Origin of the sequence: Rhodospira trueperi, assembly GCF_900101965.1 — a bacterium.
Classification (GTDB): Bacteria; Pseudomonadota; Alphaproteobacteria; order Rhodospirillales; family Rhodospirillaceae; genus Rhodospira; species Rhodospira trueperi.
This window is the reverse complement of sequence record NZ_FNAP01000001.1, coordinates 346,030-458,573: the sequence shown is the minus strand read 5'-3', so window position 1 is coordinate 458,573 and position 112,544 is coordinate 346,030. Positions and strand designations below refer to the sequence as shown.

Annotated in this window: 110 protein-coding genes, 2 tRNA genes and 1 pseudogene (2 of these 113 only partly in view); 63 read left to right on the top strand and 50 right to left on the bottom strand. The window is 65.9% G+C overall.

Going from position 1 to position 112,544, the window contains the following annotated elements; genetic code table 11:
• From ccrA to BLS85_RS02090, 3 genes are all read left to right on the top strand, one after another.
• Window positions 1–808, top strand: partial view of a crotonyl-CoA carboxylase/reductase gene (ccrA, locus tag BLS85_RS02100; RefSeq protein WP_092781338.1) — the 3' portion only. The gene continues 476 nt to the left of window position 1, outside the view; only the last 808 of its 1,284 coding nucleotides appear in the window; the start codon falls outside the window, past its left edge; the stop codon is at window positions 806–808.
• A gap of 77 nt (window positions 809–885) precedes the next feature.
• Complete coding sequence (locus tag BLS85_RS02095) at window positions 886–2,574, top strand: acyl-CoA dehydrogenase family protein (RefSeq protein ID WP_092781335.1); 1,689 nt, start codon at window positions 886–888, stop codon at window positions 2,572–2,574.
• A gap of 117 nt (window positions 2,575–2,691) precedes the next feature.
• Window positions 2,692–2,907: a DUF3126 family protein gene (locus tag BLS85_RS02090; protein WP_092781332.1), complete on the top strand. Its 216-nt coding sequence runs from the start codon at window positions 2,692–2,694 to the stop codon at window positions 2,905–2,907.
• Window positions 2,908–2,920: 13 nt separating this feature from the next.
• Here BLS85_RS02090 and BLS85_RS02085 read toward each other — a convergent pair whose 3' ends face one another.
• From BLS85_RS02085 to motA, 3 genes are all read right to left on the bottom strand, one after another.
• Window positions 2,921–3,646, bottom strand: a complete 726-nt coding sequence (locus BLS85_RS02085) for an arginyltransferase (RefSeq protein WP_092781329.1) — start codon at window positions 3,644–3,646, stop codon at window positions 2,921–2,923.
• 106 nt (window positions 3,647–3,752) lie between these two features.
• Window positions 3,753–4,766: a flagellar motor protein MotB gene (locus tag BLS85_RS02080; RefSeq protein ID WP_092781326.1), complete on the bottom strand. Its 1,014-nt coding sequence runs from the start codon at window positions 4,764–4,766 to the stop codon at window positions 3,753–3,755.
• A 136-nt stretch (window positions 4,767–4,902) separates the two neighbouring features.
• Complete coding sequence (gene motA / locus BLS85_RS02075; protein WP_092781323.1) at window positions 4,903–5,760, bottom strand: flagellar motor stator protein MotA; 858 nt, start codon at window positions 5,758–5,760, stop codon at window positions 4,903–4,905.
• A 243-nt stretch (window positions 5,761–6,003) separates the two neighbouring features.
• On the opposite strand from motA, the gene BLS85_RS02070 reads away from it, so the two are divergent.
• The 5 genes from BLS85_RS02070 (at window position 6,004) to BLS85_RS02050 (ending at window position 11,140) form a co-directional block, all read left to right on the top strand.
• The gene (locus BLS85_RS02070; RefSeq protein WP_092782126.1) at window positions 6,004–6,477 is read left to right on the top strand and encodes a flavin reductase family protein; all 474 of its coding nucleotides are present in this window, start codon (window positions 6,004–6,006) and stop codon (window positions 6,475–6,477) included.
• A 73-nt stretch (window positions 6,478–6,550) separates the two neighbouring features.
• Window positions 6,551–8,119 carry an ABC transporter ATP-binding protein gene (locus BLS85_RS02065; protein ID WP_092781321.1) on the top strand — a complete coding sequence of 523 codons (1,569 nt, stop codon included), beginning with the start codon at window positions 6,551–6,553 and terminating at the stop codon, window positions 8,117–8,119.
• A 31-nt stretch (window positions 8,120–8,150) separates the two neighbouring features.
• On the top strand, window positions 8,151–9,209 hold the full coding sequence (locus BLS85_RS02060) for an ABC transporter permease (protein ID WP_092781318.1): 1,059 nt from the start codon (window positions 8,151–8,153) through the stop codon (window positions 9,207–9,209).
• Window positions 9,196–10,125 carry an ABC transporter permease gene (locus tag BLS85_RS02055; protein WP_092782123.1) on the top strand — a complete coding sequence of 310 codons (930 nt, stop codon included), beginning with the start codon at window positions 9,196–9,198 and terminating at the stop codon, window positions 10,123–10,125. The genes BLS85_RS02060 and BLS85_RS02055 overlap by 14 nt, the downstream gene beginning before the upstream one ends.
• A 433-nt stretch (window positions 10,126–10,558) precedes the next feature.
• The gene (locus BLS85_RS02050; RefSeq protein WP_176793266.1) at window positions 10,559–11,140 is read left to right on the top strand and encodes a GGDEF domain-containing protein; all 582 of its coding nucleotides are present in this window, start codon (window positions 10,559–10,561) and stop codon (window positions 11,138–11,140) included.
• Here the strand turns inward: BLS85_RS02050 and BLS85_RS02045 are convergent.
• The 3 genes from BLS85_RS02045 to BLS85_RS02035 are packed head-to-tail and all read right to left on the bottom strand — an operon-like array spanning window position 11,135 to window position 13,719.
• The gene (locus BLS85_RS02045) at window positions 11,135–12,463 is read right to left on the bottom strand and encodes an ATP-binding protein (RefSeq protein ID WP_092781312.1); all 1,329 of its coding nucleotides are present in this window, start codon (window positions 12,461–12,463) and stop codon (window positions 11,135–11,137) included. The two genes, BLS85_RS02050 and BLS85_RS02045, sit on opposite strands and share 6 nt — an antisense overlap.
• Window positions 12,464–12,505: 42 nt before the next feature.
• Window positions 12,506–13,231: a response regulator gene (locus tag BLS85_RS02040; RefSeq protein WP_092781309.1), complete on the bottom strand. Its 726-nt coding sequence runs from the start codon at window positions 13,229–13,231 to the stop codon at window positions 12,506–12,508.
• Window positions 13,228–13,719 carry a MarR family winged helix-turn-helix transcriptional regulator gene (locus tag BLS85_RS02035; RefSeq protein WP_092781306.1) on the bottom strand — a complete coding sequence of 164 codons (492 nt, stop codon included), beginning with the start codon at window positions 13,717–13,719 and terminating at the stop codon, window positions 13,228–13,230. The genes BLS85_RS02040 and BLS85_RS02035 overlap by 4 nt, the downstream gene beginning before the upstream one ends.
• A 154-nt stretch (window positions 13,720–13,873) precedes the next feature.
• Between BLS85_RS02035 and BLS85_RS02030 the strand changes: the two genes are divergently transcribed.
• Window positions 13,874–14,788, top strand: a complete 915-nt coding sequence (locus tag BLS85_RS02030) for a branched-chain amino acid aminotransferase (protein ID WP_092782120.1) — start codon at window positions 13,874–13,876, stop codon at window positions 14,786–14,788.
• Between the two features lie 430 nt (window positions 14,789–15,218).
• Here BLS85_RS02030 and BLS85_RS02025 read toward each other — a convergent pair whose 3' ends face one another.
• Complete coding sequence (locus BLS85_RS02025; RefSeq protein ID WP_092781303.1) at window positions 15,219–15,410, bottom strand: hypothetical protein; 192 nt, start codon at window positions 15,408–15,410, stop codon at window positions 15,219–15,221.
• A 163-nt stretch (window positions 15,411–15,573) separates the two neighbouring features.
• A complete protein-coding gene (rpmB, locus tag BLS85_RS02020) occupies window positions 15,574–15,870 on the bottom strand; it encodes a 50S ribosomal protein L28 (protein WP_092781300.1) in 297 nt (98 codons plus the stop codon).
• 216 nt (window positions 15,871–16,086) lie between these two features.
• Here rpmB and BLS85_RS02015 point away from each other — a divergent pair, with 216 nt between their 5' ends.
• From BLS85_RS02015 to BLS85_RS02005, 3 genes are read left to right on the top strand one after another with little or no spacing between them, the layout of a single operon-like run.
• Complete coding sequence (locus tag BLS85_RS02015) at window positions 16,087–17,184, top strand: LptF/LptG family permease (protein ID WP_092781298.1); 1,098 nt, start codon at window positions 16,087–16,089, stop codon at window positions 17,182–17,184.
• A gap of 56 nt (window positions 17,185–17,240) precedes the next feature.
• Window positions 17,241–18,710 carry an ArnT family glycosyltransferase gene (locus BLS85_RS02010; protein WP_092781295.1) on the top strand — a complete coding sequence of 490 codons (1,470 nt, stop codon included), beginning with the start codon at window positions 17,241–17,243 and terminating at the stop codon, window positions 18,708–18,710.
• Window positions 18,707–19,387 (top strand): phosphatase PAP2 family protein, encoded by a 681-nt coding sequence (locus BLS85_RS02005; protein ID WP_092781293.1) that lies wholly within the window; start codon window positions 18,707–18,709, stop codon window positions 19,385–19,387. The genes BLS85_RS02010 and BLS85_RS02005 overlap by 4 nt, the downstream gene beginning before the upstream one ends.
• Before the next feature lie 25 nt (window positions 19,388–19,412).
• On the opposite strand, the gene BLS85_RS02000 is transcribed toward BLS85_RS02005, so the two are convergent.
• The 3 genes from BLS85_RS02000 to BLS85_RS01990 form a co-directional block, all read right to left on the bottom strand.
• On the bottom strand, window positions 19,413–22,049 hold the full coding sequence (locus BLS85_RS02000) for a mechanosensitive ion channel domain-containing protein (protein WP_143027060.1): 2,637 nt from the start codon (window positions 22,047–22,049) through the stop codon (window positions 19,413–19,415).
• A gap of 121 nt (window positions 22,050–22,170) precedes the next feature.
• Complete coding sequence (locus BLS85_RS01995) at window positions 22,171–23,064, bottom strand: B12-binding domain-containing radical SAM protein (RefSeq protein ID WP_092781285.1); 894 nt, start codon at window positions 23,062–23,064, stop codon at window positions 22,171–22,173.
• A 26-nt stretch (window positions 23,065–23,090) separates the two neighbouring features.
• Complete coding sequence (locus BLS85_RS01990) at window positions 23,091–23,621, bottom strand: cupin domain-containing protein (RefSeq protein WP_245699040.1); 531 nt, start codon at window positions 23,619–23,621, stop codon at window positions 23,091–23,093.
• A gap of 85 nt (window positions 23,622–23,706) precedes the next feature.
• On the opposite strand from BLS85_RS01990, the gene BLS85_RS01985 reads away from it, so the two are divergent.
• On the top strand, window positions 23,707–24,228 hold the full coding sequence (locus tag BLS85_RS01985; protein WP_143027059.1) for a hypothetical protein: 522 nt from the start codon (window positions 23,707–23,709) through the stop codon (window positions 24,226–24,228).
• A gap of 9 nt (window positions 24,229–24,237) precedes the next feature.
• Here the strand turns inward: BLS85_RS01985 and BLS85_RS01980 are convergent, their stop codons facing one another.
• Window positions 24,238–25,425 carry a bifunctional 2-C-methyl-D-erythritol 4-phosphate cytidylyltransferase/2-C-methyl-D-erythritol 2,4-cyclodiphosphate synthase gene (locus tag BLS85_RS01980; RefSeq protein WP_092781279.1) on the bottom strand — a complete coding sequence of 396 codons (1,188 nt, stop codon included), beginning with the start codon at window positions 25,423–25,425 and terminating at the stop codon, window positions 24,238–24,240.
• Between the two features lie 170 nt (window positions 25,426–25,595).
• Between BLS85_RS01980 and ccsA the strand changes: the two genes are divergently transcribed.
• The 13 genes from ccsA to BLS85_RS01915 all read left to right on the top strand — a co-directional run bounded on the left by ccsA (window position 25,596) and on the right by BLS85_RS01915 (window position 40,244).
• Window positions 25,596–26,396, top strand: a complete 801-nt coding sequence (ccsA, locus tag BLS85_RS01975) for a cytochrome c biogenesis protein CcsA (protein ID WP_092781276.1) — start codon at window positions 25,596–25,598, stop codon at window positions 26,394–26,396.
• Between the two features lie 150 nt (window positions 26,397–26,546).
• A complete protein-coding gene (gene dusB, locus BLS85_RS01970) occupies window positions 26,547–27,560 on the top strand; it encodes a tRNA dihydrouridine synthase DusB (protein WP_092781274.1) in 1,014 nt (337 codons plus the stop codon).
• On the top strand, window positions 27,557–28,717 hold the full coding sequence (locus tag BLS85_RS01965) for a two-component system sensor histidine kinase NtrB (RefSeq protein WP_092781271.1): 1,161 nt from the start codon (window positions 27,557–27,559) through the stop codon (window positions 28,715–28,717). Before dusB ends, BLS85_RS01965 begins: the two co-directional genes overlap by 4 nt.
• 44 nt (window positions 28,718–28,761) lie before the next feature.
• Window positions 28,762–30,219 (top strand): nitrogen regulation protein NR(I), encoded by a 1,458-nt coding sequence (gene ntrC / locus BLS85_RS01960; protein ID WP_092782114.1) that lies wholly within the window; start codon window positions 28,762–28,764, stop codon window positions 30,217–30,219.
• Between the two features lie 113 nt (window positions 30,220–30,332).
• Window positions 30,333–32,543 carry a sensor histidine kinase NtrY-like gene (locus BLS85_RS01955; RefSeq protein ID WP_245699039.1) on the top strand — a complete coding sequence of 737 codons (2,211 nt, stop codon included), beginning with the start codon at window positions 30,333–30,335 and terminating at the stop codon, window positions 32,541–32,543.
• 123 nt (window positions 32,544–32,666) lie between these two features.
• On the top strand, window positions 32,667–34,139 hold the full coding sequence (gene ntrX, locus BLS85_RS01950; RefSeq protein WP_092781265.1) for a nitrogen assimilation response regulator NtrX: 1,473 nt from the start codon (window positions 32,667–32,669) through the stop codon (window positions 34,137–34,139).
• 61 nt (window positions 34,140–34,200) lie between these two features.
• Window positions 34,201–35,580, top strand: a complete 1,380-nt coding sequence (gene trkA / locus BLS85_RS01945) for a Trk system potassium transporter TrkA (protein ID WP_092781262.1) — start codon at window positions 34,201–34,203, stop codon at window positions 35,578–35,580.
• 206 nt (window positions 35,581–35,786) lie between these two features.
• Entirely contained in the window at window positions 35,787–36,665 is an 879-nt protein-coding gene (locus BLS85_RS01940) for a D-amino-acid transaminase (RefSeq protein ID WP_092781259.1), read from the top strand.
• Window positions 36,666–36,709: 44 nt separating this feature from the next.
• Window positions 36,710–37,387, top strand: a complete 678-nt coding sequence (locus BLS85_RS01935) for an HAD family hydrolase (protein WP_245699038.1) — start codon at window positions 36,710–36,712, stop codon at window positions 37,385–37,387.
• Between the two features lie 114 nt (window positions 37,388–37,501).
• A complete protein-coding gene (gene hfq / locus BLS85_RS01930) occupies window positions 37,502–37,756 on the top strand; it encodes an RNA chaperone Hfq (RefSeq protein ID WP_092781253.1) in 255 nt (84 codons plus the stop codon).
• A 3-nt stretch (window positions 37,757–37,759) separates the two neighbouring features.
• Window positions 37,760–39,127: a GTPase HflX gene (hflX, locus tag BLS85_RS01925; protein ID WP_425438455.1), complete on the top strand. Its 1,368-nt coding sequence runs from the start codon at window positions 37,760–37,762 to the stop codon at window positions 39,125–39,127.
• Entirely contained in the window at window positions 39,124–39,459 is a 336-nt protein-coding gene (locus tag BLS85_RS01920) for a hypothetical protein (RefSeq protein ID WP_245699037.1), read from the top strand. Before hflX ends, BLS85_RS01920 begins: the two co-directional genes overlap by 4 nt.
• A complete protein-coding gene (locus BLS85_RS01915; protein ID WP_092781247.1) occupies window positions 39,456–40,244 on the top strand; it encodes an inositol monophosphatase family protein in 789 nt (262 codons plus the stop codon). Before BLS85_RS01920 ends, BLS85_RS01915 begins: the two co-directional genes overlap by 4 nt.
• A gap of 4 nt (window positions 40,245–40,248) precedes the next feature.
• Here the strand turns inward: BLS85_RS01915 and BLS85_RS01910 are convergent, their stop codons facing one another.
• The 3 genes from BLS85_RS01910 to BLS85_RS01900 are packed head-to-tail and all read right to left on the bottom strand — an operon-like array spanning window position 40,249 to window position 43,215.
• Window positions 40,249–40,968, bottom strand: coding sequence for a polysaccharide deacetylase family protein (locus tag BLS85_RS01910; protein WP_092782108.1), 720 nt, complete (start codon window positions 40,966–40,968; stop codon window positions 40,249–40,251).
• The gene (locus BLS85_RS01905) at window positions 40,958–42,106 is read right to left on the bottom strand and encodes a glycosyltransferase (RefSeq protein ID WP_092781244.1); all 1,149 of its coding nucleotides are present in this window, start codon (window positions 42,104–42,106) and stop codon (window positions 40,958–40,960) included. Before BLS85_RS01905 ends, BLS85_RS01910 begins: the two co-directional genes overlap by 11 nt.
• 2 nt (window positions 42,107–42,108) lie before the next feature.
• Window positions 42,109–43,215: a sulfotransferase family protein gene (locus BLS85_RS01900; protein ID WP_176793257.1), complete on the bottom strand. Its 1,107-nt coding sequence runs from the start codon at window positions 43,213–43,215 to the stop codon at window positions 42,109–42,111.
• Between the two features lie 328 nt (window positions 43,216–43,543).
• Here BLS85_RS01900 and BLS85_RS01895 point away from each other — a divergent pair, with 328 nt between their 5' ends.
• Window positions 43,544–44,446: a LysR substrate-binding domain-containing protein gene (locus tag BLS85_RS01895; RefSeq protein ID WP_092781238.1), complete on the top strand. Its 903-nt coding sequence runs from the start codon at window positions 43,544–43,546 to the stop codon at window positions 44,444–44,446.
• 90 nt (window positions 44,447–44,536) lie between these two features.
• Here BLS85_RS01895 and BLS85_RS01890 read toward each other — a convergent pair whose 3' ends face one another.
• The 17 genes and pseudogenes from BLS85_RS01890 to BLS85_RS01810 form a co-directional block, all read right to left on the bottom strand.
• Window positions 44,537–45,358 (bottom strand): MBL fold metallo-hydrolase, encoded by an 822-nt coding sequence (locus BLS85_RS01890; protein WP_342728875.1) that lies wholly within the window; start codon window positions 45,356–45,358, stop codon window positions 44,537–44,539.
• Between the two features lie 8 nt (window positions 45,359–45,366).
• Window positions 45,367–46,167 carry a TatD family hydrolase gene (locus BLS85_RS01885; protein WP_092781235.1) on the bottom strand — a complete coding sequence of 267 codons (801 nt, stop codon included), beginning with the start codon at window positions 46,165–46,167 and terminating at the stop codon, window positions 45,367–45,369.
• A gap of 3 nt (window positions 46,168–46,170) precedes the next feature.
• A pseudogene (gene metG / locus BLS85_RS01880) lies at window positions 46,171–47,736 on the bottom strand (methionine--tRNA ligase); the annotation flags it as partial.
• Window positions 47,737–47,772: 36 nt separating this feature from the next.
• Window positions 47,773–48,972, bottom strand: coding sequence for a DNA polymerase III subunit delta' (locus tag BLS85_RS01875; protein ID WP_092781232.1), 1,200 nt, complete (start codon window positions 48,970–48,972; stop codon window positions 47,773–47,775).
• Entirely contained in the window at window positions 48,920–49,609 is a 690-nt protein-coding gene (tmk, locus tag BLS85_RS01870; RefSeq protein WP_245699036.1) for a dTMP kinase, read from the bottom strand. Before tmk ends, BLS85_RS01875 begins: the two co-directional genes overlap by 53 nt.
• A 78-nt stretch (window positions 49,610–49,687) precedes the next feature.
• Window positions 49,688–50,857, bottom strand: a complete 1,170-nt coding sequence (locus BLS85_RS01865) for a D-alanyl-D-alanine carboxypeptidase family protein (protein ID WP_245699035.1) — start codon at window positions 50,855–50,857, stop codon at window positions 49,688–49,690.
• A 124-nt stretch (window positions 50,858–50,981) separates the two neighbouring features.
• Window positions 50,982–51,848: a septal ring lytic transglycosylase RlpA family protein gene (locus BLS85_RS01860; RefSeq protein ID WP_092781226.1), complete on the bottom strand. Its 867-nt coding sequence runs from the start codon at window positions 51,846–51,848 to the stop codon at window positions 50,982–50,984.
• A gap of 193 nt (window positions 51,849–52,041) precedes the next feature.
• Entirely contained in the window at window positions 52,042–53,310 is a 1,269-nt protein-coding gene (locus BLS85_RS01855; protein ID WP_425438462.1) for a lytic murein transglycosylase, read from the bottom strand.
• 166 nt (window positions 53,311–53,476) lie between these two features.
• Complete coding sequence (locus tag BLS85_RS01850; RefSeq protein ID WP_143027058.1) at window positions 53,477–54,715, bottom strand: hypothetical protein; 1,239 nt, start codon at window positions 54,713–54,715, stop codon at window positions 53,477–53,479.
• Window positions 54,716–54,814: 99 nt separating this feature from the next.
• Entirely contained in the window at window positions 54,815–56,626 is a 1,812-nt protein-coding gene (gene recJ / locus BLS85_RS01845; protein WP_245699034.1) for a single-stranded-DNA-specific exonuclease RecJ, read from the bottom strand.
• Window positions 56,623–57,678, bottom strand: a complete 1,056-nt coding sequence (gene glpX, locus BLS85_RS01840; protein ID WP_092781218.1) for a class II fructose-bisphosphatase — start codon at window positions 57,676–57,678, stop codon at window positions 56,623–56,625. Before glpX ends, recJ begins: the two co-directional genes overlap by 4 nt.
• A 78-nt stretch (window positions 57,679–57,756) precedes the next feature.
• Window positions 57,757–59,049 carry a homoserine dehydrogenase gene (locus BLS85_RS01835; protein WP_092781215.1) on the bottom strand — a complete coding sequence of 431 codons (1,293 nt, stop codon included), beginning with the start codon at window positions 59,047–59,049 and terminating at the stop codon, window positions 57,757–57,759.
• A 5-nt stretch (window positions 59,050–59,054) separates the two neighbouring features.
• Window positions 59,055–60,278, bottom strand: a complete 1,224-nt coding sequence (locus BLS85_RS01830) for an LL-diaminopimelate aminotransferase (RefSeq protein ID WP_092781212.1) — start codon at window positions 60,276–60,278, stop codon at window positions 59,055–59,057.
• A 122-nt stretch (window positions 60,279–60,400) separates the two neighbouring features.
• The gene (locus BLS85_RS01825) at window positions 60,401–60,559 is read right to left on the bottom strand and encodes an entericidin A/B family lipoprotein (protein ID WP_143027057.1); all 159 of its coding nucleotides are present in this window, start codon (window positions 60,557–60,559) and stop codon (window positions 60,401–60,403) included.
• Between the two features lie 77 nt (window positions 60,560–60,636).
• Window positions 60,637–61,161, bottom strand: coding sequence for a 30S ribosomal protein S9 (rpsI, locus tag BLS85_RS01820; protein WP_092781209.1), 525 nt, complete (start codon window positions 61,159–61,161; stop codon window positions 60,637–60,639).
• Between the two features lie 3 nt (window positions 61,162–61,164).
• Entirely contained in the window at window positions 61,165–61,629 is a 465-nt protein-coding gene (rplM, locus tag BLS85_RS01815; protein ID WP_092781206.1) for a 50S ribosomal protein L13, read from the bottom strand.
• Window positions 61,630–61,787: 158 nt separating this feature from the next.
• Entirely contained in the window at window positions 61,788–62,276 is a 489-nt protein-coding gene (locus BLS85_RS01810) for a PaaI family thioesterase (RefSeq protein ID WP_092781203.1), read from the bottom strand.
• Between the two features lie 121 nt (window positions 62,277–62,397).
• Between BLS85_RS01810 and BLS85_RS01805 the strand changes: the two genes are divergently transcribed.
• Window positions 62,398–63,003, top strand: coding sequence for a hypothetical protein (locus BLS85_RS01805; RefSeq protein WP_143027056.1), 606 nt, complete (start codon window positions 62,398–62,400; stop codon window positions 63,001–63,003).
• A 78-nt stretch (window positions 63,004–63,081) separates the two neighbouring features.
• Window positions 63,082–63,891: an enoyl-CoA hydratase gene (locus BLS85_RS01800; protein ID WP_092781199.1), complete on the top strand. Its 810-nt coding sequence runs from the start codon at window positions 63,082–63,084 to the stop codon at window positions 63,889–63,891.
• 5 nt (window positions 63,892–63,896) lie between these two features.
• On the opposite strand, the gene BLS85_RS01795 is transcribed toward BLS85_RS01800, so the two are convergent.
• Window positions 63,897–64,346 (bottom strand): hypothetical protein, encoded by a 450-nt coding sequence (locus BLS85_RS01795; RefSeq protein ID WP_092781197.1) that lies wholly within the window; start codon window positions 64,344–64,346, stop codon window positions 63,897–63,899.
• A 131-nt stretch (window positions 64,347–64,477) separates the two neighbouring features.
• Window positions 64,478–64,804 (bottom strand): hypothetical protein, encoded by a 327-nt coding sequence (locus BLS85_RS01790; protein WP_092781194.1) that lies wholly within the window; start codon window positions 64,802–64,804, stop codon window positions 64,478–64,480.
• A gap of 494 nt (window positions 64,805–65,298) precedes the next feature.
• Between BLS85_RS01790 and BLS85_RS01785 the strand changes: the two genes are divergently transcribed.
• Window positions 65,299–65,910, top strand: a complete 612-nt coding sequence (locus BLS85_RS01785) for a CHAP domain-containing protein (protein ID WP_245699033.1) — start codon at window positions 65,299–65,301, stop codon at window positions 65,908–65,910.
• A gap of 10 nt (window positions 65,911–65,920) precedes the next feature.
• On the opposite strand, the gene BLS85_RS01780 is transcribed toward BLS85_RS01785, so the two are convergent.
• The 5 genes from BLS85_RS01780 to yajC all read right to left on the bottom strand — a co-directional run bounded on the left by BLS85_RS01780 (window position 65,921) and on the right by yajC (window position 70,546).
• Window positions 65,921–66,283, bottom strand: a complete 363-nt coding sequence (locus BLS85_RS01780) for an Mth938-like domain-containing protein (RefSeq protein ID WP_092781191.1) — start codon at window positions 66,281–66,283, stop codon at window positions 65,921–65,923.
• A 77-nt stretch (window positions 66,284–66,360) separates the two neighbouring features.
• Window positions 66,361–67,467, bottom strand: coding sequence for a protein translocase subunit SecF (gene secF / locus BLS85_RS01775; RefSeq protein ID WP_092781188.1), 1,107 nt, complete (start codon window positions 67,465–67,467; stop codon window positions 66,361–66,363).
• Window positions 67,468–67,479: 12 nt separating this feature from the next.
• The gene (secD, locus tag BLS85_RS01770; RefSeq protein WP_092781185.1) at window positions 67,480–69,042 is read right to left on the bottom strand and encodes a protein translocase subunit SecD; all 1,563 of its coding nucleotides are present in this window, start codon (window positions 69,040–69,042) and stop codon (window positions 67,480–67,482) included.
• Window positions 69,043–69,098: 56 nt separating this feature from the next.
• Window positions 69,099–69,917, bottom strand: a complete 819-nt coding sequence (locus BLS85_RS01765; protein ID WP_143027055.1) for a preprotein translocase subunit SecD — start codon at window positions 69,915–69,917, stop codon at window positions 69,099–69,101.
• Between the two features lie 143 nt (window positions 69,918–70,060).
• Window positions 70,061–70,546: a preprotein translocase subunit YajC gene (gene yajC / locus BLS85_RS01760; protein ID WP_092781179.1), complete on the bottom strand. Its 486-nt coding sequence runs from the start codon at window positions 70,544–70,546 to the stop codon at window positions 70,061–70,063.
• A gap of 211 nt (window positions 70,547–70,757) precedes the next feature.
• Between yajC and BLS85_RS01755 the strand changes: the two genes are divergently transcribed.
• From BLS85_RS01755 to BLS85_RS01665, 19 genes are all read left to right on the top strand, one after another.
• Window positions 70,758–71,624, top strand: a complete 867-nt coding sequence (locus tag BLS85_RS01755) for an ATP-binding protein (protein ID WP_092781177.1) — start codon at window positions 70,758–70,760, stop codon at window positions 71,622–71,624.
• A 236-nt stretch (window positions 71,625–71,860) separates the two neighbouring features.
• Window positions 71,861–73,108, top strand: coding sequence for a tyrosine-type recombinase/integrase (locus BLS85_RS01750; protein WP_092781174.1), 1,248 nt, complete (start codon window positions 71,861–71,863; stop codon window positions 73,106–73,108).
• Complete coding sequence (locus BLS85_RS01745) at window positions 73,105–74,043, top strand: hypothetical protein (protein ID WP_092781171.1); 939 nt, start codon at window positions 73,105–73,107, stop codon at window positions 74,041–74,043. The genes BLS85_RS01750 and BLS85_RS01745 overlap by 4 nt, the downstream gene beginning before the upstream one ends.
• 156 nt (window positions 74,044–74,199) lie before the next feature.
• Entirely contained in the window at window positions 74,200–74,409 is a 210-nt protein-coding gene (locus tag BLS85_RS01740; RefSeq protein ID WP_092781168.1) for a helix-turn-helix transcriptional regulator, read from the top strand.
• On the top strand, window positions 74,409–74,636 hold the full coding sequence (locus tag BLS85_RS01735) for a hypothetical protein (protein ID WP_092781165.1): 228 nt from the start codon (window positions 74,409–74,411) through the stop codon (window positions 74,634–74,636). The genes BLS85_RS01740 and BLS85_RS01735 overlap by 1 nt, the downstream gene beginning before the upstream one ends.
• A 108-nt stretch (window positions 74,637–74,744) precedes the next feature.
• Window positions 74,745–75,671, top strand: coding sequence for a DUF7146 domain-containing protein (locus tag BLS85_RS18985; protein ID WP_092781162.1), 927 nt, complete (start codon window positions 74,745–74,747; stop codon window positions 75,669–75,671).
• Window positions 75,671–76,819 carry an AAA family ATPase gene (locus BLS85_RS01725; RefSeq protein ID WP_092781159.1) on the top strand — a complete coding sequence of 383 codons (1,149 nt, stop codon included), beginning with the start codon at window positions 75,671–75,673 and terminating at the stop codon, window positions 76,817–76,819. Before BLS85_RS18985 ends, BLS85_RS01725 begins: the two co-directional genes overlap by 1 nt.
• Before the next feature lie 199 nt (window positions 76,820–77,018).
• Window positions 77,019–77,339, top strand: a complete 321-nt coding sequence (locus BLS85_RS01720; protein WP_092781156.1) for a hypothetical protein — start codon at window positions 77,019–77,021, stop codon at window positions 77,337–77,339.
• Between the two features lie 13 nt (window positions 77,340–77,352).
• Window positions 77,353–77,598 carry a hypothetical protein gene (locus tag BLS85_RS01715; RefSeq protein WP_092781154.1) on the top strand — a complete coding sequence of 82 codons (246 nt, stop codon included), beginning with the start codon at window positions 77,353–77,355 and terminating at the stop codon, window positions 77,596–77,598.
• 155 nt (window positions 77,599–77,753) lie between these two features.
• Window positions 77,754–78,953: a phage portal protein gene (locus BLS85_RS01710; protein WP_176793253.1), complete on the top strand. Its 1,200-nt coding sequence runs from the start codon at window positions 77,754–77,756 to the stop codon at window positions 78,951–78,953.
• Window positions 78,946–80,607: a phage major capsid protein gene (locus BLS85_RS01705; protein ID WP_092781148.1), complete on the top strand. Its 1,662-nt coding sequence runs from the start codon at window positions 78,946–78,948 to the stop codon at window positions 80,605–80,607. The genes BLS85_RS01710 and BLS85_RS01705 overlap by 8 nt, the downstream gene beginning before the upstream one ends.
• Window positions 80,608–80,620: 13 nt before the next feature.
• Window positions 80,621–81,007 (top strand): hypothetical protein, encoded by a 387-nt coding sequence (locus tag BLS85_RS01700; RefSeq protein WP_092781144.1) that lies wholly within the window; start codon window positions 80,621–80,623, stop codon window positions 81,005–81,007.
• A gap of 92 nt (window positions 81,008–81,099) precedes the next feature.
• The gene (locus tag BLS85_RS01695; protein WP_092781141.1) at window positions 81,100–81,372 is read left to right on the top strand and encodes a hypothetical protein; all 273 of its coding nucleotides are present in this window, start codon (window positions 81,100–81,102) and stop codon (window positions 81,370–81,372) included.
• Window positions 81,373–81,374: 2 nt separating this feature from the next.
• Window positions 81,375–81,782: an HNH endonuclease gene (locus BLS85_RS19695; protein ID WP_092781138.1), complete on the top strand. Its 408-nt coding sequence runs from the start codon at window positions 81,375–81,377 to the stop codon at window positions 81,780–81,782.
• Entirely contained in the window at window positions 81,772–82,365 is a 594-nt protein-coding gene (locus tag BLS85_RS01685) for a head-tail connector protein (protein ID WP_176793251.1), read from the top strand. Before BLS85_RS19695 ends, BLS85_RS01685 begins: the two co-directional genes overlap by 11 nt.
• 2 nt (window positions 82,366–82,367) lie before the next feature.
• Window positions 82,368–82,682 carry a phage head closure protein gene (locus tag BLS85_RS01680; protein WP_092781132.1) on the top strand — a complete coding sequence of 105 codons (315 nt, stop codon included), beginning with the start codon at window positions 82,368–82,370 and terminating at the stop codon, window positions 82,680–82,682.
• A gap of 91 nt (window positions 82,683–82,773) precedes the next feature.
• Window positions 82,774–83,184 (top strand): phage terminase small subunit P27 family, encoded by a 411-nt coding sequence (locus BLS85_RS01675; protein WP_092781129.1) that lies wholly within the window; start codon window positions 82,774–82,776, stop codon window positions 83,182–83,184.
• The gene (locus tag BLS85_RS01670; RefSeq protein ID WP_092781126.1) at window positions 83,141–84,808 is read left to right on the top strand and encodes a terminase large subunit; all 1,668 of its coding nucleotides are present in this window, start codon (window positions 83,141–83,143) and stop codon (window positions 84,806–84,808) included. Before BLS85_RS01675 ends, BLS85_RS01670 begins: the two co-directional genes overlap by 44 nt.
• Window positions 84,805–85,611, top strand: a complete 807-nt coding sequence (locus tag BLS85_RS01665; protein ID WP_092781123.1) for a hypothetical protein — start codon at window positions 84,805–84,807, stop codon at window positions 85,609–85,611. The genes BLS85_RS01670 and BLS85_RS01665 overlap by 4 nt, the downstream gene beginning before the upstream one ends.
• A 43-nt stretch (window positions 85,612–85,654) precedes the next feature.
• On the opposite strand, the gene BLS85_RS18555 is transcribed toward BLS85_RS01665, so the two are convergent.
• The 3 genes from BLS85_RS18555 to BLS85_RS01650 form a co-directional block, all read right to left on the bottom strand.
• Complete coding sequence (locus BLS85_RS18555; RefSeq protein ID WP_143027052.1) at window positions 85,655–85,867, bottom strand: hypothetical protein; 213 nt, start codon at window positions 85,865–85,867, stop codon at window positions 85,655–85,657.
• A gap of 734 nt (window positions 85,868–86,601) precedes the next feature.
• Window positions 86,602–86,676 (bottom strand) — tRNA-Asn (locus BLS85_RS01655).
• A 36-nt stretch (window positions 86,677–86,712) separates the two neighbouring features.
• Window positions 86,713–86,786 (bottom strand) — tRNA-Cys (locus BLS85_RS01650).
• Between the two features lie 278 nt (window positions 86,787–87,064).
• On the opposite strand from BLS85_RS01650, the gene BLS85_RS01645 reads away from it, so the two are divergent.
• The 4 genes from BLS85_RS01645 to BLS85_RS01630 all read left to right on the top strand — a co-directional run bounded on the left by BLS85_RS01645 (window position 87,065) and on the right by BLS85_RS01630 (window position 93,052).
• Window positions 87,065–87,718 (top strand): protein-L-isoaspartate O-methyltransferase family protein, encoded by a 654-nt coding sequence (locus BLS85_RS01645; RefSeq protein WP_092781117.1) that lies wholly within the window; start codon window positions 87,065–87,067, stop codon window positions 87,716–87,718.
• A gap of 381 nt (window positions 87,719–88,099) precedes the next feature.
• Window positions 88,100–89,521, top strand: a complete 1,422-nt coding sequence (locus BLS85_RS01640; RefSeq protein WP_092781114.1) for a TolC family outer membrane protein — start codon at window positions 88,100–88,102, stop codon at window positions 89,519–89,521.
• Between the two features lie 88 nt (window positions 89,522–89,609).
• Window positions 89,610–90,221, top strand: a complete 612-nt coding sequence (locus BLS85_RS01635) for a DUF2497 domain-containing protein (RefSeq protein WP_245699032.1) — start codon at window positions 89,610–89,612, stop codon at window positions 90,219–90,221.
• Between the two features lie 188 nt (window positions 90,222–90,409).
• Window positions 90,410–93,052, top strand: coding sequence for a valine--tRNA ligase (locus tag BLS85_RS01630; protein WP_092781111.1), 2,643 nt, complete (start codon window positions 90,410–90,412; stop codon window positions 93,050–93,052).
• Window positions 93,053–93,092: 40 nt separating this feature from the next.
• Here the strand turns inward: BLS85_RS01630 and BLS85_RS01625 are convergent, their stop codons facing one another.
• Both BLS85_RS01625 and BLS85_RS01620 read right to left on the bottom strand, forming a co-directional pair.
• Entirely contained in the window at window positions 93,093–93,530 is a 438-nt protein-coding gene (locus tag BLS85_RS01625) for a hypothetical protein (protein ID WP_143027051.1), read from the bottom strand.
• Window positions 93,531–93,604: 74 nt separating this feature from the next.
• Entirely contained in the window at window positions 93,605–94,525 is a 921-nt protein-coding gene (locus tag BLS85_RS01620) for a LysR family transcriptional regulator (protein WP_092781105.1), read from the bottom strand.
• A 113-nt stretch (window positions 94,526–94,638) separates the two neighbouring features.
• Between BLS85_RS01620 and BLS85_RS01615 the strand changes: the two genes are divergently transcribed.
• The 6 genes from BLS85_RS01615 to BLS85_RS01590 all read left to right on the top strand — a co-directional run bounded on the left by BLS85_RS01615 (window position 94,639) and on the right by BLS85_RS01590 (window position 102,808).
• Window positions 94,639–95,655, top strand: coding sequence for a class 1 fructose-bisphosphatase (locus BLS85_RS01615; RefSeq protein WP_176793249.1), 1,017 nt, complete (start codon window positions 94,639–94,641; stop codon window positions 95,653–95,655).
• A gap of 73 nt (window positions 95,656–95,728) precedes the next feature.
• On the top strand, window positions 95,729–96,610 hold the full coding sequence (locus BLS85_RS01610) for a phosphoribulokinase (protein ID WP_092781099.1): 882 nt from the start codon (window positions 95,729–95,731) through the stop codon (window positions 96,608–96,610).
• 229 nt (window positions 96,611–96,839) lie between these two features.
• Window positions 96,840–97,538: a ribulose-phosphate 3-epimerase gene (gene rpe, locus BLS85_RS01605; protein WP_092781096.1), complete on the top strand. Its 699-nt coding sequence runs from the start codon at window positions 96,840–96,842 to the stop codon at window positions 97,536–97,538.
• 107 nt (window positions 97,539–97,645) lie between these two features.
• A complete protein-coding gene (locus BLS85_RS01600) occupies window positions 97,646–98,473 on the top strand; it encodes a hypothetical protein (protein WP_092781093.1) in 828 nt (275 codons plus the stop codon).
• A 147-nt stretch (window positions 98,474–98,620) separates the two neighbouring features.
• Window positions 98,621–99,715, top strand: a complete 1,095-nt coding sequence (locus BLS85_RS01595; RefSeq protein ID WP_092781090.1) for an efflux RND transporter periplasmic adaptor subunit — start codon at window positions 98,621–98,623, stop codon at window positions 99,713–99,715.
• Window positions 99,716–99,724: 9 nt separating this feature from the next.
• Window positions 99,725–102,808, top strand: coding sequence for an efflux RND transporter permease subunit (locus tag BLS85_RS01590; protein WP_092781088.1), 3,084 nt, complete (start codon window positions 99,725–99,727; stop codon window positions 102,806–102,808).
• Here the strand turns inward: BLS85_RS01590 and BLS85_RS01585 are convergent.
• The gene (locus tag BLS85_RS01585; RefSeq protein WP_092781085.1) at window positions 102,795–104,228 is read right to left on the bottom strand and encodes an aminotransferase-like domain-containing protein; all 1,434 of its coding nucleotides are present in this window, start codon (window positions 104,226–104,228) and stop codon (window positions 102,795–102,797) included. The two genes, BLS85_RS01590 and BLS85_RS01585, sit on opposite strands and share 14 nt — an antisense overlap.
• Before the next feature lie 209 nt (window positions 104,229–104,437).
• Between BLS85_RS01585 and BLS85_RS01580 the strand changes: the two genes are divergently transcribed.
• The 3 genes from BLS85_RS01580 (at window position 104,438) to ubiA (ending at window position 107,242) form a co-directional block, all read left to right on the top strand.
• Entirely contained in the window at window positions 104,438–105,451 is a 1,014-nt protein-coding gene (locus BLS85_RS01580; protein WP_092781082.1) for a threonine dehydratase, read from the top strand.
• Between the two features lie 14 nt (window positions 105,452–105,465).
• Entirely contained in the window at window positions 105,466–106,179 is a 714-nt protein-coding gene (locus BLS85_RS01575) for an alanyl-tRNA editing protein (protein WP_143027050.1), read from the top strand.
• 118 nt (window positions 106,180–106,297) lie between these two features.
• Window positions 106,298–107,242: a 4-hydroxybenzoate octaprenyltransferase gene (gene ubiA, locus BLS85_RS01570; RefSeq protein WP_092781079.1), complete on the top strand. Its 945-nt coding sequence runs from the start codon at window positions 106,298–106,300 to the stop codon at window positions 107,240–107,242.
• Window positions 107,243–107,676: 434 nt separating this feature from the next.
• On the opposite strand, the gene BLS85_RS01565 is transcribed toward ubiA, so the two are convergent.
• From BLS85_RS01565 to BLS85_RS01555, 3 genes are read right to left on the bottom strand one after another with little or no spacing between them, the layout of a single operon-like run.
• Window positions 107,677–109,068: an NAD(P)(+) transhydrogenase (Re/Si-specific) subunit beta gene (locus BLS85_RS01565; protein WP_092781076.1), complete on the bottom strand. Its 1,392-nt coding sequence runs from the start codon at window positions 109,066–109,068 to the stop codon at window positions 107,677–107,679.
• A 12-nt stretch (window positions 109,069–109,080) separates the two neighbouring features.
• Window positions 109,081–109,503: an NAD(P) transhydrogenase subunit alpha part 2 gene (locus tag BLS85_RS01560; RefSeq protein WP_092781073.1), complete on the bottom strand. Its 423-nt coding sequence runs from the start codon at window positions 109,501–109,503 to the stop codon at window positions 109,081–109,083.
• A gap of 12 nt (window positions 109,504–109,515) precedes the next feature.
• Entirely contained in the window at window positions 109,516–110,685 is a 1,170-nt protein-coding gene (locus BLS85_RS01555; RefSeq protein WP_092781070.1) for a Re/Si-specific NAD(P)(+) transhydrogenase subunit alpha, read from the bottom strand.
• A gap of 330 nt (window positions 110,686–111,015) precedes the next feature.
• Between BLS85_RS01555 and BLS85_RS01550 the strand changes: the two genes are divergently transcribed.
• Entirely contained in the window at window positions 111,016–111,759 is a 744-nt protein-coding gene (locus tag BLS85_RS01550) for a DUF3108 domain-containing protein (RefSeq protein WP_176793248.1), read from the top strand.
• Here the strand turns inward: BLS85_RS01550 and phoB are convergent.
• Window positions 111,749–112,444, bottom strand: a complete 696-nt coding sequence (phoB, locus tag BLS85_RS01545; RefSeq protein WP_092782085.1) for a phosphate regulon transcriptional regulator PhoB — start codon at window positions 112,442–112,444, stop codon at window positions 111,749–111,751. The two genes, BLS85_RS01550 and phoB, sit on opposite strands and share 11 nt — an antisense overlap.
• Before the next feature lie 25 nt (window positions 112,445–112,469).
• Window positions 112,470–112,544, bottom strand: the 3' end of a protein-coding gene (gene phoU / locus BLS85_RS01540) for a phosphate signaling complex protein PhoU (RefSeq protein WP_092781065.1). Its footprint extends 684 nt past the window's final position; only the last 75 of its 759 coding nucleotides appear in the window; its start codon lies beyond the right edge, outside the window; its stop codon occupies window positions 112,470–112,472.

Here is a 112,544-nt window from a genome sequence, read left to right as displayed (position 1 = left end):
CCCGGACGGGTCCTTCGCCCAGTTCACGAATGTCCAGGCGCAGCAGTTGATGGCGCGCCCCAAGCATCTGACCTGGGAAGAGAGTGCGTGCTACACTCTGACGCTGGCCACCGCCTACCGCATGCTGTTCGGTCACCGCCCGCATGTGCTGCGGCCGGGCCAGAACGTGCTGATCTGGGGCGCGTCGGGCGGCCTGGGCGCGATGGCGGTGCAGCTCTGCGCGGTCTCCGGCGCCAACGCGATCGGCGTCATATCCGACGAGACCAAGCGTGACTTCGTGATGTCGCTGGGCGCCAAAGGCGTCCTCAACCGCAAGGACTTCAATTGTTGGGGCCGTCTGCCGGACGTCAACGGGCCGGAGTTCAAGGCCTACATGAAGGAATCCTACAAGTTCGGCCGCGCCATCTGGGAGTTCACCGGCAAGGGCAATGACGTCGACTTGGTGTTCGAGCACCCGGGCGAGCAGACCTTCCCGGTTTCGTGTTTGGTGGTCAAACGGGGCGGCATGGTCGTGTTCTGCGCCGGAACGACAGGGTTCAACCTGACGTTTGACGCCCGCTTCGTCTGGATGCGCCAGAAGCGAATCCAGGGCAGCCACTTCGCCAACCTGTTGCAGGCCTCCCAGGCCAACCAATTGGTAATCGAGCGGCGCCTTGATCCGTGCATGTCCGAGGTGTTCACCTGGGATCAGATTCCCCAAGCTCACACCAAGATGTGGAAAAACGAGCACAAGCCGGGGAACATGGCGGTGTTGGTCCAGGCCGTGAAGCCGGGCCGCCGTACCGTCGAGGAGTGCCTGCCGGGCTGATCCTGGTCGTTCGGCACTCACCAATGCTCGGGCCGGCGCGCCCGGGCCGGCTTCTTTGACGGGCTCAGGGGAACATCATGGCAGGCTCTCTCATCGTTCAGGACCTTTTGCACACCTGTGAACGCTCGTTCGAAACCGTGCGTCAGGTGCTGGGGGTCATCCGCGACCACATCGCCAAGGAACTCAGCACCGACGGCAAGCTTGACGCCGCGCTGATGGAGCGCGAGCAGCACGCCACCCATGGCTTTGCCTGGTTCGCCACCTATGTGACCGCGCTGGGCGAGATGCTGGCGTGGGGCAAGCGCCTGGAGGCCGAGGGACGGTTCGGCGAGCTTGAACAGCTCATTCTTCAGGCCGCCTACTCCGAGTATCTGCACCAGATCTTCGGCGGCCTGCCCATGAGCCAGGGCGAGTTCGTCCGGCTGGCCGACTTCGGCATCGAGGTGCGCGAGCGCAAGGCGTTGCAGACGCCCTATACCACGTTGCTGCGCGAGCACGGCTTCACGGCCGCCTGCAAGGCCCGGATTGCCGAATTGATGAAGGACGGCAATTTCGGTGATCTGGGGTTGGAGGACGAAACGCTGGATCTGGTCCGCGACCAGTTCCGCAAGTTCGTCGACGATCAGGTGCAGCCGCACGCCCACGGCTGGCACGAGAAGGACGAATTGATCCCCCTGGAGGTCATCGAGCAGATGGCCGAAATGGGCGTCTTCGGCCTGACCGTGCCCGAGGACTTCGGTGGCAGCGGCATGGGCAAGATGGCCATGTGCGTGGTCACCGAGGAACTGTCGCGCGGCTATATCGGCGTGGGATCCTTGGGCACCCGCTCGGAGATCGCCGCTGAGTTGATCCGCCTGGGCGGGACCGAGGAGCAGAAACAGCACTATCTGCCGAAGATCGCCAGCGGCGAGATTCTGCCCACGGCCGTCTTCACGGAGCCCAATACCGGCTCGGACTTGGGCAGCGTGCGGACTCGCGCCGTCCTGCAGGGCGACCAGTGGGTGGTCAACGGCAACAAGACCTGGATCACCCACGCCGCGCGCACCGACCTGATGACCCTGATGGCCCGAACCAATCCGGACGAGCCGGGCTACAAGGGTCTTTCGATGTTCCTTGCGCCCAAGCCACGCGGCACGGACGACACTCCGTTCCCGGCCGACGGCATGAGCGGAGGGGAGATCGAGGTTCTGGGCTATCGGGGCATGAAGGAATACGAGCTGTCCTTCGACGGCTTCCACATGCCCAAGGATGCCCTGCTTGGTGGGGTCGAGGGGCAGGGCTTCAAGCAACTGATGGAAACCTTTGAATCGGCCCGTATTCAGACCGCCGCCCGCGCCGTGGGCGTGGCCCAATGTGCGCTGGAGGAGGGGCTCAAATACGCCCAGGAACGGGTCCAGTTCGGCAAGCCGCTGTTTGCCTTCCCGCGGGTCCACGGCAAGCTGGCGTGGATGGTGGTGGAAACCATGATCGCCCGCCAGATCACCTATATGTCGGCGCGCGAGAAGGACAGCGACATCCGTTGCGATATCGAGGCCGGCATGGCCAAGCTGCTGGCCGCGCGGGTGGCCTGGTCGAACGCCGACAACGCCCTTCAGATCCATGGAGGCAACGGTTACGCGCTCGAATATCCGATCAGCCGTATCCTGTGCGACGCAAGGATTCTCAATATCTTCGAGGGCGCGGCTGAGATTCAGGCTCAAGTTGTAGCGCGTGGCCTGCTGAGCGGACGGGGCAGCGTCCAGAACCGCAAAAACAAGCCAGCGTAGGACACAGACGGTTCTTTCCGTTGACCGGGCGGTGCCTTCCGTGTTGGAACCACCGGCAACGCGCGGCACAAAACCGGGCGTTACCGGGTTTCGACATGGGGCAGACGGGAGGCACTCTTGAATCGGCAGGAAATCAATCAGGTCCAGACCTATCTGCGCCAAGTGTTTTCAAATGACGGGATCACGCTGACCGTGCCGAAGAAGCCGAACGATCCGGTCGAGGTCTGGTTGGGTCGCGAGTTTCTCGGCACCTTGTATCGTGACGAGGACGAGGGCGAGATTTCCTACGATTTCAATATGACCATCCTTGAGGTCGATCTTCCTGCCAAATAGGTCTGTCTCAGGGTCAGTCGCGCAGACGGTACCAGCCTTTGGCGCCGAAGGCCTCGAGCGGCCGGAAGCGGGTTTTGTAGGCCATCTTGCGGGACTCCTCGATCCAGTAGCCGAGATAGACGTAGCCAAGCCCTTCCGCGCGGGCGCGCGACACCATCCACAGAACCATATGGGTCCCCAGGCTGCGCTTGGTCGGCACGTTGGGATCGAAGAAGGAATAGACGGCCGAGAGCCCGTCCGCCATGCGGTCCATCAGGCAGGCCCCCAGAAGTGCGCCGTCCGGACCCCGAAACTCCGCCATCGCGGTATCAATCGGGCTGTCCTCGACCATCGAGCGATAATCGAAGAATCCCATTAGCGCCATGTCGCTTTCGCCGTGACGACAGTGCTGATACCGGGAAAACACTTGGTACTGCTCCGCCGTTGCGGTCGCCGGCAGCAGGTCCACGTCCACATCCCGGTTGGCGTTCCAGATGCGCCGCAGGGTGCCTTTCGGCGCGAATCCGTCAACGACGATCCGCACGGGCACGCAGGCCTGACATTCGGGGCAGGCCGGGGCGTAAGCAATGGTGTGGCTGCGCCGGAAGCCCGCGCGGGACAGGGCGTCATGAACCGCGTCGGCGCCATGCCCTGACAGGTCCGTGACGATCTTGCGCTCCAGGCGGCCGTCCAGATAGGGGCACGGCATCGGGGCCGTGGTGAAAAAGAACTGTGGACGCTTGAGCGGTGTCTGATCCATGGGCGCGGCACCGGTCCCTTGCCGAAAAGGCCTTGCAGCGGAAATATGACGCCGTTGGCGCCGGGCGCCAACCCCATCGCACTGTCACCCGGCGTTGCGCTCAGAACTAAAGGTCATTCGCCGGCGACAGGTCAATGATGCTGGGCAGGCTCGGCACCACATCCTGCTGGGCCTGGGCATACAGGTCCGCGTCGCGCAGCAGTACGATGTCGATGCGCCGGTTTCGCGGGTCATCCGGGGTTTCCGGAATCAACGGGTCCGCGGAGGCCTTTCCGACCACGCCGTCGATGCGCTCCGGATCAATGCCGGATGCCAGCAGCACCCGGCGGCTGGCGAGGGCCCGATCCGCCGACAGTTCCCAGTTGCTGTATCCGGTCGGATCAATGAACGGTGCGTTGTCGGTGTGCCCGGTGATCCGCAGCTTGTTGGGCATCTCCCCGATGGCTTGGCCAACCAGGCCAAGCAGCAGGCGGGTATGTTCGTACATCGCGGACGACCCGCCCGGGAACATGGCCAGCCGGTCCTGGTCCAGCAACTGGATTTTCAGGCCGTCCTCGGTTTCCTCAATGACCAGACTGTCCTGCAACTGCTCAAGGTCGGGCACCGCCTGGATCGCCTGCCGCAAGGTCTGGGCGGCCTCCTCGAAGCTGGCCTCTTGCGCGGCCTCGGCGGCGGCCTGCTCGGGATCTTCGGCCGGGCCCTCGCCGGGCCCCATGTTCTCGTCTTCTCCAGACGGGAAATCGGGCTGGGTCTCGTCGAGGGACAGGCCTTCGGCCGGGTCGGTGAAGTCGTTGCCGCCGATGCCGATGGTCGGCGGCGGCAGGACAGGCTGTGAGGAGGGCGACGCGCTCTGCGCCGAGTTGGCGCCGACGCCGACGACCTGTCCGCCCAGCATGCCGCCGGCACCGCTGGTGCTTTCCGACACGGCCGTGGGGGCGAAGTAGTTGGAAATGCCGTGCAACTGCTCTTCCGTGACCGAGTTGAGCAGCCACAGGAGCAGGAAAAAGGCCATCATGGCGGTCACGAAGTCGGCGTAGGCGACCTTCCACGCGCCGCCGTGGTGGCCGTGACCGCCCTTCTTGACGCGCTTGATGATGACGGCGTTCTGTTCCTCGGCCATGGCTCCGCCGCTACGTCCAACCTGGGGTACGGGGCCGCGTCACGACGATCCCCAAAAGGACCATGAAACACGGATTTCACAAACAAACACAACAGACCGGCCGCCATCCCGTGCTGGCGGAACGAGGAAATGGCCGTCAGTCCGACATATTGGTGACCGCGTCCTCCACTTCCGCAAACGTGGGACGAACGGACGGCGACAGGATTTTTCGGGCGAACTCGATCGAGACCTGCGGGGCATAGCCCTGCATGTGGGCCAGCAGGGCCGCCTTGATGCAATTCAGGTATTCCGTGTCAGCGTCGTAGGCCGTGGCGATGGCCTTACCAAACGGCGCGAAAAAACCGTACGAGAACAGCACGCCAGAGAACGTACCGACCAGGGCGGCACCGATCAGGTGACCCAGCACCTCCGGCGGTTCTGTGATCGATCCCATGGTGTGAATCACGCCCAGCACCGCCGCGACAATGCCCAGCGCGGGCATGGCGTCGGCCATGGTGGTGACGGCCTCAGCGACAGAATGGTTTTCCTTGTGGTGGGCCTCGATCTCGCCGTCGACGATGGTTTCCACCTCGTGGGCGTTGTTCGTGCCAAGTGTCAGAAGGCGCAGGTAGTCGCACAGGAACTCGAGGTTATGGTGGTTGGAAGAAAAGCCCGAAAACTTCTGAAAGATCGTGCTCTCCTCCGGTTTTTCCACGTGACTTTCAAGGGCGAGATCGCCCTTCGTCTTTGCCAGCCGGAACAACGTGTATAGCAGCGTCAGGAGTTCCAGGTAGTGTGACTTCTTGTACTTCGGTCCTTTCAGCATAGGGCCAATGGACTTGGCCGTGTTTGAAATCAGCGTCTTGGACCCGCCGATGACAAACGCGCCGATCGCCGCGCCGAAGATGATCAGGAACTCGTAAGGCTGCCAGAGGACATCAAGGTGTCCGCCACCAAGAGCGTAGCCTCCGATCACACAGACAATCACGATGATGGTACCGACGATAACAAGCATCTAGAATCGCGATCCTGTTTCAGTAGCCAACCAGGGCCGACCCGCCATGGCTGACGATCATAGCGCCCTGCCGCCTTTCGGGCGAGCAGAATGGAGGACACTTCGAAAAACGTCTAAGGGAGGATCTCCCACCAAACTTGACATAACCTGAACATCGCAGCGTATCCAATGGAAATCAAACATTGGCGCCTTCACCGCGATGCGCTAAGACCCCGAAAGGCGATGAGACGGGAGGCCATGCAGATGTCGGTTGATGAAAGCGCTTTTCGTAAAGCCATGGGATGTTTCGCCAGCGGCGTGACGGTGGTGACGGCGTGTACGGCCGAAGGCCAACCGGTAGGATTGACGGTGAGCGCCTTCTCGTCGGTGTCGCTGAGGCCGCCGCTGGTCCTGATTTGCCTTGGCGACCGCACATCCAATCTGGAGTCGTTCCGACGGGGCCCGTTCGCGGTCAACATCCTGGCGGAGTCACAACGGGACATCTCGACGCGATTCGCGGAAAAGCGGGACGATCGCTTTGACGGCATCAGCCACGCCCCGGGCGAGAACGGTGCCCCCGTTCTGGCCGGATGCCTGGCCACCGTCGAATGCGACGTGCATGACGTGTTCACCGTCGGCGACCACGACATCATCGTTGGCGCCGTGACGCGCGTTTCAGGGCCAGAGGAGGCGGGACCTCTGGTTCACTGCCGGGGGCAGTACGCCGGTCTGGCGTGAACCGCGCCAGCCTGCCGATCCGGGGCATCGCCTCGCGAACACGCTTTGCTTCCTGAAATGGGGCGGCCCATTCATGGCGACATCCTCGACCCCGCCGCCAGAGCTTGCGCCCCCGCGTCTCGCGTTGCGCGACGTATGCAAGAGCTTTCCCGGCGTGGTGGTCAACGACCATGTGAGTCTTGATGTCCGTCCGGCCGAGATTCACGCCCTCCTGGGAGAGAACGGGGCCGGCAAGTCCACCCTGATGAAGATCGTCCATGGGGTGCTGGCGGCCGACGCGGGCGAGATCCTGTGGGAGGGGCGCCCCGTGCGCATCGACGGCCCGGCCGAGGCGCGGCGGCTCGGGATCGGCATGGTGTTCCAGCACTTCGCTCTGTTCGAATCCCTGACGGTGGCGGAAAACGTGGCCCTTGGTCTGGGCACACGAGACACCATGAAAACCCTTTCGGCGCGTATCCGGGCGGTGTCGGACGGCTATGGCCTAGCGATTCAGCCCGAACGCCACGTGCATGAACTGTCGGTGGGCGAGCGGCAGCGCGTAGAGATCGTGCGCTGCCTGCTTGGTGCGCCACGGCTCATCATCCTCGATGAGCCCACATCGGTGCTGACCCCCCGGGAAGCACTGGCGCTGTTCGAGGTGCTGCGCCGGCTGCGCGACGAGGGATGTTCGATCCTGTACATCTCCCACAAGCTGGATGAGATCCGCATGCTCTGCGACCGGGCATCCATCCTGCGCGGCGGGCGGGTCGTGGCGACCGTCGATCCCCGGCAGGAAACCGCCCGGTCGCTGGCGCGCCTGATGATCGGCACCGCGCCCCCGGACCTAAAGGAGCGACGGCGGGAACCGGACGCTGCCACGCCGGCCGGCGCGATGCTGGAGGTTGCCGGCCTGGACATGGACCGGGATGATCCGCATGGCACCGATTTGCGGGGGGTCTCGTTTGCTGTCAAAGCGGGGGAGATCCTGGGAATCGCCGGTGTCGCGGGTAACGGCCAGAATGCGCTGATGCGCGCGCTCTCCGGGGAACGCCGACTGGCTCATCCCGAGGTCATCCGAATCGCGGACAGGCCGGCGGGCCACCTGGGGCCGCGCGCGCGTCGCGGGTTGGGACTCGCCGTGGTGCCGGAGGAACGGATGGGGCAGGGGGCGGTACCCGACCTGACCCTTGCCGAAAACGCTCTTTTGTCGGCCTATCGGCATCACGGCTTGGTGAACAGGGGGTTGGTGCATCGGAACCGGTCGCGAGACTTCGCCGGCCGCGTCATCCAGGCCTTCAACGTCATCGCCCATGGCAGCGCGGCCGAGGCGCGCAGCCTCTCCGGTGGAAACCTTCAGAAATTCATCATCGGCCGGGAGATTCTCCAACAACCGCGTGTGCTGGTGGCGGCGCATCCGACCTGGGGCGTGGATGCCGGCTCGGCAGCCGCGATCCATCATGCTTTGGTTGATTTGCGCGACCGGGGCGCCGCCATCCTGGTGATTTCCCAGGACCTGGACGAACTGTACGCGCTGTCGGATCGGATCGCGGTAATCGCGGCCGGCCGGCTGTCCGAAAGCCGTCCCACGCACGCCGTCACCGCCGAGGACATGGGCGTCCTGATGGCCGGCCTGTTCGAGGGGGGCAACGCCCATGTGGCCTAGGCTGGAGGCGCGTCCCGAGAGGTCGCGCCTGATGATCTATCTGACCCCCCTGATCGCGGCGGGCCTGACCGGAGTTGCCGGGGTGATCTTGTTCGCCGCCTTGGGCCATGATCCCCTTCGCGCCCTGCATGCCTTTTTCATCGCGCCCCTGAGCACTGGCTTCGGCTGGAGCGAACTGATCGTGAAGGCCACGCCGCTGGTGCTGTGCGCGCTGGGACTGGCCGTGGGCTTTCGCGGCAATGTCTGGAACATCGGTGCCGAAGGGCAGTTGATCCTGGGCGCCATCTGCGCCGGCGGGCTGGCGTTGTGGGCCGGTGACGCCAAACTGCCCTGGCTGCTGCCGACGATGGTGTTGGCCGGCATGATCGGCGGCATGGCGTGGGCTGCAATCCCGGCGCTGCTGCGGGTACACTTCAACGCCAATGAGATTCTGGTGAGTCTGATGCTCACCTATGTCGCCGAGTTGCTTTTGGGGTATCTGGTTCATGGCCCCTGGCGCGATCCGGCCGGGTTCAACTTTCCGGAATCGGCTCTGTTCGGTCCGTCCGCGCAGTTGCCGGCCCTGGTCGAGGGAACGCGCCTTCACGTTGGCGCGCTGTTCGCGCTGGCCGGCGTCGGGGGGATCTGGCTGTTGCTGATGCGGGCCTTCATCGGCTTTCAAGTCAAAGTGATCGGGCTGGCGCCGCGCGCCGGCGGGTATGCCGGGTTCAGTCAGGCCCGCGTCATCTGGCTGGGACTGCTGTGCGGCGGCGGCATGGCGGGGCTTGCGGGAATGGTTGAGGTTGCCGGTCCCATCGGCCAACTTCATCCACAGATCTCGCCGGGCTACGGGTTCACGGCGATCATCGTCGCGTTTCTCGGCCGCTTGCACCCGCTGGGGATTCTGCTGGCCGGCCTGTTCATGGCATTGACTTATCTGGGCGGCGATACGTTGCAGATTGAACTCGGCCTGCCACGCGCTGTGACCGGCGTGTTCCAGGGCATGATTTTGTTCTTTCTGTTGGCCGCGGACGTGCTGATCCACCATCGCTTCCGCTTTGGCCGCCGACCTGTTCAGCCGCGGGGAGGGGACCGACATGGACGGGCTTGATGGCGTCGTCGCCCTGCTGGTGGCCATGATCCGGGCCGCGACGCCGCTTGCGCTGGCGGCGGTCGGCGAGTTGGTGACCGAAAAGTCCGGCGTGCTGAACCTGGGCGTCGAGGGGATGATGCTGGTCGGCGCGGTCGCTGCCTTCGCAACGGCGGTGATGACGGGCAATCCGGCGCTGGCCATCCTGGCAGGCATGCTGGGGGCCATGGCGCTGGCGCTGGTCTTCGGGATCCTCACGCTTGGACTTCTGTCCAATCAGGTCGCGACCGGGTTGGCGTTGACTATATTCGGCGTCGGTCTGTCGGCCTTCATCGGTCAGGGTTTCATCGGAATCCCCATCGAGGGACTGGACGCCCTCCACATCCCGGGATTGTCCGATCTGCCGCTGATCGGGCCGGTGCTGTTTGCCCACGATCCGCTTGTGTATGCCTCTGTCTTGGCGACCATCCTGGTCGGTTGGGGGCTCTATCGCACACGGGTTGGACTGGTGATCCGCGCGGTAGGGGAGAACCACGACGCCGCCCATGCGCTCGGATATCCGGTGATCGGCATCCGCTTCCTGTGTGTGCTGTTCGGCGGCGCTATGTCAGGTCTGGCGGGGGCCTATCTGTCGCTGGCCTATACGCCGATGTGGGTGGAAACGATGACCGCCGGACGGGGGTGGATCGCGCTGGCCCTGGTTGTCTTCGCCACCTGGAAGCCTGGACGGGTGCTGCTGGGGGCGTATCTGTTCGGGGGCGTGACCATCGTGCAGCTTCATGCCCAGGGCGCCGGGCTGGCTGTCTCGTCCCATCTGCTCTCAATGCTGCCGTATCTGGCGACCATTGTTGTCCTGGTGCTGATCTCGCGGGACCGAACGCGCATCCGCCTCAATGCGCCGGCCTGCATCGGTCGGCCCTTTCGCCCGTCCCACTGACGATAAAACCGTAGGATTTGAGAAGAGTTGTCGGTATTTTACGCTGGCTGGCGATAGGAATGGCTCGTCCGACTCCGGATCCCTTTGGGGCGGCGTTGATTCTGAGGCTTTCGTTTGTATCGCCGCAGCGCTCCTTCGGGGCGCCCGGCGCCGGGGGCGCCGGTGCCGTCGCACCGGCCGATCAACGAATGAAGTCAGTTCATTCGTCGATCGGTATTACAGGGTTACACATCCTTAACTTCCTTCCCTTATCAAGATCATGTGTTGAACTCCCAAGGGCTGCCCGCGCATGAGGACAAGCTTCGGACCATCTTCGTCTGACGTGACCCGCGCCTATTCAGCGCGCGCCGGACGTGTTGTCCTGAACAAGGCACCTCACACGGGCGGCGTGGAGCGTCCGGTCGCTCATGTTCTTGGCATCCCTGACGATCAGATGACGCCCGCCGTCAGCACCGCGATTCAGCGGCTTCTGGGGGAAGTTCAGCAGTTGCAGGAGGAACTGGAGGGGCTGCGGGAGCGCGTGAAAAGCGCCGAGGCTCTGGCCGACGCCGATCCGCTGGTGCCGCTGCGAAACCGCCGCTCCTTTGTCCGGGAACTGGAACGGATGATCGCCTATGCGGAACGGCAGGGACACGGCATCGCCCTGCTGATGTTGGATGTTGACGACCTCAAGCCGATCAATGACCGGGGTGGTCATGCCGCCGGTGACGTGGCGATTCAGCAGGTGGCCGCCTCGCTGATCGACTGCACCCGAGCGTCCGACCTTCTGGGCCGTCTGGGAGGAGACGAGTTCGGTGTCGTGCTGATGGACACGGATCTTTACGGGGCGGAGGAGATCCGCGCGCGCATCGAGTTCGAGGTCTCTCAGAAGACCGTCGACCTTCCCGAAGGGCCGCTGGCATTGTCGGTATCCTGCGGGGTCTGCGCGTTCGAACCCGGGCTTTCGCTTGAGGATGCCATGCGGCAGGCTGACGAGAGCATGTACCGAAGCAAGCGAGCCCGCCGACTTTCATAGCGGCAGTTGCAGTTTCACCCGCAACCCACCTTGCGGGCTTTCAAGCAACGCGATGTCTCCGCCCATGCCCCGGACCAGATCCCGGGCGATGGTCATGCCCAGGCCCATGCCGCCTGTTTTCAGGTTTCGTGAGGTTTCCAGTCGCTGGAAGGGCTTGAAGACGGCCTCACGGTCGGCTGGCGCGATCCCGGGGCCATCGTCATCCACGAAGATCTCGACGTGATCGTCGATCAGAAGAACCTGGACGGTCACGGTGTCGCCATGACGAATGGCGTTGCCAAGAAGGTTGCCGATGCAGCGTTCGAAAGCCTGCCGCTTCAGGGGCAACGTGATCGGTTGGGCGACGGTCAGGAAAATGGTTCCGCCGGCCCGACGGTGACGGTCCACGACATCCTCCAGCACGGCCCCGAGATCGGTCGGCCCGGCCGTTTCGGTGCCGGTGCCTCGCGCGAAATCGAGATAGGCCTCGACCATGCGCTCCATCTCCGTGACATCGGCGCGGAGATCGTCGACGCCCTCGACCCCTTCCAGCATGGCCAATTGCAGTTTCATGCGGGTCAGGGGGGTCCGTAGGTCATGGGATACGCCCGCCAGCATGCCCGTGCGTTGGTCGATCTGGCGTCGGATGCGGTCACGCATGGCGATGAAGGCCCTGGCCGCCTGCCGTACCTCGGTTGCCCCGGTGACTTTCAGATCCGGAGCCTCCCGCCCCTTTCCGAAGGCGTCGGCGGCGCGCGCCAAGCGCAGCAGGGGGCGGACCTGATTGCGCATGAAGATGGCAGCAACCCCAAAGAGCACAATGGACGAACCGCCCATCCAGAACACGAACAGAAAGATCGATTCCGTGAACAGGCGGTCCTTCCAGACGTCCACCGACAGAAGACCGCCAGGGGTCTGCATGTGCACCGTCAGTTCGCCCTCTCCGGGGCGCCCGTCGATGGTGAACGGGTAGGGGATGTAGTTGCCGATGCGCTGGCGCAGGGCCCGCTCGATCGGGTCGCTGCGCTGGGCCGGAATGCTTGGCAACTGTCCGCCGGGTGAGAACCGGAACACGAGCCCCTGGGTGATGCGGGCCACGCTGAAAGCCCATTCGCGGGTTTCTTCGCCAGGGTACGTGTAGATGAGACGGGCGATCAGCCCGATCTCAGAGGCCACCGCTGTATTGAGGCGACGTGAGACAATCTCCCAATGGCGGTCAAAGAACACGTAGGCGGTGATGATCTGCAACAACACCAGCGGAATGACGATGATGAGGAGGGACCGCGCCATGATGTCCCGGGGCAGCAGGCGCTTAAGCGGCCGGAACGGTTGAAATCGGGGCATGACGATCCGGCCTCCAGAGGACAGGGCACGGTGGGCGGGCACCTAATCAGGTCGGAGAAGGTAGCCGCGACCACGCACGGTATGAAGATGTCGTGGCATGCGAGGGTCCCGCTCAAGCTTGCGGCGCAGCCGTGTCACTTGGACATCAACACCACGGGGATTGGCGGCCGCGCCGGTCAGCTGCGCGAGTTCGTCCCGGCTGATGACCTCCCCGGCCCGGCTCGCAAGGACCATCAGAAGCTGCCGTTCGGTTGTGGTGAGGTGTACCGGTTCGCCGTCGCGGGTCAGGGACTCACGGCGCGGATCCAAGATCATGGGTCCGAACCGAAGAAGTGCCAGCGCGGCGTCGGCGGTCTGTTCCGCCGGACGTTCCGCCACGCGGCGCAGGATCCCGTTGAGGCGCAGCAGCAATTCCCGAGGCTCGAAAGGCTTCGGAAGGTAGTCGTCCGCGCCAGCCTCCAGGCCTCGAATGCGGGCCTCCGGGTCGCCCATCGCCGTCAGCATCAGAATCGGAACGGAACTGGCCTCGCGCAATGACCGGGTCAGCGAAAGACCATCCTCGCCGGGCATCATCACATCCACGACCAGGATGTCGAACGCCAGGGCCGCAAGTTGCCCCCGGGCTTCTTGGGGATCCGCGGCCGTCGTGACCAGGAATCCATTATCGGACAGAAAGCGGTTCAGGAGGTGACGCAGCCGTTCATCATCGTCCACGACCAGGACGTGGGGCAGGTCCGCCGGATCATCGGAGTCTATGCCTGGGCTCATGTGTCACCTCTCCGGGAGAACCGGTTCCGGTCGGGTGGGTCCATGATGCCCAACAGGACGGATCGGAACCCCTGTACAGCCTCGCCGCCTGTCTCACGATAGGCGCGGGCGATCCTCTGGCGCTGGGCTTCGGTCAACTGACGTTCGATCTCCAACCCCTTGTCGGTCAGTTCGAGAAGGCGCTGACGGCGATCCGTCGCGCCTTTGTGCTGGATGATAAATCCTTCGCGAATCAGCTGACCCAGGACGCGGGAGAGACTCTGTTTGGTGATGCGCAGAATATCCAGCAGCGCGCTGACCGATATCATGGGGTGGCGACCGACGAAGTAGATCACCCGGTGATGGGCGCGGCCGAACCCGTTCCGGGCCAGCATGGCGTCGGCCTCCGAAGTGAAGTCGCGATAGGCGAAAAACAGCAACTCAATGGCCTGGCGCAGATCCTCCTCGCGAAGGAACAGCGGGTTGGGCCCAGGTTTGTGGTCAGTCATCGGGGTGTGTCCTCGCCTGCGGCCATGGCACGCGGTGGCGGCGATCCGCTCGCGCTTCGTCAATATACGTCAGGTTTGTTGACATATTATCCCAACAATGTTACCGGTTCCAGGTGGTTTTTGGACAGATTCCATCTTCAGGAGGCGAATGACCATGGCGAACGCTCCGTTTGATGACCGCGACGGCACCATCTGGTTCAATGGCGAGTTGGTGGACTGGCGTTCGGCCAAGGTGCATGTGCTGACCCACGCCCTGCATTATGCCTCCTCCGTTTTCGAGGGAGAGCGAGTCTACAACGGGACCGTCTTCAAACTGACGGAGCATACCGAAAGGCTTCACGAGTCGGCCCGGCTGATGGGATTCCAGATCCCCTATTCGATCAATGAAATCAATGCCGCCCATGACGTTGTGCTGAAAGCCAATGCCATCTCGGACGGTTACGTCCGTCCTCTGGCGTGGCGCGGATCCGAGATGATGGGCGTGTCGGCCCAGAAAAACCGGATCAATCTCGCGATTGCGGCGTGGGAGTGGCCGTCGTACTTCTCGCCCGAGGCCCGCATGGCGGGGATCAAGCTGGCCATCTCTGACTGGCGGCGCCCGGACCCCGCCTGCGCGCCCGTGCAGGCCAAGGCGGCCGGGCTGTACATGATCTGCACCCTGTCGAAGCATAAGGCGGAGCAGGAGGGCTTTCACGATGCCCTGATGCTGGATTGGCGCGGCCGCGTGGCGGAGGCGACCGGTGCGAACATCTTTTTCCTGATGCCGGACGGCAAGCTGCATACCCCTGTGCCGGACTGTTTCCTGGACGGCATCACCCGCCGCACGGTCATCGGCCTTGCCATTGAGGCCGGCCTAGAGGTGGTCGAGCGGCCAATCATGCCCGAGGAAATCGCCCAAGCCGAGGAAGTCTTCCTGACCGGAACCGCCGCCGAGGTGACCCCCGTCGGGCAGATCGGAAACGACACGTTCACGCCGGGAACGGTGACACGCCTCTTGATCAAGGCCTATGATCGGGCCGTCGGTCGCACCAATGACCTAACGGCGGCGGCGTCCACCTCCGCCTCTTGATGGGCCTAGACACATCGAACATGACGGTTCCAATCTTACCTTCTCAATCTGCCCCGGCACACGGAACGGCGGGCCCTTGCCAAGGCTGAGGTGACGCGGCTCGGGGTATCCGCGGAGGTCGTGGAGGGCGTGGACGGTGCCACGCTCTCGAACCTTGATTGGGGCCCGGTACGACGGGCGGCGGTGTCGGGCTGTCTACGGGCAGGACGTGCTGCCGTCTGAACTGGGGTGCTATCTGGGACACGAGCGCATTCTGCGGCGAACCGCGGATCTGTCTCTTGGTTCAAGACATGGCTCGTACCTCTTGCGCACTCATGTGAGAGGTGCGCAGGGTTACTTCGTCACGCGGGGTGGCGCGGAACGGATCCTGGCGTACAGCTGGCGGATCGTCGACGACGCTCCGTGACGTCTACCGTCAAAATCGGCGCGTTTATTGATCGTCCGAGGTGCTGTGTTGCTGGTTCGGCGTTGCCGGGATATCGGACGTGCGCTCAGCGACTTTCTGTGAAATACGGGAAACGGAATCGAACATTCGGAACAGGGTGAACAGCAACAGCATGCACACCACCGTCGTAAAGCCCGCAAGAGCGTAGAAAACGTAAGGGTCCAGCCCGAAAGTCATGACAGCACCCGCTCGACAGCGTCCAAACAGAGCGGCCATCCGTACGGGACGGTCGCCATGGTTCGGGTCCACAAAAGAGCCAAACGTGAAGGATTGCAAGGACAATCCGCCGCTTGGCGCGATCCTGCCCAGGCCACTGTTCGTGGAGCCGTTCGCCCGAAGATCAGGCGGCGGCGCGGTCCTCAGCGGCTTTCTGCACCAGACGCTTAATCTTGCGAAGCTCCGGCGACAGCTTGGTGTTGGCGGTCGTCATCAGGAAAGCGTCGATGCCGCCCACGTGCTCAATGGTCCGCAGACCATGTGTCGACAGGCGCACTCTCACCGTCCGATTCAGGGATTCGCTCATCAGCGAGGTGACCTGGAGGTTCGGCAGGAAGCGACGCTTACTCTTGATGTTGGAGTGGCTGACGTTGTTGCCAGTCTGCACGCCCTTGCCCGTCACGGCGCAACGTCGGGCCATGGTGGTATCCTTCCTCGTCGGATCGCGGTTGTCGTTTGAAGGGCCGGTGTTTAGCCAGAACGGTCCGCGCCGTCAAGATTTTCCTGAACGGCGTGATCGACAGTGCCCGTCGGCACGCGTTGGCAAGACCGCGAACAAAGGTGTAAGAGCATCGTGTGCGAAACATGGTCGCGGCCGGCGGCCTGATTCTTCTCTCCCGTATCCGGACTCCGCCGCGTGCAGCCGACCCTGACAGTCTATATCGCCCGTCGCTTCCTCATCACCCTCGGCCTGACCGTGCTGGTGGTCGCGGGCGTGATTCTATTGTTCGATGTCATTGAACTGCTGCGTCAGACCGCGAAGCTCGAAGACGCAACCCTCGGACTGGTGGTCAGGATGGGGCTGCTGCGCCTGCCTTTGATGTTGCAGACGGCCTTGCCGTTCGTGTTTCTCGCGGCGGCTCTGATGACATTCTGGCGGTTGTCGCGATCCAGTGAGTTGATCGTCGTGCGCGCGGCGGGTGTTTCGGTCTGGCAGATCATGCTGCCGTTGTTCGCGCTGGTCCTGTTCCTTGGTGTCATCAACGTCGGTGCCCTGAACCCCGTGGCCGCGACTCTGTTCACCCAGTTCGAGCGGGTCGGGCAGACGGTTGGCCTGGGGACCGACAAACCGTTTTCGCTGTCGCGCGGCGGATTATGGCTGCGCGAACAGAAAGAGGATGGCTTCCGGGTCCTCCATGCCCGCAAGGCGCACCAAGACAACGGGGAGTTGTTCCTGTCGGAGGTGCTCGTTCTGGAAATCGGTGACGACGACATTCCGGATCAACGCATTGATGCGCGAAAAGGGAGGCTTTCCGAACAGAGACTTATTCTTGAGGGCGTCACGATTTCGATTCCGGGGGAAGTGCCGCAGCGGCTCCCGAAGATGGATGTCGCCACGACTTTGTCCCTGCCGGAAATCCAGGAGAAGTTCGCGGCACCGGAATCGATTTCCTTCTGGGCGCTGCCGAATTTCATCGCTTTCTTCGAGTCGGCGGGGTTTTCGCCCCATGCGCACCGGATGCACTGGTATGCCCTGCTGGCATCGCCGGCCATGCTCTGCGCCATGGTCCTGCTGGCGGCCGTTTTCGGGTTCAACGCCAGCCAGCGGCGGGGGGACTGGCTGGCCCGCGTGATCGGGTGCACCGTCACCGGATTCCTCGTCTACTTTTTTTCCCAGGTGACCTATACCCTGGGCCAGTCGCAGACGCTGCCCGTCCTGTTGGCGGCATGGTCGCCGGCGCTGGTCGCCGGGCTGTTGGGCCTTGCCCTGCTGTTCCACCTGGAGGATGGATAGAACCGTGACCGGCCGGTGGCCGGTTTGCGTTCCCCATCAATGAAGGCAAAGACTGGATGCATTATTCGTCGAGAGAGGCACGCGCCCCTGTCCTCGACCGTTTGTCAGCTGCGCTGTCGGCCCCCTGGCCTGTTGCCGCCATCGTGGTGGCGGTGACCCTGGCTCGGATCGGGTTCCTGATGACGGAGGCGGTGCCCCCCCTGACACCGACGGAGGCGGAACTGTGGGTGATGGGGCGCGATCCTCATCCGGCGTGGCCTGGGCCGGGGCCACTCGGTCCGTGGTTGCTGGGGCTTCTCAATTGGTCCTGTGGAGCAGAGGCGTCTTGCCTCAGGCTCCTGGGGCCCCTGGCACAAGGGTTGGCGACGTGGTGCGTGTATCAACTGGGATGCTCGCTGTTCGACCGGCGCACCGGCTTCTGGTGCATGATGGTCCACGCCACACTGCCCGTCGTTTTCCATGACAGCGTTCATATCGATGCCATCGCCCTGCTGGCGCCGCCCTGGGCGCTGGCCCTGCTGGCCCTGGGCCGCACCATGTCGGTGGAGCAGCATCTCACGGACTGGGTGGCTCTTGGGGTGGGGATCGGGGTCGGTGTTCTGATCCATCCGGTGATGCTGGTGTTCATCCCACTGGCCCTTCTGTTCCTGCTGTTTTCAGAAACGGCTCCCCGGCTCCCGTGGCGGCCGGGGCCCTATGTCGCGCTGTTGACCGCCCTGGCGTGTGCGTGGCCGGACATCATGTGGAACGCGGCCCACGGCTGGAGCGGATACGAAGCCTTGCTGTTGGCGCTCCAGGACGTGACCGTGCCTCAGGCGGGGATCGCCGCCGCCCTGGGCTGGCAGCTCGGTCTGGCCGCGGTCCTGCTTGGACCGATCTTGGCCCTGGTGGCGGGCTGGCTGACCCTGCGTCTGCCCCTGGAGGTGGCTCGACGGACATTTCGGGATTTCCGGGCACGCCTTCTGATGCTGTTTTCCATTCCCGTACTCGCCATGGCTTTGGCGGCTGCCCTTGCCGGCAACGATCTCGCGACCCTAATTGCGCCGGCCGTGCCCGCCCTTGTCGTTCTTGTCACGGCCTGGCTGTGCGTGCGCGACAGGATGGGATGGGTTCGGGCCATGGTTGGGGTCAATGTCCTGCTGATCGCACTGGTCTGGCGGGGGCCCGGTCTCGCGCAGGACGCGGGGTGGGTCGTGCCCTCATGGTTGAACGCTGAGAACAGCGGCCTCGCCTGGACCGCGGTCGGGCCATGGCTTGAGTCGGTGGCCGAGGCATACCCGGATCATCCCCTTGGGGTCGCCGGCGACGATGCGGCATTGCTGTCCTATCACGCCGAGACGCGCGGACTGCATCCGCGGGTCGTCGGCTCCGGTTCGGACAGTGTCGGGGCGTTCAGCGGAATTTTGGTGATTCCGGCGGCGTTGGCCGATGCCGGCGGGGATATTCGGGCCCGGTTGAGCGTGACCCTGCCGGGCGGAGAACGCCGCGAATGGGCTGTCGTCAAGGTCGAGCAGGACACGCCATGACGCCGCACAGTTGGGACCCGCAACCGCTGGCGGGCTGGCGCTGCCGGATCCTGTTGGCCCTGGTTCTGGTGTTCGTCGTGTTCCCGCAGGTGGACCTGGGAGTCAGCGCGCTGTTCTACGATCCGGCCACGCAGCGGTTCGTCTCCGAAGGCCCTCTGCTGAACCTGATCCGCAAGGGCGTGCCCCCCGTGCTGTACGCGGTGGTCCTGTTCCTGGTGCTGATCTGGCTGGGCGACAGGCTGGGTCCGGGGCTTCGGGCCGGCTGGCCCCGGGGCCGTCACATCGCCTTCCTGGTGCTCAGTCTGGCCCTGGGACCCGGTCTGATCGTCAACGGCGTCCTTAAGGAATTCTGGGGGCGCGCACGGCCCAACGACATCGCGGCGTTCGGCGGCGCTGGCCACTACACGCCGCCCTTCATGATCGCCGACCAGTGCGCCACAAACTGCTCGTTTGTCTCCGGTCACGCCGCCATCGGGTTCTGGGTCGTGGCCTTCGCCCTGCTGGTGCCCTCCCGGTGGCGCCGCACCGCCATCGCAGCGGCCCTGGCCTTCGGGGTGATCGTCGGCGGGGCGCGCATTGTCGTCGGCGCCCACTTCCTGTCCGACACCCTGTTCGCCGCAATCATCGTCGTGACCCTGACGGTCTGGCTGCACCGCCAGCTTCTGCCGGAGCAGTGAGGCCGGATTTCGGCGCGGGACGGGCTCAGCGCCCGCCCCCGTCGCCGTCGCCGTCGGGATCGGGCAGGGAGATGGACGGTGGAGCAGGGCGCGAACCCGTCGGCGCGGTCGGCTCCGGCCCGGTGTGAGCCGCCGGGCGCGCGTCCCGACTCATGGCGACCAGTCGGTCCACGTGCAGATGCGCGGGCGGCGCATTGCCCTCCTTGTCGACCCCAAAATACAGTGTCATGTGCGGGAATGGGATTTCGATTCCAAGCTCGTCGAACCGCATCTTCATGCGTCGGTTGAACTCGCGGCCCACCCACCACTGCATGATCGGCTTGGTCTTGATGCGTGCCTTGAGGATCACGGCGGAGTCCGCGAATCCGTCCACGCCGAGCACCTCCAGGGGTTCCAGGATGTTGGGGCCGTACTCCGGATCGGCTTGCATGTCCGCGCCGACTTCCTTGAGAACCTGAGTGACATGGTCGGTGTTCTCGCGGTAGGCCACGCCGACGTCCATCAGGTAATACGAGAAGTCCTTCGTCATGTTGGTGACGGTATCGACGTTGCTGAACGGGATGGTGTGCAGGTTGCCCGAAAGGTCACGCAGCCTCAGCGAGCGGATGGACATGGCCTCAACGACACCGGCCAGGCCGCCGACCTGGACCACATCGCCGACGGCGATGGTGTTTTCCAGAAGGTTGAAGATACCGCTGATGACGTCCTGAACCAGCTTCTGCGAACCGAACCCGATGGCCAGACCCACCACGCCGGCGCCGGCCAGCAGCGGAGCGATGTCGATGCCCAGTTCCGACAACAGGATCAGGGCCACGACCACCACCAGGAACACCGTCAAAACGTTGCGCAACAGCGGCAGAAGGGTCCGCTCGCGCTGTCCGCGCTCGACCAGATTGCCGGCGCTGTCAGTGGTGGACAAATAGCGCTGGATCAGCCGGTTCACGCCCTCCCACAAGGCGATTGAGATCAACAGCGCCACGCCGATGTTGAAGATCATTGTCAGCAGTCGCAGCCCGAAACCGGAGCTCAGCCAGCCGACGGCGCCCATGTGCCAGGATTCCAGAATCAGGACCAGGGCGACGACCAGCACCAGGGTGCGCAGGACGGTGGACACAATGCCGATATAGCGGCGCGCGCGCTGGCGAGCCGATCGATCCAGGGTGGAGGCGGAGTGCAGCCTCATCACGACCCGGTCGCGCAGACGCTGCACCCAGCCGAACAACAGCAGTGTCAGGGCACAGACCAGCGCGGTTTTCAGCGTCGCCCAGCCAGCAAGAGCGAACCAGCGTTCGGAATCGAGGACCCAGGCGAAGAAGATGCCAATCGCGTAGGCCGAGGCCAGGACGTGCCAGACATCCGCAAGACCCTTCAACAGTCCCATGATCCAGGCCGTGGAGGACGGTCCCGCCTGGGCGGCACGGCGGAGAGCACGTTTGCCCACATGTCTCAGGGTGAACACCGTACGAACGCTGAACGCCAGGACCACGAAGCCGATGATATGTGCGAACAGGGCCCGCCCGCCCGGTGGCATTCCGAACAGGCGGGCGATCTCGACGGCTAGGTATCCGAGAATGACCGTCAGCGCGATTCGCCTGAGGCCTCGGAATACCAGCCATGCGGCGTCGTCGGATATCGGGATCAGACGGACCGCCGGGTCCTTGTGCGAGAAAAGGCCGCGAAGAACCAGCGTGACGGCCCTGTACAGAATCAGGGTGGTGATGACGGCAGCGGCGACCAGTTCGGTGCGCAGATCCGCCTCGATCAGGGGCATGGTGGCCTGGGCGGTGACGGCGAAAACGATGATCGGCAGCAGGCTCAATGCCAACCGGACCACCAGAAAGATGAGCCGTTTTGTATCTCGCGACTCCGCCGCCTTGTCCTGGAGGCGCCTGAGCACACCGCGTAGCACCAGCCGGGCGACCAGTGATGTTGCGAGACCGGCCGCGACCACAAGCGCGATCTGCCACCCCAGATGCAGCCAAACGCCGCGCATGTCGTCATCGACCTGCAGCCTCAGCCAATCCAGCACCTGAGGCGCCTGATTGGTGATATCGCTGACCCAGGTCCAGATGACGTTGTCATAGAAGTCGTGAAACAGGTTGGTGAGAAGCGAGATGCCGGGCACCGACAGAGGTCCGGTCGCTGCCCCGTCCGGGTTGCTGGACTCGGCGGCAGTCTCACCGGACCCCTCGGTCTGCGCGTCGGCCGAAGCCTCCCCACTTCCCGATGTCGCGGCCAGGGTTGCCGCGGCCATGCCGGCCAATCCCCCCATCGGTGCGGCGGGAGGCGGCGCGGCGGCCGTTTCGGCCTGTGGGCTCGATGCGCTGTCCGGGGCCGACGCGGCCTCGCCCTGCGTGGCCCGTAAGACCTCGATCAGAGCCTCACGGAGGGCGGGGTCGGCCAGCACAGTGGCCAACTCGTCCACGGCCGGGGCGGCCGCCGGTTGTGGCGTCGCAGCCGTCGTCGGAGTCTCCTGTTCGGGTGCCCCCGCACTGTCGGGCACACTGGCGCCGGCGCCCGCCGGGGGCTCGGCGGCCTGTTCGACCTCCGCCGTCCGCGCGTCGATAATCTCCTGAAGAGCCTGCTGCTTCTCCGGGGACAACTGGGCCTGGGCCAAGGGAGGAAGCAGAAGGATCAGAAGGATAGAGGCCAAAATACTCACGCCAACAGCGCGGGTTTTTATGAACGCTCTGAGCATTGGTCTTTGAAAAACCGGCACGGTGAGGGACTCCTTGAGACGGCCGTCCCGATCTTCCCCGATCTTTTTTGGTAGATGCAAGCGTTCACAACGCCCGCATCGGCCGGGGACGCCAGCCCGGGCCGCCCATCATCGTCTGGGCAGCCGCCACCTGGGCCAGCAGGCGGTCGCGGTCCTTTGGCAGGGTGCCGGCCAGGGCGAGGGCGTTGGAGGCGTGGTTGGAACGGAAGATCACCGGCGCCGGCGGCGCCATGTGCTCCAGGAACAGCCGTTGTTCGGCCAGAACCGCCGCATCGTCCTGGACCGTGAAGGGGGTGCCGTCGCGCGTCATCTGCTCGACGAAAGGGCGCTGCCGCTCCGGCTCTAGGAAGAGTTGAAGCGTGGACAGATAGGTCGGTGGCGCGCGGTTGATGAGCGCGGCCGTGGCGGTGATGTGGTCCTCCCAGCCCTCGGCGCCGGCCAGCCCCAGGATCACCGTGGCGGAGACCTTCAGGCCGGCGGCGCGCGCTTTGTCCAGCGCCGTGGCCATGCCGTCCACGGACGCACCCTTGGTGATCCGTCGCAGCACGGCGGGGGACCCCGACTCGACGCCCAGGTAGACCAGGGAGAGCTTTGCCGCGCGCAGCCCCTCCAGGTCCTCCGGGCTCTTCTTCAGCAGGTTGGCCGGCGTGGCGTAGGCCGAAACCCGCGCCAGCGCCGGAAAGCGGTCCCGCAGGCGGTCGAGGATGGCGTGCAGATGATCGGCCGGCAGCACCATGGCATCACCGTCGGCCAGGAAGATCCGGTGCGCCTCCGGCCAGACGCGAGCGGCGGCGTCGATGTCGGCGAAGACATCGTCGAGTGGGCGCGGCCGGTAGACCTTGCTGCGGTACATGGAACAGAAGGCGCAGCGGTTGAAGCTGCATCCTAGCGTGGCCTGAATGATGAGGTTGTTGCCCTCCGACGGCGGCCGGTAGAGCGGCATATCGTAGTACAGCATCGGGATCCCCTTGATCCTGGGCCGGTTCAGGGAGTCAGGGCGGCGATCATGTCCGCCTCGCCGGGCCATCCGGCGATCAGCGCGGCGCGCTCGCCGTGCTCATAATCGGCGAAGTCGAAGCCCGGCGCCACGGTGCAGCCCATCAACGCCCACCGTCCGCCCGCCACCAGCCGCGCGCCTTGCCAGACGCCTCGCGGGACGACGACCTGGGGACGCTGGCCCGCCTCCAGGTCCGACCCGATCAGCATCCGCCCCGTCGTGCCGTCCGGATAGAGATGCAATTGCTCGACCGGATCGCCCGCATAGTGATGGAACACCTCGTCACTGGCCAGCCGATGCAGCGCCGATAGTGTCTCCGGCGTCAACAGGTAGTAGATCGAGGTCGAGAATGCGCGCGTTGCCCCTTCATAGCGCGCTGGCAGGGCGCTCCCGTCCACGTCTTCGTCGGCCCGGTAGGTTTCGCGGAAGAACCCTCCCTCCGCCGGATGGGGTTCCAATCCGAGCAACCGGATGGCGTCGGCGGCGGTCATGGTGTCACGGGATGGTGAACCGAACATGGGTTTCCCTTTTGCGTGTGCCATGGCGTACAGCGTGGCGGGAATCGGGTCGCGCCAGCCTTAACCATTTGCGGGTCCTGGGCATGTGGTCTATGTCTATCATTCGGTCCGTGAACCGAAACACAAGCCGCGTGGCGCCGCATCGCGAACGGTTTCAGGGGACATGCCGACAATGGGGTTTCTTTCGTTCCTGTTCGGCGAGGGGGGCACGAACAATAAGCCGCAGGATCCGTACTGGCAGCGGGACCCGTCGCTGAAGTTCTACCGACTCCTTGCCATCAAACCCGACCGCCTCAAACTGGGTGGCAGGGGCGGCGTGTTTGCCCTGTATCATAAGGGCGTGCGTCCGGGTTGGGTCTACGTCGGCGCCACCCGCGATCTCGGCGATGCCGTTGAGCGGATGAAGGACCACCCGGAGGTTTCAGCAATGGACGCGCGGGGCGGCCTGTTCATGACCTGGGCCTTCATCAAGGATGACAAGCGCGACGGCGTGGTGGCCTATCTCCGGCATCATTTGAAGCCAGAGGTCGACGATCCCGATCTGGACCGCGAAATGGGCTGCAATCCGCAGAACGCCAAGCACATCCCGGTTCTTTTGCCAGGATAATGGGGGACCCTATCCCGGCAGCATGACCGTCGCCGTCGCCTGGGCCGCCAGCCCCTCGCCGCGTCCGGTGAAGCCCAAGCGTTCCGATGTGGTGGCCTTGACGCTGACGCGTCCACCGGACAGGCCCAGGATCTCGGCCACGCGGGCGACGATGGCGGCACGGTGCGGACCGATCTTGGGCCGTTCGCAGATCAGCGTCAGGTCGAGATTGACAATCCGTCCGCCCAGGGCCTCCACCAGACCGCCAGCGTGACGCAGGAAGACGTCGGACGGCGCGCCCTTCCAGCGCGCGTCGGTGGGCGGGAAGTGGCGGCCGATGTCGCCGGCGGCGATGGCGCCGTAGATCGCGTCGGCCAGCGCGTGCAAGGCGACATCGGCGTCGGAATGCCCCACCAATCCTTGCGTATGGGGAATGCGCACCCCCCCCAGAACGACATGATCGCCGGGACCGCAGGCGTGAACGTCGAAGCCGTGACCGACCCGGATCTCGCCCGGGCCCTGAAAGCGGCGCTCGGCGCGGTGCAGGTCTTCGAGCGTGGTGATCTTGGCGTTGTCCTCGGCGCCCGGCGTCAGAACCACCGTCTGTCCGGTGGCCTCCAACACGGCGGCGTCATCGGTCAGGGTCTGGCCGGCGGCGGCGCGGTGCGCCTGCATGATGGGGCCGAAGCGGAACCCCTGGGGCGTCTGCGCCCGCCATAGTCCCGCCCGGTCCACGGTGCCGGCGATGCCCCCGTCGTCGTCGGCGCGCTTCAGGGTGTCGGCCTGGGGCAGGGCGGGGATGGCGCCAGCATGCGTGTCCAGGGCGGCGATGACGCGGTCAATCACATCCATGGTCAGGAAGGGACGGGCGGCGTCGTGAATCAGAACCTGATCGGGGGCTAGGCCCTCCAGGCTCTCCAGACCCAGGCGCACCGAGTCCTGACGCTCGGCACCGCCCGGCACGGGCTCCAGCAGGTCCAGGCCGCGCGCCGCCTGCTCGTACAGCGGCCGGTCGTCGGGATGGATGACGACGCGCACCGCGGAGATGTCCGGATGGGCGGCGAAGGTGGCGAGGCAATGCCGCAGGATGGGCCGTCCGCCCAGGGTCAGGTACTGCTTGGGCAACTGCCCGCCGACCCGATAGCCGCGCCCGGCCGCCACCACCAGGGCGACGCGCTTCAAGCCGCCCTGACGTTTACCCTCGGAATCCGCTGTCATCGTTGTCCGATCCTCATGCTTTTTCTGTTGGAGGGGTCCGTGACCCCGACACGGAGCGGGGCAGGGTAGTGGATTCCGCGCGGCGGGAAAATCCTCGCCGCGCGCAAACGCTGGCGGAATGGTCATGCCCCGCGTTGTGGAGCCCCGGCGCGCGCGCTATAGTCCCGGCCATGGTAAACACACTCGGCTTCCATCTCGCCGCTGTCCTGTCGATGCTTCCGGCGGCCATCCTGCCCCTGTGGCGCACGGCCCGTCCGGCGTGGCAGGCCGGGTTGACCGTGTTGGCGGCCATGGGGCCGACATTCTGGGTCACATGGCAGATGTCCTCCGGCTGGCATACCGGCTTTTCGGCGACTCTGTGGGTGGCCATCGCCACCAGTGCCTTGCTGTTCTTCATGGTGACCATGATCAATCGGCATGCGTGGCGGCTGGCGCCGCTCATCATGCCGTATCTGGCCATTCTGGGCGTGCTGGCCACGATCTTCGCCGCCGATCCAGGACCCGTGCTGCCGTTGGAAGGGCAGGCGCCCCCGGCTTGGCTCGTGTTCCATATCCTCGTGTCGGTGATCACCTACGGTCTTCTGACGGTGGCGGCGGTGGCGGCCTTGGCGGCGTTCCTCCAGGAACGCGCGCTGAAGCGCAAGCGGCCGACCCGGCTGACCCGGCTGTTGCCGCCGGTGGCCGAATCGGAGCGGGTGTCGGTCGGCCTGCTGGCGGTCACGGAAGGGATCCTGGGGCTGGGTCTGGTGAGCGGCTTGGCGCTGGAATACCTGAGCCACGGCGCGCTTCTGGCATTGGACCACAAGACGCTGCTGTCTTTCCTGGCCTTCGCCGTCATCGGCGGGCTGCTGGCCGCGCATAGGTGGGCCGGCATACGCGGACGGGTGGCGGCGCGCACCCTGCTGTTGGCCTATCTGCTGCTGACGCTGGCCTTCCCGGGGATCAAGTTCATCGGTCTCGTGCTGGCCTGAGCGCGGGTCAGGCCCCGATGTGACGGTTTTTTCGCCTTGCCCCGCATGATTCCTCGCCAAATGCCCAAATGCTGTGCATAATGGGCAATCCTTGGTCCCTCGCGATGATCCGCGAGGAGGCAGTCCCGTTCCCGTCCACCGCCCGGCCCCATGTCCCTGCTCATCGGCTCCGTTCGCCTGGATTCGCGTGTGGTCCTGGCGCCCATGTCCGGAATCACCGACGCGTCGTTCCGACGGCTTGCTCGCCGGTTCGGCTGCGCTCTGGCGTTCTCGGAAATGATCGCCAGCGGCCGGGTTGCCACGCGGCACGACGAGACCCTGCGCATGGGCGATCCCGACGACATCGGGGCGCCGACGGCGGTCCAACTCGCGGGCGGCGACCCGGCCACCATGGCGGAGGCGGCGCGGATCTGCGTGGACCGTGGCGCGGACATCATCGACATCAACATGGGCTGCCCGGTGAAAAAGGTGGTCAAGGGGCCGGCGGGGTCGGCGCTGATGCGTGACGAGCGGCGCGCGGCGGCCATCATCGCGGCCGTGGTGAAGGCCGCGCGCGTGCCGCTCACGCTGAAGATGCGCGCGGGCTGGGACGCGTCTCACCGCAACGCGCCGCGTCTGGCCCGCATCGCCGAGGATCTCGGCGTGCAACTGATTACCGTCCATGGGCGCACGCGCGACCAGATGTATGGCGGTCGGGCCGACTGGCCGTTCATCGGCGAGGTCAAGGCGGCGGTTTCCATTCCCGTCATCGGTAACGGCGATGTGGCGTCCGTCGAGGATGCCCGCGCGCTGCTGTCCGTGTCGGGCGCCGACGGCGTGATGATCGGACGCGCGGCCCAGGGCCGACCGTGGCTGCCAGGCCTGATCGGACAGGCGCTGGAGACCGGCGCGCCCGTGCGCGAGCCCGGCCTTGCCGAGCGACGCGATCTGGCGCTTGATCACTTCGATGCCCTGGTCTCGCATTACGGTGCCTACCGGGGGCTTCGGCTGGCGCGCAAGCACATGGCCTGGGCCGCCCACGGTCTGTGTGGCGCCGCCGCGTTGCGGAGCGCCTTCAACCGGGAGGACGACCCTGAGCGGGCGCGTGTCCTTCTGAACACCTTCTGGACCGAGGCCCAATCGGCCGACACCCGCTCTCCGGTCCCGACCCGGGAGGCGGCATGAGCCGGTCGTTGAAGATCATTGACGGCGGTGGCCCGGATGCCCAGGCCGCGCCGCTGGATGCGCTGTCGGTTCTCAATGCCATCGCGTCGGCGGTGCTGGTCCTGGACCAGGAAGACCGGATCGTCTTTATCAACGCCGCTGGCGAGCAGCTTTTCGACAGCAGCATAGGGCACCTGAAGGGCGTCTCCCTCGACGATCTGATCGCGCGGGACAGTCAGACGTTCTCGCTGATCCATCAGGCGCGGCGCGACAGCAGCGCGGTGTCGGAGTACGAGGTGGAGCTTGATACCCCGCGCACCGGCGCCCGGGTCATGACCATTCAGGTCTCGCCCCATGTGGAGTTGCCGGGGTGGGTCGTGGTTCAGTTCCAGGAGCACTCCAAGGCGCTGCGGATCGGCCAGCAGATGCTCAGCCGGGGGGCCGCCCGCTCGGTGTCGGCCATGGCCCGCCTGTTGGCGCACGAGGTCAAGAACCCGCTGTCCGGGATTCGCGGTGCCGCCCAACTGCTCGACCAGAGCGTGGCCGAGTCCGATCGCGTTCTGACACAGTTGATCCGTGACGAGACCGACCGCATCGTGTCGCTGGTGGATCGGATGGATGTGTTCTCCGACGGCGGCGCGCTGAGCCGGGAGCCGGTCAACATCCATCAGGTGCTGGAGCATGTGCGTCGGGTGGCGGAGAACGGCTTCGCAAAGGGGATCCGGTTCGTCGAAAGCTACGACCCGTCCTTGCCGCCTGTGCTCGGCAACCGCGATCAATTGGTTCAGGTGTTCCTGAATCTGGTTAAGAACGCGGCGGAGGTGGTTCCGGCGGACGGCGGGGAGATCGTGCTGTCCACGGCGTATCAGCACGGACTGCGTCTGGCCGCGCCGGGGTCTCTTGATCGGATGGATCTGCCGCTCGTCGTCACGGTGCGGGACAACGGCCCGGGTATCCCCGAGGACATCAGGGGCCACCTGTTCGAGCCCTTCGTGACCAACAAGCCGTCGGGCAGCGGCCTGGGCCTGCCCCTGGTGGCCAAGATCGTGACCGATCACGGGGGCATCGTGGAGTTTGACACGCAACCGCGCCGGACGGTGTTCCGCGTGGTGCTGCCCATGGCCCCGACCGCGCGGTACCCGCGCGCTCGCGTGGGCGCCACGGAGGAGACAACATGACCGGAATAGCCACCGATACCGCAGGGGAGGCCATGGCGCCGGTGATGGATTCGGCCATCGGAACCGGGCGTACCATTCTGATCGCTGATGATGACAGGGCGATCCGAACCGTTCTCAGCCAGGCGCTTGGGCGCGCTGGATACGAGGTGCGTACGACCGGAACGGCCTCGACGCTGTGGAACTGGGTGTCCGACGGCGCCGGCGATCTGGTGATCACCGATGTGGTCATGCCGGATGAAAACGGCCTCGACCTGATTCCGCGCATTAAGAAGATCCGTCCCGATCTGCGCATTGTCGTCATGAGCGCCCAGAACACTCTTCTGACGGCGGTCAAGGCCACGGAACGGGGCGCGTTCGAGTATTTGCCGAAGCCCTTTGACCTGTCCGAACTGGTCAATGTCGTCCGTCGCGCCCTGTCGGCCCCGAAACACGCGGCCGCCGGGACAGCGCGGGAAGAGCCCGAGGAAGAGGGCCTGCCGCTGATCGGCCGCTCGGCCGCGATGCAGGAGATCTACCGGACGCTCGCCCGCCTGATGAACACCGACCTGACGGTGATGATCACGGGAGAGTCCGGCACCGGAAAGGAACTGGTCGCCCGGGCGCTGCACGACTACGGCAAGCGGCGCACTGGGCCGTTCGTGGCCGTCAACATGGCCGCCATTCCGCGCGAACTAATCGAGTCTGAACTGTTCGGCCACGAGAAGGGCGCGTTTACGGGAGCCACCGCGCGTGGCGTCGGCCGCTTCGAGCAGGCCGACGGTGGTACGTTGTTCCTCGACGAGATCGGCGACATGCCGCCGGAGGCCCAGACCCGCCTGCTGCGGGTCCTGCAGGAGAATGAATACACCACGGTGGGCGGGCGGTTCGCCATTCGCGCCAACGTCCGCATCATCGCCGCCACCCACCGCGACCTGACCCAGCAGATCCGGCAGGGGCTGTTCCGCGAGGATCTGTTCTATCGCCTGAACGTGGTGCCGATCCGCCTGCCGTCCCTGCGCGAGCGGTCGGAGGACATCCCGGAACTGGTGCGGCACTTCCAGGCCCAGGTCGCGGAGGAGGGGCTTCCCGCCAAGATCGTTGACGCGCAGGCCATGGATCGATTGAAGCGGCATCGCTGGCCGGGCAATGTCCGCGAACTGGAGAATCTGGTGCGCCGGCTGGCGGCGCTGTACTCTCAGGAATCCATCGGTCTGGAGGTCATCGAGGCGGAACTCGCGGCGGTGCCCCCGAAATCCGAGGCGTCGGGCAGTGCGGGCGAGGGGCTTGGCAGCCTCGTGGAGCGACACCTTCGGGACTATTTCGCGGCGCATGACGAAACGCTGCCGCCCGCCGGTCTTCATGACAGGGTGTTGCGGGAAGTCGAGCGGCCGTTGATCCAACTGTCCCTGGAGGCCACCAAAGGAAATCAAATAAAGGCCTCTCAACTTCTAGGAGTTAATCGCAACACCCTGCGCAAGAAGATCCGTGATCTGGACATTCAGGTGATCCGGGGTGTGGGATGACGGCTGACGGCATCCCGGATGAACCCGACGGGTTAGGGACGGGGTCTGGCGGTCGTGGTTCGGCGAAGCGGCGCGTCCTGCGTCTGGCGGTGTGGGCACGACGGGTGCGCATCATGCGCGCGCTCACCTGGGTGCTGGCCGTCGCGGCAGTCGTTTCGGTCGGCGCGACCACGGCGGTCCTGACCGGTCTAGGTCCGACGGTCAAGGACCCGGCGATCATGCTGGGTCTCCTGAACGTCAATCTCGTCATCATGCTGGCACTGGGCCTGTTGGTGGCGCGACGGCTCGTCAAGGTCTGGTCGGCGCGGCGCAGCGGTGGCGCGGGCTCGCGGCTGCATGTCCGGCTGGTCGTGTTGTTCGGGGGCGTCGCGGTCACCCCCGCGATCCTCACTTCCGTGTTTTCGATCCTGGTGTTTCAGGTCGGCGTGCAGGGCTGGTTTTCCAGCCGGGTCTCGACCGCGCTTGACGAATCGCTTCAGGTCGCGCAGGCCTATCTCAACGAACATCAACAGGCCATCGCCGGCGATGTCATGGCGATGGCCAACGACCTGAATCGGAACTGGCTGGAAATCAGTCGGGACCCCGAGCACCTCAACCGGTTTCTGAACGCCCAGTCCGCCGTGCGCAACCTGACCGAGGCGGTGGTGTTCGCCGGTGACGGCAAGGTCATTGCCCGGGCGGGTTACACGTTTTCCCTTCAGTTCGAGCAGGTGCCGTTCTGGGCCATGGAACGGGCGGACAGCGGAAACGTGGCGCTTCTGACAGGCGAAAACGACGACCGCGTGCGTGGGCTGGTGCGTCTGGAAACGCTCTCCCGACTTTACCTTTACGTCGGACGGTTCGTCGACCCCCGGGTTCTGGGTGCGGTGGAAAGCACCGAACAGGCGGTGGATCAATACAAGGAGCTAGAGGGACGGCGCAGCGGGTACGAGCTGACCCTTTCCATGATCTTCGTCATGGTCTCGGTGCTGTTGCTGCTCGCGGCCATCGCCGTGGGTTTGACCATGGCTACGCGCCTTGCCCAGCCCATTATGAGCCTGATTGATGCCGCGGATCGGGTGCGGCAGGGCAATCTGCGTGTCCGTGTCCGGGAAGTCGCGACGAACGACGAAGTGGCGGTGCTGTCACGTGCCTTCAACCGCATGACCGCGCAAATCGAGACACAGCAGCAGAGCCTGATGGATGCCAACCAGGAGTTGGACGAACGCAGCCGGTTCACCGAAACGGTCCTGGCGGGCGTTTCCGCCGGTGTGGTCGCGCTTGACCGCGATGGGCTGATCGAGTTGGGAAACCGCTCCGCCAGTGATCTTCTCGGAGAAGGCATGGACGACTGGGTTGGCCGACCGGTCGCCCATTTGTTCCCCGGTTTGACGGGATTGATGGAGCAAATCGCGGTGCGGCCCGACAAAGCAGCGCAGACCGAACTTCATTATGACCGGGCGGGTCGGTCACTGACGCTTCTGGTCCGTCTCGGCGCCGAACGGGACGCCGAAGGGCATGTTCTCGGGTATGTCCTGACGTTTGACGACATTACGGAATTGCAGCAGGCACAGCGCACGGCCGCCTGGGCCGACGTGGCGCGGCGGATCGCGCACGAGATCAAGAATCCGCTGACCCCGATCCAGCTGTCTGCCGAGCGCCTCAAGCGCCGCTACCTGCGCCAGTTGACAGAGGACCGGGAGACGTTCGTGCAATGCACGGACACCATCGTGCGTCATGTTGGGGATATCGGCCAGATGGTGGACGAATTCTCGGCCTTCGCGCGCATGCCCGCGCCCACCATGAAGATGGAAAACCTCAACCAGATCGTCGGCCAAGCGGTCGTCCTTCAGCGAACCGCCTATCCGCACATCACGTTTGCCACCGACGTGCCGGATCATCCCGTGCGTCTGGCCTGCGATGCCCGACAGGTGTCCCAGGCCCTGACGAACCTGCTCAAGAACGCCGTCGAGGGGATTGACGGGCGGTTGGAAAAAGAAAAGGATCAGGCGGACTCTCAACCTGGAAGTATCATCGCCCGGCTGGAGGATCGCGCCGACTCAGTGGTGATCGTGATTGAGGACAATGGCAAAGGACTGCCTGACGGCGACCGTTCGCGCCTCACCGAGCCTTACGTGACCACCCGGAGCAAGGGAACCGGTCTTGGGTTAGCGATCGTCCGGAAGATCCTGGAGGATCATCGCGGCGAGGTAAGACTGGGGGACAGGCCGGGCGGTGGTGCCAGGGTGGACCTGTTGTTTCCGCGTCAGCCGCCTCCTGGTGGCGGGGAGGAACAGGACACAGACCGCCCGGATGTGCGACCGGATGGATCGGAGGCCCGTTGATGGAACGGGCGCAACAGGGCGCGGCAATCCCAGGAGCCACCCAGAAATCATGACGAGGACCATGACCGTTCATCCAATGACCAAGAACAGGGATCCGGGCGCTGTCGCCCTGTCAAGGTGACCATGGCGCACGATATTCTGATTGTTGACGACGAAAGCGACATCCGCATGGCCGTCTCCGGTATCCTGGAGGACGAGGGTTATGCGTGCCGTGGAGCCACGGACAGTGACAACGCTCTGCGGGCCATCGCCGAACGACGGCCAAGCCTGATGATCCTGGACATCTGGCTGGAGGGCAGCCGCCTCGACGGGCTGGAGTTGCTTGAACAGATCCTGCGCGATCATCCGCATATGCCTGTCCTGATGATCAGCGGTCATGGCACCATCGAAACCGCCGTTGCCGCGATCAAGAAGGGTGCTTACGACTTCATTGAGAAGCCCTTCAAGACCGACCGCCTGCTCTTGATGGTCGAGCGCGCCATTGAGGCATTCCGGCTGCGTCAGGAAAACGCGGAACTGCGGATCCGCGCGGGCGCGCAGACCGAATTGATCGGTGAAAGCCCGTCCATTGTCCAGCTTCGCGCGGCCATTTCCAAAGTGGCTCCGACCGGGTCGCGGGTCCTGATCAGCGGGCCTCCCGGCACCGGCAAGGAAGTGGCGGCGCGCATGATTCATGCCCACAGCCGACGGGCCGATCAGCCGTTCGTCGTGGTCAACTGCGCGGCCATGCATCCGGATCGTATGGAACCGGAACTGTTCGGGACCGAGACCGGTCCGGACGGATCGGACGGACCCCGCAAGGTGGGCATGTTCGAACAGGCCAACGGCGGCACCCTGCTGCTCGACGAGGTGGCGGACATGCCGCTGGAGACACAGGGCAAGCTCGTGCGCGTGTTGCAGGAGCAGACGTTCGAGCATGTCGGCGGCACCCGACGGATTTCGGTGGACGTGCGGGTGATCGCCACCAGCCATCGCGACATCCAGGAGGAGATCCGGCGCGGACTGTTCCGCGAGGATCTGTACTATCGGCTGGCGGTGGTGCCCCTGAAGGTACCGGCTCTGGTCGAGCGCCGCGGCGACATTCCGGGGTTGGCGCGGTTCTTCATGGATACCGCCGCGCGGTCGGCCGGGATTCCGCCGCGTCCCCTGGGCGAGGACGCCGTGGCCGCGTTGCAGTCCTATGATTGGCCGGGCAACGTCCGCCAGTTGCGCAACGTCATCGACTGGCTGTTGATCATGGCACCCGGCGATGCCCGGGATCTGATCCGGGCCGACATGCTACCGAACGAAATCAGTGCGTTGACGCCGGACACCCTGCGGCTGGAGAAGTCCTCGGAGATCATGACCCTGCCGTTGCGGGAGGCGCGGGAGATCTTCGAGCGGGACTATCTCCTGGCGCAGGTGACGCGGTTTGGCGGTAATGTCTCGCGCACCGCCGAGTTCGTCGGCATGGAACGCTCGGCCTTGCATCGCAAGCTGAAGAGTCTGGGCGTGGCTGGCGGTGGCGGCGCGGGAACGGCCAACGCGCACCAGGCGGGGGGAGGTCCGGCGGCCGATGCCGAGGCGGTCGCCGCCGCGCGCGGTTCGGCCTCCTGAGCCCGCCCGTTATGCCGTGTGACCCGCACGCGCCTGTTTCCGGCACGAAGGTCTGATCGCCATGAAGGTCATCGTCTGCGGCGCCGGTCAGGTCGGGTTCAGTATCGCCCGCTACCTGGCTTCCGAAGGCAACGACGTCACCGTCATTGACCAGCGCCCGGACCTGATCCGAAAGATCTCGGACAGTTTGGATGTGAAGGCCGTGGTCGGCCACGCCTCCTACCCGAGTGTCCTGGATGCGGCCGGGGCGGCCGATGCCGAAATGCTGATCGCGGTCACCCACGCCGACGAAGTCAACATGATCGCCTGTCAGGTGGCGCACTCGCTGTTTCACGTGCCGACCAAGATCGCGCGAGTGCGGGCGCAGGATTACCTCCAGGACGAATGGGCCAATCTGTTCAGCCGCGAGAACATGCCCATCGACGTCACCATCTCGCCGGAAATCGAGGTGGCGAAGGCCGTGATCCGCCGCCTGAGGGTGCCTGGTGCGACGGAGTTGATCCCGCTGGCCAACAACACCGTTCGCCTGCTGGGGGTGCGCTGCAACGAGGACACGCCAGTCGTCTTCACGCCGTTGCGGCAGTTGTCCGTGCTGTTTCCGGACCTGTCCATCGTCATCGTCGGCATCGTGCGTCAGGACCGGCCGATGGTGCCGAGCCCGGATGACCAGATGATGCCCGGCGACGATGTCTATTTTGTCTGCGCGACCGAGCATCAGGCGCGGGCCCTGGCGGCGTTCGGCCACGAGGAACCGGAAGCCCGCCGGATTCTGGTGTTGGGGGGCGGCAATATCGGGCTGTTCCTGGCGCAGTACCTGGAACGCGAGTTCCCCCATGTTTCGGTCAAGGTCGTCGAGCAAGACCGCGCCCGCGCCGAGGTCGTGGCCAAGACGCTGTCCCGCTCCATCGTCATCAACGGGGATGTGCTCGATCAGGAAATCCTGGAAGAGGCCAACGTCGGCCAGACGGAAACCGTGGTCGCGGTCACCAATGACGACGAAAACAACATTCTGGCCTCGTTGCTGGCCAAGCGACACGGCTGCCAGCGCGCCATTACGCTGATCAACAAGACGGCCTACAATCCGCTGGTCTCGACCCTGGGCATCGATGTGGTGGTCAACCCGCGCAGCATGACGGTCTCGACCATCCTTCAGCATGTCCGGCGAGGCCGCATTCACAGTGTTCACTCGCTGCACGAGGGGTTCGGCGAACTCATCGAGGCCGACGCGCTGGAAACGTCCGGACTGGTCGGTCGGCCGCTGCGCGAGGTGCGCCTGCCGGCCGGCGTCATCCTTGGCGCCGTGGTGCGGGGGGATAAGGAGGTCATCAGCCCCCGGGGCTCGACCGTGCTGAAGGCGGGGGACCGGGTGGTGCTGTTCGCGGCGTCCGGCGCCATCAAGAAGGTCGAGAAGATGTTCTCCGTCCGGCTGGAGTTTTTCTAGGGCAAATCCCGAACGATCCGGAACGGATCGCGACGACGATTTGCTCAGACATCAAAAAAGCTAGGGCGCGTTGGATGACTCCAAACGCCCGCAACGCGCCCTAGGCCCCGACCGCAGGGCAGACCTGTCATCTCGGCATTTCATCGCGGCCCGATCTGGTCTAGATCCCGATCATCCGTCCCGTCCATCGGAACCCCGGAGGCTTCATGTCCCGCGTCGCTTACGTCAATGGCCGATACCTGCCCCACGCCGAGGCCGGGGTACATGTCGAGGATCGCGGTCTGCAGTTCGCGGACGGGGTCTACGAGGTGATCGCCATTGAGGGGGGACGCCCCATTGATCTCGGCGGACACATGACCCGGCTTGAACGGTCTCTCCGGGAACTGCGCATGACCATGCCGATGCCGCCCCGCGCCATGCGGTTGGTTATGCGCGAGGTGGTGCGGCGCAACGCCGTGCGCATCGGCATCCTTTATCTTCAGGTCACGCGCGGGACGTACCGCCGCGATCATCCCTTTCCGCCCGCAACCGTCGCACCCACGCTGGTGATGACCGCCCGGTCCGGGGTTCGGCCAACGTCGGCCATGGTGGAAAACGGCATCGGCGTCGTCACCGTGCCGGATCAGCGCTGGGCGCGGCGCGACATCAAGTCGGTGTCGTTGTTGCCGAACGTCATGGCCAAGCAGCAGGCCAAGGACGCCGGTGCCTACGAGGCCTGGCAGGTGGACCGCGACGGCTTCGTGACCGAGGGAACCTCGACCAACGCGTGGATCGTCACCAAGGACGGGACCCTGGTCACGCGCCCACTCAATCACGACATTCTGGCGGGCATCACGCGCGATTCCGTTCTCACGTTGGCCGCACAGGCCGGACTGACGGTGGAGCAGCGGCCCTTTACGGTGGAGGAAGCCAAGGCGGCGCGCGAGGCCTTTATTTCCAGCACGACGGCGGCCGCGCTGCCGGTGGTGCGCATCGACGACGCCTCCATCGCCAACGGCGCGCCGGGCAGCATCACCCGCCAATTGTGGGATCTGTACGAGGCCCACATTGCGAGGGCCGGCGCCGAGGATTGGATCGGATCATGAACGGAACCGCATCCAGTCCCACGCCCGCACAGGACGATTCGGCCGTGTCTCGCCTACCTGCGCCGCGCGCCATCCTGTTCGACTGGGACAACACGCTGATTGATTCCTGGCCCTGCATCCACCGGGTGGTGAACGAATGCATGGCGCATATGGGCCATCCGCTGTGGACCCTGGAGGAAACCAAGCACCGCATCGGCCGGTCCATGCGCGATACCTTTCCCGAGATGTTTGGGGATCGCTGGGAGGAAGCTCGCGATGTTTTCCTGGCGGCGTTCCGGGCGGTCCACCTGGACATGCTGACGGTTCTCGACGGCGCTGAGCCGATGCTGCGGGGGCTGGCGACGCGCGGCATTCCGATGGGGCTGGTCAGTAACAAGACCGGAAGTCTGCTGCGCCGGGAGGTTCAGGCCCTGGGGTGGGAGTCTCTGTTTTTCGCGCAGGTCGGGGCAGGGGACGCCGCCCGCGACAAGCCGGCCATCGAAGCGGTCGAACTTGCGCTCGGCTCGGCACCCGGCGCTGTCCGACCCGGTGCGGACGTCTGGCTGGTCGGCGATTCGCCGACGGACATGGCCTGCGCCCATGCCTGCGGGCTGACACCGATCCTGTTGCGGCCCTGGGCTCCGACAGCGGACGAGTTCGGCCCCGATCAGCCCCTTGTGCATCTTTCCAGGGGCGACCACCTGTTGGACGTGGTGGACGATCTGCGAGCCATGGCTTCCTGATTCGCCCGTCCGGAACCGGGTGGATCTGGAGGCGCCGTGAAATGGTAAACGCGCAACGCAGAACCTCAGAACAAGAACCCAAAGACAAATAACACAATAAAGAGGAGGCTCGGCATGCCGCAGGAAAAACCCCAGAACGTTCAGGACGTTTTTCTGAATCACATTCGGAAAAGCAAGACGCCTGTGACGGTCTTTCTGGTCAATGGAGTCAAGCTCCAGGGCATTGTTACTTGGTTTGACAACTTCTCCCTGCTCTTGCGCAGGGATGGTCATACGCAGCTTGTTTATAAACATGCAGTTTCGACCATCATGCCCAGCACCCAGATCCAGCTCTTCGACTCCAAGCCCGAGGATGGGACCGAGGCCTGATCCGTGGGCAACAAACCGTTCGAATACGAAGGGCCGCCGGCACCGACCCGGACCCTTGTGGTTCATCCCGATGTGCGAGGCGCGGCGACACCAAGCCAGACGCGCCACCCGTCCACGCGGTTGGAAGAAGCGGTTGGGCTGGCGGCCGCGATTCATCTCGACATTGTCGTGGCTGAAATCGTGCCGGTGACCAAGCCGCGCCCGAGCACGCTTCTGGGCGGCGGCGCGGTGGAACGGCTCGGTGCCCTGATTCGGGACGAAAACCTGGAGGTTGTCATCATCGACAACCACCTATCGCCGATCCAGCAACGCAACCTGGAGCGTGCCTGGTCCTGCAAGGTGATCGACCGAACCGGCTTGATCCTGGAGATCTTCGGCGAACGCGCACGGACGCGCGAGGGCCAGCTTCAGGTCGAATTGGCGCACCTGTCCTACCAGCGCAGCCGTCTGGTGCGGAGCTGGACCCACTTGGAGCGGCAGCGCGGCGGGCTGGGATTCATCGGCGGCCCCGGTGAGTCTCAGATCGAGATTGACCGCCGTCTGATCGGCGAGCGGATCGTTCATCTGCGCAAGCAACTCGACGAGGTGGCCCGGACCCGTGAGTTGCACCGCGCGGCGCGGCGGCGCGTACCCTATCCCATCGTCGCCCTGGTGGGGTACACCAACGCTGGCAAGTCCACCCTCTTCAATAGACTGACCCGGGCGGACGTACTGTCTCAGGACATGCTGTTCGCCACGCTGGACCCGACCATGCGCGGTCTGACGCTGCCGTCCGGGCGGCCGGTGATCGTGTCCGACACGGTGGGCTTCGTCTCCGATCTGCCGCATGAGCTTGTGGCCGCGTTCCGGGCCACGCTGGAAGAGGTGATGGAGGCGGATATCATCGTGCATGTGCGCGATGTCTCGTCGCCCGACCATGATGCCCAAAAGGCCGATGTCGAGGCGGTGCTGCGGGAGTTGGGCGTCGGAACGGCGGTGGATGCCGGGCTCGTCGAAGCCCTGAACAAGACGGACCTCCTGGACGGGGAGGGTAGGGCGGACCTAGCCGCCTCAATCCGCAGCGACCAGCGGCAGATTGCCATCTCGGCGGTGACGGGGGAGGGGGTCGACGATCTTCTGGGCGCTATCGACCATGCTCTTGCGGCCGGCCGCGTTGAAATGGAGATCGACGTGGACGTGGCCGACGGCGCCACCTTCGCCTGGGTCCACAATCGCGGCGAGGTGCTGTCGCGCCATGACAACGACGCCCGGGTCCATCTGCGGGTCCGCCTGGATCCACCGGACGCGGATCGGCTGCGGCGCCGCCTTGGTCTTGATCCGGTCGAGCCCGGGCAGACCAATGCGGCGCCGTCCGGTGCCTGGGTTCCGTGACCCTTGTCGCGCGGACCAGTCTACTAGTAGACTGGCGGACCCAGGATCGCGCGGGGACATCCATGGCCACCACCGAATCGCAACGCCGCTGGCGCGGCAAGAACCATCTGGTCAAGCGCCAACTTAATGTGATGGCGCGCGGCCTGATTCACGAGTATCTCGACGAGATCGCCGCCACCGGAGACCTGCGGGGCAAGGGGGAGGCGGTCACCTTCAGTGCCTTCGCCGTCCGCCTGTTGATGCAACAGGCCGAGTATGATCCGGACGCGGCGCAACGCCTCGCCAATCTGCGCGAGACCTATCATCGCGACCGGGATCTGTATCAGGGATGAGTTGCTCCGTTTCCATCAGCGCCGTGGCGGACATCATGCGGGAGGTGGCCACCGCCGAGGTCCTGCCCCGGTTCCGCAACCTGTCGGACGCCGATATCCGCGCCAAGACGTCTTCCCAGGACCTCGTGACCCTGGCCGATCTCGAGGCGGAGCGCGCCCTGGGACGCCGACTGCCGGACCTGTTGCCCGGCTCTGTCATGGTCGGCGAGGAGGGGGTTTTCGCCGATCCCGGTATTCTCGACCGCATCAACGGTGAGGCGCCGGTCTGGGTGGTCGATCCGGTTGACGGGACTGGGAACTTCGCCCGGGGGGACGCCACCTTTGCCCTGATCGTGGCCCTGGTCCACCGGGGGGAGACAGTGGCCGGTTGGATCCTCGACCCGGTGACCGGGCGACTGGCCGTCGCCGAGCGTGGCGGCGGCGCCACGCTGGACGCGATCCCGGTGCGGATCGATCCGGATCCCGGTGACCTGAACGACCTCCATGGGACCGCGTATGGTCGGCGGGGCAGGGCGTTGAAGGGGCGGGTGCGGCGTCTTCATTTCCTGGGCAGCGCGGCCCATAGTTATCTGCGTCTGCTGGAAGGGCGCTTTCACTTCGCCGCCTATTCCCGGCTGATGCCGTGGGATCACGCCGCCGGCGTCCTGATGTGTTCCGAGGCCGGGGCGGTCAGCCGGCTGATCGACGGCACGCCCTACACGCCCGGACTGCGCCAGGGGGAACTCCTGACGGCGCCTTCCGAAGCGCTATGGAACGAGATCGCCGCGAACCTTCAACCGCGATAAGCGGTCACGCCTGGACGGACACATCCCGGCCGAAGGTGGCGATCACGCGGCGCAGGTCCCCGGCCAGCCGGTACGACAGATCGTGGGGATGAATGGCGACCCGCAGCGGCGTGCGCCAGAAGCGTGCATGCCCGTGGTTCAGGGCGTTCCACACCCGCACCGGGCCGACCCGCCAGATCGTGTCCGCCTCGTATCCGAGCATCGGCACCGGCCGCCAGCGCCCCGAGGCCGCGTCGATCAGCCCGGTGAAGACCTCGTAACGGTCGAAGGGCAGGGCGCTCAGCCGATGGCGCGGGATCGCTCCAAGCGCCCAGGCCGGCGGGACGTAAAGTGTCGGAGCCGGCAGACCGTGGTCTCCGAACCACGCATGGCACCGGGTCACCAGGTCGGCGATGCCGTCGGCGTCCAGGGCCAGATGTTCCGCCACATCGCGCGAAATCAATAGGCTGTGCAGACGGTGCCATGGTCCCCGGATGCGGCTGATCCGGTGGGTCCAGCCGTGCCCGGCCAGACGGTGCCCGGATCGGGACCAGTCGAGCAGGCGCTCAATCTGGTCGGTGCGCCAGTCCAGGCCGGGAACCACCAGAAGATCCACCGAACCGACGCCATGCCCGGTCAGCAGGGACAGCAGATCCGCGACGCTGTCCATCGTGTCCGGCATCACGTCATGGATGGAGACGATGGGGGAGGCCCCCGTCGGTGTGGTCTCTCGTTCAGGCTTCATCCCGGGACCCGGCATGGTCGGACAGCACTTTCAGCCAGCCGTCGATGGCCCAGGCGTTCATTTCCCGCGCGCCATCCGCGCCCATCTCCGCCTTGCGGCGTCGGATGGTGGGATCAAGACTGGCCACCCGGGACAGCGCATGGGCGACCGTTTCGCCGTCGCCGATGCGGAACAGGGCGCGGTCCAGCATCGGCCATTCCGTGATGCCGCAGTGGGCGGATACCAGGACATTGCGGCCCCGAGCGAGAGCCTCAAGCGCGATGGTGCCGAGGCTTTCGACATGCGACGGCAGCACCAGCACGTCGCACCCATCCAGCAGAGCCGGCAACTCGGCGCGGGGCAGCCAGCCGGGCAGCCGCAGATTCGAGAGCGTCTGGCTTTGTTCCTCAAGACTGGGGCGCATGGGGCCGTCACCGACGATGGTGAATTCGATATCCGGCAACTCTCGGGCCGCGTCGACCACCGCTTGCACGTTCTTTTCGGGCGCCAGCCGGCCGGCGAACACCACGCGGGTCACCGCGTCCGGCAAGGCTTGGGGAGGTGGATCAATGAACGAGCGCGGAATCGGCGTGCCCATCAATTCCACCGAGTCCGCGCCCAGATCGCGGGCGGCATCGGCCATGGCATGGGAGTTGGCCAGAACCACGGCGCCCCGTTCGAACAGAAACCGATTGGCCATGCGCATGTAGGAGCGGGGGATCACGCCCAGGGCGCTGCTCCAGTACAGATCGGCCAAGCGTTCATAGTGGGTATGAAATCCAACCACGAGCGTCGCCCTCAGCCCGCTGGCAAGGCGGGCACCCAGAAGGCCCCAGGGTCCCGGCGTGGGCACGATCACCGCGTGCGGCTGCAGGTCCTGCAACCGTCGACGCACATTCATCAGATTGGGCAGCCACAGCTTCTGCGTCGAGTCCCCGGGCATGGGCAGGGCCACGCTGCCAAGACTGTCGTCCTCGCCCGGCCCCAACACCATGACTTCCGCCACATGGTCGCGCAGATGCTCGACCAAGTCGGTGTAGTAGGCACCGACCCCGTTGCGCTCCGCCTCCGCGTCGGTCACGACGGCAAGACGCCAAGGACCGCGTCGCTGGACCCGCCCCTCACCGGATGGGCTGGAGGACGAGGAAACATTGGACATTGTTACGGTCCCTTCTGTCCGACCGGTACGGACGGTGCTCCCACGGGCATGGCCGGAGCCGTATCCTTGCTGTCCCCCTCTCGATCCTGGACTGTTCCGAAGATGGCCGCAATGGCCGATTCATCCAGTCCGAAATCAGCGGCCGCGTAGGTGTGCCCGGACCTGTAGGCGCGGGCCTCACGCGCCTCGTCCTCCAGCCGATCCGCGAACGCCTCCGTCATTGGCAGACCGAGCCTTTCGTAGACGCCGCGCACGGTTCCCACCAAGTCTTCCTTGAAGTGCGCCATGTCCAGGGTGACATGACGGTCGCCAGCGGGGAAGGGCAGGTGGGTGTTCAAATTGGTGTGATAGACCCTTAGGACTTCGATCATGCGTGCCGTGAATACCCGACCGCCCGGATCACTGTCGAATACAGCCACACCGCCCCGGATGGAGGACAGCTGGGACGGCACGACGGCTCTGGGATCACGGTGACAGCGCACGAACCGGGCGTCGGGAAACGTCTCGCGCAGGGCGCCGGCCATGCCGGCGAACGCGGCGTTCTTCGACAACAGGCGCTTGTCGGGACCGTGCACATACAGGTGGCGTTGCAGGAGGCGACGGTAGAAGGTCATCAAACGCCGTCGACGCGCCTCTGGCATGTCCCGGTCGAACGTGGCCATCGTCCACAGCGGTTCGGCCATGGGGAAGGGGATGACCAGGACGAAACAGGCCATCACCGGCAGAAGGGCCAAGTAATCCTCTTCGGGCGCCGAAAGGTCCATGGGGTGGACCGAATCGAGCCCCCCGAACACCCGCCGCTCGACCAGACCCAGCAGGCGCCCGAGCGGACGCCCCACGGCGCGATCCGCGCGCGCCAGCCCAAGCACCAAGCGTCGCTGGGTGATCGACGGCGCCAGGAAGCACTCCCAGGTGCTGAAGGTCGTCATGTTCGGGTCCCGGGCCAGAACCCGGTGCATCAATGTCGTGCCGCTGCGGGGGATGCCCAACACGAAGAGCGGCTCCTTGACGGGCACACGGCGGTAGCCCGGAAACAGAATCTCGTCGAGCAGAAAGCCCAGCCAGTGAATCAGTTGCGCCGCCGTGAACACCGGCACGAACGCCACCATGACCACAACCCGCCGGATCGAAGGCACACGTTGACCGGGGGAGGGGCGTATCGCCGCGGCAAGGATGCTCACGTACCGCGCCAAACTGTCGCCCAGGATCCCAATCACGACCACCCCGCTCCCCTGATTGCTGTCCCGTGTCGCCCGGACGTCAAGGGAGCAGGCAGACGCGAGGGTGTCAACCGCACCGCGCAACATCCTCTGTCAAAATTGCGCGAGGAAAATATTATGGTCCCCTGTCACAAAATAATAATTTGTTATGGTCCTACCATCAAAATAGTCAGGGTGGCTTCAGACTGAAACACGTCAGACCCTAAAGGGTGTATCCGTGGTCGCCACGTTCGGACAACTCAAGGCATTCAACGCCCTGGCACGGACCGGCAGCTTCACCCGAGCGGCCCGCAACCTCGCCGTCAGTCAACCCGCGATCACGGCGCAAATCCGCCGCCTTGAGTCTGACCACAAGGTGGTCCTTTTCGAACGCACCGCAGGTGGCGTGCAGTTGACGGCCTTGGGGCGACGGCTGTTCCGGATCACCCAGAATCTTGACGACCTGGAAGAGGCCGCGTCCATTCTGTTGGGGGGAGGGGACGATGTGGTTCCGCAATCCCTGCGGATCGCGACCGCCTCGCCCCAGGTCTTCATGCCGGTCGCGGCCGCCTTCTCAAGGCGGTATCCCGATGTGGAACTCGACATCGCGGCCGGAAGCACCGGAGACGCCATCCGACGCCTGATTGACCGCGAGGCCGATATCGCCCTGACCCCGTTGTTGCGGGCCGATGAACGCCTTGATCACATTGTCTTCCTGCGCCACCGATTGGCCGCGCTGGTGCCAGCGGATCACGCCCTAGTGAAGCACGAGGCCGTGTCGTTGAGCGAGGTCGCCGCCGAGCCCCTGATTATGCGTCTCGGCCTGTCCACCACCCAGAAGATGGCTGACAGGGCTCTGGCCATGCATGGCTTGCGCCCCCGGCCAATCCTGCGACTTGAAACCCGTGAAGCCGTATACGAGGCCGTGGCCAATCACCTTGGTCTCGCGCTCGTTCTTGAACACGACGTGCCGCCCGACCCGAGATTTCAGGTCGTGCCCTTTTTTGACTCGGACGTTACGGCGGAGGAATCGATCGTCTGGCTTCGCAGCCGTCGGTCCTTGGGCCAGATCCGGGATTTCATCGACGTGGCCGAGGGCATGAGCACAGGGAACAGGATCCCGCAGCGGCGAAAAAGCTAAAACATTCAACGAGGTTGCGGTTGCCGCCTCGATACGATTGTCGCATAATGTATATTATGAATAGCAATCCGGCCCGGAAACGGATGGCGTCTATCTACTCGTAGGCAGAGCCGCAACATCCGGCACGTCAACGACCATTCCATCGAATGCCGGCTCGACATACGGCGGAAGCGCCCGCCTCAAGGCCTCGTAATCCAGGCCCAGGCCGAGATGGGTCAGAATCACCCGACGCGGTTTTACGCGTTTGGCCCATTCGAGCACGCGGCCCACATGGGCATGGGTCGGATGCTCATCCCAACCGATGCATCCAACGATCCAGGTGTCGATGCCTTCCAGTGCCCCGAACGCGGCGTCGTCCAGGGTCTCAACGTCGGTGCTGTACGCCAGTCCGGTTCCGAACCGGAACCCGAGCGTCTGCATGACCTTATGGTCCTGCAGAAACGGAACGATCCGCATGTCCCCGGCCTCGAACGGGCCGTCAACGACGTGGGGCACCAGGAGCGGCTTGAAAATCCAGCGGACACCCTCCGGCTGTGGTGTCAGGACGTAGGGAAACCGGTCCTGGATGACCCTTAGGGTGTCCGCGTCGGCGTGGATGTCCAGGGGTCCGCGCATCGCGCGGTTGACCTCGCGGAGATCGTCGAGGCCGTGCAGATGATCGGCGTGGGCATGGGTGTACAACACTGCCGCCAGGGCGCTGACGCCAGCATCGAGAAGCTGTTCCCTCAGGTCCGGCGTGGTGTCCACCAGGACCGGAGGCGCGCCCTGCCCTGCCTCGGACTCAACCAGAATGGAAGCCCGCCGCCGCCGGTTGCGTGGATTGGTGGGATCGCACCGGCCCCAGCCGTTGGCAATGCTGGGAACGCCGGGCGCGGCGCCGCACCCGAGAATGGTTGCGCGCAATGAGACCACCGTCGGCGTTATTCCGCCGCCGCCACGGCCGCCGGGCGACGGGCCTTGGTGAACAGACGGAAGAAATTGTCGGTGGTGGCGCGCGCCAACTCGGCCTCGGAGACGCCCTTGACCTCGGCCACCGTTGCCGCCGTGTAGGCCGTAAACGCCGGTTCGTTGCGCTTGCCGCGCTTGGGAACCGGCGCCAGATACGGCGCGTCAGTCTCTACTAGTAGATGGTCGAGCGGGAGGGCCCGGACGGTTTCGCGAAGAGCTTCCGCCTTCTTGAAGGTGACGATCCCGCTGATCGACACCATCATGCCAAGTTCTACTGCTCTTTCAGCGAGTTGCGCGCTTGAGCTAAAGCAGTGTATAAGCCCTGGAAAGGCCCCTTCGGCCTGTTCTTCTCCCAGAATCCGCACGGTGTCCGTGTCGGCGTCGCGGGTGTGGACGATCACCGGCAGGCCGCTTTCCCGCGCCGCGCGGATGTGCTGGCGGAAGCTGCGTTCCTGGGCGTCGCGCGGGCTGTGTTCGTAGAAGAAGTCCAGACCGGTTTCGCCGAAACCGATCACCTTCGGGTCGTCCGCCAGGGCCATCAGCGTCTCGGCAGAGGTTTCGGGCTCCTTGCCGGCCTCGTGCGGGTGGATGCCGACCGTGCAGTCCACGCCCTCGAACCGGCGCGCCACCGCAAGCACCCGCTCAAATCGCGTGACATGGGTGCAAATGGTCAGCATATGGCCGACGCCGGCCTGCCGTGCCCGCGCCACCACCTCGTCCAGATCCTCGGCGAGATCCGGGAAATCCAGATGGCAATGACTGTCAACGAGCATGGCTCAGGCCTCTGTTTCCGGCTCAACATACCGGGGGAAGATGCCCTGGGGCTTAGGCAACGGCGCGCCCGGCACCAGTGCCCCACCCTCACCCAGGGCCGTGAAGTCACGCGCGTCGGAGGGAACGCCCAGTTGGTCGAGCATCCGCGCCGCCGAGTCCGGCACCACCGGCTGGATGAGAACCGCGACGTGACGGATGGTCTCGGCCAGCGCCCAAAGGACCGTGGCCATCCTCGCCGGATCGGTCTTGCGCAGCGCCCAGGGTGCCTGCCGGTCCACGTAGGCATTGGCGGCGCGCACCACAACCCACAACGCCTCCAGCGCCTCATGGAAGGCCTGCCGGTCGATGGCGGCGCGCACGGCCGGCAGAAGACCCCGCGCCTGTCCCAGCAACGCGGTGTCCTCGTCGGTCAGCGGCCCCGGCTCCGGCACCGCGCCCCCGCAGTTCTTGGCGATCATCGACAGCACACGCTGGGCCAGATTGCCCAAGTCGTTGGCCAACTCGCCGTTCATCCGGTTGACCATCGCCCGATGCGAGAAATCACCGTCATTGCCGAACGGCACCTCGCGCAGCAGGAAATAGCGCACCTGATCCAGGCCGTAGCTCTTCACTAGGTCGTAGGGGTCGATGACATTGCCCAGGGACTTGGAGATCTTCTGCCCCTCGTTGGTCCACCAGCCGTGGGCGAACACGCGCTTCGGTGGCTCCAGCCCGGCGGCCATCAGGAAGGCCGGCCAGTAGACAGCGTGAAAACGCAGGATGTCCTTACCGACCATGTGCAGATCGGCCGGCCAGTGGGTGGCATATTCGCCCGTCTCCGTCTCCGGATAGCCGACGGCGGTGATGTAGTTGGTCAGGGCGTCGAGCCAGACGTACATGATGTGGTCGTCGTCGCCGGGCACGGGAATGCCCCAGGAAAACGTCGTCCGCGACACCGACAGGTCGTTCAGGCCGCCCTTGACGAAACTCATGACCTCGTTGCGGCGGCTGTCGGGCGCCACGAAATCGGGGCGGCGCTCGTACAGGTCCAGCAGCGGTTCGGCCCACTTGGACAGGCGGAAGAAGTAGCTCGGCTCCTCGACCCACTCCACCTCGGCACCGCTGGGCGCCCGTTTCCGGCCGTCCGGCCCCGTGGTCAGTTCGTCCTCGCCGTAGAATGCCTCGTCCCGCACGGCATACCACCCGGCGTAACTCCCCAGGTAGATTTCGTCGCGCTTGATCAGTTCGTCCCACAGCGCCTGACAGGCACGGGTGTGACGATCCTCCGTCGTGCGGATGAAATCGTCGTTGGAGAAGTTCAGGGCCGCCGCCAGATCGAAGAAGTTCCGCGACACCATGTCGGTGAAGGTCTGGGGGTCCATCCCCTTGGCCTGGGCGGATTTCTCCACCTTCTGCCCGTGCTCATCGGTGCCCGTCAGGAACTTGACGTCATAGCCGTCCAGCCGCTTGAAGCGCGCCATGACATCGCAGGCCAGGGTCGTATACGCATGCCCGATGTGCGGACTGTCGTTCACGTAGTAGATGGGCGTCGTGATGTAGAACGGGGGACGGCCCGACATGGACATTGGCTCCGAGTCAAAGAGGGGCTGACCGCACTGGTCCGGTTACGACCGCGCCGCCGCGCGGTCGATCAATGAGAGAACAGCCAGTGCGGCATGCTTGCGGTCCAGGTTGACGGCGTCGGCCCGGTCCAGCAGATGGTTCGTCTTTTCCCACACGGCGATCCAGCGATCAAGGGCGCCGGCCTCGCACAGCCGGCGCATCAAGGCCCCCTCCCCGTCCTCCGACCCGGGGTCGGGCGCGGTGCCGACGGCTCCGGTACGCGTCAACCGCGCCAACCAGCCGGGCACGAGGTCCCGGAACAGATGCCAAGCCGTCTCGTCCTTGGCGACCCGATCCCCCAAGGCATGGCATCGCGTCACATCCATGCGCGGGGCCTGCGCCACCAGAGCCATGACCTCGCCATGAAGATCCAGCCCCCCCGCGCGGGCCAAGCCAAGCGCTCGCCCGATGCTGCCCCGCGACAGCCCCACCAGGGTCTCCCGCGCCGTTTCGTCCAAGTCCGGCCGGTATCTTGCGAGCAGCTCCCGCATCACCGGCTCAGCCAGGGGGCGCAGCGCCAGACGGCGGCACCGCGACGGAATTGTCGCCGGCAGGCGCGCCGGGTTGTGCGCCACCAGCAGCAGCACGGATCGGCGCGGCGGTTCCTCCAGAACCTTCAGCACGGCGTTGGCGGCATTGCGGTTCATCTCGTCGGCGGCATCGATCACCACCACGCGCCACCCGCCCTCGGCCGGCGTCAGGGACAGGAAAGCTCCCAGATCACGGACATCCCCGACCACGATCCCGTCGCGGCGACGCGGCTCGCGGCCGGCCTCGATATCCTTCTCGGCCTGTTTTTCATTGGCGAACCCGCGCTCGATCACCCGCAGGTCGGCGTGGCTGCCCGCGCGCACCCGGTGGAACACGGGATGGTTCGGGTCCAAGGCGAGACCCTGGGCTAGAGCGGGTGTGGGCTCCGGATCGCCGAACAGCCCGGGGCCGTCGTCCGCCGCCGCGCTCCTTCCCGTCGATCCGTCGGCCAGGATAAACCGGGCCATCCGGTAGGCCAGAGTCGCCTTGCCGATGCCCCTCGGTCCTGTCAGCAACCAGGCATGGCTCATGCGCCCACCGGTCCAGGCCCGCAGCACGGCACCTTCCGCCTCCTCCTGTCCGAAAAGGATGGAATTCTCGCGCGGGGCCGGCTCGTCCTCAGTCGAGCCCCTCGACGGGTTGTCGGCCGTCGTTCCCCTGCCCCGCACCATCGGCCGCGTCCTCCTCGCTCGCCCGTCCCTCGACAACCTCGGCATCCAGCGCCCAGGACCGCATGCGCTCCCTGACAACCGAAAGCACCCGGGCGGCCACCGTGTCCTCATCGCCGTCGGCGTCGACAAGCACGCACCGTTCCGGTTCCCGCCTGGCAATGGCCAGGAACCCGAGATTGACCCGGTGGTGAAAATCCCGATCCAGGATCTCGAACCGGGTCACGACCCCACGAGAGCGGGCCCGCGCCAGCCCCTCGTCCGGATCCATGTTGAGAATCAGCGTCAGGTCGGGCCCGAACGGTCCCGCTGCCAAATCATAGAGATACTCCAGGTTTTCCAGGTCAACCCCGTGGCCGTGTCCCTGGTAGGCGGTCGTCGAATCCACGAAGCGGTCGCAAACAACCCAGGCTCCCTTGTCGAGGGCCGGCCGAATCGTATGACGCAGATGGTTTCGCCGGGCCGCCGATACGATCAACGCCTCGCTGATCGAATCCCAGCACTCCGCAGGCGCCTCCAGAAGGACGTTGCGCAACCGTTCCGCGCCCTCTGCGCCCCCGGGTTCACGCGTTTCCACCACCGAAAGCCCCTGCTCACGCAAGACCTCTGCGAGACGGCGGGCCTGGGTGGACTTTCCCATGCCTTCGCCGCCTTCAAACGTGATGAATCGCCCGCGCGGTGTCGTCATGGCCCAGCCCATTTCACCCCCGGTCAGATGTCAAGTTCCGCCGATGGCCGTCGAACCCTCGGGCTCGGGAATCACCAGCCCGAGAACAATGTGCCGCAAGGCCGCGAACATCCGGTTGACGATTCCCATGCGTTCGACATTGGTCCCCGCCTGCAGGGGAAAGGAGATCGGCTGGATATCCGGCGCCTCAATGACCAGGGTGGCGATTTCCTGACCCCGCGCTATGGGTGCCGGGATCGGGCCGTCGTAGCGGACCAGGACCTTCATGGTCCGGCGCGCGTTGCGTGGCAGGGTCACGGTCAGCCCGTCCGGCAGCACGAGGGGAACCGTTTCCGTTTGTCCGAGCCAGACTTCCGCATCCGAGACGGTGGCGCCAGGTTTGAACATCTCCACGTTTTCGAATGTTCTGAACCCCCAAGACATCAAACGTTCCGATTCCTCAGCACGCGCGCGCGTGCTTTCAAGGCCATTGAGAACCAGGATCAGCCGCCGCCCGTTGTTCTGGGCCGACGCAGTCAAACCATAGCCGGCGACACTGGTATGGCCAGTCTTCAGGCCATCAGCGCCGACATTCTTGTACAGTAAGGGATTCCGGTTATGCTGTGTTATCCCGTTATAACTGAATTCCTTTTCGGAATAGTACGGGTAGTATTCTGGAAAGTCTGTGATGATGCGCTTGGCCAAAGTGGCCAGATCGCGCGCCGTCATCGAATGTTCGGGGTGGGGCAAACCGGTTGAGTTCTGGAAAACGCTGTGCGCAAGGCCGATCTCCGGCGCCCGCCGGTTCATGGAGTCGGCAAAGGCCTCCTCGGTCCCCGCCAGATGCTCCGCGACGACGATGCAGGCATCGTTGCCGGACTGGACGATGATGCCACGCAGCAGGTCTTCCAGGCGAACCGACGAATTCGGGTCCAGAAACATGGTGGAGCCACCGCTGGCCGCGCCGCCCTTCTGCCAAGCGTTCTCACTGACCGTGAAGGTATCGTCGAGCGACATCCGCCCCGCCTTGAGCTGCTCGAACACCATGAAGGTGGTCATCAGCTTGCTCATGGACGAGGGCGGCATGGGGTCGTCGGCGTTCTTCTCCAGCATCACAGTGCCAGTGTCGAAGTCCATCAACAGGGCTTCTCGCGCCGTGGTCTCAATCGCCTGTGCCGGACTGACCCCGAGCACACCCAGGACTGCGACCAGCGCCACCACCACGGCAACCCGGGCACGAGCAGTGCACCGCCGCCGGAGTACTTCATTCTTTGCATTAAAAATCATAGCCAAGCCATTGAGGTAGAGACAATTCGCGGCCGGCCCTAGCGTTTCGATGTGCCGGTCAGTCGGCGACAAGACGAGCCTCAGGATACCCCGAAGCCTGAACCTGCTGCAACAGCCGCGCCGCATCGCGCGTGTTGGGAAGGGGTCCGATCCTCACCCGGGTCAAGGGGCGGCCATCCTGAAGTGTTTGTGAGAGATGGGCCGGGCCCAAAGCGGACAAGCTTGAGACCACCCGACGGGCGTTGATGGTGTCGGAAAACGCACCCGCCTGGATGTACCACGCATCGGCGCTGGCCATGACCGTCGGAGCGCGGCCGGGACCGGGATTGGGATAGACGGTTGCCATCTGGAAGGTCGGCGCCGCGACCGGCGGCGGGGCCGACGACGGCGCCACGGGCCCGCCGCCGGTCCTGAGCGCCAGGCTTTCCTCGGCCAGGATGGTCACCCGAACCGGGGCTTTGCCCCGCCGTCGGAAGCCCAGAACCTCCGCCGCCCTCTTGGAGACATCCAGGATCCGATCCTTGGCAAACGGGCCACGATCATTGACCCGCAGAACCACGGTTCGCCCGTTATCCAGATTGGTAACCTGTACCATGGACGGCAATGGCAACGTCCTGTGGGCCGCCGTCAGGGCGTTCTCGTCAAAGCGTTCACCGTTGGCGGTGCTCTTTCCGTGAAAGCCCGGTCCGTACCAGGAGGCGACACCGGTCTCATTGTAGGCCAGATCGTCACGCGGCACGTAGTGCTGACCGTTGATGGTGTAGGGGTCACCCACCTTGAAATGCCCCGCCTGCGACGAACTGTCCGTCGTGGCGTTGGAGAGGGATTTCGCCGCATCGATGGTCAGCGTGGTTTCTGCGCAGCCCGCCATGCCCAGGATGGCGGCCAGAACGAACAGGGGTGCGGTCAGGGGACGTGCCGTCATCGGTCGTGCGCTCTCCTCGGCCGGCCCCCACCGCGAGACCACAGAGGCAGGTCTCGCCAAGCCCGACTCGCCTACCTGCGACAAAACCTAGTAGGCCCACGGCCGGACGGGGGCAGCATCTTGCTTCTGGGGGGCACTGTACCGTTGACCGCCCCACCCCGCAAGAGGCACGCGCCCATCACAGTGACGGACTTCAGTTCGACGCCGATCCGCCGGCCACGCGCCGAACATGGCTCAGCAATGCGGGGTCCGCGTGCCCATCAGCCGGCACACCCTGCGCGGCCTGGAACCGACGGATCGCCGCCCGGGTCCCTGGGCCGACGAGCCCGTCGATGGGACCGGCCTCAAGCCCGAGAAGATTGAGCAATTGCTGGAGTTCCCTGACTTCCAGGTGCCGCAACGGGGCCGGGTCGCGGTCAAAGGCTCCCACAAGGGGTCCGCCTCCCGCGATGCGGTCGGACAACTGCCCCACGGCCAGGGCATAGAAGCTTGAGTTGTTCCACCGCATGATGACCCGGAAGTTGTCGTAGACCAGGAACGCGGGTCCCTCGTGCCCGGCCGGCAGCAGCAGCGACGCCGTCATGCCGGGAACCACCGGCAAGGGGCCGCCATCGGCCCGGAGCACGCCCAGGGCCGCCCACTCCGCCAGCGGTTTGCGGATGTCCAGGTCCGACTGCGTCAGGTCGAATCCCGGCGCCAGCCGCACCTGACGGCCCCAAATCTGGTCTGATCGCCAGCCCAGGTCGGCCAGAAAGTTCGCGCCGGAGCCGAACGCGTCGGTCAGATCCCCCCAGATATCCTTGCGCCCATCCCCGTCCGCGTCGACGGCGTGATCGCGGAAGGTGGTCGGCATGAACTGCATCTGTCCCATGGCTCCAGCCCACGAGCCCGCCATCGCATCCGGACTGATATGGCCCTGATCGATGATCTCCAGGGCCGTCAAAAGCTGTTCCCGGAAGAACGCCCCGCGCCGGCCATCGTGGGCCAGGGTCGCCAACGCCTCGATCACATTGAAGCCACCGAGATTGCCTCCATAGTTGGTTTCCACGCCCCAGAAGGCCACAAGAACGGCGGCCGGCACTCCGGTCTGGGCCGAAATGCGGTTCAGAAGCGCCCCGTGGCGGGCGAGCATCGCCCGGCCGTCTCGAATGCGGTCCTCTGAGACGGCGCGATTGAAATATCCCCAGAAGGTGCTGGTGAATTCCGGCTGGCGGCGGTCAAGTTCGACCACGCGGGGATTCGGCGTCACGTCCCTGAACGCCCGGTCCAGGGTCGCCTCGGAGACTCCCCTGGACCGGGCTTCCGCCTTCAGACCCCGAAGCCAGACTGAAAAGTTCACCCCTCCTTGCGCAGCGGGCTGCGGTTCCGCCCCGGGCTGCGCCGCGATGGGGGGCGGGACCGGTTTCGAGGGTGGGGCCGGGGCCTGTGCACAGGCCGGCAGGGTCAATGTGAGCAGACACACCGCAAGAACGCCGATCCCACCGCCACCGCGTAGGTGGGAACGGTGGCGAGATATGGAACGCGACATGTTGGCCCTCCGCAGCTGACACCTGCACTATGAGGATTATTCCGCACGGCGCCATATCCGTCCACCGGTCCACGCGGTTGCGGTTTCGATCACGGCGGCTCTACAGGTTTTTGGCGAAGTGCTCGGGTGAAGACCGCCAAGCCTTAAATATGACGGGCAGACGGTTTTCAAAGTCATCGGGCTCGTTGGGATCCGTTTTCAGCATCGTGGCCTTTTGCATGAAGATGCGCGCCAAACGAGGGTTGCCCGGAATCCCGAACACAGCATCGAAATCCTTGGGGTCCAGCACGGATTCCGCCGCACGCAGGAAGGGCGCGATCTGGCGCCGTTCAAGATGGCTCACCATGCCTTCAACGCTTTCGGGGCTCATGCGGTCGAGATGAGAGGCCATCTCAACGATGTCGGCGATGTTCTTGGAACGCAGGCTGTCGATCCGAGAGGTTTCGACGAACACCTTCCAGAATCGGGCGCCCATGTGTTCGTGCAGACTGGACAGAAGGCGGCCGTATTCGTGCTGGCCGGCATGGACCACGCCCTTGGCCGCCCGTGGTTCCGTATCCAGCATCTCACGGGACAGATCGCCGGTCATGCGCTGCGCTTCGTTGAAATCCTCGCGGCCGATACGCAACAGGGACTCCAGATCCTCCGGGCGCCGCAACCGCAGCAGCCCCTCTCCAAGTTCCTCGACCAAGGACCGGGGCAAGGTCGCGTAATAGGGTATCAGCTTGACCTGCCAACGAAATCGCAGGAACGGCGCGATTGTTTCATAAAATGCGTCGGCTCCGCTTTTTTGCTTCTTCCGTTTTTTTTGCGGTGGTTTTTTGAGGGGCTTGCCCTGCCACAGGCGCGTGACAAGATCGAACAGTCGGTCCAGCATCTTGGCGTTGACGATGCTGTCGTCCCGTTCACTGTGTTCCTTGACGTCACCAAATTTGTCGCCGTGGGTCCGAAAGTACTTCTTCGCCGTGGTCCGGATCACAAGCAACCGGATGTCCTTGATGGAGCGGCCACAGGATAACGGTTGCGTCTCATCGCTAACCGGGTGCCCTGCCTCATCGACGAGCAGATGGCGGAACAGGTCAGGCTGCTTCTCGAAGAACACCATGCACCCCTCGACCAGATCCGGCGACGCCAGAACATCCTGGTACGAATACGGTTTCAGCTTCGGGAGCACCGAACGGTAGACGTCCAGCACCGGTCCGCTCAGCGCCTCGTTGATGGTATGAATGACGCGTGCCTGCTCCGCTCGATGGCGGGCCTGATCATCCATGCCGGATGAATCCGAGGGACCTCGCGCCTCTGGTGGCGCGGCGGCGGGCCTGTTGGGCATTTCGGTCATGAATCCCTCTGCCTGCCCGTGGTCGGATCGCCGTTCCGGCCGACCTCGCAACACGATAGCCGATCCTGGCCGTGGCCGAAAGACGCGGCCCCCGAAACGTTATCGCGCTGTGGCCAGATCGGTAATCACGATTTGCGGCTCCGCCTGACCGCGCCATCGATCCAGCCGCAACGTTCCGGCGACATGGACCACGGATCCGGTCGCCGTCAGGAGTCCTTGCCCCAGATCGTTGTCCGCCGCGCGGAACGCAATACCCTTGAGCCGCCCTCCCGCGTGCCCGCCCAACCGGCACCGGACGTGCCCCATTCCGACCACGTCCGCGAACAGCACGCGGGCATCCGCGATCACGAACACCGGCTCTGGATTGCCGGATCCGAATGGAGCGACGCGATCCAGGTGGCCAATCAGCGCTTCCGTGGCGCCCTCAACGGCCAAGGTTCCGTCGAACTCAAGGCTCGGGTCGGGAAGCCCCCCCTCGCCCACCTGGTCCCGCAGCCGCGCGACCAGAAACGCGCGGAAGGCCTCAATCCGACCCGGATGCAGGCTGAAGCCGGCAGCCATCGCGTGCCCCCCCCCGAGGGTCAGCAGACCCGCCTCCCGCGCCGCGATCACCGCCCGCCCCAGGTCGACCCCCGGGACGGAGCGACCCGAGCCTTTCGCTTGGTTGCCCTCGACGGTCAGCACACAGGCCGGCAGGTCATAGCGCTCCCGGAGGCGGCTGGCGACGATGCCCACGACGCCCGGATGCCACCCGTCACCCACGGCCATGACCAAAGGCGGCTCATCCGGTGCAAGCGTGCCCTCCACTTGTTCGACGGCCTCCAGCAGGACCTGGGCCTCGATCTCCTGTCGGTCGGCGTTGACCGCGTCGAGCGCTTCCGCCAGCCGGCGCGCCTCGTCGGGATCGTCCGTGCTCAGCAGTCGCGTCCCCATGGACGAGTCCCCGACCCGCCCCCCGGCGTTGATCCGGGGACCCAGGACGTAGCCGAGATGAAACGCCGTCAGCGGCGGTGTCACCCTCGCCACGTCGCACAGTGCGGCCAGACCCGTATTGCCCCGCCGGGCCGCGACGCGCAGCCCCTGGGACACGAATGCCCGGTTCAGGCCCGTCAGCGGCACGACATCGCAGACGGTTCCAAGGGCGACGAGATCCAACAGGCCCATGAGATCCGGCTCCGGCCGCGGCCCGTCCGGCCCGTCGTACCAGCCGGCCGCCCGCAGCGCCCGGTTCAGGCCGACCACGAGAAGAAACGTGACCCCCACGGCGGCGAGATCAACATGCGGCGTACTTTCATCGCGCCGCTTCGGATTGATGAGGGCCACGGTCGGCGGCGCGACGTCCCCCGGTTCGTGGTGGTCCACCACCATCACGTTCAGCCCGGCGTCGCGCGCCGCCGTCAACGGTTCGACCGCCGTGGTGCCGCAATCCACGCAGACGCAGACCGCCGCCCCCCGCTCTCTGAGCGCCAGCAAGGCCGGCGTGTTCGGACCGTAGCCTTCCGCCATCCTGTCGGGGATGTAAACGACGACATCGGCCCCGACGGCTTGCAGAAAGCGCCGCAGCAGGGCCGATGAGGTGGCGCCGTCCACATCGTAGTCGCCAAACACGGCGATGGTCTCGCCGCGCTCGACGGCTTTCGCCAGCCGACCAACGGCGCTATCCAAGTCCTGTAGATGACTGGGGTCAGGCAGCAGGTCCCGCATGGTGGGGGTCAGGAACCCCGACGCCGCCTCCAACGTGACGCCGCGTCCCGCGACCACCCGGGCCGCGATGTCAGGCAGGTCGAAGCGTTGCGACAGGGCCTCCACCAGCCGGTCGTCGACCGTCCGGAGGCGCCAGCGGCGGCCCAGGACCGAACGCTCCACACCCAACAGAGCGGTTGCCTCCGTCACGGCCCCGGATACCGTCACGCCGGTTCGTCCGCACCCGGGAGGCCCAGCTTGCGCCGCAAATCGTGCCGAGCCTCAATCCGTCTTACCGTGCCCGACTTGGTGCGCGCTACCAGAGAGTGAGTCGAGGCCCCGCCGGGCCACTGGCGGACCCCGCGCAGAACCGGGCCGTCTGTGATTCCGGTGGCGGCGAACATCAGGTCGCCTTTCACCATGTCTTCCAGGGCCAGCGTTTGCGTGGGATCGGCCAAACCGACCTTCCGGAAAGCGGCCCGGTCGGCATCCGAACGCGGCAGCGGGCGCCCCTGCATCCAACCGCCCAGGCAGACCATGGCCGCCGCCGACAGGATGCCCTCCCGCGCGCCGCCGCTGCCCATCAGCATGTCCACGCCGCTGTCGGGCTCGGTGGTCGCCATGATTCCGGAGACGTCGCCGTCCTGGATGATGCGGACGCGGGCGCCCGCCTCCCGCACCGCCCAAATGATGGCCTCGTTGCGGGGGCGATCGAGGATGCAGACCACCAGATCGCCGGGCTCCTTGCCCCTGATCCGGGCCAGGGCGCGCACATTTTCGCCGGGGGGCGCCTCGATGTCCAGGACACCCGCCGGCACGCCAGGGCCGACGGCGATCTTTTCCATGTACAGACCCGGGGGCATGGCGAGGAAGCTACCGGTCTCGCCCAAAGCCAGAAGCGACAGGGAATTCGGCATGCCGGTTGCGCAGGTGGTGGCGCCCTCGACCGGTTGCGCGGCGATCTCCACGCTGGGGCCGCTGCGGGTTCCCACGGGCATGCCGTCTCCCAGGCCCCGGGTATCGCCGGCCCCGGACTCGGTGTCCCCGTCGCCGCCATCGTCCGGGTGGTCATCGCCGATCATCACCCGCCCGGTGATCCCGACCCCGTTCAGGGCCATCCGCATGGCCCGGCTGGCGGCGTGCACAGCGGCCCGCTCATCACCGCGCCCCATGAAGCGGGAGGCGGCCAGCGCCGCGGATTCCGTCACCCGCGCCATTTCCAGGGCAAGATTGCGTTCCAGAACGTGATAGGGCTCGTGGTCCGACTCTCGGGGTGTCATGGCGCGGGGCCTCCAACCGAAACATCGGCCACCATACCACATCGGCGCGGCGCCGGGGACGCACCGCCCCTGCCCTTCTCAGAGGTCTTCAATGCGGATCATGCAGGGCGGCTCGACCACGGCGTCGATATCGGCGATGTGAGCGAGCACGCGTATCGCGGCGGCCTCAACCGTGGGATGCAGGGTCATCACCACCGGGACGATCTCGCCGGGCGCATGACCGCGCTGAAGGATGGACTCCATCGACACCTGCGCATCCCGCAGGGCGGTCGCGATCTCGGCGAAGACGCCGGGCCGATCCAGCACCATCAGCCGCACGTAGTAGGCGCCAATGTGGGTATTGATGGACGCCGCCGCGCTTTCGGTCAAACGATCCACGGGAACACCGAAGGTCGGCGCCCCGCGACCGGCCGCCATGTCCATGATGTCTGCGACAACGGCGGAAGCGGTCGGCCCCGCGCCGGCGCCCCGGCCCTCCAGCTTGGCGCGGCCGACGTGGTCGCCTTCCACCACGACGGCATTGAACACGCCGTCCACGGAGGCAATGGGGCCGTTCTTGGGCACCATGCACGGATGCACGCGCTGCAGAATCCCGTGCTCGGTCTCCTCCGCAACCCCGAGCAGCTTGATCCGGTAGCCGAGTTCATCGGCATGGACGATGTCCATGGCGGTGACGTGGCGGATACCCTCCATGGACACGGAGGCGAAATCCACCGGGCGGCCGAACGCCACGCTGGTCAGAAGGGCGAGTTTGTGGGCGGCATCAATGCCGTCGACGTCGAAGGTGGGGTCGGCCTCGGCGTAGCCCAGGTGCTGGGCCTCCTCCAGCACGTCCTCGAAGTCGCGCCCTGTCTCCTCCATCGTGGTCAGGATGTAGTTGCAGGTGCCGTTGAGGATGCCGTAGACGCGACGCGCCCGGTTGCCGGCCAATCCCTCGCGCAGGGCCTTGATGATCGGAATACCGCCAGCCACGGCGGCCTCGTAGGCCAGATGCACCCCGGTCGCCTCGGCAGCCCGCGCCAGCGCCGTGCCGTGCATGGCCAGCAGCGCCTTGTTGGCCGTCACCACGCCGCGCCCGGCCTCCAGAGCGGCCTGCACGGTTTCCCGCGCCACGCCATCGGAGCCGCCGATCAGTTCCACGATCACGTCGGCGTCGGCCTCGCGAGCCATGGCCACCGGATCATCGTACCACGTCGCCATGGAGACATCGCAGCCCCGATTGCGCAGCCGGTCGCGGGCACTGACGGCCGTGATCTCAATGGGACGGCCGCACCGGGCCGCGACGACGCGCGCATGCTCCTGCAGAAGCTGCACCGTCCCGACCCCGACCGTGCCCAGACCGGCGATGGCAATCTTCAACGGCGCCGCCATAATTCCTAAACCTCCGTGCGCTTTCGTTCAGAATCTTCAAGCAGACTGTCATAATTGGACAGGAAGCCCTTGATATTGCGGGCCGCCTGCCGGATGCGCTGCCGGTTTTCCACCAGAGCGATGCGGACATGCCGGTCACCGTATTCGCCGAAGCCAATGCCGGGCGAGACCGCCACCTTGGCTTCCTGCAACAGCAGCTTGGAGAACTCCAGCGAGCCCATGTGGGCGAACGCCGGCGGCACCGGCACCCAGGCGAACATGGTCGCCGGCGGAGACGGCACCGTCCAGCCGGCCTGGTCGAACGCCTCCACCATGGCGTCGCGGCGCTCCTTGTACATCTGCCGGATCTCGCCCACGCACTCTTGCGGGCCGTTGAGCGCCGCCGTCGCCGCAACCTGCACCGGCGTGAAGGCGCCGTAGTCCAGGTAGGACTTGATGCGGGTCAACGCCCCGATCAGGTGCCGGCTTCCGGCGGCGAAGCCGATGCGCCAGCCGGGCATGTTGTAGCTCTTGGACAGCGAGGTGAACTCGACCGCCACCTCGCGCGCGCCCGGCACCTGAAGCACCGACGGCGGCGGCTGGTCGTTGAAATAGATTTCTGAATAGGCCAGATCAGACAGGATGTAGATACCGTGATGGCGGCAGAAGTCCACTACCTGCCCATAGAAATCCAGGTCGGCCACATAGGCCGTCGGGTTGGACGGATAGTTCAGCAGCACCGCGATGGGCTTCGGCACCGAATGCCGCACGCCGCGCTCCAGCGCCTCCAGGAAGGTGTGATCGGGCTCGCACGGCACATGGCGCACCGAGCCGCCGGCGATGATGAAGCCGAAGGCGTGGATCGGATAGCTGGGGTTGGGCGCCAGCACGATGTCGCCCGGGCTGGTGATGGCCTGGGCGAGGTTGGCGAGGCCCTCCTTCGAGCCCAGGGTGACGATGGTTTCCGTCTCCGGGTCGAGCGAGACGTTGAACCGCCGTTCGTAGTACGCCGCCAGCGCGCGGCGCAGCCCGGGAATGCCGCGCGAGGCGGAATAGCGGTGGGCGCGCGGGTTGGCGGCGGCCTCGGCCAGCTTGTCGACGATGTGCTGCGGCGTGGGCTGGTCGGGGTTGCCCATGCCCAGGTCGATGATGTCCTCGCCGGCGGCGCGGGCGCGCGCCTTCATGGCGTTGACTTCGGCGAAGACGTACGGCGGCAGCCGCTTGACGCGGTAGAATTCGGTCTGGAGCATGGCACCTGGGCCCCTGAGTGGAACGCCCCGGCGGAAGAACCACAGGCCGGGGGCTCGGGACAGTGGCGCAGGCGCGGGCTGGGGTCAAGGTCGGGACGCGGGAGGATCCGCGCCGGCCGACCTTACATCTTTTCCTTCACGTCGCGGGCGGTGTTGGACAGCACTTGGCCGCCCGCCGAAATGTCCTTGCCGATGCCCTCCACCGTGCTGCACGCGGCCAGCGCGAGGGCCCCGGCCAGCACGGCGGCCACGACGGGCATGGAAGAGCATTTGGTCGTCATGAGTCCTGGCCTCCGTTCCGGGTCCATCGGCGTTATCCCTCGCCGATGGTACCACGGAAAACGGCGGGAACGTGGCCCTAACGCTTCGAGAACTGGAAGCTGCGGCGGGCCTTGGCCTTGCCGTACTTCTTACGCTCGACCACACGGCTATCGCGGGTCAGGAAGCCCTGGGCCTTCAGCGGCGGGCGCAGCAACGGGTCCCAGCGGCCCATGGCGTGCGACAGGCCGTGGCGCACGGCGCCGGCCTGGCCCGACAGTCCGCCGCCCTTGACGGTGCAGACGACATCGAACTGACCCATGGTCTGGGTCACCACGAACGGCTGGTTGATGACCATGCGCAGCACCGGACGCGGGAAGTAGGTCACGATGTCGCGGCCGTTGACGGTGATGCGTCCGCTGCCGGGCTTGAGCCAGACCCGGGCGACGGCGTTCTTGCGTCGGCCGGTGGCGTAGGCACGGCCGAAGGCATCGCGGATCGGCTGGCGCTGGGCGGTCTCCGCCTCGGCGGTGGTGGCGGAGCCGGTCGGCGCGGCCGTGGTGGCGGCGGCCTGACCGGTCATGGCGTCCTTGAGGCCTTCCAGGCCCACGCGTTCCTCAGCCATGGCCTAGTGACTCCTCTTGTTCTTGGAATTGCGGGCGGCGAGGTCCAGGACCTCCGGCTGCTGTGCCGCGTGCGGGTGCTCGCCCCCGGCGTAGACGCGCAGCTTGCCGAGCTGCGCCCGGCCCAACGGTCCCTTCGGCACCATGCGCTCGACGGCCTTCTCGACCACGCGCTGCGGGTGCTTGCCGCCCAGGATCTGTTCCATGGTCTTGCTCTTGATGCCGCCCGGATACCCGGTGTGCCAGTAGAACCGCTTCTGGATCAGCTTGCGGCCGGTCAGGCGCACCTTGTCGGCGTTGATGATGATGACGTGGTCGCCCGTGTCGATGTGCGGCGTGTACATGGTCTTGTGCTTGCCGCGCAGGATATTGGCGACGGTGGCGGCAAGACGGCCCAGCACGACACCGTCGGCGTCGATCAGGTACCACTTGCGCTCCACCTCGCTGGGCTTGGCGGAATAGGTTTTCATTCGGCTCTCCGTCCGCGAGAGGTCGCAGGCTTGTCGGATTGAAATCGGGTGGGTCGCGCGGGAGGCTCCCGGCGGCACCGGAGCGCGCACTATGCCACCGGATCACGCGCTGTCAACGCAAAAAAACACGGCGATTTCAGACCCGTGCGCCGATGGTACTATATTACCTTATCCCATCCACCGGCCTCGATGGCCCGTTCCACCGCGCCGGCATCCGGCAACGGTGGCGCCGAATAGGTGCCCACCGTGTGCGCCACCAGCAGACGGTCGCCATCCGGGCCGGGGCGTTCCGAATACAGTTCCACCTCGACCACGATCAGACGGCGCCCGCCCTTCAGCGCGTGGGCTTCCGCAATCACATCGCCGGGCTCCGGCTTGCGCAGGAAGTTGATCGACAGGTTGGTGGTCACCGCCAGTTCCACCGGCCCCAGCAGGCTCAGGACAACCGCGTACATGGCGATGTCGGCCAGCGCCATCATGGCCGGACCGGCCACCGTGCCGCCGGGCCTGACCAGATCGGGATTGAACGCCATACGCAGCCGCCCCCGACCGTGCTCGATATGTTCGGTCGAAATGCCGAGCATCCGCGTCATGGGAAGCTCGCGGTCCAGGATGGCGTTGAATTCTGGCAGTGAAATCCGGGACATGGGCGGATATGGTTGCGTGTGTGGGGACGCGGGAGTCGTCAGACTACATCCCAACGGCACCGCATGTAAACGGAACCGTATAGAACCGAGGCGTCGACAAACACCTTCAGGGGACGGGACGATGAGACTCACACGAACGGCCATCGCGGGGGCCATGGTGCTGATCGGCGGCCTGTCGGGGCACAACGGCGCACTCGCCCAGACCGCCGGCACCGCCGCCGAGGCGCGCGCCGCCGTCGCCAGGGCAGCCGAAAGCGTGACCGCCGGACGGCCAGCGGAGGCCGTGAAGAGCCTGCGCGAGGCCACGCTCGCCGTCTGGAGCGCGGCCCCGTTCGACATCGTTCGGTTGGAAGCCTGCTCCGACATCCCGGCCGGCTTCCGCGCCTTCGAACCGCGTGGCAATGCTCCGCTGTCCGTCGGCGAGCCGTTCCACCTTTACATCGAGCCCATCGGGTTGGCCTATGAGTTCGTAGACGGTGTCTACACCATGGGTCTGGAGGCGGACTTCGTGCTGCTTGATACCTCGGGAACGATCCTGGGCGGACAACGCGATTTCGCCGACGTTCCGTTCGACTTCCGCGCCCCGTCCACCGACGTTTACATGACCATGACCCTGGGAACGGAGCGTCTGCCGGCCGGCGACTACGTGCTCCAAATCACGGTGCGGGATGCACTGGCCGGCACCGACGTGACCAGGGAGGTTCCCCTGTCGGTTGCGGCGCCGTGAACGCCCTTCGTGACCTCTTGACCGCCCGCCTCCGCCGGGCGACATGAGTTCGGCAAACACGATCAGGGAGGCAAAACCATGACCGCCGCCATCGCCGAGACTGCTTCCGCCGAGCCGATTCTGCTGCGCGAGGACGAGGGGGGCATCGCCACCCTGACCCTGAACCGCCCGAAGGCGCGCAATGCACTGTCCGTGGCCCTGATGGCCGAGTTGCAGGCGGCCATCACCGCCATCGCCGAGGACGACTCGGTCAAGGCCGTGGTCCTGGCCGCCAACGGGCCGGCCTTCTGCGCCGGCCACGACCTGAAGGAGATCAGGGCCAACCCGGGCCGGGCCTTTTATGAAGGTCTGTTCCAGCTGTGCTCCAACCTGATGCTCGCGATCACACGTCTGCCCAAGCCGGTGATCGCGCGCGTGCATGGCATGGCGACGGCGGCCGGGTGCCAGTTGGTGGCCACCTGCGATCTTGCCGTAGCGGTTGAGGGCGCGCGCTTCGCCACGCCGGGCGTGAACATCGGCCTGTTCTGCTCCACGCCCATGGTCGCGCTGACCCGCAATGTCGGCCGCAAGCAGGCCATGGAGATGCTGTTGACCGGCCGCCCCATCACCGCCGACGAGGCCATGGCCGCCGGACTGGTCAACGCCGTGGTGCCCGACGAGGCCGAGCTTGACCGGCGCATCGCCGCGCTCGCGGGGACCATCGCCGCCAAGTCGCCCTTGACGCTGGCCATCGGCAAGGAGGCATTCTATCGCCAACTGGACATGCCGCTGGCCGACGCCTACGCCTACGCCAGCGACGTCATGACCACCAACATGCTGGCCCACGACGCCGAGGAAGGCATCGACGCCTTCCTGGAAAAACGCGAGCCGAAGTGGACGGGGGAGTAGGCGTCTTAGCGACGCCCACGCCGCTCGACGATCCGCTCGACGATTCGATCGCGGAGCGGGCCGATCTCTTTCAGAAGCGGACGCCGGAGAAGCGCGCGCTGGCGCCAGGTCAGGTCCGGCCAAGGGCGGTCGAACGCTGGGCGCAGGGTCTCTGGCGGAGAGTGAACGGCGTCCGACGTGTCGAACACGCCGCCGAGATGGACCATCGCCTTGTCCAGATGGCCCCACACATAGGGATGCAAAGGAATCGGCGTGCAGACCGCGATGCGGTGCTCGGTGCGCTCCCAGTGGAGAAGCATGGTCCGCACCTGAGGGGCCTCCACACAGATGAGATCGTCGTCTTCATCGTACTCCGATTCCAGGTCGAGCGCGGTGCGGTCGCGCAGCGCGTCGACCACGGCCTCCAGGGACGGGCTGCCGGCCTTGAACGTCCATGCGCCACCTTGAAGACCCATGCGCCCCTCCCCGCGACGGTCAGCCCAGCGTGCGACCGTAAGGTCTCACAGGAGCGTCAGAAACGGCAGGCGTGTCGCCGCGACCGGTCGCGGGACGGGCTCCAGCGACAGTGCCGATGGGAGCGGCGCGCTCAGTCGCGAGTGGTCCCGCGCTCGATGCGGGTCCCGGAGGGGTCTGAAGACTCCGTCTCGGGGCCAACCACCGTGCCGATGATCCCGAAGATCACGAGCACGACCATCAGAAGCGTGAAATAGACTCCCAGCACCGCCATTCGGCTCGGCGCCATGCGGGCCGGAAGCACCCAGTGCGGCCGGATCAGACCGACAACCAAGCCGACGACGGCAATCCCAAGGGCGGCAAAGATAATGATGGCGAAGATGGCATAGGCGTCCTTGAAGAACGCGTAGAGGAGCAGCAGGCCGCCCAGTTCCAGCCAGAAACGACCGAGCGAAGCCAAGCACCCAGGCCCTGGCGGCCGCCCTGTTGGACCGGGTGGGGACCGTCCATCTTCCCGGCGCCCCGGCGGGGGCCGATCGGGTCCCGTCGGCGGAATCCGAAACGACGCACGCCTCCCGTCGACGCGCCCAACGCCTGCTCGCGTCCCGCCGAGCCCGATCCCTCCGTTCCCTTCGTTGCCGTTGTCGCTCATGCCCGCCATCCATCCTGGTTGGCCTTACGATACCATATGCCATCCCGGCTTTTCTTGTCCCCGGCGGAACCGGAGGGAGCGTTCGTTTGGTTCACCATCGGAAGACGCCCGGACGAGTTGGGGTTCAGGGCCGGAGTTCCGGGGAATATTTTCTATTGAAATCAATGCATTAAAGCATTATCATGATGTCCGGTCTTATAAAATTACCATAGAAGGCTGGAATGGCGTCAGGCCTTTGCACGACCTCAGGCAAGCGAAGCCCCCTCCCCCACCCGACTCGGTCGGCTTGGGTCGGAGTGGTGTTGCTGTTGCTGTCGGCTTGCGGTACCGGCCCGGCGGATGTGGGCGAGGGGCTGTATCCCGTCGCCGCCTACAGCGGCACGGAGGACTTCGTCTGGTGCGTGCCCTACGCACGGGAGATTTCGGGGGTCCGGATCCGGGGCGACGCCGACACATGGTGGGATCAGGCCGCCGGGCGGTACCGGCGCGGCAACCGTCCGGCGCCCTATTCCGTGCTGGCCCTGAAGCCGGACAGCCGCCTGACGGACGGCCATGTCGGCGTGGTCACGGGCATCGTGGGACCGCGCGAGATCCGCGTCAGTCACGCCAACTGGGGCTGGGACCGCCGCACGCGCGGGCGCGTCTACACCCACATGCCGGCCATTGATGTTTCACCGGGCAACGACTGGAGCCAGATCCGCTTCCGCCATCCGGCGGTGGGCGGTTACGGACGCGTTTATCCGGCCTTGGGGTTCATCTATCCCGACGACGAGAGCACGCATCACATCCGCGTGGCCGATGCGATGCCGCCCCCTTCCCCTTCCCCTTCCCCTTCCCCTTCCCCTTCCCCGTCTCCGACCGCGAGCGCTCAGGCGCCGGACGCGGCGGCCACCGCCATGCGGCACTTGTTCTGATCGCCTGACGCTATACCGCCACCAGAGCGACCGCCGCGCGGCGATCCTCCGCCAGCAGGACGTTCCAGGTGCGGCAGGCCGCGCCCGTGTCCATGGGTTCGGCCACGATGCCCTGGTCCCGCAGCACGGTACGCACGGCCGAGGGGATCGGGATCATGGACGACCCGCACCCGACGATCAGCACCTCGACCTCGTCGGCGGCCTCCAGAACGGCGGCGAGCCCGTCCGCGCTGATATCGCCCGACCAGGGCACGATCCGCTCGCGAAAGGCGATCACGGACCCCGTGTGCTGGTGTCCGGCGATGCGGAAGGCGCCGTCGCCATAGGCCTGGATGACCGGGCGCCCGGCGGGAACAAGGGGGGTGATGTCCATAAAAGGCTCACAGTCCAGAAGAAGCGATGGACCCTCAGGTGGTCACACCCAGGGCGCGGTCAAGCCCGCGCCCGACCTCAGCGCTTCCGACCGCGTCCCTTTTTGGGCTTCTTGCCGCTGCGCTGCCCTGCGTTTCTAGGCGGAGCCGACGCGGTCTCGGACGTGGTCTCCGACGCCGGGGCCGGGGCCTCTTCTTGTTCCGCCAGCGGGCCTTCCGTTGCCGCATCCGTTGCCGCCGCCGCGACCTGTTCCTCCGGTCCGACGGTCTCCTCGCCGGCGATGGCCTCGCGGCGCAGGTCGAAATAAACCAGGATCGGCACCGCCACATAGACGGTCGAGTAGGTGCCGATGACGATGCCGAAGGCCAGCGCGGCGCTGAAATTGCGCAGCACGTCACCGCCCAGGAACAGCAGAGAGAGCACCGCGATCAGGGTGGTCAGGGAGGTCAGAATGGTGCGCGACAGGGTCCGGTTGAGGGCAAGGTTGAGCAGGTCCACCAGCCCCATCTTCTTGAACTTGCGCAGTTTCTCGCGCACCCGGTCGTACACCACCACGGTGTCGTTGATGGAATAGCCAGCCAGGGTCAACAGCGCCGCCACGGTGGTCAGGTCAAACTCCAGCCTGAGGACGGAGAACAGCCCCAGCGTGATGACCACGTCATGCACCAGGGCCACCATGGCCCCGATGGCGAACTGCCATTCGAACCGGAACCAGATGTACAGCACGATGGCCAGGATGGAGAGCGAGACCGCCCAGATCCCCGCCTCGATCAGTTCGCCGCCCACCTTGGGGCCGACCAGTTCGACGCGGCGGTAATCCACGCCGTCCCCCAGAACGCCCTGCACGGCGGCCAGGGTGGCGTTCTCCTCTTCCTCCGTGGCGTCCTCCGGTTGTTGCACCCGGATCATGATGTCGCGGTCGTCGTCACCGATATGGGTGAGCGAGACGGCGCCAAGCCCCAGGTCGTTCAGCCGAGTGCGCAAATCCGCAATGTCGGGTGCGTCCGGCATGCGCGCCTCGACCAGCACACCGCCGGCGAAGTCGATGCCGAAATTGAGCTTCTGCACCCCCAGCGACACGACGGAGGCCAGCATCAGCACGCCGGAGAGGATCAGGGCCACCATACGGCCCTTCATGAAGTCGATCCTGGTATCGACCGGAACGATGTTGAGCAGCGCGGGCATGATGTAGGGTCCTCAGATCGGCAGGGCTTGGGCACGGCCGCGACGCAGCCAGGTGACGACCATCAGGCGGGTAACCATGACGGCGGTGAACATCGACGAGATGATGCCAATGCTGAGGGTAACGGCGAATCCCTTGACCGGCCCCGACCCGAAGTAAAACAGCAGGCCGGCCGCCACCAGGGTGGTGACGTTGGCATCGACGATGGCCTTGAAGGCCTGCCGGAATCCCGTCTCGATGCTATTGCGCAAGGTGCGGCCGTTACGGGTTTCTTCGCGCATGCGCTCGAAGATCAGCACGTTGGCGTCCACCGCCATGCCCATGGTCAGCACGATGCCGGCGATGCCGGGCAGGGTCAGCGTCGCTCCTAGGAAACTGAGCGTCCCCAGCAGCAGGAACAGATTGACGAACAGGGCAACCACGGCCATGCCGCCGAACAGGCCGTAACTGGCGAGCATGAACACCACCACCAGCGCGAAGCCGAGCAGGCTGGCCAGCGCCCCGGCCCGGATCGAGTCGGCGCCGAGACCGGGACCGACCGTGCGCTCCTCCAGCACCATCAGCGGCGCCGGCAGCGCGCCGGCCCGCAGCAGCAGGGCCAGATCCTGTGTCTCCTGAACCGCGAAGCTGCCCGAGATGATCCCCGAACCGCCCAGGATGGGCTCGCGGATGACGGGGGCGCTGATGACCGCGCCGTCCAGAACGATGGCCAGATTGACGCCCACGTTTTCCGACGTCACGCGTCCGAACTGTCGGCCGCCCTGGGTGTCGAAACGGAAACTGACGACGGGCTGATTGTCCTGAAAGCTCGGCTGTGCGTCCACCAACCGGTCGCCGGAGACCTCGACCCGCTTGCGGACGGGATACGTGGGAGGACCGTCCGCGTTGTTCTCGGCGGCCGGAAGGATCTCCGTGCCGGGCGGCACCCGGCCGGCGACCAGTTCCTCGGGCGAGACCCGGCCGTCCACCAGATGGAAGGTCAGTTTGGCGGTGCGTCCGATCAGATCCTTGATGCGCTGGGGATCGTCCACACCGGGAAGCTCGACGATGATGCGGGTCTGGCCCTGGCGTTGAATGGTGGGTTCGCGGGTGCCGGTCTCGTCCACGCGTCGGCGCACAATCTCGATGGACTGCTCGACCGCCTGATTGCGACGCTCCACCATGGCCTGTTCATTCAGGGTCATGAGGAACTGGCCGTCGTCGCCGGCGGTCACTTCGACCGCATTGTCGAGGCCGGCCAGCAGGCGTTGGGCGGACCCGCGCTGGTCGGCGTCGGGAATCGTCACCGTGGCCGTCGTGCCCTCCACCCCCAGACCCAGGTAGCGGATGCGCGCGGTTCGCAACTCGGCCCGGGCGCTTTCCACCAGGGCCTCCAGGTGCTCGGCCACCACTTCGTCGGCCTCCACCTCCAGCAGCAGGTAGGACCCGCCCTGAAGATCGAGGCCCAGCGTGACCGGCTGCCACCAGTCGGGCAGGCTGTCGGCCGCCCCCCGAATCGCGTTCGGCGCGGAGAAGACCACGCCTGCCAGACAGATCAGGACGATCAGGGTGGTCTTCCATTTGGCGAAATAGAGCATGGTGGGCCTTACTCAGTGGGCAGCCGGCGGCGATATCCGGCCATTGATCGGAATGGTTACTGAGAACCGGCGGCGTCGCCGGATGGATCGACGGATCGTTCCTCCCGCAGAACCAGGGGGGCCGGCAGGGAGCCGGAGCGCAGGACCACCGCAAGGTCCCGCGCTTCCCGCTCCGTGAACCCGCCGGAAATGATGCCCGCGCCGCCGAGAATGGGCTCCCGAATGATCGGAGCGCTGATGACGGCGCCGTCCAGCACCATGGCGAGCGCGCGGCCGATGTTGTCTGCGGTCAGAGTGGCAAAGCGGGATGCTCCGTCGGGGCTGAAACGGAAGCTGACAACCGGTTGACCTCCCACAACACGAACCTCCACCTCTCGGATGTCATCGCTCGACATCTCGATCTTCGCGCGCACGGCATAGCGGGCGGGCATGTGGGCGTCGCTTCTTGCCGCAGGCATGACGACCGTTCCCGGCGGAACCTGCCCCGAGTCCAGATCCCCTGAGGCAACACGCTCGTCAATCAGGTGAAAGGTAAACGCTCCCGTGCCGCCGAGCAGGTCTTTAATCCCGTTCGGGTCACGCACACCGGGCGAGAAGACCACCCGGACGCCGCTTTCCCCGGACCTGTCGATCCAGAACGTCGGCGTGTTGATCGCCTCCAGGCGTCTGCGCAGGACCGCGATGGTTCGCCGCACCACGTCGTCGCGCAACTCGGAGTCCGCCGTCGCCTCAGGGGACTCGCGCAAAACGTCATCCGTCTGGATGTCAAACACCAGGTGGATGCCTTCCTTTTCAGCGAGGCCTTGAACCGCCGCGCGTTCCCCGTCACCCGGAGACTCGGCCTGGGCCCGCAGGGCACCGGGCACAATCAGCACGCTCCCGACCAAGCAGATCGCCAGGATCAACCAGTTCCTTGCGTTCCCAGAACACAGCATCGCGGGGCATTCCCGGTTCGTGGAACGAGCGGCGCGAATCCGTCCGCGACGGACGCCCATCGGGCCGCTGCTCCCACGGAGGTTCAGGTCTTCTTGTTGCCCGACAGCAGGCCCTTCAGCTTGCCGGCGGCCCCCCCGCCATTCGAGGGCGCGGACTGGTCCTCACCCGCCTCGGCGGCGTCTTCGGTGTCGTTGGCACCCGCCGGACGCGCCTTGCCGCCCTTACCCTTGTCGCCTCCGCCGGGGACGGGCTCGGTCTTGGAGGCCACGTCGGCCACCATCTCCCGCAGCACTTTGACCCGGACGTTGTCGGCGATCTCGACCAGAAGCTCGGTGTCGTTGCTCACCTTGACCACCGATCCGATGATGCCGCCGTTGGTGACGATGCGGTCACCCCGCCGGACGGCGGCCAGCATGGCCTTATGGTCCTTCATCCGCTTCTGCTGCGGGCGGATGATGAGGAAATAGAAGATCACAAAGATCAGGATCAGGGGCAGGAAAGCCCCCAAGGTATCCATCGCCCCCGGGGCGGGGGCGGCGGTCTGGGCCAGGGCGGGGCTGATGAACATCCGCGCGCTCCTTATGTGCGGTGTGTCAGGACTCGGGAGCCGGGACTATACCCATCCGCGTCCCCGATGCAAACGCGGGCGCACACAAAGGCACGCGAAAGGTCCGCCCGCCCTTCTTGCCGGCCGAACGGCCCGTGCTATGGTGCGCCGCCGCGCGGGAATCATGCCCCCCTTGATCGCTTCACGACGAACACGAAGGCTCCACGACCCGATGACCGATCTCAACCGCCTCGCCCAGACCCTGGAGCGCATCGCCGACAGTCTGGACCGCATGGCGCCGCCACCGCCGCCGGATGCGGCGCTGGAGGGTGCCGACGCATTCGTCTGGCACGCCGACCGCGAATGGCTGGAGCCGGTCACCCGGGTCAACCGGATTCCCCTCGCCCTGCTCCAAGGCATCGACCGCCAGATCGAGACCCTGGCCGACAACACCCGCCGTTTCGCCCGGGGCCTGCCGGCCAACAACGCCCTGCTGTGGGGCGCGCGCGGCACGGGCAAGAGTTCCCTGGTCAAGGCGATCCACGCGGCGGTGGTCGAGGACATGCCGGACGCCCCCCTCGCCCTGGTGGAGATCCACCGCGAGGACATCGCCACCCTGCCCCGCCTGCTGGCGATCCTGCGCGGCGCCAATCGGCCCTGCCTGTTGTTCTGCGACGACCTGTCGTTCGACGCCAACGACACCAGCTACAAGTCGCTGAAGGCGCTGCTGGAGGGCGGCATCGAGGGTCGACCGGCCAACGTGCTGTTCTACGCCACCTCCAACCGCCGCCACCTGCTGGCGCGCGAGATGGTGGAGAACGAGCAGTCCACCGCCCTGCACGCCGGCGAGGCGGTGGAGGAAAAGGTCTCGCTGTCCGACCGCTTCGGCCTGTGGCTGGGGTTCCACAACGTCGATCAGCCGACGTTCGTTTCCATCGTGCTGAGCTACGTCCGCCACCACGGGCTGGCCATCGACGAGGAAACCGTCAGGCAGGAAGCCGTGCGCTGGGCCACCACCCGGGGCAGCCGCTCCGGTCGCGTCGCCTGGCAGTATATCCAGGACCTCGCCGGACGCCTGGGCCAACGCCTGGAGGGGTAAGGCGCGGGCTGGGTCGGCGCGGTGATGTCCGGGGAGGGATGGCTCCGGCGGTAGGATTCGAACAAACATCTAAGGTTGTTGCAACACGTTCCAGATTGTTCCAAAAAACATTTATATAGAACAGCGTATTATCAGATTTCATTCCGAGGGGTTTCCGATTGTTCTTGTACGTTCCCGCCCAAGAGTGGTAGTTAGAGTGGTGGTTGAAGCGGGTGGGCAGGAGTGGCAGTCAGGCCATGCGGATCGGAAATAAACTGAGCGCGGCGAAGGTCCGCGCCCTGAACGAGCCCGGCCGTTATGGCGACGGAAATGGACTGTGGTTGCAGGTCGCCGCAGGGGCCGGCGGGCGGATGACCAAATCGTGGCTCTTCCGGTATCGCTTCCGGGGCCGCTATCGCGCCATGGGGTTCGGGCCGGTGGCGCTGGTGTCGCTGGAAGAAGCCCGCCAGAAGGCCACGGAGGCCCGCCGGATGATCCATGAGGGCATAGACCCCCTGGACCAAAAGCGCGCCACAGAGGCCACGGAGCGGGCGCAAGAGGCATCCCGCGTCACCTTCCAGGACGCCGCCGAACGCTACATCACCGCGCACGCGCCGGGCTGGAAGACGGACAAGCAACGGCAGCACTGGGAAAACACGCTGGCCCTGTATGCCTTCCCGCTGATCGGCGCCCTGGACGTGGCGCACGTTGACACGCCGCACCTGCTGAAAGTTCTGGAACCAGTCTGGACCGAGAAGCACGAGACCGCCTCCCGCGTCCGGGGCCGGATAGAGCGCATCCTTGGTTGGGCCACGACTCGGGGATACCGGACAGGCGAGAACCCGGCCCGGTGGAAGGGGCACCTGCAACACCTGCTGGCGTCACCGGAGAAGGTGGCGAAGGTGAAGCATCGCCCCGCCCTGCCCTACGCCGACGTGCCCGCGTTCGTGACCGACCTTCGGCAACAGGGTGGTGTTGCCGCCCGTGCCCTTGAGTTCACGATTTTGACGGCTGCCAGGACCGGCGAGACCATCGGCGCCCAATGGTCCGAAATCGACCTGAACGCCGAAACCTGGATCGTGCCCGGCGAGCGGATGAAGATGGAGCGGGAACACCGTGTTCCCCTGCCTCCCCGTGCCGTCGAAATCCTGCGAGACATGGCTGCAACGCACGACACCGAGGGCTTTGTCTTCCCCGGCGGCAAGGCCGGACGCGGGCTGTCGAACATGGCAATGTCCGTTCTCTTGCGCCGCATGGGCCGCGACGGACTGACCGTTCACGGCTTCCGGTCCAGCTTCAGGGATTGGGCCGCCGAGCGGACGAACTATCCGAGCGAAATGGCCGAAATGGCGCTGGCCCATGCGGTCGGTGATCGCGTCGCGCGCGCCTACCTCCGCGCCGACCTGTTCGACCGCCGCCGCCGGCTGATGGTGGATTGGCAGCGGTGGTGCGACGGCGAGATCGGCACCGGTGACGTGGTGATGCTGGCGGAGGCGCGGGCATGAGCATGAACGAGGAAGAGGCCCGCCGCGAAATCGCACGGCTGGTGGAACTTCATGGTCCCGGGATCCTCATGGACGCGGCCGGGAAGACGCCTGCCCGCCGCAAGCCTGGGCCGAAGCCGGGGCAGCGACGAAACCGCCCGCCGCAAGAGTACTTGGACGAAATGGCGGACCTGATCGTCACGGGCGCCGTGAAGGGACGGACGGACGGCGTGGAAGCCGCAGCGCGCGCTATCGCAGTGAAGTATCTGGGGATGCCATCCCCACTGCCTATAGCGGAGTCCGATAGGTGGCGCAGCACGACGGCGCCACTGGTCCGGAACTTCCGGGACCAGAAGGGCGAACTACTGGCGCGTGCGCGTGAGCGGGCCAAGCCGAAAATCGTTCAAGTGCCCAAGAGCGCCCTGTGGAGTGGCTTCGACATTGCGAACCTAGCATGTGACGATCCGTTGACTGATCCGCGCATCGGAACGCCCTGGGAACGCTTGAAGGCCGCCGGCCACTCACGCCCGGACTCTCCGTGGACGAAGTTGATTGCAGCGGGGGCAACAATCGACCATATGGCGAGTATCCCGGCGCATATTCAAGAAATTATAGACAGGGAAAATCGGATGCCACCACACATTCAAAGAAGCCTGGACAATTTAAAAGCATGGCAGGACACACCACAACAACGCGCCATTGATGCCATCACTCAAAAGTGGGCTGATATACCGCACCAGAGGGCCATTGACAACATCATGCAGGACTTGGTCAGCACACCGCACCAGCAGGCCATTGAAGAAGCACTTCGCCGAGCCGGATGCAACCTTCCGAAAGAGGTGGAATCGCCGGCCCAACGGATGATGCGAGAGCGTTTTGAGAAGGATCTGGACATCCTCAATGGCATTGACCCGCTCCACCATATCCGCCGGGGAGGCCCTGGCAGCGGCATATGAACAAAATTCCTCCGGAACTCTGTTCATAGTAAAGCATCCTGCTTGGATGACTTGCCGAAAGTGAACAAAATTCCATCTCAAATAAGTTCCTAGAGGGCGGACTCCCGCGTCCGTACCTTGGCCGTGTTGGTTCCACGCACGACCAAGGAATACCCCATGGAACGCAAGTCTAGCGCATTGCTCCGCCGCCCCGCCGTCAAGGCGAAGACCGGCCTGTCTACATCCAGCATCTACGCCAAGATGGCGCGCGATGAGTTCCCGAAGCCCATCCGCCTCGGGCCGAAGTCGGTTGCCTGGATCGAGGATGAGGTGGACGCCTGGATCGCGGCCCGTGTCGCCGCCTCCCGCCAGGGGGAGGCCGCGTAATGACCGAGCATCCCCGCATTCTGCAAATCATCCCCGCTCCGCCCGGCCTGCTGCTGGACTTCGGGCGGTTCGACACGCCGTGGTCGGTGCCCGTCATGTGCCTTGCGCTGATGCAGCACCCCAACGGCGCCACGACCGTTGAGCCCATCGACATCACCGGGAGCCCGCCGGACGAGGGCGCCGCGTTCATCGGCACGCGGTGGGCGGACACCGCCGGGGGCGAATAGCCATGACCGCCGCCGGCACCATCAAGACCGGGATCGTCTCCGCCGCCGCGCGCGGGCTGATCCCGCGTCGGTGGTGTCCTGTCATCCTCCGCGTGTTGGGGCTGACCCATGCATGACCTCGCCCCCCATATGGCCGACGTCGCCACGCGCCTTTTGGGTGATCCGAACCGGGCGCACTCAACCCGCACCGATTGGCGCTATGGCCGGCATGGCTCCTTGAGCGTGGACGTGCGCAAGGGGGTCTGGCGCGACCACGAGACCGGGGACGGCGGTGGTGTCCTGGACCTGATCCGGGCGCACATCGGCCTGACCGGCCGGGACGCCCTGGACTGGATCGGCCTCCCGCCGGACGACACCGACCACACCCCGCGTCGCGCCGCGACGTACGCACCGCGCCCTGATCCCCAGGCCGAAACCGAGACCCGCCAGCGCATCCAGCGGGCCGAAGCCATCTGGCGCGCGGCCGTGCCGATCCCCGACACCCCGGCCGCCGCGTACCTGATCGGGCGCGGGTGCGTCCTGCCGCCGGCCGGGGCCAACGCCGCCCGGTTTCATCCGGCCTGCCCGTACCAGGGCGGGGCCGTGCCCTGCATGGTCGCGCTCATGACCACGGCGGAGGGGAACCGGCCCGTCGCCATCCATCGGACCCCGCTCACCGGAACGGGGGAGCGGGATCGGAACAGGCCGAAGAAGATGCTCGGGCCATCGAAGGGCGCCGTCATCCGCCTGTGCGATGACGCCGACGTGACCCTTGGGCTTGGCCTGAGCGAGGGCATCGAAACCGGCCTGTCCGTCCTGGCCGCCGGGTGGGCTCCGGTCTGGGCCGCCGGCTCCGCCGGCACGATCCGCACCTTCCCCGTGCTGGCCGGAATCGAGGCCCTGACGATCTTTGCCGATCACGACGCCAGCGGCGCGGGCCTGGACGCCGGCCGCTCCTGTGCCCAGCGGTGGGCCGATGCCGACCGGGAGGCCATCGTGCGCGCCCCGCGCGACGTCGGGCACGACTGGAACGACGAAACGCCGAGGGCCGCGTAATGGAACAGCCCGAGGGTCATTTCAACGCGCGCGGGTCGGTCGAAACGTTCACGCCGCGCCTGCCCATACGCACCATCGACCCCACCACTTGGGCCGGCAAGCCGATCCCGGAACGCCGCTGGATGGTGGCGGATTTGGTGCCCCACGGGTCCGTCACCATGCTGTCCGGCGACGGTGGGTTGGGCAAATCTCTACTGACGCTTCAATTGGCCGTGGCCGCCGCGACGGGGCAGGATTTCCTTCGTCAGACAACGGAACACTGTCGCGTTTTCGGGCTGTACTGCGAAGACGACGCGGACGAAATCCACCGCCGGCTGTCCGACATCACCCGGGCGGAGGGGCTGGGGTTCGAGGCCCTGGCCGGGTTCCGGTTCGCCTCCCGTGTCGGGGAGGCCAACGAGTTCGTCAAACGCGACAAGTTCGGCAAGCCGCAGGGGCCGAGTCAGGTGTTCTTTGACACGCTGGAAACCGCCAAGCGGTTCGGCGCCCGGCTGGTGATCCTGGACGGGTTGCACGACCTGTTCGACGGCAACGAGAACTCCCGCCCGGAGGCGCGCCAATTCGTGAACATGCTCCGGCGGATCGCCCTGGACGTCAACGGCGCGGTGGTCCTGTGTGCCCATCCCTCCCGCGCCGGGCTGGCCGACGGCACGGGCACCAGCGGGTCTACCGCCTGGAACAACGCGGTGCGGTCCCGCCTTTACCTGTCCCGCCCGCGCGAAACCGACGACGACGGAGACGACCGGGACGCCCGCACCCTGTCCACCAAGAAATCGAACTACGGGGTCGTGGGCGACGAACTGCGCATCCGCTGGCAGGACGGTGTGTTCGTCCTGGATGCGCCAGACACGGGGTTCTTGGGCCGCATGGACGCGAAGGCCAAGGCGAACCGGGCGGAAGAAGCGTTCCTTGCCTGCCTCGACGCGGTGGCGGACCAGGGCCGCGCCGTCACCGACGCGCGCAACAGCCCCCGATTTGCCCCCCGGATCATGGCGGGAATGCCCGAGGCCCACGGCGCCCGTGCGAAGGACCTTGAACGCGCCATGGAGGCCCTGTTCTCGGATGGCCGGATCCGCGTCGGATCGGTCACCGGACCCGACCGCAAGCCCCTGAAAGCTATCGTCAAAAGCGCACCAGGTGCGCCATGAGCGTTTGCGGGAAGTGCGGGAAGTGGAATGCTAACCCGTTGATTTCATTGCGGGAGGTGTGTTGCGGGAAGTGCGGGAAGTTGCCCGCTAAGTCATTGATTTTCCTGCGGTGGGTCTGCGGGAAGTGTGTCCCCTATTACTCCGTAATAGGGTCCGGCCCTATCGGGGCCGGGCCGAACCCAGGTCACGAGGTGACGCGATGATTGATCCAACCGAGACCTGCGACCCGCTCTTGGACGGTGCCCATGCGGTTCTCGCGTCACCGTTTGTCAGTGCCTCCAGTCGGGAGCTTGCCCGGCGGGTGATCGCCGAGGGCGGGTTGCCCCGGTTACCGGATCGGGGGCCGCGCCGGATCGATGATGTCATGCGCCTGCACATGGTCGGGATCGGGTTCGCGCACCTGACCGCGCCGCACGCCAGCACCCGCGCCCGCGCCTTGGCCCTGGTGCGCACCGAGGCCCCCGCCACGCTGGCGATGCTCGACGCGCCGGCCGACCCCGCGCCGTTCGACGCCGCCTGAAGGAGGCCACGCCATGACCACCGATCCCCGCGTCATCGTCACACGCCCCGACGGGCCGAATGGACCGGCCGTTCTGGCCGTCTATGCCGACGATGAGCCCGAGCCCATCGTTGTCGTCCCTCTCAACCCGCACCGGATCCTGCGCTTGGCCCGCGACCTGCTGGCCGCCGTGGATCCCGATGAGGTGGAGCCGAATCCACGCCCCGCGTTCACGCGCGTTCTCGATGAAGCGTTTCGGCGCGGCATGTCGGGCCAGTGAAAATACGGCGGGAAAGAAACGGCCTGAAACAGTATGAGACGAACTGAAATATAAGAACAGAGAACACCTAGGAACATTCAGGAACAGAAGCACGCTTTACTTGACTTTAGCCGATTTTTTCGCATACCATGTTTGCGGCCGGGCAGGACAAGGCGATGTCTTTCATTCGACGTATCTTCGGTTTGGAAACTCGGTCGGGTTCGCTGGGCGAACTCGAGGCGTTGTTGCGCGAGGCGCACGAGACCGCCGCCGGCATTGCCGTTTCGTCCGACGCCGCGTTGCGCTGCGCCCCGGTTGCCGCGTGTGCCCGGGTCCTGACCGAGGCCGTTGCCCAGCTTCCCCTTCATCTTTACCGACGCACGCCTGACGGCGGGAAGGAACGGGTGCCCGCGTCCGACCATCCCCTTGCCCGCCTGGTCGGGTCCGCCGTTAACGACTGGACGTCTTCCGCCGAATGGCGCGCCACGGCGATGATGCAGCTTGTCACCCGGGGCGAATCCTTCAGTTGGATCGGCCGCGCCCGCGATCAGGTCTTCGACCTAGTGAACGCGCCGCCGGGCACGATCACGACCGAATGGACCGACGCGGGCGAGCCGCTGTTCCGCGCCCCCCTGGCCGACGGCACGCAACGGCCGGTGGACCGATCCGAGCTTCTGTGGTTGCGCCTGCCCGGCCCCGATCCGCGCCGGCCCCTGTCGCTGGTGGAACAGGCCCGCGAGGCGATTGCCCTGGCCCTGGCCATGGAAGGCTACGCCGGCCGCCTCTTCCGCAAGGGCGCCCGGCCGTCCGGGGTCCTGACCGCGCCGGGCCGGCTGACCGAACCCGTCATCGAACGCCTGAAGCGGTCGCTGGCCGCGCTGCATTCGGGGGACCAGTCCGGCGGAACGGCCGTTCTCGAAGAGGGCATGAAGTTCGAGGCCCTGCAATTCAGTTCGGTTGATCTTCAGTTCCTCGAGCTTCGGCGCCACCAGATTGCGGAAATCGCCCGCGTCTTCCGGGTGCCGCTGCATCTGGTGCAGGAACTCGAGCGCACCACACACAACAACGCCGAACACATGGGGCAACAGTTCCTGTCCCTGACCGTGCTTCCGTGGTTGCACCTGTGGCAACAGGCCCTGGCCCGCGACCTGCTGACCGAGGACGAACGCGAGACCCTGTTTTTCGAGTTCCTGACCGATGACCTGGCCCGCGCCGATCTGGCGTCCCGGATGACCGCCTATGTCCAGGCCGTTTCGAACGGAATCCTGACCGGCAACGAGGCCCGGGCGATGGAGAACCGCCCGCCGCTGGCCGGTGGGGATCAGCTTCGCGTGCCCCTGAACACCGCGCCGGCCGGAGGGGGTGACGATGCTTGAACGCCTTGAAATCCGGTTCGACCCGACGCCGACCACCGAGGGCGAGTTCTCGGGCTATGCCGTGACCTGGGGCACGGTGGACAGCTACCGCACGGCGTTCGCGCCGGGCGCCTTCGCCGCCAGTCTCGGGACCGGCCGGCCCGTGGCGCTGCTGTGGTCGCACGATCCGGCCGCGCCCGTCGGCACGATCACCGAACTCCGCGAAGACGAACGCGGGTTGTTCGTCCGTGCGCGTCTCGCGCTGGCGACCACACGCGGGCGGGAGGCTTACGAGCTTCTGAAGGCCGGCGCCGTCAACGGGCTGTCGGTCGGGTTCGTCCGGCGCCGTGACGAAGCGATGGCCGGCGGGCGCCGCATCACCGAGGCCGTCGCCAAAGAGGTTTCAATCGTAACCCTACCGTCAAACGAGAGTGCCCGGATCGTCGAGGTTCGGGCGGACCATGCCGCGAGTGCGGCGCAACCGAAAGGCAAGGCCATGGACAAGGACACCGTGACCGACGCCGCGCCGGATGAAACGCGCGGCACCGACACCGATGATTTCGAGACCCGCATGTCGGGGGCCGTCGAGACCCTGACCGGTACCGTCAACGACCTGCGGTCCACCATCGAGGCGACCACAAAGCGTCTGGACAAGGTGGAGGCCCGTTCCGGCCGTGCTGGCGCCGCCAACGGCACCGAGACCCGTTCCGGTGTCGAGGCCGAACACCGCGCCCTGGCCGCGCTTGCCCGGGGCGATGACAAGCCCATGATTGAACTGCGCTCCATGTGGTCGGGCAGCGACCCGGACGGCGGCTATGTCGTCATGCCGGAACTGTCCAAGACCATGACCAAGAAGCTGTTCGACGCCACCCCCATGCGCCGGCTAGCCCGCGTCGAGACCATCACTCAGGGTGACGCCTGGGTGGAGCCCATCGACGCCGACGACATCGGCGCCACCTGGGTTGGCGAGCGGGAGGCCCGCACCGACACCGACACGGCCGAACTCGGTCTGTTGACGGTGCCGCTCCGGGAAATCCAGGCGCAACAGCCGATCACGCAACGCCTGCTGGACGATTCCGGGATCAACCTTGGTGCCTGGATCGAAGGCAAGATCACGGACAAGTTCACCCGCTCCGAGGGTGCGGCGTTCATTTCCGCGACCACCACCCCGAAGCGCCCGGCCGGCCTGCTGTCCTATGCGACCGCCGCGACCGCCGACGCAACCCGCCCGTGGGGCACCATCCAGTTCGTGAAGTCCGGCGACAACGCCAAGATCACGGCGGACGGGCTGAAAAATCTGGTCTGGGCCTTGCGCGCCCCGTACCGCGACGGCGCCGTGTTCCTCATGAACAGCAACACCGCGAACGCCCTGGACACCCTGGTTGATACCGAGGGCCGGTACCTCTGGCGTTCGAGCATGACGGCCGGGGCGCCGAACAGCTTGCTGGGCTACCCCGTCGAGTTTGACGAAACGATGCCGGACATCGCGGGCAACGCCGTCCCCGTCGCCTTCGGCAACTTCAAGCGGGCCTACCTGATCGTGGACAAGCTGGGAACGCGCTTCATCCGCGACAACCTGACCGACAAGCCGAACGTGCTGTTCTACGCCTATCGCCGCGTCGGTGGCGGGCTGGCGAACAGCGAGGCCGTGAAGCTTCAGAAGATCGCCAGCTAAGGAGGCCCCGACCATGCGTGACCTGACCCACAACATCGGCCCGGCGGAGACCATCCGCCCGGCCGTACTGACCGCCACGACGACGGGCGAGCCGGTGGACCTGCTGGGCTTCGAATCCGCCACCGCCATTGTGCAGACGGGAGCCGTTGCGGGTTCCGGGGATTTCACCCCGACCCTGCACCATTCCGATGCCAGCGGGAGCGGGTTCGAGGCCGTGACCGACACCGACCTGGTGGGGACCTGGCCGGCGACCCTGGCCGAGAACAGCGTCTATCGCGTCGGCTATACCGGGGCGAAACGCTACCTCAAGGTGGTTCTCACCAAGAACAGCGGCACCAGCGTTGCCGCGTCATCGGTGATCGTTCGCGGTCATCCGAATGTCGCGCCGGTGGCCGCCTAGGACCGGCGCGGACCCGATACGAGCCGGGACCGGCCCCGCCGGGATGTGTCCAGCCCTTCGCATCCCGGCGGGCGCCTTGGTGGAGAGACCGAATGAACGAGATCACGTTGATTGGCGGTGCAACCGGCCCAGGTGTTGGCGATGCCCAGGACCTGGGCCGTCCGTTCTGTTCCGGTGTGGTCCAGTCCATCGTCGGCGGGACCGCGACGGTGAAATTGCAGGGGTCCCTTGACGGCACGAACTGGACCGACGTTGCGACCTTCACTGGGAACGACGCTGCGGAGGTGACCGCGCTGCGATACATGCGCGGCAACGTCACCGCGCACACGAGCGGCGCCGTGTCGCTGATCCTGGGGGTGAACTGACCATGCCGACCCGACCGCCCCGCATCTGCCCACGGTGCCGCCGGCCTGTGCCAGCGGGGCAGCGGTGCGACTGCCGGCCGAAGACCGACAACCGGCCTTCGCCGCGTGCGCGTGGATACGATGCCGCATGGGAGAAGCTGCGGGCCGCATTCCTGAAGGCTCACCCGTTCTGTGTCATGTGCCAGCGTGAAGGCCGGATCGAACACGCTGTGGACGTGAACCACAAGAAGCGCGTGCGAGACGGCGGAACCAACGACTGGTCAAACCTTGAGGGGCTGTGCCGTCACCACCACCGATCCGTCGTTCAGTCCCGGGAACGGCGCGGCGCGGTGCCGCACGGCTGCAATGAGGACGGCACGCCGAAGGATCCCGATCATCCTTGGAACCGGGAGCCCGACAATGCGGCTTGAACTGGACATGGCACCCACGGTCCTGCCGGTTGACGAGGCGGACGTGTGGACCTTCCTCCGCCTCACCCTCGACGAAACCCTGTCACCCCCCGCGCCGGTGGACGCGGCGGACGTGCGCTCCTTGATCGACGCGGCGGTTGCCGAACTGGACGGCTGGGACGGCTTCCTTGGCCGCTGCCTGATCGAACAGTCCTGGACGTTGTACCTGGATGGTTTCCCGCGCTCCGACCTGCTGGTGCCCCTCCCGCCGCTCATTGCGGTGGACGCCATCGAATATGACGACACCAGCGGTTCCGCCGTCACTCTGGACCCGAGCGCATACCGCGTGGCGGGCATCGGTGGAGACGGACGCATCGTTCCGGTGACGAGGTGGCCAAGCACCCCGACGACGCCCGAGTGCGTCCGGGTCGCGTTCACCGCCGGCTTTGGCGATGACCCGGCCGCCGTTCCCATGCCAATACGCCAGTGGATCAAGGATCGCGTTGCGGATCGGTACGGCCAGCGCGGACACGTCACGTTCGCCCACCCATACCGCGTGCCCGGTGTTGATGACCTGGCCGCGTATCGCGTGTGGAGCCTCTAGCCATGAACATCGGGCGCATGGATCGACGCATCACGGTCATGGTCACGTCCATGATTGATGACGGCTACGGCGGGACCATCCCCGGTGGGACGGTCGCGCTGGGCACATTCTGGGCCAACGTCCGCCAGTTGTCCGGCCGGGAGTTCATCGGCGCCGAGGCCGTCCAGGCGGAGCGCAAGGCCGTCTTCACAGTGCATTGGGTTGATGGCCTGGACACGACGGCGACCGTCGAATGGGACGGCGCGACGTGGAACATCAGAGAGGTGCGGGAGGTTGGCCGACGCGAGGCCCTGGAGCTTCATTGCACGAGCGAATAACCCCGGGGGCGGGTCGGGAATTTCCTTCGATGCCCTGGGGACCGGCGGGTGGGTGCCGCGCGAGACGCGGCCGAAAATGGGGTTTTGAGCGATGAAGGGCAGGAAGCCGAAATTGCAGGTTGTGGAGGGTGGGGCCGCTGTCCGCCGTGCCCCTCCGCCGCCCTCATGGCTGCCCGCGCACGCGAAGGCGGAGTGGAAGCGGGTTGCGCCGCGCCTGCAAGCCCGTGGCCTGCTGAATGACGAGGCCCGCGCCACCCTGGAAAGCTATTGCGTGGCGGTGGGCATGGTCCGCGAGTGCGAAGAAACGATGGTCACCGAAGGGCGGACGGTGGAGACGGAGCGCGGCCCGACTGTCCACCCGGCCTTCCGCATCCAGCAAGGCGCCATGCGGGAAGCCCGCTTGCTCGCCACCGAATTGAGCCTGACACCACACCGCCAGGCCCTGAGAGGCAAGACCGATGACGACACCGGCGACGGATGGGGCGACCTGGTGGACGGTTGACGCCTGCCGGCCCGCCTGGCTGTTCGATGATAGCGACATTCCCGACCCTCATGGGAAGGGTGCCCGGGCCGTGGCGTTCGTGGAACGCCTGACCATCACCGAGGGACCGCGCGCCGGGCAACGCCTGGGGAAAGTGCTGGCACGTTGGCAACGGCGCCTGATCCGGCGCGTCTATGGGGACACCCTGCCGGATGGCCGACGCCGCTTCTCCGACGTGGCCGTGTGGCTGCCCCGGGGCAACGGCAAGACCACCCTCATTGCCGCGCTGGGGTTGCTGCACCTGCTGGGGCCGGAACGCGACGCCGCCGGGCAAGTGGTGGTGGCCGCCGCCGACCGGGGGCAAGCGTCCATCGGGTTCGGCCATGCCAAGCGGTATGTCGAGGCTGACCGCACCCTGTCCCGGATCGTCCGCGCGGTGGAATCCCAGAAGGAGCTTCATCACCCGAAATCGGGATCGGTCCTGAAGGCCATTTCCCACGAGAGCTACACCAAGCATGGGCTCAACATCTCCCTGCTGATCGGGGACGAAATCCACGCATGGCCGGCGCATTCGGGCCGGGAACTCTGGCGCGTGCTGCGGACCAGCATGGGCAAGCGGGCCGACCCCCTGACCATCACCATTTCGACCGCTGGCGTGGGCCGGAACACGCTCGCCTGGGATCGCTGGCAGCATTCCCGCGCGGTGGCGAAGGGCGAGCGGGAGGACGAATCGTTCCTGCCGGTGATCTTCGCCGCCCCGGACCCGCCCGAGGGCGAAGACCTTCCCTGGCAGGATGAAGCCCTGTGGCACGCGCTGAACCCGGCCTTGGGCGCGTTCCTGTATCTGGACGAACTGCGCAAGCTGGCGCGTCAGGCCGCACCGCTGCCCCACGAGGTGGAGGGCTGGCAACAACTGCACCTGAACCGCTGGATTGACGGCAGTGTGGCCGGATGGGTGGCGATGACGTCATGGGATCGGGGCGCCGATCCGGTGGACCTGGACGCGATGGAAGGCCGGCCGGCCTGGATCGGCGTTGACCTGTCCAGCACAACCGACCTGACGGCCGTGGTCCTGGCCGTGCCCGACGATGACGGCGGGGTGGACGTTGTGCCGTTCTGTTTCGTGCCAGCCGACAACATCCGGCGCCGGCAAGAGGTTGACGGGGTGCCCTATCCCGCCTGGGCGGACTCGGGACTGCTGACCGCGACACCGGGCAACGTGGTGGACTATGCGGCCGTTGAAGCCTGCATCATCGACCTGTGCGAGCGGTTCAACGTCCAGGAAGTCGCAATGGATCAGTGGAACGCAACGGGCTCAATCACCCGCCTGCAAGACGCTGGCGTTCCGGTGACGACGCACCGCCAAGGGTTCGTGTCCATGTCGCCACCGATGAAGGACACGGAACGGCTGATCCTGTCCGGCAAGATCAGGCACGGCGGGCACCCTGTCTTGCGCTGGTGTGTCGCCAACGTGGTCCCGGACAAGGACCCGGCCGGCAACATCAAACCGAGCAAGGCCAGGGCGAAAGAGCGAATCGACGCGGCCGGCGCCCTGATTATGGCCGTTGGCCGCGCCGTGGTCGGTGAAGGCGGCTCCGTTTATGACGACGAAGACGCCCGGCCGGAAGGGCTGTTGATCCTATGAGCCGGCGCGGACATGTCGGACTGTCCGACCGTGCCCGCCGCATCGCCACGGTGGCCGCCATCCTGCGGGACTGGTCCGCGTCTCCCTTCGAGCATGAAGGCGCTTGTCGCCATGGCATCCGGGCCGGCCTATGTCTGGACGGGTGGCCCTGGCCGCGCGCCGACGCGGAAGCCGTCCACGTTGTTTCCGAGGCCCTGGCCGCCAACGGCGCCACAAGACCGACATGGGCGGATGGGCAACCCGAGTGGATCGACGAACTGACCGAGCGCACACGCTGCGCATGGTGCGGGAACGGGATGCCGCCGGCATCGGAGGCACACCGGAACGGGGTGCCCCGGAAATACTGTTCCGCCCTGTGCGGGAGGCTGGCGTACGCCCACAAGGCCCGCCGGTCTGGCGAGGTGCACTCGATGGCCGAATATCTGGCCGCGTGCGCGGCGCGCAAGGAACAGACGCGGATTGAGCGGCGCAAGCCCTGCAAGCACTGCGGCACGCTGTTCACACCCGAGCGGGCCGAACATCGCTTCTGTTCGCGGGAGTGTGCCCACGCTGGCATGAAGCGGTCGAACAAACTGAAATATGTGCCCTGCAAAGGGTGCGGGGAGCCGATCCACCCGGCGAAGGGCAGAGAATATTGCTCGAACGCCTGCTATCACAAGCACCGGGAACGGAAGCAACCGGAGCGAACATGCCCGGTGTGCGGCACCGTGTTCCGCCTTCACGTTCCCGCCGCGAAGAAAGAGTGCTGTTCGCGCCAGTGTGCCTGGGAACTTCGACGGCGCCGCGCCCGAGAGGCCGCGTAGGGTTTTCCCCGGATCTGAGGATCAGGGTTTCTGCTTGTTTGATTTAGAAAAGCCCCGCTAATCTTGCCATTTCAGCCGCATCCATAGCGCGCATAAGATCGGGGACGCTGCCATACGGTTTTTGATTGACGAAGTTCATGTATTTTTGTGCCTCCCCGCTAGTGCTGAATTGCTTCGCATTCAGCGCCCCCAAAGGCAAGCTGTTGCCAGTTGTTATCTTTCCAGTGCTTGGGTCCACGTAAACATAGTATGGCATATGCACTCTCCCGCTTTTTTTTACAAAGCGCCCGACACATCGCGCTGCCGACCAAATTAAACGATGTCACGATCCTGATCGGAAGCCGGCCTAGGCTCTACAACAAGGGCAATACTGCCTTCTTTGTCTTTAGGGCTGAAAACCCTTCTGACAACGGTCAGAATTTGACGGTTCCGATAGTCTCTACGGTCTTGTCCTTGTAAGACACCTGGATCAACAACCTCGTCCCCGACCGAAGGCACGAAACCAGCAAAGGCGGAGGTTTCGTATTCTATTTGGCCATCCTCTATCGCACCATCCGAACGTCGAAAATAGAGCCGGATCGTTGGCCCACACATTTTCTCCTCCCGTTTAGCAGGGGTGGTTAGCTGGAAACCCGACCGCCCTTTCCGCTATCCGCGCCGGGGCCGGGCAGATACCCCTTATCAGTCAACCACGCTTTCAGGATGCGCTCAACCAGAGACGACACCGAGCGGTCATCGTCCGCCGCCGCGCGACCGTGAACGACGCGGCCGGTGCGTTGCTCCGCGAACGCGCCAAGCCCGCCGCCTGACCATACTGCGCACGGTGCGCAGTATCCCGCCCGCCCTTGGGAGACCTGGGGGCGGGTTTTTTCATGCGAATCGAATCGGGTTTTTTCCCGAGAGTTCCTATTCGCGAGTGGTGGTTTGAATGGTGGTTAAGTGCGGGGCTTTGAAAAATATCAAGCCAAATCAAGCACTTGCAACCTTCGATGGCTCCGGCGGTAGGATTCGAACCTACAACCCTGCGGTTAACAGCCGCATGCTCTACCGTTGAGCTACGCCGGATTACCCATCGCGCGACGGCACGGAAGCGCCGCCGTCTGGAGGCCGGGGCCGGAATCGAACCGACGTACGGGGATTTGCAGTCCCCTGCATGACCACTCTGCCACCCGGCCCCTTGCTCCGTCTCGCGGCACCGTGAGAGGACCGCGCCGTCGGAAGGCCGGCTTTATAGTCAAAGGGCGCAGACCGGTCAAGCACCCGTCGACGCGTTTTTCCGTCCCGAAGCCGGGTCGCGCCCCCGCCCCGTTGTCGCGGCGCGCATGGGAACCATCACCACCGTATTGTCCCGCACGGAAACGGTGGGTATAACCTCGCGGGTCCGACTCCGCGTCGCCTGACCCCCGGCTGGTGCCGCCACCGGCTTTCCCTGCCCCTGCGCTGAGAGGTTGCGATGGATTTCGAAAAAGCCCGTTTCAATATGGTGGAAAGTCAGGTCCGCGCCAACCGGGTGACGGATCCGGCCGTCCTGCAGGCCATGGAAGCGGTGCCGCGCGAACTGTTCGTGCCCAAGGCTCTGCGCGGCTTCGCTTATGTGGACTCCAGCCTCTCCCTGGACGACGGACGCCACCTCGTGGAACCCCTGGTTCTGGCGCGCATGGTTCACGCGGCGGCGATCCAGGACAGCGACGTTGTGCTCGACGTCGGGTGCGCGACGGGATACTCGGCCGCCGTGCTCGCCCATATGGCCAGCACGGTGGTCGCGCTGGAAAGCGATGCGGACCTGTCGACCCGTGCGACGCGCACTCTGACGGAGCTGGGACTGGACAACGCCGTGGTCGTGACCGGAACCCTCGCGGACGGGTATCCGCGTCAGGCCCCCTATGACGTGATTCTCCTGGAAGGCGCCGTTCCCGAGGTGCCCGACGACCTGCGCGGCCAGCTCGGCGACGGCGGACGGCTGGTCGCGATCATCGGTGACGGCACCTGGAACAGTAAGCTAACGGTCATCGAACGCCACGGCGAGTCCTTCGGGAGGCGTGTCCTGTTTGACGCCGCCGCGCCGCGCCTGCCGGGGTTCGACCGCGCCGAGGCGTTCGTGTTCTGAGCATCGCCGCCCCAGGGCATCGGAGCACCGAAGGGATCGAGATGATCGGTCGTGGTCGGGTGTCTTTTGCCCGGGGGCGGTTTCCGAAGCTGACGTAACGTGTTAAGGTGACTCTCTAAGCTGTCGGAGTTTCAGGATTCAACAGGTCATTGGACCGGACGCCATTGGACCGCGCGGAAGCGGTGGAACGCGGTGCGTTGTCAGGCGCGGGGCCAATCGGTAGAGTGTGTCGGCAACCGCGTGGCGTGGCAACCAATGCGAATCCTGGTGTGATCGTACGGTCAGAGAGGAAACCCAACGCGGCGGTGATGCCCCATCCGGGGTAACGATTGCGGGCCGGGCCCGATTCCGGCATCCCTTTTGTGAATGGTGACAAAGGTTATGACACCTGCGAACCTTCTGGCTCGAGCCCTAGGCGCCGGCCTGCTGTTGTGTGTGACGGCCGGCCCCGCTGCATACGCCCAGTCCCTGGAAGAGGCCCTGGCCGCCGCCTACGAGAACAATCCCCAGATCCAGGCCCGGCGGGCGCAGCTTCGCGCGGTCGATCAGGGCGTCCCCTTGGCCAAGTCCGGTTGGCGCCCCAATGTCACCGTCAACGGCGAGACGGGGTGGCAGTCCGCGAACAGTGACCCCGGCACGGGCTCCTTTAATCGCGTTGAAACAAGGCCGACCTCGCTGTCGGTCAGCGTCACGCAGCCGCTGTTTCGCGGGTTTCGCACCTTTGCCCAGGTTGATCAGGCCGAAAACACCGTGATGGCCGAACGGGCGGGACTGATCGCGGTCGAGCAGGAGGTGCTCCTGGACGCGGCCGAGGCGTATGTCAACGTGGTGCGCGACACGGCCGTGGTTGATCTCAACCGCAACAACGAGGACGTTCTGGCGCGACAGCTCGAAGCGACCCAAGATCGGTTCCGGGTTGGCGAGATCACCAGGACGGATGTCGCGCAATCGGAAGCCCGCCTGTCCGGAGCCTATGCGGACACGGCCGAGGCCCTGGCCTCTCTGGAAAGTTCGCGGGCCCGGTTCGTGCGTGTGGTCGGAACGACCCCGGAAGCACCGGAGACGCCGGGCGCGATCCCCAATCTGCCGCAGTCCCTTGAGGAGGCGATTTCGCTCGCCCTCGACCGCAACCCTCAGATCGTGGCGGCCGAGTACGCCTGGAAAGCGGCCCAGGACGAGATCCGAAACCAGCGGGGACGCCTGTTGCCCGAGGTCGGCCTGACCGGCAGTTACAGCAAGGGATGGGACCAGGGCGGCCTTCAGAATTCAGAGCGGGAAACCCTCGCCGCTACGCTGGACGTGACCGTGCCGATCTATCAGGGCGGTGCGGTTTATTCCGAACTGCGTCAGGCCAAGCACACGGCCGGACAACGCCGCCTCGAACTCGACGAGGCCCGGACACAGGTGCGTGAGCAGGCCCAGCAGGCTTGGGAACAGATGGTGGCCACCATGGCGCGCATCGACTCTCTGGAGGATCAAATCGAGGCCGCCGAAATCGCCCTGGAAGGCGTGCGACGCGAAGCGCAGGTCGGGGCCCGCACGGTCCTGGATGTTCTGGACGCGGAACAGGAGCTTCTGAACGCCCGCGTCAATCTGGTGCGGGCGCAGCGTGACGAGTTGGTGGCCGGGTTTTCTCTTCTCTCGGCCGTGGGTGGTATGACGGCCGCGGATCTTGGACTCTCGGTCCAGCTTTACGACCCGACTGAAAACTATGAGGCCGTCCGCGACCAGTGGTTCGGCGGGTCTGCGGCCGCCGATGCCGACGCCGCGCTCGGCATGGACGCGACGGCGCCGGAGAATTGAGGGGGATGACGCGGTACGCCGCGTCCGACCCTGGGGCCCACGAAGACCGTGAGGGACACCACGGGCCATGTGAGGGATAGCACGGGCCATGAACGACAAGGACGCCTCCCAGCAGGAACCGTCCATGGAGGACATCCTGGCCTCGATCCGGAAGATTCTGTCCGAGGACGAGGAGGAAGATGCTGCTCCGCAACCGGAGCTGGAACCGCCACCAAAACCGGAACCGACCAAACCGACCCCACCGCCCCCTCCGGAGCCCGAGCCCGAGCCCGAGCCCGAACCGGAAGATGACATCCTCGAACTGACGGATGACATGGTGGAGGTCGAGGAGTTGCCTCCCGAACCGGAACCAGACCCTGTTCCAGAACCTCCTCCGCCTCCTCCGCCGCCGCCCCCCCCGCCGCCACCTCCTCCGCCTCCACCACCGGCGCCGGAACCGGTCGTGTCCGACGATGATGATGACGCCCTGCTCGCGCCGTCCGTCGCGGATATGTCTTCACGCTACCTGAACGAACTGACTCAGTCCGTCCAGGGGCGCGATGTTGTCATCGGCGACGGCGCCATCACGCTGGAAAATCTGGTCCGCCAGATCACACGCGAGCTGGTCAAGGAGTGGCTGGACGACAACCTTCCGGAGATCACGGAACGGCTTGTGCAGCGCGAAATCGAACGGCTGGCCAAGCGGGCCGGAAAGCGCTAGAAAGCGCGGCCAAGGGAATCGCCTTCATCGCGCGGCGTGTTTCGGCGCCGCGCGGTGGGGTGAGTATTCCTTTCCCGCGACACCCGCGAAACAGCGGCCGGGCGGCGGTCGCCCCGACAGGCCGCGCCGCTGGGTCAAGGTCCGTCCGGGATCTCCGATCATCTTTGGATAAGGACACGGGTTCAGCCATGCTGGACAAGACGTATGATGCCCATGCCGTCGAACGGCGCCACTACGAGCGGTGGGAGCAGGCCGGCGTATTCGCATGCAATCCCGAGTCGAACGCGGCCCCCTACACCATCATGATGCCGCCACCGAACGTGACCGGCAGCCTGCACATGGGCCATGCGCTAACCTTCACACTCCAGGATGTGCTGATCCGCTATTACCGGATGACGGGCCGCGACACGCTGTGGCAGCCGGGCACGGACCACGCCGGCATCGCCACCCAGATGGTCGTCGAGCGCAAACTGGCCGACGAGGGCAAGACCCGTCACGATCTCGGCCGCGAGGCTTTCGTGGACAAGGTCTGGGAGTGGCGGGAGCACTCCGGCGGCACCATCCAGCGTCAACTTCGGCACCTGGGCGCCTCGCCAGACTGGCCGCGCGAACGCTTCACCATGGACGACGGCCTGTCGCGGGCCGTGACCAAGGTGTTCGTGCAACTGCACAAGCAGGGCCTGATGTACCGCGACAAGCGGCTGGTCAACTGGGATCCCAAGCTGCACACCGCGATCTCGGACCTGGAAGTGGAACAGCGCCCCACCGACGGGCAGATGTGGTACTTCAGGTATCCCGTGAAAGACGAGCAGGATCGCTTTGTCGTTGTCGGCACGACGCGCCCTGAAACCATGCTCGGCGACACTGGCGTGGCTGTCCACCCCGAGGACGACCGCTATACCGACCTCGTCGGCAAGACGGTGATCCTGCCCATCGTGGAACGCCCGATCCCGGTGGTCGCGGATGAGTACGCCGACCCCGAGAAAGGCTCCGGCGCGGTCAAGATTACACCGGCGCATGACTTCAACGACTTCGAGGTCGGCCGCCGCTGCGGCCTGGAGATGATCAACGTCCTCGACCGCGACGCCCGTCTGAACGAGAACGCGCCGGCCGAGTTCCAGGGCCTGGACCGCTTCGAGGCCCGGGCGCGCATCGTCGAGCGCATGGAGACCCTGGGCCTGCTGGAGAAGGTCGAACCCAACCCGATGACCGTGCCCTACGGCGACCGCTCCGGCGTGGTCATCGAGCCGTGGCTGACCGATCAGTGGTTCGTGGACGCCGCCGAACTGGCGAAGGAACCCGTCAAGGCGGTTGAGGACGGACGCACCCGTTTCGTTCCCGCCCACTGGGCCAACACCTTCTTCGAATGGATGCGCAACATCCAGCCGTGGTGCGTCAGCCGCCAGATCTGGTGGGGCCACCGCATCCCGGCGTGGTACGGCCCCGATGGCACCATCTTCGTCGAGGAGACCGAGGACGAGGCCCACGCGGGCGCCCTCGCCCACTACGGCGAGGCCGTGGCGCTGGAGCGCGACACCGATGTGCTCGACACCTGGTTCTCGTCGGCGCTGTGGCCGTTCTCGACTCTGGGCTGGCCGGAACAGACGCCGGAACTGGCCCGGTATTATCCGGGCGACGTGCTGGTCACCGGCTTCGACATCATCTTCTTCTGGGTCGCCCGCATGATGATGATGGGTCATCACTTCATGGGCGACGTGCCGTTCCGCGAGGTCTACATCCACGCCCTGGTCCGCGACGAGACGGGCCAGAAGATGTCGAAGTCCAAAGGCAACGTCATCGACCCGTTGGATCTGGCCGGAAAATACGGTACCGACGCGCTACGCTTCACTCTGACGGCCATGGCCGCCCAGGGCCGCGACATCAAGATGAGCGAGAGCCGGGTCCAGGGCTATCGCAACTTCGCCACCAAGCTGTGGAATGCGGCCCGGTTCTGCGAGATGAACAACTGCGTCGGGGTGGACGGGTTCGACCCCGCCGGCGTCACCAGCACCCTGAACCGCTGGATCGTGGCCCGCACGGCCGACACCGCGTCGAGGATGGGCGCCGCGATCGAGGCCTACCGGTTCAACGACGCCGCGCAGGTCGTCTATCAGTTCACCTGGAACACCTTCTGCGACTGGTACCTGGAATTCGCCAAGCCGGTCTTCAACGGCGACGACGCGGCGGCGAAGGCCGAAACCCGCGCCACCGCCGCATGGGTGCTGGACCGGATCCTCACCATGCTGCACCCCATCATGCCGTTCGTGACGGAAGAACTGTGGGAGGCCCTGGCGGACTCGCGTCCCCATGCCCTGATCGTGGCGCCCTGGCCCGCGTACGAGGGCCTCGCCGCCCCGGAGGCCGAGGCCGAGATGGACTGGCTGGTGGGCCTGATTACCGCCATCCGCTCCGTGCGCTCGGAAATGAACGTGCCGCCGGCCGCCCGCCTGTCCATCCAGGTGAAGGACGCCAGCGAGGCGACCCGCGCCCGCCTTCAGACGCACCGCGCACTGGTCGGCACGCTGGCCCGTGTGGACGACATCGCCCATGTGGACGCGGTACCGGGTGCGGGCTCGGCCCAGATCGTGGTGGACGAGGCGACCGTGATCCTGCCCCTCGCCGACGTCATCGACCTGGACGCCGAGCGGGCGCGGCTGTCACGTGACATCGCCAAGCAGGACGGCGACATCGCCAAGCTGGCTAAGAAACTCTCCAACGAGGGCTTCCTGGCCAAGGCCCCGGCCGAGGTGGTGGCCGAGAACCGCGAGCGCCTTTCCGACCTGGAAGCCACGCGCGACCGGCTGAAGGAGGCGTTGGCGAGGATCGGGTGACGTCTGGACACCATCCGCTCCCCTCGTGTCGATCATGTGGCTAAGAGCCGGCCGGAATTGAGGCCGGGTCGCACGCGGGGTGTGCTTCCTCGTCCCGCGTCGGCTTGTAATCGGTCGTTGCTTTCAGAATGCCGCGTTCACCGAAGTACAGCCGCGTGCCGTCCCATGCGGTCAAGGGGTCCTGGTCCGGCGAATAAGGGCCGTTGCGCTCAAGGGAAAAGAACCCGCGATAGGCCAGCCACGGTGCCGTCTCGTGGTAGACGCAACCACGATAGAGGTCGGGCGGATCGTCGGGAAACCGCTCGATCCGAACATAGACGCCGCCATCGGCGCCGCCGACCCAGGCCGCGTTCGCGGGAACGTGCGCCGGCCACGGCCGTTCGGACGTGTCAAAGCTGACGCTTCGTGTGAGAACAGCGAACAGCGCGATTACGATTACGGCTGCCGCAAGCACGGCAAGCGGCAATACTCTTGTCATTTACAAAATCCTTCACTGATACTCCAGCCTGGCAGGGGTCCAACCCCCGTCCGACATGGCGCGCCTCACAAGACTCACGTTCCCGGCAGAAACGCCCCGTCCAGGCTGAGCACGAAATCGCGGAACACGGTCGCCGCCGCCGTCAGGTCCTCGTCGGCGAGGTGGATCAGGTACCAGTGCCGCATGATCGGCAGGCCCGGCACGGTCAAGGTCACCAGCTTGCCCTCGTTTAACTCGGTGTGAACCGTGTGGGCCGACAGCATGGCGATGCCCAGCCCGGCCATGACCGCCTGCTTGATGGTCTCGTTCGACGCCATCTCGACCACGCGGTAGGATCGCCCGCCCCCGAGTTGATCCAGTTCCCGCACCATCAGGGTGCGGGTGCCCGACCCCATCTCGCGGGCCAGAAAGGTCTCCGACAGCAAGGCGTCGGCCCCCACCTCCGGCAGGGCCGCGAGGGGATGGTCGGGCGGCGCGATCATCACATAAGGGTGTGGACCCAGCCGGTGGGCCACCACGTCCGGGGCCTCGGGCGGGCGGCCCATGATGGCGATGTCGATGCCCCGCTGGGCCAGCGTGCGGATGATGTCGTCACGGTTACCGACGGTCATATGCAGGACGATCCCCGGCGTCGCGCGGTTAAACCGAGCGACCAGCCCGGGCGCGAAGTATTTCCCGGTACTGACCACGCCCAGGCGCACGAGACCGGCCGCACCCTCGCGCAGAGTGGCGACGCGGTGTTCACAGCGGCTCAGCGCGCTTTCAATCAGGCCAACGGCACGCAACACCTCTTCGCCGACCTCGGTCGGCCGCAACGCATCCCCCGACCGATCCAGCAGCGGCGCGCCCACCAAAGATTCAAGCGTCTTGAGTTGGGTGGAAACCGCAGGAGCAGTCACATGCAGCCGTTCGGCCGCAGCGGCGATGGTGCCGCGCCGCATCACTTCGGCGAAACCCCGCAACTGTTTCAACGTGACGTCGCGCGCGATGCCCATAAGAAATTTTTATGCCATCGAAGAAAATTTTCAATCGCTTTTTGTCTCTGTGTTGGCCATGGTGCGTCCTCCGATGCCGAAAGAGCACAAGTCCACGGGGAGGGATCACACCAATGGCGAACCAGCAAACGCTCGCGGAATGGCTGGCCGGGCAGACCGCCGGCATGCCCCAGGGCGAGGCCCTGGCCGAGACGATTCGGTCCGTGGCCGACGGCGCCGCCCGCCTCAGCGCGGTCATCACGCGGGGGCCGTTGATCGAACGGCCGGCGGACCAGCGCTCCATTCGCGGTGTCATGGAGGAGCAGGCCAACGCCATCCTGCTGGAAGCCGCGCAGGCCGCTCCCGTGGCCTACTTCGCCTCCGAGGATCGCGAGGAGATCGCCACCCTGGATGAATCGGCGCCCCTGGCCCTGGCCGTTGAACCGCTGGACGGTTCGTCCAACATCAACGCCAATGTCTCCACCGGCACCATTTTCTCGATCTATCCGCGCGGCGCCGACGCAGAGGCGTCTCTCGTGCGCCCCGGTCGCGAGCAGATGGCCGCCGGCTATGTCATGTACGGGCCGCACACCATGCTTGTGTTGACGGTCGGGCGCGGCGCTGCGGCCTTTGGGCTGGACACCGAAACGCGGGAGTTTCTGTGCGTTGTCCCGGAGTTGCGCACGCCGGAGGATGCGTCCATGTACGCGATCAACGCGGCGAACTACCGCCACTGGGAGCCGCCGATCCGCGCCTATATTGACGATTGCGTCGAGGGCAAGAGCGGCCCTCGGGACAAGGACTTCAAGATGCGCTGGGTCGCATCGCTGGTGGCTGAGACCCACCGTATCCTCACCCAGGGCGGGGTTTTCCTGTACCCCCGGGACGCCCGTCCGGGCCATGAGCGCGGCACTCTGCGACAGGTTTTCGACGCCAACCCGATCGCCATGCTCGCCGAGCAGTGCGGCGGCGGCGCCACCACGGGCGCCAGTCGGATCCTCGATACGGTTCCGGACGGCCTGCAAAGCCGGTCCCCCCTGATCTTTGGGTCCGCCCGCAAGGTCGAGCGCCTGCGGCGCTATCACGAGGATCCTGATTTCATCGGTGGGGAAGCCCCCCTGTTCGGCGTGCGCGGCCTGTTCCGCAGCTGAGCCGATCCCCTCAAAGGCCGCGCGGCCCCGTCAAGCCGCGCCATCAAGACAGAGCACAAGGGAGTCGCCCCAGATGTCGCAGAAGTTCCCCATCATTTCGGTCACCGGGTCGTCGGGCGCCGGAACCTCCACGGTCAAGCACACCTTCGAACAGATCTTCCGCCGTGAGGGCGTCACGGCCGCCATGATCGAGGGCGATGCCTTCCATAGCTTCGACCGCATGGAGATGAAGGCCGAGGTTCAGCGCCGCAACGAAGCCGGCGATAACACCTTCAGCCACTTTAGCCTCGACGCCAACCTGATCGGTAAGCTGGAGGAATCCTTCCGAAGCTACAGCGAGACCGGCAAGGCCTTCACCCGCCACTACGTGCATGACGCGGGGGAATCGGAATTGTACGGCGTCGAGCCCGGTAAGTTCACCGAGTGGGAGGACATCGGCCAGGACTGCGACCTGCTATTCTACGAGGGTCTTCACGGCGCGGTGAACAAGGATGGTTTCAACGTCGCACAGTACGCAGACCTTAAGGTCGGCGTCGTGCCCGTCATCAACCTGGAGTGGATCCAAAAGATTCACCGCGACCGGGCCTCGCGCGGCTATTCGACGGAAGCCGTGCAGGACGTCATCCTGCGCCGCATGCACTCCTACACCAACGTAATCTGCCCGCAATTCACCGAGACCGACGTCAATTTCCAGCGCGTGCCGGTGGTGGACACGTCGAACCCGTTCGTCGCCCGCTGGATTCCAACGGCGGACGAATCTTTGGTGGTGATCCGGTTCAAGAACCCGCGCGGCATCGACTTCTCTTACCTGACGTCCATGCTCCACGATAGCTGGATGTCGCGCGCCAACTCCATCGTCATCCCCGGCGGCAAGCTGGATCTGGCGATGCAGTTGATCCTGACGCCGATGATCGAGCGTCTGGTGGACCGCGCGCGGCGCGCCCGCAACGGCTGAGGACCGGCCCGGCTCTCTCTCTCCCCCACCGCCTTGCGCCTGCCCCGCGCTCCATCGGAGACAGGCGTTGGCGGGCCGGCCCGCCCCTGGCACCGGATGGGCCGGGTGGGGAAGGCTCCTCCCTCCCAGCCTTCCCCACCCTTCGGCCTCGCGGTTGCGGTCCCTGCTATCCCCGGGCGGCGGACCGCTTGTACAATCCCGATGACATCCACATAAGGGACGCCACGTCATGAGCTTCGACCGTTCGCTGAAGATCGCCCCATCGATCCTGTCCGCCGACTTCGCAAACTTCGGCGCCGAGTGCCGGGCCATCGAGGCCGAGGGCTGCGACTGGGTTCATGTGGATGTCATGGACGGCCATTTCGTGCCCAACATCACCTTCGGGCCGGCCATGTGCAAGGCGATCCGTCCGCACGTGAAGACGGTGATGGACGTGCATTTGATGATCGCCCCGGCCGACCCGTACCTGGAGGATTTCGCCAAGGCCGGCGCCGACGTCCTGACCATCCACCCAGAGGCCGGCCCGCACTTGGACCGGTCGTTGCAGCTGATCCGCTCGCTGGGCTGCAAGGCCGGCGTCGCGCTCAATCCGGCCACGCACGAAAGCGCCATCGAGCACGTCCTGGATTCCATCGACATGGTGCTCGTGATGAGCGTCAACCCGGGCTTCGGCGGCCAGAGCTTCATTCCCAGCGCGGTGGAAAAGGTGCGCCGCGTGCGGGCGATGACCGGCGACCGTCCGATCCACATCCAGGTGGACGGCGGCGTTACGCCCAAGACAGCGCCCCTGGTCACTGAGGCCGGCGCTGACGTGCTGGTGGCCGGCTCCGCCGTGTTCAAGGGCGGGTCGGTGGACACTCCGTCCGTCTACGGCGACAACATGCGCGCCATCCGCGAGAGCGTGGCGGCCGGCGCCAAGGCGGCATAGGAACAGCGCCTTTTCCACAAATCCTCTGTTCCGGGCGCCGGAGAGGTGGTATCGTTTCCGATGGGCATGAATGCCCATCGCTTCACTTGTGGACCAGGATGGCCCCCATGCTTGTGAACGGCACCGCCTCTGGCGCGTCCACACTGGCGTTCGTCGCGCCAGGCGGGACACGATCCTCGCAGACATCGCTCAACAGCGGGACGAATCCGCTGGTTGCCGTCGTGAAGGCGAGCGACCCGGCCCAGGCCGACACCCTGGAGGACGATCTCGCATTGTCCAAAGAGGCCGTGGCGCGACTCGAAACCGCCGAAAAGGAAATGCGCGAGGCCCGCAAGAACGCCGCGCGCGAGAAGGTCGCCCGCCTGAAAGCCCAGCTTCAGGCGTTGCGCATGCTGGCCGTCTCGGATCCGGAAGCGGCCGCCCGTGAGGCCGCGCGTCTGGCCCGCGAACTGGCTGCGGCCGTGCGGGCATACGTCAGCGCCGGAGGCGATGCCAGCGAGGCGGCCAACGCCACCGGGGCGACGACCTCGACGAACGCGGCAGCCTCGTCCGGCGGCGACGACCCATCGGCCAGCGCCAGCGAATCGACCACGACGGACGCGGCAGCCCCGTCAGACGATGACGCGGCTGCGGCGGAGCGCGTTTCGGTCCCGGGGACGCAAACCGAGGACATGATCAAAACAACCATCGCGAAGATGAACGCCGAAGCCGCTGAGCGCAAGGCGGATACCGACTTCGCCAACGACGCCCGTCTTGTGCTCAACGCGCTGAAGGCGATCATCGAGAACGCCCAACGCCGCAAGGATGAGGGGACGGGGCGGGCCGCGCTGCTTGAGGTGGAACAGGCCTTGGGCCAGTTGCAGGGCACGTTGACGGGCCAAACGACCGACACGGACCCGACGCTGGCGGTGCCCTCCATCAGTCTGCTGGTCTGAACGACTCCCCAGCCGCGCCCCGCGCCTGGCCGACGGTGCATGCTGTCCCTTATTGTATTGATTGCAGACCTCAGGAGTCGAGTTTCGACGGCGAAGCGTGTACCGTACGCCCCGATTCTGGTTCGCCACTGAAGGAACGTCCGATCCATGATCCACCGAGCGGGTATTGCCGCCCTGGCCGGGCTGTTGCCGTTGTCGCTTGTCTTGGCCCTGTTGAGCATGCAGTCCGCCCAAGCGGACGACTCCGACATTGCCCGACCCGCCCGCATCGCCGCCGCGCAAGCCGCCGACATCACCGAAACACACGAGTTTCCCGCCCGTACCGAAGCCGTGCAAGTGGTGGACCTGTCGTTCCGCGTGCCGGGGCAGCTCCAGTCCCTGCCGGTGCGCGAGGGCGAGCTCGTGAAACAGGGCACGCTGATCGCACGGCTTGACCCGGCCGACTACGAGCGCAAGGTGCGGGAGGCCGAGGTCAACCTGACCTCCGCGCGTCAGGATTTCGAGCGCAAGCAACAGCTTGTCGGACAGAACGCGGTCTCGCGGCAGGCCTTTGACGATGCCCGCAACGCGCTGGACCTGGCCGAGGTAGCCCTGGAGCAGGCCCGCCAGAATCTGGAATACACGAGCCTGACAGCGCCCTTCGACGCCATTGTCAGCCGCCGCTTACTGGATTCGTTCACGAACGTTCAGGCCGGCCAAGCCGTCGCCCGCCTTCAGGACGTCAGCGAGATCCGCGTCGCCGCCGACATCCCCGAATATCTCATCGCGCGCGACAGCCAAAAGGACGGGATTGAGGCTGTCGCCGTCTTTCCGTTCCTTGCCGACCGAACCTTCGATCTGACCTTTCGGGAGATCTCCACCGAGGCCAATAACGTCGCCCAGACCTACCGCGTCTCCTTCGGCATGCCGCGCCCTGAGGACGTCAACATTCTGCCCGGTATGACCGCCACCCTGCGTGCCCAGGGACCGGCGCGCAACAGTCCGGAGGGCACGGTCATCGTGCCGCCGAGCGCCCTCGTTTCGGTCTCGCCGGATACCGAGGGACCGAACGACACGCGCTTTTTCGTCTGGGTGGTGACGGGCGAGGACGGCGCCGTCTCCCGCCGGCCCGTGAGTGTGGCCCGCATGACCAACAGCGAGGCCTTCGTCTCCGTCGGCCTAACCCCCGGTGACCGCGTGGTGACCGCCGGCGTGCATCACCTGCGCGACGGCATGCGCGTCCGCCCGCTCGAACAAGAGTAGGCCGAAACCATGGACGTCGCGCGTGCCTCCATCGAAAAGCCGGTCAACACTTGGCTGATCGTCCTCATCTGTCTGCTGGGCGGCCTGTACGGCCTGTTGTCTGTTGGCCGCCTGGAAGACCCCGCTTTCACCATCAAGGAAGCCCGGGTCATCACCACCTACCCCGGCGCAACCGCCGTCGAGGTCGAGGAAGAGGTCACCGAGCCCCTGGAATCGGCCATCCAGCAGATGGCCCAGCTCAAGGAAATCCGCTCGGTCTCCCGGCCCGGGGTGTCGGAAATCACCGTCGAGATCCAGGACACCTACGACGGCGACGAGTTGCCGCAGGTCTGGGACGAACTGCGTCGTCAGGTGAACGATGCCCGGGCCTCTGTGCCCGACAACGCCGGTTTGCCGGCGGTGTTCGACGACTTCGGCGATGTGTTCGGGTTGTTCTACGCCATGACGGCCCCCGGCTATTCCGACCTGGAGATCATCGAGATCGCCAAGTCGCTGCGCCGGGAGCTGCTCACCGTGCCCGGTGTGGCCAAGGTCGAGACCGCCGGCGAGCCGCAACCTGAAATCCATATCGAAATCCCGCAGGACAAGCTGACCCGGATGGGCGTGTCGATCGGCAGCGGGATCACCCTGCTGGACGTCGAAAACAAGATCCAGCCCGACAGCGTCGTGACCATCGGCGAAGACCGCGTGCGCATCAGCATCGATGATGCGTTCGACACGGTGGAGGCCCTGGAAAATCTGATGCTGGGCACGCCCGGCAGCACGGCCATGGTGCGCCTGCGCGACGTGGCCGATGTCAGCCTGGGCCGGAACGCGCGGCCAGACCTGCTCATCCGCCACAACGGCGAGCCCGCCGTCACCCTCGCCGTGTCGGCGGTCGCCGACACCAACGTCGTCGAGGTCGGCGAGGCGGTGCGGGCGAAACTCGACAGCCTGATCCCATTCCTGCCGGTCGGCGTCGAACTCCACACCATCTACAACCAGGCCACCGTCGTGGATCAGGCGGTCAGCGGATTCCTGATCAACGTGCTGGTCTCGGTATCGATCGTCGTCGCCTCACTGTGCGTGTTCATGGGCTGGCGCGCGGGTGTCGTGGTCGGTTCCATCCTGTTCTTGACCGTGTTCGGCACGCTGCTGGCCATGTGGCTGGGCGGGATCGAACTGGAACGCATCTCGCTGGGCGCCCTGATCATCGCCATGGGGATGCTGGTCGACAACGCCATCGTCGTCGCCGAGGGCATGCTGATCGGCATGCGTCAGGGCAAGACGTCTCTCCAGGCGGCCAGCACCGTCACCCGCCAGACCCAGTGGCCGCTGCTGGGCGCCACGGTGATCGGCATCATGGCGTTCTCGGGCATCGGACTGTCGCCCGACGCCACGGGCGAATTCCTGTTCTCGCTGTTCGCGGTCATCAGCATATCGCTGCTGCTGAGCTGGGTCCTGGCCGTGATGGTCACGCCGCTGTTCGGGCACTACCTGTTCCCACGCGGCCGCCCAGGCACCGACGGCACGGGCGACGACGATCCCTACGCGGGCCGGTTGTTCTCGGCCTATAGGGGCCTGCTGCGGGGGGCACTGCGGCACCGCTGGCTGACGGTGGTGGCGCTGGTCGGGGTAACCGCCGGCTGCCTTTACGGATTCGGGTTCGTCAAGCAGGGCTTCTTTCCCTACTCCGACACGCCGATGTTCTACGTCGACGTCTGGATGCCCCAGGGCACCGATATCCTGGCCCTCGAACGGACGATGAAGGAGGCGGAGGCGTTCGTCCTCGACCAGGAGGCCACCGAGAGCGTCAGCACCTTCGTGGGCGGGGGCGCCACCCGGTTCATGCTGACCTATTCCCCGCAAGCCGCCAACCCCGCCTACGGTCACATGATCGTGCGCACGACCTCCCGCGAGGGTATTCCCAGGCTGATCGATGCCATCCGGGGCCCCTTGGCGGAGCGATTCCTGGATGCCCAGGTCTTCACCCGGCGGCTGGTGTTCGGGCCCGGCGGCGGCGCCAAGCTGGAGGCCCGCTTCTCCGGTCCGGACGCCGACGTGCTGCGCACGCTTGCCGCCAAGGCCGAGGCTGTATTCCGCGCCGACGGCGGCATCATCGACATTCGCACCGACTGGCGCCAACGGGAGATGGTGCTGCGGCCGCAGTTCGCGGAAAGCCGGGCGCGTATCGCCGGCGTCAGCCGTAACGATCTGGCCCAGACGCTGATGTATTTCGGCGACGGGGTCCGGATCGCGACCTTTCGCCACGGCGATGAGTTGATCCCCATCATCATGCGCGCGCCAGACAGCGAGCGCGGGGACCTCAACGCCATCGGCGATCGTCTGGTCTGGAGCAACGGCCAGAGCCAGTACGTGCCCGTGGGCCAGATCCTGGATGGTGTGGCGGTCGAGACCGCAGACACCATCGTCCGCCGCAAGAACCGGGTACGCACGCTGAACGTCCAGGGTGACCCGGCCGGCGACCAGAGCGTCGCGGCGGTTCACGCCCGCATCAAGGACGCCATCGAAGGCATTCCCCTGCCCCCCGGCTACACCTTCGAATGGGGCGGCGAGATCGAGGACACGGCCGAGGCCCAAACCGCGTTGATGAGTCAGGTGCCCGTCGGGTTTCTGGTGATGGTTTTGATCACCGTGTTGCTGTTTGCCACCGTTCGCGAACCGCTCATCATCTGGCTGGTGGTGCCCATGTCCATCTGCGGCGTGACGCTGGGACTGCTGGGAACCGGACTGGCGTTCGATTTCATGTCGCTGCTGGGCATCCTCAGTCTGTCGGGGATGCTCATCAAGAACGCCATCGTCCTGGTGGAGGAGATCGATCTGCAGCTGGAGGAACAGGACGACCGCTTCGCCGCCCTGGTGCAGGCCGGCGTCAGCCGCCTGCGGCCGGTGGTGCTGGCGGCCGGAACCACCATCCTGGGCATGCTGCCGCTGCTGACCGACCCGTTCTTCGCCTCGATGTCCGTGACCATCTCGGGCGGGCTGGCGTTCGCGACCATTCTGACCCTGGTGGCGGTGCCGGTGTTCTACAGCCTGTTCTATCGGATCCGGCCGGCGCCGGAAGGGCGGGGCGCGACCGTTACGGCATCGTGAGATGGGCCTCCGGCCCGGCCTCCAGAACCTCCCGCACGATGTCGAGCGCGCGCCGCAGACGCGCCGGATCCGATTCAGCCCCCAGGCACAGCCGCACGCCTTCCGGCACGGCCTCGGGACCGACGTGAAACGTCGAGGCCGCCAGCACCAGGACGCCGCGCGCCGCCAGGGCATCGCGGAACCCCTCGGCGCGCCAGGGAGCCGACACCGGCAGCCACAGGTGAAACGACCCGGGTCCGCTTGTCCACGGCAGATCCCGCAGCGCCTCCTCCGCCAGCGTGCGGCGCACGGACACGGCCTGCCGCTGGGCCTGGATCAGACGGCCCGCCTGCCCGTTCAGAATCCACCGCGCCGTCATCTCCACCATCAGCGGCGGCGCCATCCACAGGCTGGAGCGCACCGACGCCCCGAAGCGCCCCCGCAGCGGCTCCGGCACCACGGCAAACCCGGTGCGCAGCCCGGGCGCAAGAACCTTTGAGGTCCCGGACAAGAAGACCGTACGGTCCGGGATCATTGTCGCGATCGGCGGAGGGCGCTCGCCGGGAATCAGGCCGTAGATGTCGTCCTCGATCAGCCACATCCGGCGCCGGGCGATAATCTCGGCCAGTGCCTCGCGCCGGGCCGGTGACGAGGTCACCGCGAGCGGGTTTTGCATCGTCGGCACGCCGAACAGCACCAAGGCCCCAGACCGCTTCGCCGCGTCCTCCAGAGCCTCGGGAATCAGTCCGTCGTCATCCAGGGGCACCCCCACCAGCTTGAGCCCCTGGCGCTCGGCCACCAGTTTCAGGCCGGGAAACGTCAGCGTGCCGCACAGCACCGAATCCCCGGGCCGCGCCAGGGTCATCAGCGCCACCGTCAGCGCGTGCTGGACGCCAGCCGTGACGACGATGGATCCCGGGTCCACCGCGTATCCCACTAGGCCGACCCAGCGTGCCCCGGCCTCGCGGTGGCGTGGCATGCCAATATCCGCCTGATAGGCCAACAGGGGCCCGAGATCGGCAGGCGCGTCCGCCAGATCGCGCAGGGTCGCGGCCAGCAGGATGTCCGCGCCCACCTCCACCGGCAGGTTCGGCCCCATATCGACGGCGGCGGGACGGTCCGCCCGGACTGGCGCCTCCGAGGGCGGGGCCGGAATGCGAAGCTCCAGGGCGCTCCCGAAGGCGCCAATCCCCGGAGCGCGCACGAATGTGCCGCGTCCGACCGTACCGGAGGTCAGGCCACGCCGGCCCGCCTCGGCGTAGGCGCGGGTCACGGTCGTGACGGTCACCCCCAGCGACTCGGCCAGGGCGCGGTGCGTCGGAAGGCGGGTCCCGGGGGCCAGACGCCCGGCCGACAGGTCCTCCTCCAGGGCATCGGCGATGGCGCGGTATACGGGGGCCCCGGGATCCAACGCTCGGGGGCGCCACTCGGCTTCGGCCATCAGAGAGATCCTCGCTCAAATTGTATGTAGGACAAAGCAAGCATTGACAGGGCCTCTCTGTCAAAGAAAACATTTGTCAGGGAGACATTCCCCACGCTGGCCAACGGTGGCTGCAAATTGTCTCTATCTGTAAGTAGGACAATACACCCACCGATCGGCCATCGGGAACCACTTCCGCCCCTGTCGCCGACCGCCCATGGAGGCCCGCCATGACCGCCCTGCCCCATCCTGCCCCCGGCCGTTTCACCGCGCAGATCGTCAGTCGCGGCGGCCTGGAGGCCGCACGCGACATGATCGCCGGTCTGCTCGCCCCGACGCCTCAGATCACGTGGCCGCTGCTGAACGCGGCAACCGGCTGCGACGTTCTGGTCAAGCACGAGAATCACAACCAGACCGGGGCCTTCAAGGTGCGCGGGGGGATGGTCTACATGATTCCCCTGAAGTCCGAACGTCCGAGCCTTGAGGGCGTGGTCTGCGCCACGCGCGGCAATCATGGGCAGTCGATCGCCCTGGCCGCGCGTCACGTGGGACTGTCGGCCACGATCGTGGTCCCGCACGGCAACAACCCGGAGAAGAACGCGGCCATGCGCGCCTACGGCGCCACGCTGATCGAGCACGGGGACGACTTCGTCGAGTCCATAGCCCACGCCCAGGCGTTGTCCACCGAACAGGGTCTTCACATGGTGCCGGCCTTCCACCCCTGGCTGGTGGCCGGCGTCGGCACCTACGCCCTGGAGCTGTTCACCGCGGCCCCCGACCTCGACGCCGTGTTCGTGCCCATCGGCCTCGGATCGGGCATCTGCGGCCTGATGTCGGCGCGTGATGCCCTGGGTCTGCGCACCCGCATCTACGGCGTCGTCAACGAGACGGTGGACGCCTACCGCCGCTCGTTCCGGGCGGGGGAGCCGGTGTCGTGCGAGAGCGCCGAGACCCTCGCCGACGGCATCGCCGTGCGCGTTCCCAATCCGGAGGCCCTGGGTGCCATCCTGCGCGGGGCCGAGGATGTGCTGACCGTCACCGACGACGAAATTCTGGCGGCCATGGGCCTGATGTTCTCGGCCACCCACAACGTCGCCGAGGGGGCCGGGGCGGCGCCGCTGGCCGCGCTGCTGCGCCACCGCGACGCGCTGGGGCTGGCCGGAAAACGGGTGGGCCTGATACTCTCGGGCGGCAACGCCGACCGCGCCCTGTTCACCCGTGCCCTGTCCACCCTGGAGTCCTGACCGGGAGGAAGCCCGTGACCGAAGAACTGTTCCGAACCGATGCCTACCTGAACGCCTGTGACGCCACAGTGACCGCCGCCGGACCGGAGGGCATCCGCCTGGACCGCACGGTGTTCTACCCCATGGGCGGCGGACAACCCGGCGACACCGGCCGGCTGCGCCTGGAGGACGGCACCGTCGTGGACATCGTGGACACCCGCAAGGCCCCCGACGGCGACGGGATCATCCATGTTCCGGCCGAGGGCGCCGCCCTGCCCGCCCCCGGCGCGGCCGTGACGGCGGAGATCGACTGGGATCGGCGCCACCGCCTGATGCGCATGCACACCTGCCTGCACCTGCTCAGTTCCCTGGTGGCCGGCGGGGTGACGGGCGGCAGCGTCGGCGACGGCAAGGGCCGGCTCGACTTCGACCTGCCCGAAAAGACCGTGGACAAGGACAGTCTGACCGCCGCGCTCAACGACCTGGTCGCCCGCGATGCTTCAGTCGGCATGCGCTGGATCAGCGACGACGAAATGACCGCCCAGCCCGATCTGGTGCGCACCATGTCGGTCAAGCCGCCGATGGGAACCGGCCGGGTGCGGCTCATCGACGTTGACGGCATCGACCTGCAACCCTGCGGCGGAACCCACGTCGCGCGCACCGGCGAGATCGGCCCGGTCGCGGTCACCAAGATCGAGAAGAAGGGCAAGCACAACCGGCGCATCAACCTCGCCTTCGCCTCCGACTGAACGGACAGGCTCCCGCCGGGCCAAGGGATACTTGAGCCGGATCGCTCATGCCCGTAAGGTCCCTCCCAAACGTAACGGCGGTCGCACGCCGCGATGGCCACGGTGGGGCGAGGAGACCATGTCAAAAAGCGAGAACCTGATCGGCGACATGCCCGTGAAGGGATTGGTGGACCGGATTGTGCCGGGGCCATTGCTGCCGTATGCGAAACTGATGCGTCTCGACCGGCCGATCGGCTGGTGGTTGCTGATGTGGCCGTGCTGGTGGAGCACGGCCATGGCCGCCGATGCCTCCACGTACTACCTGCCGGATCCGGTGCTGCTGGTGCTGTTCCTGATCGGGTCCGTGGTCATGCGCGGAGCCGGCTGCACCTACAATGATCTCGTTGACCGGAACATCGACGCCCAGGTGGCGCGCACGGCGGCCCGGCCCATTGCCGCCGGCGTCGTCTCGCCAACCCAGGCCAAGATATTCCTTGTGATCCTGATGTTGATCGGCTTGGCGGTGCTGCTGTCCCTGAACGGGTTCGCCATCATCCTGGGCATCATCTCCCTGCCCCTGGTGTTCGCTTATCCCTTCATGAAGCGGATCACCTACTGGCCCCAGGCGTGGCTGGGCATCACCTTCACCTACGGCGCCCTGATGGGATGGGCGGCCGTGCGCGGCGAGTTGGACTGGGCCCCCATCGTCCTGTACGTGGCCTGCTGGTTCTGGACCCTGCACTACGACACCATCTACGCCCACCAGGACAAGGAAGACGACCTGCTGGTCGGCGTGAAGTCCTCGGCCCTGGCGCTGGGCCAGAACACCCAGCCGGTCCTGCTGCTGTTCAGCACCATCTTCATCGCCCTGGTGGGCGTGTCCGGGTGGCTGGCCGGCCTGCACTGGATGTTCTTCGTCTGGCTGGTGCTGCCGTACGTTCACCTGCTGTGGCAGGTGATTCAGGTCGATATCAACGACGGTTCGGACTGTCTGACCAAGTTCAAGTCCAACAAGTGGATGGGGGCGTTGCTGTTCATCGTGATCGTGGTCGGCCGCGTGCTGACCGGCGACGGGGGCATGTAGTTAAGACGCGAGGTCCGCTTCAGCCGAAGTCAGGCGGAACGGCCCGTCGCGCCCAGGCCCATGGTCCCCGGACCATGGGCCTTCTTTGTCTGGTCCGTTCGGCGCGTCGCGCCGTGCCGACCGCACCACGTAGGGAGGCTGGCCGAAGGACAGCCGCCTTCGAACCGACGGGTAGCGGGTGCCCTTCGGTCACCCGCCCGACACTTGACCGCCCGCGCACCGAACCAATCATCCGGTTTGCTCGCTCCACGCGGTGGATTGGCCCCGCGTCGCGGATCGAATCCGCCCTGCGGCGGGAGCAGCGAACGGGTTCGGGCGGGAGACGTCCTCCCGCCCCGCAAAAAACAGGGCGGCTGCCCGAAAGACAGCCGCCCGAAAGAGGGTGGACGGCGGGTGCCTTTCGGCCACCCGCCCGACACCACACCGTGTTCGTGTTAATCCATCGCCTGCACGATCTCCTCGGTCATCTTCTTGGCATCACCGAAGAGCATCATCGTGTTGTCCTTGAAGAACAGCGGGTTCTGCACGCCCGCGTAGCCCGACGCCATGGAGCGCTTCACGAACAGCACCGTACCCGCGTTCTCCACATCCAGCACCGGCATGCCGTAGATCGGGCTGGACGAGTCGGTCTTAGCCGACGGGTTGGTGACGTCGTTGGCGCCGATGACATAGGCCACGTCGGCGGTGGAGAACTCGGTGTTGATGTCCTCCAGTTCGAACACCTCGTCATAAGGCACGTTGGCCTCGGCCAGCAGCACGTTCATGTGCCCCGGCATGCGGCCCGCCACCGGGTGGATGGCGTACTTCACGTCGATGCCCTCGGCCTTCAGCTTGTCCGCCATCTCGCGCAGGGCATGCTGGGCCTGGGCCACCGCCATGCCATAGCCCGGCACGATGATGACCTTGGAGGCGTTCTTCATGATGAAGCTGGCGTCGTCGGCGCTGCCCGGCTTGACCGCCTTATCGCCGTCCGTGCCGGCCGCCGCCGTGACACCCTCGCCGCCGAAGCCGCCCAGGATGACGTTGAAGATCGACCGGTTCATGCCCTTACACATGATGTAGGACAGGATGGCGCCGGAGGAGCCCACAAGCGCGCCGGCCACGATCAACAGCGGGTTGCCCAGCGTGAAGCCGATACCGGCCGCGGCCCAGCCCGAGTAGCTGTTGAGCATGGAAATCACCACCGGCATGTCGGCGCCGCCGATGGGGATGATGAGCAGGAAGCCGAGAATGAAGGCCAGCGCCGTCAGCAGGCCGAAGACGACATAGCTTTCGGTGGCACAGAAGATGACCAGCAGCACCAGGATGGCAATCCCCAGCGCGGCGTTCAGTTGGTGCTGGCCCTTGAAGATCACCGGGGCGCCAGACACCAAGCCCTGAAGCTTAGCGAAGGCGATCACCGATCCCGAGAACGTAATGGCACCGATGGCCAGGCCCAGCGACATCTCGATCATGCTGGAGATCGGCACCGAGCCCACGGCGCCGATGCCGTAGTTCTCCGGCGTCAGCAGCGCGGCCCAGGCCACCAGCACGGCGGCCATACCCACGAGAGAGTGGAACGCCGCCACCAACTGCGGCAGCGCCGTCATCTGCACCTTGCGCGCCACCACCGCGCCGATGCCGCCACCGATGGCCACCGCGAGCGCCATGGGCAGGTAGTTGACCACGTTCGGCGAGATCAGGGTGGTCAAAACGGCGATGACCATGCCGATCATGCCGAACAGGTTGCCCTGCCGCGCGCTGGTGGGAGAAGACAGGCCCCTGAGTGCCAGGATGAAGCACACCGCAGCGACCAGATAGGCCAGCATTGTCAGACCCGAGGTCATGTCTCGCCCTCCTTATGTCTTTTTCTTCTTGAACATGGCGAGCATGCGCTCGGTCACGATGAAACCGCCGAAGATGTTGATCGACGCCAACAGCACGGCGGCAAGGCCCAGCCAGCTTGCACTGGTGAACTCGGCCGGGCCGGCGGCGATCAGGGCACCAACGATGATCACCGACGAAATGGCGTTGGTCACACCCATCAAGGGCGAGTGCAGCGCTGGCGTGACGCTCCAGACGACATAGAAGCCGATGAAGCAGGCCAGCACGAACACGGTGAACAGCCACCAGAACTCGCCCGCATGACTGGCGGCGCCAGCCGAGCCCATCGCCGAGCCGGCGACCTGCTCGGCCAGAGTGCGCGCCTGCTCGGCCAGTGTCCCCGCCTGTTCGGCGAGCGCATCGACCTGGGACGCGATGGTATCGGGTTGATTGGCCATGGTGTCCCTCTCCTAGTTCGAGCCTTCGACGAGCCTGGGGTGTACGACCTTGCCGTCGTGGGTGACGCAGGTCCCTTTCACCGTCTCATCCTCCCAGTTCAGTTTGAGGGCCTTGGCCTCCTTGTCGAACTGGGGCGTGAAGAAGTTCAGCAGGTTCTTGGCGAACAGCGGGCTGGCGTCGGCGGCGACACGGCTGGGCAGGTTGGGATAGCCGATGATCTTGACGCCCTCGACCTCGACCATCTTGTCAGGCTCGGACAGTTCGCAGTTGCCGCCCGCCTCGACCGCCATGTCGACGATCACCGAGCCTTTCTTCATGCTCCGGACCTGTTCGGCGGTCACCAGCTTGGGCGCCGGACGGCCGGGAATCAGAGCGGTGGTGATGACGATGTCGGTCTTTTTCAGAACCTCAGAGATGACCTGCTTCTGCTTCTCGAAGTATTCCGGCGGCATCTCCTTGGCGTAGCCGCCCGCCGTCTCCGCCTGCTTCTCCATCTCCTCGTCGACGGTGACGAACTTGCCGCCCAGGCTTTCCACCTGCTCACGGGTCGCCGGACGGACGTCGGTGGCCAGGACGACGGCGCCCATGCGCTTGGCCGTGGCGACGGCCTGCAGGCCGGCCACGCCGGCGCCGAACACCAGCACGCGGGCCGGCGGCACCGTGCCGGCGGCGGTCATCATCATGGGGAAGGCGCGGGAGAAGGCGTTGGCCGCCTCAATCACCGCCTTGTAACCGCCAAGGTTGGCCTGTGAACTCAGGATGTCCATGGACTGGGCGCGGCTGATGCGCGGCATCAGTTCCATGGCGAAGGCCGAGATCCCGGCCGCCGCAAGCGCATCCACCAAAGACTTTTCCGTGAGCGCGTTCAGATGACACATCAGCGTCGCGCCCCGTTTCATCAGGGCGATCTCGTCCATGCCCTCGTCGGCGGTCCCCTCATTGGCCATAAGGGGTCTCTGGACCTTCCAGACGAGATCGGCGTCGCCCAGCGTGGTCTTGGCGTCCGGGGCGATTGTCGCGCCCACATCCTGGAGCATGGCGTCGGTGACATCGGCACCAAGCCCGGCACCGCTTTCCACCACCACCTCGACACCAAGCCCGACCAGTTTCTTGGCGACCTCCGGCGAGATCGCCACGCGCGCCTCGTCGGGACGGCGTTCCTTTGGTACGGCGAGTTTCATGGATTGGAACCCTCGATCGATCAACGAATAACGGGTATCGGCGAAACGGTTGCCACATCCCCGCTCGGATATTGGGAGCGGTCGGGGATTCGGCAACACCATGTCCGGAGGCGCGGGCACACACGCCGTCCCGACGGGAGGGACACTCCGTCCCGAAGTGGGGGGACCCTAGCCGATCGGACGACCCAAGGCCACCGTTTCGCAGCGCAATATGGACCGAAAGTCCCAGGCACGCGGTTCGTCAGGGTCATCCGCAGCGGTCTTGCGGCGGTGCTGCTGTCGATCACCGCATCGGGTCCCGCGCCAGCGTCCTCCCAACAAGACCAGCATTTGTTGTACGCGGCCCGCTTTCTCGGCCTGCCGGTCGGAGACGTCGCGGTTCGGCTGCAGGAAACCGAAGGCCGTTACAGGGTCACCGTCAACGGCCGCGCCACCGGCCTGTTCTGGGCCTTGCGCGGCATCCGCGCCCACAGGGAGGCCAGCGGCCGGATCGGCGACGACGGCGCGCTGGAGCCCACCGCCTACCGGCGCGCCTACCGGGAATGGGAGAAGACGGGAGAAACGCGCGTCGCCTACGACCAGCCGGACGGCATCCCGCAGGGCTACAAGAACGGCGAGCCGGTCGACCGCATGGAGTCGGAGTTGCGTGCCGGAACCCTCGACCCGCTGTCGGCGCTGGTGACCGCGCGCCGCCGGGTTGCCGCGCTGGCGGACCTGGGCGACGACAACCCCGCCGAAATGGTGGTGCCTGTGTACGACGGCAAACTAAGATATGATGCCCGAGTCCACATCGGAGCGCCCGAGACCGTCACCACCGCCGGTCAACCGTGGCGCGCGCGCGAAGTCACCGTGCGCTTCGACCCGCTGGGCGGCTTCAGCGACAAGCACGCCGCCGAGTGGCGCGAGGGTGGCCTGCGGATCGCGGTCACCGACCACGGGCTCGCCATCCCGCTGCGACTCGATGTCGACCAGGGCTGGGGCCTGTTCGATCTGGTCTATGTCGGCCGCTGCGGCGCGGTTGAAACGCCCTGCCCCGGCAACGAGGTGGATCCGCTGGAGGATCCTAAGCCGTGACGGTGGCGTCCAGCGCGTACCCGGCGGCGCGCACGGTGCGAATCAGGTCAACCTCTCCCTCTGTGTTCAGGGCCTTGCGCAGACGGCGGATATGCACGTCGACGGTGCGCGGCTCGACGTAGATGTCCGGCCCCCATACGGCGTTGAGCAGGGCCTCGCGCGAGAACACGCTGCCCGGATTCTGCATCAGGAACCGCAGCAGGCGAAATTCCGTCGGCCCCAGGTGGACATGCCGCCCCGCCCGCGTGACCCGGTGCGCGCCAAGGTCCATGACCACGGTGTCGTATTCCAGCACGCCTTTGGGCTGCGACGGCTGCACACGTCGCAGATGCGCCTTCACCCGGGCCAGCAGTTCCGGCACCGAGAACGGCTTGGTGATGTAGTCATCGGCCCCGGTGTTAAGGCCGCGCACCTTGTCTGCCTCCTCGCCGCGCGCGGTCAGCATGACGATCGGCACCTCGCGCTCCTCGGGTTTGCGGCGAAGCTGGCGGCACACCTCGATACCTGACAGGCCCGGCAGCATCCAGTCCAGCAGGACGAGGTCGGGCCGGCTTTCCGAGAACACCGTCAGGGCTTCTTCGCCGTCCATGGCCTCGCAGACCCGATAGCCTTCCTTCTCTAGATTGTAGCGCAGGACCGTGACCAGCGCGGCCTCGTCCTCGACGATCATCACCAGCGGCTTCATGGGTTCCATGGTCTCCACTACCCATTCACGTCAGAGGGAGTTCGCCGACCGCGGGATCAAAGTCGTGCCCCGCGCCTTTCGGCCGGACGTCCTTCAGCGG

What these genes read in the sequence shown, in the direction of transcription:
- BLS85_RS01805 (WP_143027056.1), top strand. Translation starts at nt 62,398, where the DNA reads ATGAGACTCACACGAACGGCCATCGCGGGGGCCATGGTGCTGATCGGC.
- BLS85_RS01780 (WP_092781191.1), bottom strand. Translation starts at nt 66,283, where the DNA reads ATGGACATCACCCCCCTTGTTCCCGCCGGGCGCCCGGTCATCCAGGCC.
- BLS85_RS01630 (WP_092781111.1), top strand. Translation starts at nt 90,410, where the DNA reads ATGCTGGACAAGACGTATGATGCCCATGCCGTCGAACGGCGCCACTAC.
- phoB (WP_092782085.1), bottom strand. Translation starts at nt 112,444, where the DNA reads ATGAAGCCGCTGGTGATGATCGTCGAGGACGAGGCCGCGCTGGTCACG.
- BLS85_RS01745 (WP_092781171.1), top strand. Translation starts at nt 73,105, where the DNA reads ATGAGCATGAACGAGGAAGAGGCCCGCCGCGAAATCGCACGGCTGGTG.
- BLS85_RS01995 (WP_092781285.1), bottom strand. Translation starts at nt 23,064, where the DNA reads ATGCTGTACTACGATATGCCGCTCTACCGGCCGCCGTCGGAGGGCAAC.
- yajC (WP_092781179.1), bottom strand. Translation starts at nt 70,546, where the DNA reads ATGTTCATCAGCCCCGCCCTGGCCCAGACCGCCGCCCCCGCCCCGGGG.
- BLS85_RS01830 (WP_092781212.1), bottom strand. Translation starts at nt 60,278, where the DNA reads ATGCTCCAGACCGAATTCTACCGCGTCAAGCGGCTGCCGCCGTACGTC.
- BLS85_RS01720 (WP_092781156.1), top strand. Translation starts at nt 77,019, where the DNA reads ATGATTGATCCAACCGAGACCTGCGACCCGCTCTTGGACGGTGCCCAT.
- BLS85_RS01675 (WP_092781129.1), top strand. Translation starts at nt 82,774, where the DNA reads ATGAAGGGCAGGAAGCCGAAATTGCAGGTTGTGGAGGGTGGGGCCGCT.
- BLS85_RS01600 (WP_092781093.1), top strand. Translation starts at nt 97,646, where the DNA reads ATGCTTGTGAACGGCACCGCCTCTGGCGCGTCCACACTGGCGTTCGTC.
- BLS85_RS01755 (WP_092781177.1), top strand. Translation starts at nt 70,758, where the DNA reads ATGACCGATCTCAACCGCCTCGCCCAGACCCTGGAGCGCATCGCCGAC.
- BLS85_RS01915 (WP_092781247.1), top strand. Translation starts at nt 39,456, where the DNA reads ATGAGTTGCTCCGTTTCCATCAGCGCCGTGGCGGACATCATGCGGGAG.
- BLS85_RS01580 (WP_092781082.1), top strand. Translation starts at nt 104,438, where the DNA reads ATGACCGCCCTGCCCCATCCTGCCCCCGGCCGTTTCACCGCGCAGATC.
- BLS85_RS01705 (WP_092781148.1), top strand. Translation starts at nt 78,946, where the DNA reads ATGCTTGAACGCCTTGAAATCCGGTTCGACCCGACGCCGACCACCGAG.
- dusB (WP_092781274.1), top strand. Translation starts at nt 26,547, where the DNA reads ATGTCCCTGCTCATCGGCTCCGTTCGCCTGGATTCGCGTGTGGTCCTG.
- BLS85_RS02080 (WP_092781326.1), bottom strand. Translation starts at nt 4,766, where the DNA reads ATGGCCGAGGAACAGAACGCCGTCATCATCAAGCGCGTCAAGAAGGGC.
- BLS85_RS01665 (WP_092781123.1), top strand. Translation starts at nt 84,805, where the DNA reads ATGAGCCGGCGCGGACATGTCGGACTGTCCGACCGTGCCCGCCGCATC.
- BLS85_RS01740 (WP_092781168.1), top strand. Translation starts at nt 74,200, where the DNA reads ATGGAACGCAAGTCTAGCGCATTGCTCCGCCGCCCCGCCGTCAAGGCG.
- rpsI (WP_092781209.1), bottom strand. Translation starts at nt 61,161, where the DNA reads ATGGCTGAGGAACGCGTGGGCCTGGAAGGCCTCAAGGACGCCATGACC.
- BLS85_RS01835 (WP_092781215.1), bottom strand. Translation starts at nt 59,049, where the DNA reads ATGGCGGCGCCGTTGAAGATTGCCATCGCCGGTCTGGGCACGGTCGGG.
- BLS85_RS01905 (WP_092781244.1), bottom strand. Translation starts at nt 42,106, where the DNA reads ATGTCCAATGTTTCCTCGTCCTCCAGCCCATCCGGTGAGGGGCGGGTC.
- BLS85_RS02030 (WP_092782120.1), top strand. Translation starts at nt 13,874, where the DNA reads ATGGCGAACGCTCCGTTTGATGACCGCGACGGCACCATCTGGTTCAAT.
- BLS85_RS01685 (WP_176793251.1), top strand. Translation starts at nt 81,772, where the DNA reads ATGCGGCTTGAACTGGACATGGCACCCACGGTCCTGCCGGTTGACGAG.
- BLS85_RS02025 (WP_092781303.1), bottom strand. Translation starts at nt 15,410, where the DNA reads ATGACTTTCGGGCTGGACCCTTACGTTTTCTACGCTCTTGCGGGCTTT.
- BLS85_RS02055 (WP_092782123.1), top strand. Translation starts at nt 9,196, where the DNA reads ATGGACGGGCTTGATGGCGTCGTCGCCCTGCTGGTGGCCATGATCCGG.
- ntrC (WP_092782114.1), top strand. Translation starts at nt 28,762, where the DNA reads ATGGATTCGGCCATCGGAACCGGGCGTACCATTCTGATCGCTGATGAT.
- BLS85_RS01940 (WP_092781259.1), top strand. Translation starts at nt 35,787, where the DNA reads ATGTCCCGCGTCGCTTACGTCAATGGCCGATACCTGCCCCACGCCGAG.
- BLS85_RS01640 (WP_092781114.1), top strand. Translation starts at nt 88,100, where the DNA reads ATGACACCTGCGAACCTTCTGGCTCGAGCCCTAGGCGCCGGCCTGCTG.
- ubiA (WP_092781079.1), top strand. Translation starts at nt 106,298, where the DNA reads ATGTCAAAAAGCGAGAACCTGATCGGCGACATGCCCGTGAAGGGATTG.
- BLS85_RS02060 (WP_092781318.1), top strand. Translation starts at nt 8,151, where the DNA reads ATGATCTATCTGACCCCCCTGATCGCGGCGGGCCTGACCGGAGTTGCC.
- ntrX (WP_092781265.1), top strand. Translation starts at nt 32,667, where the DNA reads ATGGCGCACGATATTCTGATTGTTGACGACGAAAGCGACATCCGCATG.
- BLS85_RS01565 (WP_092781076.1), bottom strand. Translation starts at nt 109,068, where the DNA reads ATGACCTCGGGTCTGACAATGCTGGCCTATCTGGTCGCTGCGGTGTGC.
- hfq (WP_092781253.1), top strand. Translation starts at nt 37,502, where the DNA reads ATGCCGCAGGAAAAACCCCAGAACGTTCAGGACGTTTTTCTGAATCAC.
- BLS85_RS01800 (WP_092781199.1), top strand. Translation starts at nt 63,082, where the DNA reads ATGACCGCCGCCATCGCCGAGACTGCTTCCGCCGAGCCGATTCTGCTG.
- secF (WP_092781188.1), bottom strand. Translation starts at nt 67,467, where the DNA reads ATGCCCGCGCTGCTCAACATCGTTCCGGTCGATACCAGGATCGACTTC.
- BLS85_RS01875 (WP_092781232.1), bottom strand. Translation starts at nt 48,972, where the DNA reads ATGGTGCGGGGCAGGGGAACGACGGCCGACAACCCGTCGAGGGGCTCG.
- BLS85_RS01560 (WP_092781073.1), bottom strand. Translation starts at nt 109,503, where the DNA reads ATGGCCAATCAACCCGATACCATCGCGTCCCAGGTCGATGCGCTCGCC.
- trkA (WP_092781262.1), top strand. Translation starts at nt 34,201, where the DNA reads ATGAAGGTCATCGTCTGCGGCGCCGGTCAGGTCGGGTTCAGTATCGCC.
- BLS85_RS01645 (WP_092781117.1), top strand. Translation starts at nt 87,065, where the DNA reads ATGGATTTCGAAAAAGCCCGTTTCAATATGGTGGAAAGTCAGGTCCGC.
- BLS85_RS01555 (WP_092781070.1), bottom strand. Translation starts at nt 110,685, where the DNA reads ATGAAACTCGCCGTACCAAAGGAACGCCGTCCCGACGAGGCGCGCGTG.
- BLS85_RS18555 (WP_143027052.1), bottom strand. Translation starts at nt 85,867, where the DNA reads ATGCCATACTATGTTTACGTGGACCCAAGCACTGGAAAGATAACAACT.
- BLS85_RS02045 (WP_092781312.1), bottom strand. Translation starts at nt 12,463, where the DNA reads ATGCCCCGATTTCAACCGTTCCGGCCGCTTAAGCGCCTGCTGCCCCGG.
- BLS85_RS01625 (WP_143027051.1), bottom strand. Translation starts at nt 93,530, where the DNA reads ATGACAAGAGTATTGCCGCTTGCCGTGCTTGCGGCAGCCGTAATCGTA.
- BLS85_RS01695 (WP_092781141.1), top strand. Translation starts at nt 81,100, where the DNA reads ATGAACGAGATCACGTTGATTGGCGGTGCAACCGGCCCAGGTGTTGGC.
- BLS85_RS01725 (WP_092781159.1), top strand. Translation starts at nt 75,671, where the DNA reads ATGGAACAGCCCGAGGGTCATTTCAACGCGCGCGGGTCGGTCGAAACG.
- rpe (WP_092781096.1), top strand. Translation starts at nt 96,840, where the DNA reads ATGAGCTTCGACCGTTCGCTGAAGATCGCCCCATCGATCCTGTCCGCC.
- BLS85_RS01615 (WP_176793249.1), top strand. Translation starts at nt 94,639, where the DNA reads ATGGCGAACCAGCAAACGCTCGCGGAATGGCTGGCCGGGCAGACCGCC.
- BLS85_RS01620 (WP_092781105.1), bottom strand. Translation starts at nt 94,525, where the DNA reads ATGGGCATCGCGCGCGACGTCACGTTGAAACAGTTGCGGGGTTTCGCC.
- BLS85_RS02065 (WP_092781321.1), top strand. Translation starts at nt 6,551, where the DNA reads ATGGCGACATCCTCGACCCCGCCGCCAGAGCTTGCGCCCCCGCGTCTC.
- BLS85_RS01700 (WP_092781144.1), top strand. Translation starts at nt 80,621, where the DNA reads ATGCGTGACCTGACCCACAACATCGGCCCGGCGGAGACCATCCGCCCG.
- BLS85_RS01810 (WP_092781203.1), bottom strand. Translation starts at nt 62,276, where the DNA reads ATGTCCCGGATTTCACTGCCAGAATTCAACGCCATCCTGGACCGCGAG.
- BLS85_RS01965 (WP_092781271.1), top strand. Translation starts at nt 27,557, where the DNA reads ATGAGCCGGTCGTTGAAGATCATTGACGGCGGTGGCCCGGATGCCCAG.
- BLS85_RS02050 (WP_176793266.1), top strand. Translation starts at nt 10,559, where the DNA reads ATGACGCCCGCCGTCAGCACCGCGATTCAGCGGCTTCTGGGGGAAGTT.
- BLS85_RS01670 (WP_092781126.1), top strand. Translation starts at nt 83,141, where the DNA reads ATGACGACACCGGCGACGGATGGGGCGACCTGGTGGACGGTTGACGCC.
- BLS85_RS01825 (WP_143027057.1), bottom strand. Translation starts at nt 60,559, where the DNA reads ATGACGACCAAATGCTCTTCCATGCCCGTCGTGGCCGCCGTGCTGGCC.
- BLS85_RS01610 (WP_092781099.1), top strand. Translation starts at nt 95,729, where the DNA reads ATGTCGCAGAAGTTCCCCATCATTTCGGTCACCGGGTCGTCGGGCGCC.
- BLS85_RS01885 (WP_092781235.1), bottom strand. Translation starts at nt 46,167, where the DNA reads ATGCTCGTTGACAGTCATTGCCATCTGGATTTCCCGGATCTCGCCGAG.
- BLS85_RS01680 (WP_092781132.1), top strand. Translation starts at nt 82,368, where the DNA reads ATGAACATCGGGCGCATGGATCGACGCATCACGGTCATGGTCACGTCC.
- BLS85_RS02085 (WP_092781329.1), bottom strand. Translation starts at nt 3,646, where the DNA reads ATGGATCAGACACCGCTCAAGCGTCCACAGTTCTTTTTCACCACGGCC.
- BLS85_RS01750 (WP_092781174.1), top strand. Translation starts at nt 71,861, where the DNA reads ATGCGGATCGGAAATAAACTGAGCGCGGCGAAGGTCCGCGCCCTGAAC.
- BLS85_RS01595 (WP_092781090.1), top strand. Translation starts at nt 98,621, where the DNA reads ATGATCCACCGAGCGGGTATTGCCGCCCTGGCCGGGCTGTTGCCGTTG.
- BLS85_RS18985 (WP_092781162.1), top strand. Translation starts at nt 74,745, where the DNA reads ATGCATGACCTCGCCCCCCATATGGCCGACGTCGCCACGCGCCTTTTG.
- motA (WP_092781323.1), bottom strand. Translation starts at nt 5,760, where the DNA reads ATGCTTGTTATCGTCGGTACCATCATCGTGATTGTCTGTGTGATCGGA.
- BLS85_RS01710 (WP_176793253.1), top strand. Translation starts at nt 77,754, where the DNA reads ATGTCTTTCATTCGACGTATCTTCGGTTTGGAAACTCGGTCGGGTTCG.
- BLS85_RS01635 (WP_245699032.1), top strand. Translation starts at nt 89,610, where the DNA reads ATGAACGACAAGGACGCCTCCCAGCAGGAACCGTCCATGGAGGACATC.
- ccsA (WP_092781276.1), top strand. Translation starts at nt 25,596, where the DNA reads ATGGTAAACACACTCGGCTTCCATCTCGCCGCTGTCCTGTCGATGCTT.
- BLS85_RS02070 (WP_092782126.1), top strand. Translation starts at nt 6,004, where the DNA reads ATGTCGGTTGATGAAAGCGCTTTTCGTAAAGCCATGGGATGTTTCGCC.
- BLS85_RS01990 (WP_245699040.1), bottom strand. Translation starts at nt 23,621, where the DNA reads ATGTTCGGTTCACCATCCCGTGACACCATGACCGCCGCCGACGCCATC.
- BLS85_RS02040 (WP_092781309.1), bottom strand. Translation starts at nt 13,231, where the DNA reads ATGAGCCCAGGCATAGACTCCGATGATCCGGCGGACCTGCCCCACGTC.
- BLS85_RS01910 (WP_092782108.1), bottom strand. Translation starts at nt 40,968, where the DNA reads ATGAAGCCTGAACGAGAGACCACACCGACGGGGGCCTCCCCCATCGTC.
- BLS85_RS01715 (WP_092781154.1), top strand. Translation starts at nt 77,353, where the DNA reads ATGACCACCGATCCCCGCGTCATCGTCACACGCCCCGACGGGCCGAAT.
- tmk (WP_245699036.1), bottom strand. Translation starts at nt 49,609, where the DNA reads ATGGGAAAGTCCACCCAGGCCCGCCGTCTCGCAGAGGTCTTGCGTGAG.
- rplM (WP_092781206.1), bottom strand. Translation starts at nt 61,629, where the DNA reads ATGAAAACCTATTCCGCCAAGCCCAGCGAGGTGGAGCGCAAGTGGTAC.
- BLS85_RS01900 (WP_176793257.1), bottom strand. Translation starts at nt 43,215, where the DNA reads ATGGTGGCGTTCGTGCCGGTGTTCACGGCGGCGCAACTGATTCACTGG.
- BLS85_RS01585 (WP_092781085.1), bottom strand. Translation starts at nt 104,228, where the DNA reads ATGGCCGAAGCCGAGTGGCGCCCCCGAGCGTTGGATCCCGGGGCCCCC.
- BLS85_RS02005 (WP_092781293.1), top strand. Translation starts at nt 18,707, where the DNA reads ATGACGCCGCACAGTTGGGACCCGCAACCGCTGGCGGGCTGGCGCTGC.
- BLS85_RS02010 (WP_092781295.1), top strand. Translation starts at nt 17,241, where the DNA reads ATGCATTATTCGTCGAGAGAGGCACGCGCCCCTGTCCTCGACCGTTTG.
- BLS85_RS01795 (WP_092781197.1), bottom strand. Translation starts at nt 64,346, where the DNA reads ATGGGTCTTCAAGGTGGCGCATGGACGTTCAAGGCCGGCAGCCCGTCC.
- BLS85_RS01850 (WP_143027058.1), bottom strand. Translation starts at nt 54,715, where the DNA reads ATGACCGAAATGCCCAACAGGCCCGCCGCCGCGCCACCAGAGGCGCGA.
- BLS85_RS01860 (WP_092781226.1), bottom strand. Translation starts at nt 51,848, where the DNA reads ATGACGGCACGTCCCCTGACCGCACCCCTGTTCGTTCTGGCCGCCATC.
- BLS85_RS01980 (WP_092781279.1), bottom strand. Translation starts at nt 25,425, where the DNA reads ATGACAGCGGATTCCGAGGGTAAACGTCAGGGCGGCTTGAAGCGCGTC.
- secD (WP_092781185.1), bottom strand. Translation starts at nt 69,042, where the DNA reads ATGCTCTATTTCGCCAAATGGAAGACCACCCTGATCGTCCTGATCTGT.
- BLS85_RS02035 (WP_092781306.1), bottom strand. Translation starts at nt 13,719, where the DNA reads ATGACTGACCACAAACCTGGGCCCAACCCGCTGTTCCTTCGCGAGGAG.
- BLS85_RS02095 (WP_092781335.1), top strand. Translation starts at nt 886, where the DNA reads ATGGCAGGCTCTCTCATCGTTCAGGACCTTTTGCACACCTGTGAACGC.
- glpX (WP_092781218.1), bottom strand. Translation starts at nt 57,678, where the DNA reads ATGACACCCCGAGAGTCGGACCACGAGCCCTATCACGTTCTGGAACGC.
- BLS85_RS01590 (WP_092781088.1), top strand. Translation starts at nt 99,725, where the DNA reads ATGGACGTCGCGCGTGCCTCCATCGAAAAGCCGGTCAACACTTGGCTG.
- BLS85_RS01955 (WP_245699039.1), top strand. Translation starts at nt 30,333, where the DNA reads ATGCGCGCGCTCACCTGGGTGCTGGCCGTCGCGGCAGTCGTTTCGGTC.
- BLS85_RS19695 (WP_092781138.1), top strand. Translation starts at nt 81,375, where the DNA reads ATGCCGACCCGACCGCCCCGCATCTGCCCACGGTGCCGCCGGCCTGTG.
- BLS85_RS01735 (WP_092781165.1), top strand. Translation starts at nt 74,409, where the DNA reads ATGACCGAGCATCCCCGCATTCTGCAAATCATCCCCGCTCCGCCCGGC.
- rpmB (WP_092781300.1), bottom strand. Translation starts at nt 15,870, where the DNA reads ATGGCCCGACGTTGCGCCGTGACGGGCAAGGGCGTGCAGACTGGCAAC.